This is a genomic window from Nocardioides sp. NPDC057767 (assembly GCF_042798275.1).
In the GTDB taxonomy this organism is placed as follows: Bacteria; Actinomycetota; Actinomycetes; order Propionibacteriales; family Nocardioidaceae; genus Nocardioides.
The window spans coordinates 1-102,683 of the sequence record NZ_JBHVKJ010000014.1; the positions used below are offsets into that span (position 1 = coordinate 1).

General features: G+C 69.5%; 88 protein-coding genes, 1 tRNA gene and 1 pseudogene. 38 read left to right on the plus strand and 52 right to left on the minus strand.

From position 1 onward, the window contains the following. Positions 1 to 91 precede the first annotated feature (91 nt). From grpE to ACFVDI_RS09415, 8 genes are all read right to left on the minus strand, one after another. On the minus strand, positions 92 to 832 hold the full coding sequence (grpE, locus tag ACFVDI_RS09380; protein ID WP_378903360.1) for a nucleotide exchange factor GrpE: 741 nt from the start codon (positions 830 to 832) through the stop codon (positions 92 to 94). Continuing rightward, complete coding sequence (gene dnaK, locus ACFVDI_RS09385; RefSeq protein WP_378903363.1) at positions 829 to 2,688, minus strand: molecular chaperone DnaK; 1,860 nt, start codon at positions 2,686 to 2,688, stop codon at positions 829 to 831. Before dnaK ends, grpE begins: the two co-directional genes overlap by 4 nt. Positions 2,689 to 2,952: 264 nt before the next feature. Then, positions 2,953 to 3,804 carry an aldo/keto reductase gene (locus ACFVDI_RS09390; RefSeq protein WP_378903366.1) on the minus strand — a complete coding sequence of 284 codons (852 nt, stop codon included), beginning with the start codon at positions 3,802 to 3,804 and terminating at the stop codon, positions 2,953 to 2,955. Between the two features lie 39 nt (positions 3,805 to 3,843). Then, positions 3,844 to 4,440: a hypothetical protein gene (locus ACFVDI_RS09395; RefSeq protein WP_378903369.1), complete on the minus strand. Its 597-nt coding sequence runs from the start codon at positions 4,438 to 4,440 to the stop codon at positions 3,844 to 3,846. A gap of 93 nt (positions 4,441 to 4,533) precedes the next feature. Further along, positions 4,534 to 7,452, minus strand: a complete 2,919-nt coding sequence (locus ACFVDI_RS09400) for an AAA family ATPase (protein WP_378903372.1) — start codon at positions 7,450 to 7,452, stop codon at positions 4,534 to 4,536. A 59-nt stretch (positions 7,453 to 7,511) separates the two neighbouring features. After that, positions 7,512 to 7,652 (minus strand): hypothetical protein, encoded by a 141-nt coding sequence (locus ACFVDI_RS09405; RefSeq protein WP_378903375.1) that lies wholly within the window; start codon positions 7,650 to 7,652, stop codon positions 7,512 to 7,514. 90 nt (positions 7,653 to 7,742) lie between these two features. Then, positions 7,743 to 10,661, minus strand: coding sequence for an AAA family ATPase (locus ACFVDI_RS09410; protein ID WP_378903378.1), 2,919 nt, complete (start codon positions 10,659 to 10,661; stop codon positions 7,743 to 7,745). Positions 10,662 to 10,788: 127 nt separating this feature from the next. Further along, a complete protein-coding gene (locus ACFVDI_RS09415) occupies positions 10,789 to 10,911 on the minus strand; it encodes a hypothetical protein (RefSeq protein ID WP_378903381.1) in 123 nt (40 codons plus the stop codon). Between the two features lie 146 nt (positions 10,912 to 11,057). On the opposite strand from ACFVDI_RS09415, the gene ACFVDI_RS09420 reads away from it, so the two are divergent. From ACFVDI_RS09420 to ACFVDI_RS09430, 3 genes and pseudogenes are all read left to right on the plus strand, one after another. Then, a complete protein-coding gene (locus ACFVDI_RS09420) occupies positions 11,058 to 11,654 on the plus strand; it encodes a nitroreductase family protein (RefSeq protein ID WP_378903384.1) in 597 nt (198 codons plus the stop codon). Positions 11,655 to 11,857: 203 nt separating this feature from the next. Further along, positions 11,858 to 11,989: pseudogene (locus tag ACFVDI_RS09425) on the plus strand (type IV toxin-antitoxin system AbiEi family antitoxin domain-containing protein); the annotation flags it as partial. Positions 11,990 to 12,209: 220 nt separating this feature from the next. Further along, a complete protein-coding gene (locus tag ACFVDI_RS09430) occupies positions 12,210 to 12,797 on the plus strand; it encodes a hypothetical protein (RefSeq protein WP_378903608.1) in 588 nt (195 codons plus the stop codon). Positions 12,798 to 12,834: 37 nt separating this feature from the next. On the opposite strand, the gene ACFVDI_RS09435 is transcribed toward ACFVDI_RS09430, so the two are convergent. The 3 genes from ACFVDI_RS09435 to ACFVDI_RS09445 are packed head-to-tail and all read right to left on the minus strand — an operon-like array spanning position 12,835 to position 15,010. Further along, positions 12,835 to 13,773, minus strand: a complete 939-nt coding sequence (locus ACFVDI_RS09435; protein WP_378903387.1) for an SDR family NAD(P)-dependent oxidoreductase — start codon at positions 13,771 to 13,773, stop codon at positions 12,835 to 12,837. Positions 13,774 to 13,790: 17 nt separating this feature from the next. After that, entirely contained in the window at positions 13,791 to 14,345 is a 555-nt protein-coding gene (locus ACFVDI_RS09440) for a dihydrofolate reductase family protein (protein ID WP_378903390.1), read from the minus strand. Beyond that, positions 14,345 to 15,010, minus strand: coding sequence for a dihydrofolate reductase family protein (locus ACFVDI_RS09445; RefSeq protein ID WP_378903394.1), 666 nt, complete (start codon positions 15,008 to 15,010; stop codon positions 14,345 to 14,347). The genes ACFVDI_RS09440 and ACFVDI_RS09445 overlap by 1 nt, the downstream gene beginning before the upstream one ends. Positions 15,011 to 15,118: 108 nt before the next feature. Between ACFVDI_RS09445 and ACFVDI_RS09450 the strand changes: the two genes are divergently transcribed. After that, on the plus strand, positions 15,119 to 15,607 hold the full coding sequence (locus tag ACFVDI_RS09450; RefSeq protein ID WP_378903396.1) for a winged helix-turn-helix transcriptional regulator: 489 nt from the start codon (positions 15,119 to 15,121) through the stop codon (positions 15,605 to 15,607). A 115-nt stretch (positions 15,608 to 15,722) separates the two neighbouring features. On the opposite strand, the gene ACFVDI_RS09455 is transcribed toward ACFVDI_RS09450, so the two are convergent. After that, the gene (locus ACFVDI_RS09455; protein WP_378903399.1) at positions 15,723 to 16,871 is read right to left on the minus strand and encodes a GTPase family protein; all 1,149 of its coding nucleotides are present in this window, start codon (positions 16,869 to 16,871) and stop codon (positions 15,723 to 15,725) included. Positions 16,872 to 16,944: 73 nt separating this feature from the next. Between ACFVDI_RS09455 and ACFVDI_RS09460 the strand changes: the two genes are divergently transcribed. From ACFVDI_RS09460 to ACFVDI_RS09475, 4 genes are read left to right on the plus strand one after another with little or no spacing between them, the layout of a single operon-like run. Beyond that, positions 16,945 to 18,234 carry a C39 family peptidase gene (locus ACFVDI_RS09460; protein WP_378903402.1) on the plus strand — a complete coding sequence of 430 codons (1,290 nt, stop codon included), beginning with the start codon at positions 16,945 to 16,947 and terminating at the stop codon, positions 18,232 to 18,234. A 54-nt stretch (positions 18,235 to 18,288) separates the two neighbouring features. Next, positions 18,289 to 19,593, plus strand: a complete 1,305-nt coding sequence (locus ACFVDI_RS09465; RefSeq protein WP_378903405.1) for a M20/M25/M40 family metallo-hydrolase — start codon at positions 18,289 to 18,291, stop codon at positions 19,591 to 19,593. Further along, entirely contained in the window at positions 19,590 to 21,032 is a 1,443-nt protein-coding gene (locus ACFVDI_RS09470; protein WP_378903408.1) for an MFS transporter, read from the plus strand. Before ACFVDI_RS09465 ends, ACFVDI_RS09470 begins: the two co-directional genes overlap by 4 nt. 25 nt (positions 21,033 to 21,057) lie before the next feature. Beyond that, positions 21,058 to 21,597, plus strand: a complete 540-nt coding sequence (locus ACFVDI_RS09475) for a DUF1992 domain-containing protein (protein WP_378903411.1) — start codon at positions 21,058 to 21,060, stop codon at positions 21,595 to 21,597. A gap of 333 nt (positions 21,598 to 21,930) precedes the next feature. Here the strand turns inward: ACFVDI_RS09475 and ACFVDI_RS09480 are convergent, their stop codons facing one another. Continuing rightward, positions 21,931 to 22,917: a GlxA family transcriptional regulator gene (locus ACFVDI_RS09480; protein ID WP_378903414.1), complete on the minus strand. Its 987-nt coding sequence runs from the start codon at positions 22,915 to 22,917 to the stop codon at positions 21,931 to 21,933. An 88-nt stretch (positions 22,918 to 23,005) separates the two neighbouring features. Here ACFVDI_RS09480 and ACFVDI_RS09485 point away from each other — a divergent pair, with 88 nt between their 5' ends. The 8 genes from ACFVDI_RS09485 (at position 23,006) to ACFVDI_RS09520 (ending at position 33,135) form a co-directional block, all read left to right on the plus strand. Then, positions 23,006 to 23,140: a hypothetical protein gene (locus tag ACFVDI_RS09485; RefSeq protein ID WP_378903417.1), complete on the plus strand. Its 135-nt coding sequence runs from the start codon at positions 23,006 to 23,008 to the stop codon at positions 23,138 to 23,140. Between the two features lie 57 nt (positions 23,141 to 23,197). Then, complete coding sequence (locus ACFVDI_RS09490; protein ID WP_378903420.1) at positions 23,198 to 24,268, plus strand: HpcH/HpaI aldolase/citrate lyase family protein; 1,071 nt, start codon at positions 23,198 to 23,200, stop codon at positions 24,266 to 24,268. Position 24,269: 1 nt separating this feature from the next. Beyond that, positions 24,270 to 25,133 (plus strand): HpcH/HpaI aldolase/citrate lyase family protein, encoded by an 864-nt coding sequence (locus ACFVDI_RS09495; RefSeq protein ID WP_378903423.1) that lies wholly within the window; start codon positions 24,270 to 24,272, stop codon positions 25,131 to 25,133. A gap of 251 nt (positions 25,134 to 25,384) precedes the next feature. Next, complete coding sequence (locus ACFVDI_RS09500; RefSeq protein WP_378903426.1) at positions 25,385 to 26,371, plus strand: hypothetical protein; 987 nt, start codon at positions 25,385 to 25,387, stop codon at positions 26,369 to 26,371. 260 nt (positions 26,372 to 26,631) lie between these two features. Next, positions 26,632 to 27,915 (plus strand): choice-of-anchor P family protein, encoded by a 1,284-nt coding sequence (locus ACFVDI_RS09505; RefSeq protein WP_378903429.1) that lies wholly within the window; start codon positions 26,632 to 26,634, stop codon positions 27,913 to 27,915. A 182-nt stretch (positions 27,916 to 28,097) separates the two neighbouring features. Then, complete coding sequence (locus ACFVDI_RS09510; protein ID WP_378903432.1) at positions 28,098 to 31,481, plus strand: heterodisulfide reductase-related iron-sulfur binding cluster; 3,384 nt, start codon at positions 28,098 to 28,100, stop codon at positions 31,479 to 31,481. Positions 31,482 to 31,708: 227 nt separating this feature from the next. Beyond that, on the plus strand, positions 31,709 to 32,299 hold the full coding sequence (locus ACFVDI_RS09515) for a toxin-antitoxin system HicB family antitoxin (protein ID WP_378903435.1): 591 nt from the start codon (positions 31,709 to 31,711) through the stop codon (positions 32,297 to 32,299). A 74-nt stretch (positions 32,300 to 32,373) separates the two neighbouring features. Beyond that, positions 32,374 to 33,135, plus strand: coding sequence for a DUF4097 domain-containing protein (locus tag ACFVDI_RS09520; protein WP_378903438.1), 762 nt, complete (start codon positions 32,374 to 32,376; stop codon positions 33,133 to 33,135). Between the two features lie 9 nt (positions 33,136 to 33,144). Here the strand turns inward: ACFVDI_RS09520 and ACFVDI_RS09525 are convergent, their stop codons facing one another. The 9 genes from ACFVDI_RS09525 to ACFVDI_RS09565 all read right to left on the minus strand — a co-directional run bounded on the left by ACFVDI_RS09525 (position 33,145) and on the right by ACFVDI_RS09565 (position 41,348). After that, positions 33,145 to 33,411 carry a hypothetical protein gene (locus tag ACFVDI_RS09525; RefSeq protein WP_378903441.1) on the minus strand — a complete coding sequence of 89 codons (267 nt, stop codon included), beginning with the start codon at positions 33,409 to 33,411 and terminating at the stop codon, positions 33,145 to 33,147. A gap of 10 nt (positions 33,412 to 33,421) precedes the next feature. Continuing rightward, complete coding sequence (locus ACFVDI_RS09530; protein WP_378903602.1) at positions 33,422 to 35,152, minus strand: sodium:solute symporter family protein; 1,731 nt, start codon at positions 35,150 to 35,152, stop codon at positions 33,422 to 33,424. Between the two features lie 83 nt (positions 35,153 to 35,235). Next, positions 35,236 to 36,147 carry a siderophore-interacting protein gene (locus tag ACFVDI_RS09535; RefSeq protein ID WP_378903444.1) on the minus strand — a complete coding sequence of 304 codons (912 nt, stop codon included), beginning with the start codon at positions 36,145 to 36,147 and terminating at the stop codon, positions 35,236 to 35,238. Position 36,148: 1 nt separating this feature from the next. Continuing rightward, positions 36,149 to 36,964, minus strand: coding sequence for an ABC transporter ATP-binding protein (locus tag ACFVDI_RS09540; RefSeq protein ID WP_378903447.1), 816 nt, complete (start codon positions 36,962 to 36,964; stop codon positions 36,149 to 36,151). A 16-nt stretch (positions 36,965 to 36,980) separates the two neighbouring features. After that, a complete protein-coding gene (locus tag ACFVDI_RS09545; protein WP_378903450.1) occupies positions 36,981 to 38,015 on the minus strand; it encodes a FecCD family ABC transporter permease in 1,035 nt (344 codons plus the stop codon). Then, the gene (locus ACFVDI_RS09550) at positions 38,012 to 39,043 is read right to left on the minus strand and encodes a FecCD family ABC transporter permease (protein WP_378903453.1); all 1,032 of its coding nucleotides are present in this window, start codon (positions 39,041 to 39,043) and stop codon (positions 38,012 to 38,014) included. The genes ACFVDI_RS09545 and ACFVDI_RS09550 overlap by 4 nt, the downstream gene beginning before the upstream one ends. An 8-nt stretch (positions 39,044 to 39,051) precedes the next feature. Then, on the minus strand, positions 39,052 to 40,110 hold the full coding sequence (locus tag ACFVDI_RS09555; protein ID WP_378903458.1) for an iron-siderophore ABC transporter substrate-binding protein: 1,059 nt from the start codon (positions 40,108 to 40,110) through the stop codon (positions 39,052 to 39,054). A 95-nt stretch (positions 40,111 to 40,205) separates the two neighbouring features. Beyond that, positions 40,206 to 40,808 (minus strand): DNA-3-methyladenine glycosylase I, encoded by a 603-nt coding sequence (locus ACFVDI_RS09560; protein WP_378903461.1) that lies wholly within the window; start codon positions 40,806 to 40,808, stop codon positions 40,206 to 40,208. A 36-nt stretch (positions 40,809 to 40,844) separates the two neighbouring features. Continuing rightward, positions 40,845 to 41,348: a DNA-binding protein gene (locus tag ACFVDI_RS09565; RefSeq protein WP_378903464.1), complete on the minus strand. Its 504-nt coding sequence runs from the start codon at positions 41,346 to 41,348 to the stop codon at positions 40,845 to 40,847. A 79-nt stretch (positions 41,349 to 41,427) separates the two neighbouring features. On the opposite strand from ACFVDI_RS09565, the gene ACFVDI_RS09570 reads away from it, so the two are divergent. Beyond that, on the plus strand, positions 41,428 to 43,386 hold the full coding sequence (locus ACFVDI_RS09570; protein ID WP_378903467.1) for a VWA domain-containing protein: 1,959 nt from the start codon (positions 41,428 to 41,430) through the stop codon (positions 43,384 to 43,386). Here ACFVDI_RS09570 and ACFVDI_RS09575 read toward each other — a convergent pair. Continuing rightward, positions 43,383 to 44,351, minus strand: coding sequence for a serine/threonine-protein kinase (locus tag ACFVDI_RS09575; protein WP_378903470.1), 969 nt, complete (start codon positions 44,349 to 44,351; stop codon positions 43,383 to 43,385). The genes ACFVDI_RS09570 and ACFVDI_RS09575 overlap by 4 nt on opposite strands. A gap of 7 nt (positions 44,352 to 44,358) precedes the next feature. Beyond that, the gene (gene dcd / locus ACFVDI_RS09580; RefSeq protein WP_008354516.1) at positions 44,359 to 44,934 is read right to left on the minus strand and encodes a dCTP deaminase; all 576 of its coding nucleotides are present in this window, start codon (positions 44,932 to 44,934) and stop codon (positions 44,359 to 44,361) included. A gap of 63 nt (positions 44,935 to 44,997) precedes the next feature. Between dcd and ACFVDI_RS09585 the strand changes: the two genes are divergently transcribed. Beyond that, positions 44,998 to 45,789, plus strand: coding sequence for an SGNH/GDSL hydrolase family protein (locus ACFVDI_RS09585; protein ID WP_378903473.1), 792 nt, complete (start codon positions 44,998 to 45,000; stop codon positions 45,787 to 45,789). A gap of 49 nt (positions 45,790 to 45,838) precedes the next feature. Beyond that, positions 45,839 to 45,914: transfer RNA gene (locus ACFVDI_RS09590), tRNA-Gly, on the plus strand. 14 nt (positions 45,915 to 45,928) lie between these two features. Here the strand turns inward: ACFVDI_RS09590 and ACFVDI_RS09595 are convergent. The 10 genes from ACFVDI_RS09595 to ACFVDI_RS09640 form a co-directional block, all read right to left on the minus strand. Further along, positions 45,929 to 47,071, minus strand: a complete 1,143-nt coding sequence (locus ACFVDI_RS09595) for a tyrosine-type recombinase/integrase (RefSeq protein ID WP_378903476.1) — start codon at positions 47,069 to 47,071, stop codon at positions 45,929 to 45,931. After that, positions 47,068 to 47,271, minus strand: coding sequence for a helix-turn-helix transcriptional regulator (locus ACFVDI_RS09600; RefSeq protein WP_378903478.1), 204 nt, complete (start codon positions 47,269 to 47,271; stop codon positions 47,068 to 47,070). Before ACFVDI_RS09600 ends, ACFVDI_RS09595 begins: the two co-directional genes overlap by 4 nt. An 11-nt stretch (positions 47,272 to 47,282) precedes the next feature. Then, positions 47,283 to 48,866: a replication initiator gene (locus ACFVDI_RS09605; RefSeq protein WP_378903480.1), complete on the minus strand. Its 1,584-nt coding sequence runs from the start codon at positions 48,864 to 48,866 to the stop codon at positions 47,283 to 47,285. Between the two features lie 220 nt (positions 48,867 to 49,086). Beyond that, complete coding sequence (locus ACFVDI_RS09610; RefSeq protein WP_378903482.1) at positions 49,087 to 49,425, minus strand: WhiB family transcriptional regulator; 339 nt, start codon at positions 49,423 to 49,425, stop codon at positions 49,087 to 49,089. Continuing rightward, on the minus strand, positions 49,422 to 50,741 hold the full coding sequence (locus tag ACFVDI_RS09615) for an FtsK/SpoIIIE domain-containing protein (RefSeq protein ID WP_378903484.1): 1,320 nt from the start codon (positions 50,739 to 50,741) through the stop codon (positions 49,422 to 49,424). Before ACFVDI_RS09615 ends, ACFVDI_RS09610 begins: the two co-directional genes overlap by 4 nt. A 173-nt stretch (positions 50,742 to 50,914) precedes the next feature. After that, the gene (locus ACFVDI_RS09620; protein WP_378903486.1) at positions 50,915 to 51,241 is read right to left on the minus strand and encodes a hypothetical protein; all 327 of its coding nucleotides are present in this window, start codon (positions 51,239 to 51,241) and stop codon (positions 50,915 to 50,917) included. Beyond that, a complete protein-coding gene (locus ACFVDI_RS09625; RefSeq protein ID WP_378903488.1) occupies positions 51,241 to 51,672 on the minus strand; it encodes a plasmid replication, integration and excision activator in 432 nt (143 codons plus the stop codon). The genes ACFVDI_RS09620 and ACFVDI_RS09625 overlap by 1 nt, the downstream gene beginning before the upstream one ends. 112 nt (positions 51,673 to 51,784) lie before the next feature. Next, positions 51,785 to 53,008, minus strand: a complete 1,224-nt coding sequence (locus tag ACFVDI_RS09630; RefSeq protein ID WP_378903491.1) for an MFS transporter — start codon at positions 53,006 to 53,008, stop codon at positions 51,785 to 51,787. Further along, positions 53,005 to 53,220 carry a DUF397 domain-containing protein gene (locus ACFVDI_RS09635; RefSeq protein WP_378903494.1) on the minus strand — a complete coding sequence of 72 codons (216 nt, stop codon included), beginning with the start codon at positions 53,218 to 53,220 and terminating at the stop codon, positions 53,005 to 53,007. Before ACFVDI_RS09635 ends, ACFVDI_RS09630 begins: the two co-directional genes overlap by 4 nt. Before the next feature lie 10 nt (positions 53,221 to 53,230). Then, on the minus strand, positions 53,231 to 54,070 hold the full coding sequence (locus tag ACFVDI_RS09640) for a helix-turn-helix domain-containing protein (RefSeq protein ID WP_378903497.1): 840 nt from the start codon (positions 54,068 to 54,070) through the stop codon (positions 53,231 to 53,233). 1,290 nt (positions 54,071 to 55,360) lie between these two features. Between ACFVDI_RS09640 and ACFVDI_RS09645 the strand changes: the two genes are divergently transcribed. Both ACFVDI_RS09645 and ACFVDI_RS09650 read left to right on the plus strand, forming a co-directional pair. After that, positions 55,361 to 56,737, plus strand: a complete 1,377-nt coding sequence (locus ACFVDI_RS09645) for an adenylosuccinate lyase family protein (protein ID WP_378903500.1) — start codon at positions 55,361 to 55,363, stop codon at positions 56,735 to 56,737. A gap of 35 nt (positions 56,738 to 56,772) precedes the next feature. Beyond that, entirely contained in the window at positions 56,773 to 57,405 is a 633-nt protein-coding gene (locus ACFVDI_RS09650) for a DUF2461 domain-containing protein (RefSeq protein WP_378903503.1), read from the plus strand. A gap of 102 nt (positions 57,406 to 57,507) precedes the next feature. Here the strand turns inward: ACFVDI_RS09650 and ACFVDI_RS09655 are convergent, their stop codons facing one another. After that, the gene (locus ACFVDI_RS09655; RefSeq protein WP_378903506.1) at positions 57,508 to 57,960 is read right to left on the minus strand and encodes a nuclear transport factor 2 family protein; all 453 of its coding nucleotides are present in this window, start codon (positions 57,958 to 57,960) and stop codon (positions 57,508 to 57,510) included. 72 nt (positions 57,961 to 58,032) lie between these two features. Between ACFVDI_RS09655 and ACFVDI_RS09660 the strand changes: the two genes are divergently transcribed. Then, positions 58,033 to 59,277, plus strand: coding sequence for an MFS transporter (locus tag ACFVDI_RS09660; protein ID WP_378903509.1), 1,245 nt, complete (start codon positions 58,033 to 58,035; stop codon positions 59,275 to 59,277). Between the two features lie 116 nt (positions 59,278 to 59,393). After that, on the plus strand, positions 59,394 to 61,247 hold the full coding sequence (locus ACFVDI_RS09665; protein WP_378903512.1) for an acyl-CoA dehydrogenase: 1,854 nt from the start codon (positions 59,394 to 59,396) through the stop codon (positions 61,245 to 61,247). Between the two features lie 72 nt (positions 61,248 to 61,319). Here ACFVDI_RS09665 and ACFVDI_RS09670 read toward each other — a convergent pair whose 3' ends face one another. After that, on the minus strand, positions 61,320 to 62,195 hold the full coding sequence (locus ACFVDI_RS09670; RefSeq protein ID WP_378903515.1) for a LysR family transcriptional regulator: 876 nt from the start codon (positions 62,193 to 62,195) through the stop codon (positions 61,320 to 61,322). An 81-nt stretch (positions 62,196 to 62,276) separates the two neighbouring features. Between ACFVDI_RS09670 and ACFVDI_RS09675 the strand changes: the two genes are divergently transcribed. After that, positions 62,277 to 63,497, plus strand: a complete 1,221-nt coding sequence (locus ACFVDI_RS09675) for an MFS transporter (protein ID WP_378903518.1) — start codon at positions 62,277 to 62,279, stop codon at positions 63,495 to 63,497. A 92-nt stretch (positions 63,498 to 63,589) separates the two neighbouring features. Beyond that, positions 63,590 to 63,952: a hypothetical protein gene (locus tag ACFVDI_RS09680; protein WP_378903521.1), complete on the plus strand. Its 363-nt coding sequence runs from the start codon at positions 63,590 to 63,592 to the stop codon at positions 63,950 to 63,952. Positions 63,953 to 63,962: 10 nt separating this feature from the next. Here the strand turns inward: ACFVDI_RS09680 and ACFVDI_RS09685 are convergent, their stop codons facing one another. After that, entirely contained in the window at positions 63,963 to 64,862 is a 900-nt protein-coding gene (locus ACFVDI_RS09685; protein WP_378903524.1) for a LysR family transcriptional regulator ArgP, read from the minus strand. A gap of 74 nt (positions 64,863 to 64,936) precedes the next feature. Here ACFVDI_RS09685 and ACFVDI_RS09690 point away from each other — a divergent pair, with 74 nt between their 5' ends. Together ACFVDI_RS09690 and ACFVDI_RS09695 are read left to right on the plus strand one after the other, a co-directional pair. Then, the gene (locus ACFVDI_RS09690) at positions 64,937 to 65,545 is read left to right on the plus strand and encodes a LysE/ArgO family amino acid transporter (RefSeq protein ID WP_378903527.1); all 609 of its coding nucleotides are present in this window, start codon (positions 64,937 to 64,939) and stop codon (positions 65,543 to 65,545) included. A gap of 88 nt (positions 65,546 to 65,633) precedes the next feature. Next, positions 65,634 to 66,575 carry an oxidoreductase gene (locus ACFVDI_RS09695; RefSeq protein WP_378903530.1) on the plus strand — a complete coding sequence of 314 codons (942 nt, stop codon included), beginning with the start codon at positions 65,634 to 65,636 and terminating at the stop codon, positions 66,573 to 66,575. 208 nt (positions 66,576 to 66,783) lie between these two features. Here the strand turns inward: ACFVDI_RS09695 and ACFVDI_RS09700 are convergent, their stop codons facing one another. Further along, entirely contained in the window at positions 66,784 to 67,575 is a 792-nt protein-coding gene (locus ACFVDI_RS09700; protein WP_378903533.1) for a crotonase/enoyl-CoA hydratase family protein, read from the minus strand. A 38-nt stretch (positions 67,576 to 67,613) separates the two neighbouring features. Here ACFVDI_RS09700 and pgm point away from each other — a divergent pair, with 38 nt between their 5' ends. Then, the gene (gene pgm, locus ACFVDI_RS09705; RefSeq protein ID WP_378903536.1) at positions 67,614 to 69,281 is read left to right on the plus strand and encodes a phosphoglucomutase (alpha-D-glucose-1,6-bisphosphate-dependent); all 1,668 of its coding nucleotides are present in this window, start codon (positions 67,614 to 67,616) and stop codon (positions 69,279 to 69,281) included. A gap of 19 nt (positions 69,282 to 69,300) precedes the next feature. On the opposite strand, the gene ACFVDI_RS09710 is transcribed toward pgm, so the two are convergent. Next, positions 69,301 to 69,753: a carboxymuconolactone decarboxylase family protein gene (locus tag ACFVDI_RS09710; protein ID WP_378903538.1), complete on the minus strand. Its 453-nt coding sequence runs from the start codon at positions 69,751 to 69,753 to the stop codon at positions 69,301 to 69,303. Positions 69,754 to 69,911: 158 nt separating this feature from the next. Between ACFVDI_RS09710 and ACFVDI_RS09715 the strand changes: the two genes are divergently transcribed. Continuing rightward, entirely contained in the window at positions 69,912 to 70,793 is an 882-nt protein-coding gene (locus ACFVDI_RS09715) for a sigma-70 family RNA polymerase sigma factor (RefSeq protein WP_378903541.1), read from the plus strand. Here ACFVDI_RS09715 and ACFVDI_RS09720 read toward each other — a convergent pair. Beyond that, positions 70,790 to 71,053 carry a WhiB family transcriptional regulator gene (locus tag ACFVDI_RS09720; protein ID WP_378903544.1) on the minus strand — a complete coding sequence of 88 codons (264 nt, stop codon included), beginning with the start codon at positions 71,051 to 71,053 and terminating at the stop codon, positions 70,790 to 70,792. The genes ACFVDI_RS09715 and ACFVDI_RS09720 overlap by 4 nt on opposite strands. A gap of 200 nt (positions 71,054 to 71,253) precedes the next feature. Between ACFVDI_RS09720 and ACFVDI_RS09725 the strand changes: the two genes are divergently transcribed. Together ACFVDI_RS09725 and ACFVDI_RS09730 are read left to right on the plus strand one after the other, a co-directional pair. Next, a complete protein-coding gene (locus ACFVDI_RS09725; protein ID WP_378903547.1) occupies positions 71,254 to 74,322 on the plus strand; it encodes a M4 family metallopeptidase in 3,069 nt (1,022 codons plus the stop codon). Positions 74,323 to 74,394: 72 nt separating this feature from the next. Then, positions 74,395 to 75,108 (plus strand): Type 1 glutamine amidotransferase-like domain-containing protein, encoded by a 714-nt coding sequence (locus ACFVDI_RS09730; RefSeq protein ID WP_378903550.1) that lies wholly within the window; start codon positions 74,395 to 74,397, stop codon positions 75,106 to 75,108. On the opposite strand, the gene ACFVDI_RS09735 is transcribed toward ACFVDI_RS09730, so the two are convergent. The 3 genes from ACFVDI_RS09735 to ACFVDI_RS09745 form a co-directional block, all read right to left on the minus strand. Further along, positions 75,105 to 75,656 (minus strand): hypothetical protein, encoded by a 552-nt coding sequence (locus ACFVDI_RS09735; RefSeq protein WP_378903553.1) that lies wholly within the window; start codon positions 75,654 to 75,656, stop codon positions 75,105 to 75,107. The genes ACFVDI_RS09730 and ACFVDI_RS09735 overlap by 4 nt on opposite strands. A gap of 123 nt (positions 75,657 to 75,779) precedes the next feature. After that, complete coding sequence (locus ACFVDI_RS09740; RefSeq protein ID WP_378903556.1) at positions 75,780 to 77,030, minus strand: fatty acid desaturase family protein; 1,251 nt, start codon at positions 77,028 to 77,030, stop codon at positions 75,780 to 75,782. A 48-nt stretch (positions 77,031 to 77,078) separates the two neighbouring features. Beyond that, on the minus strand, positions 77,079 to 78,239 hold the full coding sequence (locus ACFVDI_RS09745; RefSeq protein ID WP_378903559.1) for a ferredoxin reductase: 1,161 nt from the start codon (positions 78,237 to 78,239) through the stop codon (positions 77,079 to 77,081). Positions 78,240 to 78,311: 72 nt separating this feature from the next. On the opposite strand from ACFVDI_RS09745, the gene ACFVDI_RS09750 reads away from it, so the two are divergent. From ACFVDI_RS09750 to ACFVDI_RS09760, 3 genes are all read left to right on the plus strand, one after another. Continuing rightward, positions 78,312 to 79,493, plus strand: coding sequence for a PucR family transcriptional regulator (locus ACFVDI_RS09750; protein WP_378903561.1), 1,182 nt, complete (start codon positions 78,312 to 78,314; stop codon positions 79,491 to 79,493). A gap of 117 nt (positions 79,494 to 79,610) precedes the next feature. Further along, the gene (locus ACFVDI_RS09755; protein ID WP_378903563.1) at positions 79,611 to 80,072 is read left to right on the plus strand and encodes a DUF4383 domain-containing protein; all 462 of its coding nucleotides are present in this window, start codon (positions 79,611 to 79,613) and stop codon (positions 80,070 to 80,072) included. A gap of 62 nt (positions 80,073 to 80,134) precedes the next feature. Further along, positions 80,135 to 81,682, plus strand: a complete 1,548-nt coding sequence (locus ACFVDI_RS09760) for an FAD-dependent oxidoreductase (protein ID WP_378903566.1) — start codon at positions 80,135 to 80,137, stop codon at positions 81,680 to 81,682. A 16-nt stretch (positions 81,683 to 81,698) separates the two neighbouring features. Here the strand turns inward: ACFVDI_RS09760 and ACFVDI_RS09765 are convergent, their stop codons facing one another. From ACFVDI_RS09765 to ACFVDI_RS09780, 4 genes are all read right to left on the minus strand, one after another. Further along, the gene (locus ACFVDI_RS09765; RefSeq protein WP_378903569.1) at positions 81,699 to 83,936 is read right to left on the minus strand and encodes a DUF3488 and transglutaminase-like domain-containing protein; all 2,238 of its coding nucleotides are present in this window, start codon (positions 83,934 to 83,936) and stop codon (positions 81,699 to 81,701) included. Further along, a complete protein-coding gene (locus tag ACFVDI_RS09770) occupies positions 83,933 to 85,168 on the minus strand; it encodes a DUF58 domain-containing protein (protein ID WP_378903605.1) in 1,236 nt (411 codons plus the stop codon). Before ACFVDI_RS09770 ends, ACFVDI_RS09765 begins: the two co-directional genes overlap by 4 nt. Before the next feature lie 80 nt (positions 85,169 to 85,248). Next, positions 85,249 to 86,217: an AAA family ATPase gene (locus ACFVDI_RS09775; protein WP_378903572.1), complete on the minus strand. Its 969-nt coding sequence runs from the start codon at positions 86,215 to 86,217 to the stop codon at positions 85,249 to 85,251. A 10-nt stretch (positions 86,218 to 86,227) separates the two neighbouring features. Then, on the minus strand, positions 86,228 to 92,443 hold the full coding sequence (locus ACFVDI_RS09780; RefSeq protein WP_378903575.1) for an Ig-like domain-containing protein: 6,216 nt from the start codon (positions 92,441 to 92,443) through the stop codon (positions 86,228 to 86,230). A 307-nt stretch (positions 92,444 to 92,750) separates the two neighbouring features. On the opposite strand from ACFVDI_RS09780, the gene ACFVDI_RS09785 reads away from it, so the two are divergent. Genes ACFVDI_RS09785 through ACFVDI_RS09795 form a run of 3 tightly spaced genes read left to right on the plus strand, consistent with a single transcriptional unit; the run spans position 92,751 to position 96,488 of the window. Beyond that, positions 92,751 to 93,578: a PP2C family protein-serine/threonine phosphatase gene (locus ACFVDI_RS09785; RefSeq protein WP_378903578.1), complete on the plus strand. Its 828-nt coding sequence runs from the start codon at positions 92,751 to 92,753 to the stop codon at positions 93,576 to 93,578. Next, the gene (locus ACFVDI_RS09790; protein WP_378903581.1) at positions 93,571 to 94,926 is read left to right on the plus strand and encodes an FHA domain-containing protein; all 1,356 of its coding nucleotides are present in this window, start codon (positions 93,571 to 93,573) and stop codon (positions 94,924 to 94,926) included. Before ACFVDI_RS09785 ends, ACFVDI_RS09790 begins: the two co-directional genes overlap by 8 nt. Next, on the plus strand, positions 94,923 to 96,488 hold the full coding sequence (locus ACFVDI_RS09795; RefSeq protein WP_378903584.1) for a protein kinase: 1,566 nt from the start codon (positions 94,923 to 94,925) through the stop codon (positions 96,486 to 96,488). Before ACFVDI_RS09790 ends, ACFVDI_RS09795 begins: the two co-directional genes overlap by 4 nt. A 22-nt stretch (positions 96,489 to 96,510) precedes the next feature. On the opposite strand, the gene nagB is transcribed toward ACFVDI_RS09795, so the two are convergent. The 5 genes from nagB to ACFVDI_RS09820 all read right to left on the minus strand — a co-directional run bounded on the left by nagB (position 96,511) and on the right by ACFVDI_RS09820 (position 101,400). Beyond that, a complete protein-coding gene (gene nagB / locus ACFVDI_RS09800; RefSeq protein ID WP_378903587.1) occupies positions 96,511 to 97,308 on the minus strand; it encodes a glucosamine-6-phosphate deaminase in 798 nt (265 codons plus the stop codon). A gap of 1 nt (position 97,309) precedes the next feature. Beyond that, positions 97,310 to 98,272, minus strand: a complete 963-nt coding sequence (locus ACFVDI_RS09805) for an ROK family protein (RefSeq protein WP_378903590.1) — start codon at positions 98,270 to 98,272, stop codon at positions 97,310 to 97,312. Next, on the minus strand, positions 98,269 to 99,738 hold the full coding sequence (locus ACFVDI_RS09810; protein ID WP_378903593.1) for a glycoside hydrolase family 3 N-terminal domain-containing protein: 1,470 nt from the start codon (positions 99,736 to 99,738) through the stop codon (positions 98,269 to 98,271). The genes ACFVDI_RS09805 and ACFVDI_RS09810 overlap by 4 nt, the downstream gene beginning before the upstream one ends. Beyond that, positions 99,738 to 100,856 (minus strand): ROK family protein, encoded by a 1,119-nt coding sequence (locus ACFVDI_RS09815; protein WP_378903596.1) that lies wholly within the window; start codon positions 100,854 to 100,856, stop codon positions 99,738 to 99,740. Before ACFVDI_RS09815 ends, ACFVDI_RS09810 begins: the two co-directional genes overlap by 1 nt. Before the next feature lie 88 nt (positions 100,857 to 100,944). Beyond that, positions 100,945 to 101,400, minus strand: a complete 456-nt coding sequence (locus ACFVDI_RS09820) for an HNH endonuclease (protein ID WP_355017629.1) — start codon at positions 101,398 to 101,400, stop codon at positions 100,945 to 100,947. A 463-nt stretch (positions 101,401 to 101,863) separates the two neighbouring features. Between ACFVDI_RS09820 and ACFVDI_RS09825 the strand changes: the two genes are divergently transcribed. Beyond that, on the plus strand, positions 101,864 to 102,683 hold an 820-nt coding region (locus tag ACFVDI_RS09825; protein WP_378903599.1), incomplete at its 3' end, for a carboxyl transferase domain-containing protein.

Sequence of the window (102,683 nt, forward strand, 5' to 3'; positions counted from 1 at the left end):
ACACCCCCACCGCCCCCCCCACCCTTTTGTGTGGGTGTCGCCCCGGGCGGGCCCCCGCCCCCCCCCCACCACCCGTCGTTGTCACTCCGGGTCACTCCGGGTCGACGACCAGGACCTGCGCGGCCCTGACCACCCGGTCACCGATCATGTAGCCCGCCTTGGCGACCAGCTTGACCGAGGTCTCCTCGACCTCCGGGTCGGTGCCCATGTGGCTGAGCGCCTCGTGACGGTTGGGGTCGAATACGTCGCCCGGCTCACCGAACTTCTTCAGACCCAGGTTGGTCACGATCTTCTCGAGCTGGTCGGCCACGGCCTTGAAGCCGCCCTCGACCTCGCCGTGCTCGCGGGCACGGTCGATGGTGTCGAGCACCTCCACGATCGGAGTGAGCACCTTGTAGGTCGCGTTCTGCGAGACCAGCTCGCGGTCACGGTCGACCCGCTTCTTGTAGTTGACGTACTCGGCCTGGAGACGCTGCAGGTCGGTGGTCAGCTCGGCGACGCGCTTGTCGACCTCGTCGGCGGCATCGCCCATGAGGTCCACCTCGCTCTCGTCGTCGATGATCACGTCTACCTCGTCCTCGGTTTCGTCGTCCTCGTCCTTGTCCTCGTCGTCGGTCGACTCCTCGACGGCCTCCTCGTCGGCGGCCTTCGTGTCGGAGCCGGCGTCGGCGGAGTCGTCCGAGTCCGAGGCGTCGCCGTCAGCAGCGTCCACCTCGGAGTCCTCGGTCGACTCCTCGCCAGCCTCTGTCGCAGTGTCGGTCTCGGGCGGCGGGGACTCGGAGGTCGTCTCCTCGACGGCCTCCTCCGCCCCGCCGGGGCGGCGCTTGGTCACTTCTTGTCGCCCTCTTCGCCCTCGACAGGCTCGTCGACGATCTCGGCGTCGACGACGTCGTCGTCGGCCTCGCCGGTGGCACCGGTGGCCCCGCCGGCAGCGGACTGCTCGGCCTCGGCCGCGGCGTACATGGCCGCACCCATCTTCTGCGAGGACTCACCGAGCTTGGTGATCGCGGTCTGGATGGCGTCCTTGTCGGCCTCGGTGTCCTCGAGGACCTTCTTCAGCGCGTCCAGGTCGGCCTGCACCTCGGTCTTCACGTCGTCCGGGACCTTGTCGCCGGAGTCGGTGATGAACTTCTCGGTGGTGTAGACGAGGCTGTCGCCCTGGTTGCGGATCTCGATGGACTCGCGACGCTTGGCGTCCTCCTCCGCGTACTGCTCCGCCTCCTTGACCATGCGGTCGATGTCGTCCTTCGACAGCGCGGAGCCACCGGAGATCGTCATGGACTGCTCGCGGCCCGAGGCCTGGTCCTTGGCGGAGACGTGCACGATGCCGTTGGCGTCGATGTCGAAGGTGACCTCGATCTTCGGCACGCCGCGCGGCGCCGGCGGGAGACCGGTGAGCTCGAAGTTGCCCAGCGGCTGGTTCTCCGACCACATCGGGCGCTCGCCCTGGGCGACCTTGATCTCGACGCTCGGCTGGTTGTCGTCAGCCGTGGTGAAGATCTCGGAACGCTTGGTCGGGATGGTGGTGTTGCGCTCGATCAGGGTGGTGAAGACACCGCCCTTGGTCTCGATGCCGAGGCTCAGCGGGGTGACGTCGAGGAGCAGGACGTCCTTGACCTCGCCCTTCAGGACACCGGCCTGCAGCGCGGCACCCACGGCGACGACCTCGTCGGGGTTGACGCCCTTGTTGGGCTCCTTGCCCCCGAGCAGGCTCTTGACCAGGTCGGTCACGGCGGGCATACGGGTCGAACCACCGACCAGGACGACGTGGTCGATGTCCTTGAGGGCGACACCGGCGTCCTTGAGGACCGACTCGAACGGCTTCTTGGTGCGGTCGAGCAGGTCCGCGGTGATCTTCTGGAACTCAGCCCGGGTCAGGGTCTCCTCGAAGTGGAGGGGACCGGACTCACCGTGGGTGATGTAGGGCAGGTGGATGGAGGTGTTCTGGCTCGAGGAGAGCTCGATCTTCGCCTTCTCGGCGGCCTCCTGGAGGCGCTGCGCGGCGATCTTGTCGGCGGCCAGGTCGACACCGTTGGCGGCCTTGAACTTGTCGACCATCCACTTGACGATCGCGTTGTCCCAGTCGTCACCACCGAGGTGGTTGTCACCGGAGGTCGCCTTCACCTCGACGACACCCTCACCGATCTCGAGCAGGGAGACGTCGAACGTGCCGCCACCGAGGTCGAAGACGAGGATGGTCTGGTCGTCGCCCTTGTCGAGGCCGTAGGCCAGCGCGGCGGCGGTCGGCTCGTTGACGATGCGGGAGACGTTGAGGCCCGCGATCTCACCGGCCTCCTTGGTGGCCTGGCGCTGCGCGTCGGAGAAGTAGGCCGGAACGGTGATCACCGCGTCGGTCACCGTCTCACCGAGGTAGGCCTCGGCGTCGCGCTTGAGCTTCTGCAGGACGAACGCGCTGATCTGCTGCGGCGTGAAGTCCTTGTCGTCGATGGTCACCTTCCAGTCGGTGCCCATGTGACGCTTGACCGACTTGATCGTACGGTCGACGTTGGTGACGGCCTGGCGCTTGGCGACCTCGCCGACCAGCACCTCACCGGACTTGCTGAACGCGACCACGGAAGGCGTCGTACGGGCGCCTTCGGCATTCGCGATGACGGTGGCCTCGCCACCCTCCAGAACCGAGACGACCGAGTTGGTGGTCCCGAGGTCGATACCGACGGCACGTGCCATCTTTGCTACCTCCGCTTGTTGAAGCTGTGTGTATGTGGATCCGGGGAGCCCGGAAGACTGGTTGGTCTGCGCCGACCCCGCGGCTGCTGCCGCCGAGTGTTGCAAACAAGTTGAGTCGGTTCAACTCAACTTCGTTCACTGTCCACAACGAAGACCCTACGCCCCCTATTCCAGCCCGCCGGAATCAGCCCGAGCCGGCTCGTCCTGACCGAAAACCACGCCGAGTCGGCTCGTCATGACGAGCCGACTCGGCGGGATCGGGGATCAGAAGGACGGGATCCAGTCGAAGGTGTCCGGGTTGGGGCCGGAGCGGCCGGACTCGCCCTTGTCGAGGGCCGCGAGGGCGGCGATCTGGTCGGCGCTCAGCTCGAAGTCGAAGATCGCGAGGTTCTCCTCGAGCCGCTCGCGGCGTACGGACTTGGGGAAGACGATGTCGCCGCGGTCGATCTGCCAGCGGAGCAGGACCTGGGCGGGCGACTTGCCGTGCGCGGAGGCGATCTCGGCGACCACCGGGTCGGTGAGCTCGCCTCCGCCCTGGCCGAGCGGCGACCACGCCTCGACCTTCGCACCCTGAGCCAGGGTGGCGGCCCGGGCGGCCTCGTTGGTGAAGTAGGGGTGGACCTCGATCTGGTTGACCGCCGGGGCGACACCGCTGTCGGCGACGATCTTCTCGAGGTGGTCGGGCTGGAAGTTGGAGACGCCGATGGAGGTGGTGAGGCCCTCCTCGCGGAGGCCGACGAGCGCCTCCCACGTCTTCGCGTACGTCCCGTCGTACTGCGTCGGGAGCGGCCAGTGGATCAGGAACAGGTCGACGCGGTCCAGACCGAGCAGCTCCAGGGACTTCTCGAGCGACGCCTTCGCCTTGGCCGGGTCGTGCTGGGAGTTGTTGAGCTTGGTGGTGACGTAGACGTCCTCGCGGGCGAGTCCGGCGCTCTTCAGCGCGGCGCCGACGCCCGCCTCGTTCTGATACATCTGCGCGGTGTCGATGTGTCGGTAGCCGACCTCGAGGGCCTGGCTCACCACCTGCTCGGCCTCGTCCTGGGGGACCTGCCAGACGCCGAGACCGAACTGCGGGATCGAAGTGCCGTCATTGAGCTTGATCGTGGGAACCGTCATGTCCCCATACAACCAACCGGGTCCAGACCTATTCCAGCCTCAGCCGATCGTCACGCTCACCACGTTGGAGAAGGTGCCGGTGTCGATGTCCTTCATCCGGAACTCGTGCTTCCCGGTCCGCCCGGACTGGATGACGGTGGAGAACTGCTGGCCGGTGACCGGTACGTCGGGGATGCCGAACTCCTCCCAGCCCTGACCGTCGTTGCGCTCCAGACGGAGGATGGCACCCTCGCCGCCGGGATAGATCCCGCTGATGTCGATCCGCTCCATCGGCTTCGCCTGGACGGTGCCGACCTGGAGGATGATCTCCTTCTTCGCCGGCTTGTCGTCGGGTGACTTCGACGGCGACGCGCTCGTCGAGGTCGAGGCCGCCTGCTTCTCGGGGGCGCTGGTGGGCGAGGCACGCAGCGTGATCGCCGGACCCGACGCGGTCTTGGTCGGCTTCGGCGACGGAGCGTAGAGCGAGGCGCCCGCACCGGGGTCGGTGGCCTGGTCTCCGGCGGTGTCACCGCCGCCGAGACCCATGATGTTGGCACCGACGAACATCGCGATCCCGACGATCAGCCCCACCCCGACCGCCACCGCTGCGAGCGCCGTGATCCCGGCCACGATCGGGTGCTGTCCGCCCTGCTTCACATCTGCTCCTCAACGTGCCGCCACAACGGTCGCCATCGACTCGTGTGGTGATGGTGACAATTGAGCCACACGTTCACATCGCGCACCAGGAATTCAGCTGATCAGCTGCTGCCTGCGGGCGATCGCGGCCGCCTCGGTGCGGCTCCCGGCCCCCAGCTTCCCGAGGATGTTGGAGACGTGCACGGAGACCGTCTTCGTGGAGATGAACAGCTGCTTGCCGATCTCGCCGTTGCTGCGCCCCGCGGCCACCAGCGTGAGGATCTCGCTCTCGCGCGGCGTCAGCGCCGTCGACGCAGCCGGCTGCTGCTTGACCGCCGTCGCGCCGAGCGACCGCAGCTCGTCGAGCAACGGCTGCAACCCGAGACGCTTGGCGGTCTCCCTGGCCTTGTCGGCGGTCGCCCGTGACGCGGCCACGTCGCCCGTGGCACGCTGGATCGCTGCGTACGTCGTCCGCACGGCGGCCAGGCCAGGAACGTCGCCGTAGGCCTCGACCTGCTGCTCCGCCCGCACCCATGCGGCCAGGAGCGACTCCTGCGGCGGGGCGTCGATGCCAGCCAGCCAGTGGACGCGGAGCACCTCGGCCTCCAGCCGCGCGGTCCAGGCACGGCCCTCCGGGCCCCACTCGCCGGGCTGATACTGCGCGACCACCTGCTCGCCGTCGCTGTGCAACCCGTCGACGGCCTCGACCAGCGCCGGCCACTGCGCCGCCGGGAGCGACGGCAGCATCTGCGCGATCGCCGAGGCGGCCACCACCGCGAGCCGGACCCGGCCGCCGAACCACTCGGTCCAGAACTGGGAGAGGGTCTCGACGGTGTCGGCGTAGACGGAGAAAACGGCGGCGTGGTCTCCGGCACGGCCCGCGGCGACCATCTCCACGGTGGCGCCGTAGAGGGCGATCAGACCCTCCTCGGTCCAGAACGGTCGCAGCGCCCTCGCGGCCTCGCCGACCGACGCTCCGCGGGCCTGCTCCATGATCATCCGCAGCACGTCGAGCAGCGCGACCGGGATCGGCGGCGCGTCGGGCAGGTTGCCGTCGCTCAGCGCCAGCGCCTCGTCCCACTCCCCCAGGACCATCTGGATCCGGACCATGTCGGCACGGGCCGCGGCGACGTAGGGCGACCACTGCAGCGACTCGCCGCCGGCGTCGTCGACCACCGCCCGGAACCACGTCAGTGCCTCCGCGTAGTCGCCCGCCTCGTCGTAGGAGCGGCCGAGCGCGAACATCCCCCGGCTGACCGCGTGCGTCGACCCGACGCGGCGCGCCTGCTCGATCGTCTCGCGCAGCACCTGTCGGAAGCCCTCGACCTTGTCGCCGGCACCGCGGCCGGTGCGGACCTTGAGCATGGACAGGCTGGTGGCGATGTCGGAGGCAAGCTTGGAGAGGCTGTGGCGCTCGGCGATCTCGATGCCCTCCAGGCCGACGGCCTCTGCCTCCTCGCTGCGGCGGAACATGACCAGCGTGCGGGTGCGGGCGGCGAGAACCGCGCACCTGACCTTCGGCTCGGCGTCGTCGGGAAGCGCGTCCATCGCGTCGCGGGAGTGGGTGAGCGGGTCTCCGTTCTCCGTGAGGAGCGCGGCCTCGGCCCTGGTCGCCAGGAGCAGCGCCCGGCCCACGGACGGCCCGACCGGGATGGCGTCGAGCCGCTCGGCCAAGATCGCGTCGGCGCGCGCAGGCAGCCCCGCGAGGATGAGGGTGTCGGCCGCACGCTCGTAGACCCGGTCGAGGTTGACCGCCGCCGCCTGGGTGACCTTCGGGTCGGCCGCGAGACCGAGCGCCTTCTCGTAGTGGTGGGCGGCCTCGCCCACGCCGCTGACGTTGCGGGCCTCCTCGGCCGCGGCGATGCGGGCGCGCAGCGCGGTCGCGAGGTCGCCGGCGTGCTTGGCGTGCAGCGCGAGCTCGGCGGCCGCGCCCAGTCCGGGCGTCTCCTTCAGCACCTCGGCGAACCTGGCGTGCAGGCGCACCCGCTCGCCGGGCAGCAGATCGTCGTAGACCGCCTCGGCGAGCAGCGCGTGGCGGAACGTGTAGCGCGAGCCGGTCGGCTCCAGCACCTTCTGCTCGACCGCGGTGCGCAGCGCGTCGTCGAGTTCGTCGGTCTTCATCTCGGTCACCGCGGCGAGCAGCTCGTGGGTGACGCGGCGGCCGGCGATGCTGGCGGTCCGGACCACGCTCCTGGCTGCCCCGTCGAGCCGGTCCAGACGCACCAGGAGCAGGTCGGCGAGGTCGACCGGGAGGTCCTCGTCGCAGCCGGCCTGGACCAGCTCCTCGACGAAGAAGGCGTTGCCCTCCGCGCGGCGTACGACCCGCTCGGCGTCGACCTTGCCGGGAGCCAGCTCGTGGACCAGCAGGCGCACCGACTCGTCGGAGAGCGGCTCGAGCACGATCCGCTCGACGTCGGGCAGCCGTCCCCACTCGCCCACCTGGCGGCGCAGCGGATGCCGGCGGTGGATGTCGTCGGCCCGGTAGGACGCGACCATCGCGACCGGGCCGTCGTAGGGACGAGTGAAGAGGTAGGTCAGCAGGTCGCGGGTGGACTGGTCGGCCCAGTGGGTGTCCTCGACCACGACCAGCAGCGGCGCCTTCTCGGCGGCCGCCTCGAAGAGGGTGTGCACGGCGTCGAAGAGCTGACCCCGGTCGGTGCCGGGCGCGGCGGCGCCCTGGTTGGCGCCCATCACGCGGCGTACGGGCCTGAGCCTGGCCAGCGCGGGATAGTCGGCCGCCACCCGCTCGACGACGTCGGGAAGGTCGGCGACGATACGGTCGAGGATCTCCGAGAACGGCATGTAGGCCACGGCGCTCTCGCCGAAGTCGACGCAGTGCCCGGCGTGCACCTGCCAGCCGTCGGTCACCGCTCTGTCGCGCAGGGCGGTGAGCAGGCGCGTCTTACCGACGCCGGCGTCACCGGCGAGGAGCACATGCTGGCGTCGAGCATCCGTCGAGGCGACTCCGAGCAGCCCGGTGAGGGTCTGCAACTCCGAGTCGCGACCTACGAAGGACCGAGCACTTTGCGCCATGTCCCCTATCATCGCGCCTCCGGGCCCGGGATTCTCCCGCATTACCGACCTCCGAGAGCTCAGTTGTGTATCGAGTCCATCCGGCGCGGACGACGGCGCCTCACCTGGCGGGCGAGACGGTCGGCCGCGGCCGCGCGGCGAATGCTCTGCTGGCGGTACGCCACCTCGGCGTCGTAGCTGATCTGGTTGCTGTACGTCATGCATCCAGACTCGGCTCCTGAGGTAGCACCACGCATGGGGCGGCTGCCTTAGGCGTACGTCAGGGGTGCCTCAGGAGGCCGTGATCCGCATCACTCCACGAGCCCACGGCGCCGTCCGATGGCCGCAGCCTCGGTGCGCCCGGAGGCGCCGAGCTTGGCCAGGATGTTGGAGACATGCACCGAGACGGTCTTGGTGGAGATGAACAGCTGCTTGCCGATCTCGCCGTTGCTCCTCCCGGCCGCGACGAGCGCGAGGATCTCGCTCTCGCGCGCGGTCAGCTGGCCGGAGGGACCGGCTGCGGACCGCAGCGGCGTGGTGCCGAGGGTGAGCAGGTGGTCCAGGAGCGGCTGGGCACCGAGCCGCTTCGCGGACTCCCTGGCCAGGTCGATCAGCTCGCGCGCACCGGCGGTGTCACCACCGGCACGGAGGATCTCGGCGAGCCGGGCGCGGGACCAGGCCAGCTCGTGGACGTGCGGGAAGGCCGTGAAGGCAGCGACGCTCGCCTGCCACGCGTCGACCAGCTCGGCCTGGTCCGGCACGGCGATGCCGGCCAGCCAGTGGGCGCGGAGCCCCTCGGCCCGCAGCCGCGCCGACCACGCCTGACCCTCCAGCCCCCAGGGCTGCTTCGACCGGGTGGGCCGCGTGCCCTTCTCGATGATGCGGTCGACCCGCGCCATCACGTCGGGGCGCTCACCCGCGGGAAGAGCCGGGATCGCCGCGCTGATCGCACCGACGGCGATCGCCGCGAGCCGGGCGTGGGCGCCGAACCACTTCCCCCAGCCGGCGGTGAGGGCCGCGACGCCGGCCTCGTAGGCCTCGACGACCGCGTCCACCTCCCCACGAGCACCGGCGGCCCTGATCTCCACCGGCACCGATTCGCTGGCGGTGGCCACCTCCTGCTTCCACGTCGGCCGCAGTCGCCGTGCCTCCGCGCCGAGATCGGCGCCGCGGGCCTGCTCGATCATCAGCCGCTTGGACTCCAGCCACGGCCACAGCGCCGGCGGGATGCCGTACGCGTCGGTGAGCGCGAGCGCCTCGTCCCAGCGACCGACGGTGTGGAGATAGTCGAGCCACGCGATGCGAGCGTCGAACGAGTAGGGCGCCCACGGGACGCCCCGCTCCACGCCGAGCTCGAAGGCACTGCGGTAGGTCTCGCCCGCCTCGTCGAGCCGGTCGGCGGCGTCGAGGGCGAAGCCGAGCTGGATCCGCCCACGCAGCTCCGGGTGGAGCGCGCCGACCCTGGCCGCCCTGGCCACGGCCTCGCGCAGCGGCTCGATCCAGGCCTGCGGCGGGCGGCCCCACGAACCGGCCAGCGTCACCGCCACCTCCGCGGCCAGCCCGGTCCGGCCGAGCTCCTCGGCCAGCGCCAGCGCCTCCCGGCCGGCTCTCTCGGCGTCGGCGTGACGGCGGGCGATCATCAGCTCCCGGGCGTACGCCGCGAGCAGCCGCGCGCGCACGATCGGCGGCGCGTCCTCGGGAAGCTCGGCCATCGCCGCCTCCGCGAGCTCCCCCACCCGGACGTCGTTGACGTAGGCGAAGCTGGTCTCGATCTCGACCGTCATCAGCTGCGCGCGCCAGAGGCCGGGCGCGTCGACCGGAAGCGATTCCCGCTGTTCACGGGCAAGTTTCCCGGCACGGTCGGCGTGCCCGGCGGCCACCATCGCATCGCTGGCCTTGACCACCAGATCGACGAGTCGCTGGGTGTCGTGGTCGGAGCCGGTCCGGCCGGCGAGCAAGGCGATCGCCTGCTGATAGTGCTGAGAGGCCTCGTCGGGGCCACCGGTGGCCGCGGCCTCGTCACCGGCCGCGATCCCGGCGCTGAGCGCGGTCTCGTGATCGCCGGCAAGGCGAGCGTGGCGCGCGAGACCTGCCGCGCTGCCGGTGGTGAGGTCACTCGTCAACGCCTGGACATAGCGCTGATGGAGCCGGACCCGCTCGCCCGGGAGCAGGTCGTCATAGACCGCCTCGCCGAGCAGGGCGTGCCGGAAGATGTAGTAGCCGTCCTCACGCGGCACCAGGATGGCGCGCTCGATCGCCTGCCTCAGCCCGGCGTCGAGCGTGGCGCGGTCGAGTCCGGCGACGGCCTCGAGGAGGGCGTCGCTGACATCGCGACCGGCCGCGCTGGCGGTGTCGACCACCTCGCGCGCGGTCGCGTCGAGTTGCTCCAGCCTGATCAGGAGCAGGTCGGCGAGGTCCCAGGGAAGCTCGTCGGCGCCCGCGGCCTGGACCAGCTCCTCGACGAAGAAGGCGTTGCCGTCGGCGCGGCGTACGACGCTCTCGACATCGATCTCCTCGGCGAGCTGACCGGAGAGCTCGCCGACCAGGATGCGTACGTCATCGTCCGAGAGCCGCCCCAGATGGAACCGCTCGACCGACGGCAGCCGGGTCCACTCGGCGAGCTGGCGGCGCAGCGGGTGGCGGCGGTGGAGGTCGTCGGCGCGGTAGGACGCGACCATCGTCACCGGCCCGTCGAAGGGCCGGGTGAACAGGAAGGTCAGCAGGTCGCGGGTGGACTGGTCGGCCCAGTGGGTGTCCTCGACCACGACCAGCACCGGCGCCTTCTCGGCCGCGTGCTCCAGGAGCGCATGGATCGCGGCGAAGAGGTTGCCCCGGTCGAGCGCCTCCTGGACGGCGGTGTCAGCCCCGCCGAGCACACGAGCGACGGGCGCCATCCGCAGGAGCGCCGGATGCACGTCGGCGACCTGCGCGACCACGTCGGGCAGCGCGGTGGTGATGTTGTCGAGGATCTCGGTGAAGGGGAGGTAGGCCTCGGCGCTGTCGCCGAAGTCGAGACAGTGACCGACCAGCACCTGCCTGCCGTCCCCGGCGGCGCGGGCACGGAGCTCGCGCAGGATCCGGGTCTTCCCGACACCGGCGTCACCGGCGAGGAGGACGTGCCTGCTCGCCCCCGGCTTCGCGGTGCCATGCGGACCGACCAGCCCCACCAGGCTCGTCAGGGTCTCCAGGTCCGCGTCGCGGCCGACCAGCCTCTCGGCACTCTGCGCCATGGGCGCAATCATCGCGCCATCGGACAACACCGTGTCGGCCCAGGGGTCGAAATCGCCGTGCCCCGGACATGGAACAACGCCGAGCCGGATCTCTCCTGCTCGGCGTTGTGGGTCCCGCGCCCGCATCTCAGCGGGTGCGGTTGCGTCGGGTCGGACGAGCCTCACTGGCCCGCTGGCGCCTGGCCAGGTCCTTCTGGATCTGCTGGCGGCGGTACTTGACCTCTGCTTCGTAACCTACGGTGCTGTACATCTCGATCTCCTGGCTTCGTTGCCCTCTCGGGCTGTCCTGCTGACATCGAGAAGACTCCTCCGCTGAGGTAGGTGCCCGGATCGGTCGCGCGCCCTACTTTCCGACCTCAGCCCCGGCCCGACCGCCTTAGACGAGAGACTGGGCCTATGGAGTTCTCCGAGGTCGTACGTCGCCGCAAGATGGTCCGCAGCTACACCAGCGATCCGGTCGACCCTGAGGTGATCGACAAGATCCTGCACAACGCCACCCGAGCGCCCTCGGCGGGCTTCTCCCAGGGGTGGGCCTTCCTCGTGCTGGACACCCCCGAGGACGTACGCCGCTACTGGGAGGCCACCGCCGACGTGACCGACCCCGACAGGTGGCTGACCGGGATGATGACGGCCCCGGTGATCGTGATCCCGTGCTCCTCCAAGGCCGCCTACCTGGACCGCTACGCCGAGCCCGACAAGGGCTGGACCGACCGCGACGAAGCCCACTGGCCGATGCCGTTCTGGCACATGGACACCGCGATGGCGACCATGCTGATCCTGCAGACGGTGGTCGACGAGGGCCTCGGCGCGCTCTACTTCGGCATCCCGCCGGAGTCCGACGCCGCGGTCCGCAAGGCGTTCGACATCCCCGACGACTTCGACCCCATCGGCGCCGTCACCATCGGCCACCCCGCCTCCGGCGGCGCCAAGGGCTCCCCCACCCGCCGGAAGCGGGCCCCGCTCGAGGAGGTCGTTCACCGCGGGCGGTGGTGAGGGGGGGTGGATGTTCGTCTAGGTATGCAGACGAGCATCCACTTCCCTAGCGGAGTTCCGCGAGGGGAGTGACGGTTCGGCTGCGTACCTAGACCAACATCCCGCGGGCCGCTGACCATCCACATAAGCCTCTCGCGCACGAGTTATCCACACGCGCACGGGTCGGGCTGGAAAAGCAGTCCCATCCGGGCGACGGTCGGGCCATGGATGAACTGGACCTTGCCGTCGAACGAGCCGGCTTCTTCACGACACAACACGCCAAGGCGGCGGGATACGCCGACCGCGAGATCACAAAGATGGTTCGACGCAAGGAGTGGCACCGGATCAGACGGGGCGCCTACGCCTCGGCGGCCGCATGGGCGGAACTCGACGACGTCGGCCGTCACCGCGTGCGCTCCAGCGCCGTGCTCCACGCGCTCGGGCCGAATGTTGCGTTGAGCCATGCGTCAGGCGTCGTACGCCACGACATCGACCTCTGGCGGGTCCCGCTCGACCGCGTGCACGTCACCCGGCTCGACGGAGGCCCGGGCCGGATCGAGGGTGACGTTGTGCACCATGAAGTTCACCGGTCACGACGACATCATCGAGGTGGAAGGTCAGCGGGTGGTGCGCCCGGAACGGTGCGTACTCGAGACAGCATCACGCATCGACACCGAGGCAGCATGGTGTCTGCTCGACTCAGGTCTGCGGAGCAAGAGGTTCAACCGGGAACAGCTCGACGCGGCATACTCGATCATGGAGCATTGGCCCTTCATGCGTCGTGTGGGGACGGTGCTGCCCTACGCCGACGGGCGGTCAGGCTCGGTCGGTGAGTCGCGAGGCACGGCGATGTTCAAACGCTACGGCGTCCCCCGGCCCCTCCTGCAGTATGAAGTGCGCCGCCCCGACGGCACGCTCGCAGGCATCACGGACTGGGCATGGCCGCAATACGGGCTACTCGGCGAGTTCGACGGAAAGGTCAAGTACGGCAGGCTGCTCGAGCCTGGCCAGAACCCGGGTGACGTGGTGTTCGAGGAGAAGCGCCGAGAGGACGAGCTGCGCGAGCTGACCAGGTCGGCGATGATCCGATTCATCTGGTCCGACTACGACCGCCCCGCCGAGTCGATCGAACGGCTCTTTCGGGCGATGCGCCGGGCGGGGTGATCCGGGTGGATGTTCGTCTAGGTACGCAGACGAACCATCACTCCCCTCGTGGAGCTCCGCTTGGGAAGTGGATGCTCCGCTGCATACCTGGATGAACATCCACTCCACGAGCCGCAGCCGAGTCCGGCGTACGGATGTGGGAGACCGCCATCGCGAGGTCGGCCAGCCGAGGAGCCGCGATGTTGAGGATCTCGAAGACGGAGCCGAACGCGCCGTCGACCGTCACCGGCCGGTCCTCGAGCGCTCGCACGACCCGCTCGGCGCACTCCTCGGGACTCTCGCCGCGGCCCTCGTACTCCGCGGTCGGCGCGATCATCGGCGTGCGCACGATGGCGACGCGCATGTTGGTGCAGGTCACGTTGTCGAAGTAGGCCTCGCGGCTCAGGATCCGCCCGAACACGTCGAGCGCCGACTTCGCGGCGATGTAGGCGGCGAACTTGGGTGCCTTGATCTGGTTGCCCCAGGTGACGATGTTGACCACGTGGCCGAACCGCTGCGCCCGCATCGCCGGCAGCAGCCCCATCGTGAGCCGCACCGCACCGAAGTAGTTGACCGCCATCATCCGCTCGAAGTCGTGGAAGCGGTCGTGGGTCAGCTCCAGCGACCGCCGGATAGACCGGCCCGCGTTGTTGACCAGGTAGTCGACCGCGCCGTGCTCGACCAGCAGCCGCTCCACCAGAGCGTCGATCGAGTCGCCGTCTGCCATGTCGACGAGGTAGGTCGAGGCCCGCCCGCCGCTCTCCTCGATCGTCTTCCGCACACGCTCGAGCTCATCGGCCCGACGGGCGGCCAGGATGACGTGCGCGCCGCGTCGCGCTGCGGCGTACGCAGTGGCCTCACCGATCCCCGAGCTGGCGCCCGTGATCAGCACGGTGCGGCCGGCCAGCGGGCTGGGACCTCCGGTCACCGCCCGAATCGTGCGGGCGACGCGGGCGCGGGGAGTCTGCAGGAGCGGGAGCGAGAGGATGCTGACCACACCTGCACCCTAGGGCCTCAGGAGCGCACCGGCGCGTAGCGGAGGTCGACCTCCAGGTGCGGATCGTCGCCGATGAGGTTGTGCAGCCGGATCGGCTCGCCGCCAGGATTGTCGTAGAGGCGGATGCCGTCGCCCAGGAGGACCGGCGCGACGTGCAGGTCGATCTGGTCGATCAGGCCGCGTTCGAGGAGCTGGCGGCCGATGCGATGTCCTGAGCTTGTCGAAGGGTCGGCGGAATGGACCTCGACGTTCTTACCGGCGGCAGCCTCGACCGCGATCCGCAGCGCCTCCCCGACATCGCAGCTGAGGAAGGTGACGTGCTCCTGCGGCCGGGCGTCCTCGGGATGGTGGGTCAAGATGAAGACCGGACCCTGCCAGTCCCCGTACGGCATCGCGTCAGGGTAGGCGTCGTGACCGTTGCGCCCTCCCAGGACGGCGCCGAGCTGCGAGGAGTACGCCTCCACGACCCCGGGCGGGCCGGTGACGCCTTTCAACCACGCCATTCCCGGCTCGCGGCCGTCGACGAACCCGTCGAGCGACATGGAGAAGTGCCACAGCACGGTGCTGCCCATCACGAGACCTGCTTCCGGTCGAAGGTGACGTGGGTGACGCCGCTCGGCGTGGTGGTCGAGGCCACCTCGTAGCCGTCCTCCAGCGCCTCCAACCCGTCCCACAGCCGTACGCCACGACCCAGGACGATCGGGACGACGGCGACGTGCAGGTGGTCGACGAGGCCGGCCGCCAGGTAGTCCCGGAGCGAGGAAGGGCCACCGCCGATGCGTACGTCCTGACCGGCTGCCGCCTCCTGGGCCTCGGCCAGCACCTCCTCGATGGGGGCGTTGCGGAAGTGGAAGACGGTGCCACCCTTCATCTCGATCGTTTTGCGGGGCTGGTGGGTCAGGACGAAGGTCGGGGTGTGGAACGGCGGCTCCTCGCCCCACCAGCCGGTCCAGTCGGCGTCGTCCTGCCATCCCGGAGGACCGAACTTGCCGGCGCCCATGATCTCGGCGCCGATGCCCTCCCAGGCGCGCGCGGCGAAGGCGTCGTCCGGATCGGCGGCCGGGTCGACCTCCATCCGCTCTCGGTGTCCGGTAGCGCCCTGGAAGGTCCTGGTCGGGAAGAACCACTCCATCAACCGCATGCCGGCGTGGCCGAACGGCGCTTCGAGACTCAGGCCCTCGCCGGTGGCAAAGCCGTCCAGCGAGATGCCGATGTTGTGAGCACGTACGAGTGACATGTCGATCTCCCTCGACTCAGAGTGATTGCACTTTGCAATCACTGCGGTCGAGAGTAGACTCAGCGATTGCAGATTGCAACCACTATTTCCGAGTGCAGGAGACACCGAGTGAGCGAGCCCAGATCGGGGTGTCCGATCAACGCAGCCGTGGAGGTCTTCGGGGACCCCTGGTCGGTGATCGTGCTGCGCGATGTGATGTTCGGGAACCGTCGCCACTTCCGCGAGCTGCTCAGCAGCTCCGAAGAGGGCATCGCCTCCAACATCCTCAGCAGCCGGCTGAAGAAGCTCGTCGACGGCGGCCTGCTCACCAAGGAGGAGGCCGGTCGCGGCCAGAAGGCTGCCTATGCGCTGACCGAGGCGGGCATCCAGACGCTGCCGATCATGGTCGCCCTCGGCAACTGGGGACTCGCCCATCGCGACGGCACCCGGCAGCTCCGGGTTCGCGCCGAGCTGCTGCGCGACGCCGGCCCCGAGATGGTGCAGTCGTTCATGGACGAGCTGCGCGAGCTCCACCTCGGCACGCCCCGGCCCGACCCGGACGCCCCGCGGGCGAGCGAGCAGCTCGCCGCGGCGTACGAGGCGGCGATGGGCGGCTGAGTTCGAGGCGCATGTTCGTCTAGGTATGCAGCCGAACCATCGCTTCCCCCGTGGAGTTCCACCAGGGAAGTGACTGCTCGGCTACATACCTAGACGAACATCCCCCCGGCAAACCTCACCTCTCCTTAGCGTGCAGCTTCAACTTCGAGATCTGAGTCTTCAGCTCATCGAGGAAGAGTGCCCGGATGCTCTCGGTGTCCAGGGCCCCGTTGACGCCGCGGAGCTTGCCCTCGCCGAGCTTGATGCAGACGGCCGACCAAGCGGCGCCGATGGCTCCGGTGAAGCCCGCGGCGACGGTGGCGTTGATCGCGCCGCCGCCGACGGTGCCGAAGCCGGGGACCATCTTGAGCAGGTTGCCGGCCACGGTGCGGCCGGCCTGGGTGGCGGCCGCAGTCGCGGCGATCGAGGCCATCGCGGCCTTGTCGACCTCGATGCCGTAGATCGCCGAGATGCGCGCCATCATGCCGAGCTGGATCGGCACCAGGACGACCGCGTCGGAGAACGGTATCGGGGTGGCGCCGGCGGCCCCGGCCGCGGTCGCGGCACCCGCGATCACCGTGTTCGCCTGGTCCTGCTTCCGCTTGAGATCCACCCTCTGCGCCGCGGTGAGGGCATCCTCGACCCCTGCAGGCGCGCATCGAAAGGTGGCATCGACGAGCTCCTGCAGGCCGTGGACCTGCTGGCCGGAGAAGTCGTCGGCCTTGGCGTTGGTCAGGTAGACACGCGCGCCGTGCACGGGCAGCCCGCGCGCGTCGATCTGCTGGGCGAACTCGACGGCGTCCGGGTGGTAGGCCCCGGTCGGCGAGGTCGGCACCTGGGTCATCACCAGCACGACCGGCAGGCCCAGGTCGGCGAGCTTCTGGATGAACGCGGCCTCGGTGTCCTCGAAGCGGCGGTCGGCGAAACGTACGGCATACCAGGCGACGTGGATCTGCTCGGACTGCGGCTTGCGGCGCCGTTCCTGGATGAGCTTCGCCAGATCGCGGATCACCCGGTCGCCCTCGATCCCGATCTCCAGGCCCTGGGTGTCGAGCAGCCCGAAGAAGCCGCTGGTGTGCAGGTAGAGCGTCGACTCCTTCGTCACCGGCTCGCCGATCCCGGTCTTCGCCACCTCCGCTCCGAAGACGGCGTTGACCAGCGTGGACTTGCCGACGCCCGTCTTGCCGAAGACAGCCAGGTTGAACCGGCCGATCTCCTTGGCCGACTCGGCGTACCTCTTGTGGAACTCGTCCTTGAACCAGCCGTCGGATGCGAAGTTGTTCACGTCGAGCAAGAATGCCAGCCGGCACCGACGAATTGTCGTGGCCGCGCGCTCCGAGGAGGAATAGCGTTCCGACATGAGATCTCGGTCCCGCCTCGCGTACGTTGCCGCCCTCGCCGCCGCGGCCGCCCTGATCGCGCCCACGACCCCGGTCCACGCGGCCGAGCCCGAGACCCGGCCCACCGATGTCACCCTCACCCGGTGGAACAGCCTCGAGGACTTCGCGAAGGGCAGGTCGAGCAACCTGCGCCCCGACCGGCACGGCACCCTCCGGATCGGCCAGGGCAGCGAGACGAGGACCTACATCGACCCGTTCGGGGACGGCTCGGCGAGGACGTACGAGCTCGGCACCTGGACCTCACCCGTGGTCAGGACCGGGTACGCGATCGACGAGTCGATCACCTCGTGGGACGTCGACACCCCGACCGGCACCTGGGCCGAGATCCGGTTCCGCGGACGCAAGGACGACGGCACCTGGACGAAGTGGTTCGTGATGGGTCGTTGGACCGCCGGCGACGACTTCGCGGCCGGCGACATCCACCGCACGTCCGTCGAGGGACAGAGCGACACCGACGCGGCGCTCTACACCGACACCTACGTGGCCCGGACCGGCAAGGAGCCCGAGGCGTTCCAGACCCGGGTCACCCTGCTGCGCCCCGCGGGCGCGACCGCCTCCCCCAGCCTGCGATCGGTCTCGACGCTGACCAACGAATACCTGCCCGACTCCGCCTACCCCGGGACGAGCACGCCGACCCTCGACGACGCGATCGACCTCGGTGTCCCGCCGTTCAGCCAGAACATCCATCGCGGCGAATACCCGGAGTTCGGCGGCGGTGGCCAGGTCTGGTGCTCCCCGACGTCGACGACGATGGTGCAGTACCACTGGGGTCACGAGGTCCCGGCGGGAGAGCTGGAGGACATCGAGGCGCCGAACGGCGACCCGCAGGTCGCCTACGCCGCGATCAACACCTGGGACTACGCCTACGAGGGTGCCGGCAACTGGCCGTTCAACACCGCCTACGCCGGCCGGTGGGGCCTGGACGGGGTCGTGACCCGGCTGCGTTCGCTGGCCGAGGCCGAGACCCTGGTGGCGGCCGGCTTCCCGCTGGTGGTCTCGGCCAGCTGGGAGCGCGAGGAGATGCCGGAGGCCGGCTACGGCACCGACGGCCACCTGCTGGTCATCGGTGGCTTCACCGCCGCGGGCGACCCGATCGTCTACGACCCCAACCACGCCTCCAACGACGAGGTGCGCAACGTCTACACCCGTGAGAACTTCGAGCGGGTCTGGCAGACCTCCACCGATGGGATCACCTACGTCATCCACCCGCGCGACGTGCAGCTGCCCGGGAGCGCCACAAACTGGTGACGGAGTCGCCGTCCGGGCCATCCGCACCACCCGGGAACGACTAGGTTTCCGGATATGACACTCGACCCCGTTGCCGCTCTTCAGGCCGCACTTCGGGCCCCGACCGTCAACGACGGCACGGGTGCGGAGAAGATGGCGTTCGAGCAGCTCCACGAGGCGCTGCGCGAGCACTTCCCACAGCTGCACTCCGCCCTCGAGCTCACCCCGGTCGGCAGGCACGGGCTCCTCTTCCGCTGGACCGGCGCCTCGGCGGACAAGCCGATCGTCCTGATGGCCCACCAGGACGTCGTCCCGATCGCGGGCGAGTGGACCCACGACCCGTTCGGCGGCGAGATCGTCGACGGGGTGATCCACGGGCGCGGCACGCTCGACGACAAGGGCCAGCTCGTGGCCATCTGCGCCGCGGTCGAGGGGCTCCTCGTGGAGGGGTTCACGCCTGCGTACGACGTGTGGTTGTCGTTCGGCTCCGACGAGGAGACGACCGGCGAGGCCGCGCGGGCGGCCGTCGAGGAGCTGCGGACGCAGGGGGTCGAGCCGTGGTTCGTGCTCGACGAGGGCGGCGCGGTCGCGTTCGACGCCTTTCCCACCATCACCGCGCCGGTCGGCGTCGTCGGCGTCGCCGAGAAGGGCACCACCGACGTACGCCTCCGGGTCACCGGCGACGGCGGCCACTCCTCCACGCCACGACGGAACGGGCCGACCGCGCGACTGGCCCGCGCGATCACCCGGCTCGACCGGATGTCGATGCCGGTGCAGCTGCCGGTGCCGACGGTCGAGATGTTCGAGCGGATCGCCCCGTACGCCGCCAAGCCCCTGCAGCCCGTGCTGGCGAACGCCGGCAGGCTGGCCCCGGCGCTGGCCCGGCTGCTGACGCGGCTCGGGCCGGAGCCCGCCGCACTGACCCGCACCACTGTCGCGATCACGACGCTCGAGGGCAGCCCGGCGGCCAACGTCATCGCCTCGGCGGCCTCGGCCGGGGTCAACCTGCGGATCATGGTCGGCGAGACGGTCGCCGAGGTCGTCGAGCGGCTGCGGGCCGCGATCGGCGACAAACAGGTCGAGATCGAGGTCGTCCGCGCGGGTGAGCCGTCCCCGATCGCGCCTCGTGACGAGGCCTTCGCGAAGATCACCGACACCATCGCGGAGATCTTCCCGGAGGCGGTGCCGGCTCCCTACACGGTCATGGCCGCGACCGACTCGCGCTTCTTCTACGAGATCAGCGACCGGGTCTACCGGTTCGCGCCGTTCCGGATGACCGCCGCCCAGCGGGCCACGATCCACGCCGCCGACGAGAACATCAGGGTCGATGACTACCTCGACGGGATCCGCTTCTATCGAAGGTTGATCGAGTCGCTGTGACCACCGAACGCCAGAGCAGCACCGGGCTCGAGAAGGCCGCCCGCGGGATCTGGGTGATCGTCGGCTTCCTGGTGGCCGTCGAGTTCGCCAGCGGCATCCTGCAGGGCTACTACACCCCGATCTTCTCCGACCTCGCCGACCACCTCGGCGTCTCCGACGCCGACCTCAACTGGCTCGAGGCCGGGCAGCTGATCGTCTCCGCGCTGTGCGTGCCGCCGCTCGCCCGGCTCGGCGACCTGATCGGGCACAAGAAGGTGCTCCTGCTGGCGACCGGGATCACCGCGCTCGCCACCTGGTGGACCGTCGTCGCCCCCGACTTCGGCTCGTTCCTGGTGGCCTGGTCGATCCAGGGTGCCTACGTCATCTGGCTGCCGCTCGAGGTCGCCATCGTCCACAAGCGCACCGGGGGCGACACCGCGCTGACCCGACGGGCTGCCGGCGTCCTGGTCGGCGCCCTGCAGCTCTCGGTGATCGTCGGCGCGGTCGCCGCCGGCGCCCTCGTCGGGGTCCTTCCGATGTGGGCGATCCTCGCCTTCCCGGCCGTGGCCGTGACCGCGGTCTTCGTCGTGATCGCTGTCGGCATCGAAAGCGACTCCGGTGCCGGCGGCGGTGCCTTCGACTGGCTCGGGCTGACCGTGCTGACGCTCGTGCTCTGCCTGGTCATGGCAGGCCTGGTCGGCGTACGTGTCCTCGGGGCCGAGTCCCTGCTCGCCTGGGCACTCGTGGTCCTGGGGCTGCTCGCGCTGGTTCCGTTCTGGCGCATCGAGACCGCGTTGGACGACGCCGGGCGGAGGGAGCCGTTGATCGACGTACGCCTGCTCGTCTCGCGGCGACAGTGGCCGATCCAGCTGACCGCGTTCCTGTTCGGGATGTCGGTGCTGGGCGCGCAGATCCCGCTGTCGACCTTCGCGCGCACCGACCCCGCCGAGGCCGGCTTCGGGCTGGGTGCGGACGCGTCGTTCGTGTCGCTGCTGATCGCGGAGTACGTCATCGCGATGGCCGTCTCCGCCTTCACGTTCCCGCTGTGGGCCCGGTTCCTCGGACCGCTGCGGGCCCAGGCCGTGGCGTGCTTCCTGGTCGCTGCCGGCTATCTGATGTGGCTCCCGTTCCACGGCTCCACCGGCCAGGGCCTGCTCAACATGGCGGTCGTCGGCCTCGGCTCGGGCGCGCTGGTGGCCTCGCTGCCGGCGGCCGCCGCCGCGGCCGCGCCCGCCTCCCGCACCGCGTTCGCCACCGGCATGACCAACGCCACCAAGACCGTCGGCGGGGCCATCGCCTCGGCGGTCTTCGCCATCGCGCTCGCCGCGGACGGGTCGATCAGCGGCGAGGCGCACGCACCGCTGTCGGGCTATCTGACGGTGTGGGCGGTGTGCGGCGCCACCGCGCTCGTCGCCGGGCTGCTGCTCCTGCTGCCCCGCCGCACAACCAGCGCTCGGTAAACTTTCCCGCGCTGGAGGTGATCACATGCCCACGAGCGAGGACCGGCCCGAGGAGCGCCCGGAGACGCAGGCTCCCCCTCTCTCCGACGCGGCAAGCAAGGCCGCGGCCGCCGCCCGGATCGAGAACCAGACCAAGTGGGTCGACCTCCAGGTGCAGCAGTCGATCCAGCGCGGCGAGTTCGACAACCTGCCCGGCGCCGGCAAGCCGATCAAGAACCTCGACCGCGACCACGACCCCGACTGGTGGGTCAAGCAGCTCATCGAGCGCGAGCAGATCGTCGTGCTCCCCCGGTCGGTCCAGCTCCGCAAGGACGACGCCGAGCTCGACGGCCTCCTCGACACCCAGACCACCGAGGACGGCGCCCGCCGGATCGTCGAGGAGTTCAACGAGCGCGTGATCGCGGCCCGCTACGGCGCGCCCGAAGGACCACCGCTGATCACCATGCCCCGCGACGTCGACGCCACCCTGGCCGCCTGGCGCGAGCGTCGCACGGCCCGGGTGGAAGCCGCGAAGAACGCACGTCGGGAACAGGCGCCACGGAGACGACGTTGGTGGCGCCGCTGATCAATCGCAGCGGTTGGAAAGACTGCTGCCAGCGACTGCTTGTTTGGGGCTGGTCTGGGCCGCGGGACAGTCGCTCCTCGGAAGGCGGACCCTCCACGGTGAACGAGAATTCATTCCCCAGAGCAAGTAGACGCTCCGCCGGTGAAAGAAAAGTTTCTTTCACGAACCGAGTCACCCCCGGGCGGCGGCATCCGTAGTGAACGAAACTTCGTTCACCCCAGACTTCAAGCCCCTACCCATCACGGATCGCCGCACCAAACCCCTCAGCGACGCCGCTGAGAACACCGCCCCGAAAGGGTTGGCGGCAAACACCGACCACAAAGAACAGCCGAATCAGCGCGTCGGAACGACCTCCCCATCCCGAACACTGGGATCACGCCGCGAGAACCGCATCCGGTAGCGACCGGGAGTGACCCCGACCTCCGAGGTGAACCCGGCCCGGAAGGTCACCGGGGAGTAGTAGCCGGCCTCGTGGCTGATCCGGTCGATCGGGAGATCCGTTGCCTCCAGCAGGGTCTTGGCGACCGCGATCCGCTCGGCGGCAACCCAGCGCATCGGAGTGGTGGCGAGGTCGCGCTCGAAGCGCCGCGCGAGCGTGCGGGGCGAGACCGCGGCAGCCGCAGCCAGGCGCTCGAGGGTGACGTCCTCGTGCAGGTTGGCACGGAGCCAGGTGCGCAGCTCGTCGAGCCAGTGGGCCTGCTCGGTGAGCGGGTCGGCCGCGACGTACTGGGCCTGGTCGCCGTCGCGGTGCGAGGCGATGACCAGGTTGCGGGCGATGGTGTTGGCGGCGTGCTGGCCGTGGTCGGTGCGGATCAGGTGGAGACACAGGTCCAGCCCGGCCGCCGAGCCCGCGCTCGTCAGCACGCCGTCGTCGACGTAGATCGCTCTCGGGTCGAGCTCGACCCCGGGATACGTACGCCGGAACAGCTCCGCCCAGCGCCAGTGGGTCGTGGCTCGGCGACCGTCCAGCAGGCCGGCCTCGGCCAGGGCGAAGGCGCCGGTGCACAGCGAGACCATCCGGGCTCCGGCCTCGGCGGCCCGGCGGAGCTCGCGGAGCAGGGTCGGACTGATCGTCTCGCCCGGCCGGATGGCCGGCACCAGCACCGTGTCCGCCTCCGCCAGAGCAGCCATCGGTCGCTGCGGCGTCAGCCGCGGTCCCCCGTGGACACGCACTCCGCGCAGGTCACCGCACAGCACCACGTCGTAGAGGGGGCTGGCGTCGTGGTCCCAGTCGTAGCCGAGCGCCTCGAGCGGCATCCCGATCTCGAACAAGGTCATCCCGTCGACGACCGGGATGGCGATGGACGGCTTGGAAGGCATGGAAGGCATGGAAGGCATGGCAAGAATCTATCATTTGTAGGCAATCTTGCCACTCCTCGAACCAGCTCTCCCCGAGCACGATGGAGTCATGACCAGCTACAGGAAGAACCCCAGCAAGCTCCGCACCACGGTGCGCTCCGTCCTCGCCGGCTTCGACGCCGGCGCCCGGATCCGGCACGGCGCCCGCGTACCGAAGGACCATCCCTCCCGCCGCCGACCGTGATCGTTACAAGCCGAGACGCCTACCAGCCGGTAACCCCCGGCCGTTAGGGTGACCGGCATGAGTCACAAGAGCCCTAAGGACTTCTTCGCGCCGTTGGCGGTGGGCGCCCCCGCACCGCTGCGGGAGATCCCGGCGCGGCCGAGTCGCGCGATCCACTTCTTCGACCCGTCGAACCCGAAGATGGCGGCCAAGGTGCCGGCCATGGTCGGCACCGTCGACGTACTCCTGGGCAACCTGGAGGACGCCGTCAAGGCCGACAACAAGGTCGCCGCGCGCGAGGGTCTGGTGAAGATCGCCTCGGAGACCGACTTCGGGCCCACCCAGCTGTGGACCCGGATCAACTCGCTCGACTCCCCGTGGGTGCTCGACGACCTCGTCACCCTGGTCAGCGGGATCGGCGACAAGCTCGACGTCGTGATGGTGCCGAAGGTGCAGGGGCCCGAGGACATCCACTACGTGGACCGGCTGCTCGCGCAGCTCGAGGCCAAGGGCGGCGTACAGAAGCCGATCCTCATCCACGCCATCCTCGAGACCGCGCGCGGCGTGGCCAACGTCGAGGAGATCGCGCTGGCCTCCCCGCGCATGCAGGGCATCAGCCTGGGCCCGGCCGACCTCGCGGCCGACCGCAAGATGAAGACCACGCGCGTCGGCGGCGGCCACCCGGGCTACCTGGTCCGCCAGGACCCGGTCGACGGTGACATCCACGGCGACCGCACCGTCTTCCAGCAGGACCTGTGGCACTACACGATCGCGAAGATGGTCGACGCCTGCGCCGAAGCCGGCATCTACCCCTACTACGGCCCGTTCGGCGACATCACCGACGTGGTCGCGGCCGAGGACCAGTTCCGTAACGCGTTCCTGCTCGGCTGCGTCGGCACCTGGAGCCTGCACCCCAAGCAGATCGAGATCGCCAACCGGGTCTTCTCCCCCAGCGTCGAGGACATCAAGCACGCCCGCAGGGTCGTCAAGGCGATGGGCGACGGCACCGGCGCGGTCATGCTCGACGGCAAGATGGAGGACGACGCCTCGCTCAAGCAGTGCCTGGTGCTCGTCGACCTCGCCGAGGAGCTGGCCGCCATCGACCCGAAGCTCAAGGAGCTCTACGACGCGATCGAGATCGAGGACTGAGATGACTGACACGACCTTCCGCCCCCTGCGCTCGGTTCTCTACATGCCGAGCTCCAACACGCGCGCCCTCGAGAAGGCCAAGACGATCGCCGCCGACGCGCTGATCCTCGATCTCGAGGACGCCGTCGCCCCCGACGCCAAGCCGGAGGCACGCGAGAACGCGACCGCGGCCGTGACCTCGGGCGAGTACGGCAACAAGTACCTCACCATCCGCATCAACGGCGCCGACACCGAGTGGCACACCGACGACCTGGCCGCGGCCGCCAAGGCGGGCCCCGACGCGATCGTCGTCCCCAAGGTCAACAGCCCCCAGCAGGTCCTCGACCTCGTCGCAGCCTTCGAGAAGGCCGGCGTCCCGGAGCGGACCAAGCTCTGGGCGATGATCGAGAGCCCGTACGCCATCCTTCACGCCGAGGAGATCGCCTCCGCCTCCGAGCGGCTGACGGTGCTCGTCCTCGGCACGAACGACCTGGTCAAGGAGCTCTACGTCGACCACGTGCCAGCCCGCGCCAACCTGGTCACCTCGCTTCAGCTCGCGGTGCTCGCCGCGCGCGCGAGCGGCAAGGTCATCCTCGACGGCGTCTACAACAACGTGAAGGACGCCGAGGGCTACGCGGCCGAGGTCGAGCAGGGCCGGATCTTCGGGTTCGACGGCAAGACGCTGGTCCACCCCAGCCAGGTCGATGGCGCCAATGCAGGCTTCGCACCCAGCGAGCAGGCGGTGGCCGACGCCAAGGGTCTCATCGAGGCGTTCGAGGCCGCCGGCAGCGGCGTCGCGACCTACAACGGCAAGATGGTCGAGGCCCTCCACGTCGAGTCCGCCAAGCGAGTCCTCAGCATCGCCGAGGCCATCGCCGCGCTGTAGGCCACCGGCCAGGAATATCTCTCAATGTATAGAAAAAGTTACTGATCTCCCATTCTGGCTGATCAGTAACTTTTTTCCGAGAAGAAGGTGACAAACCGGCGGGATTCTGGTTCCGTTACGTGCTGCGCGACACAACCGACACTCGCTAAGCGCTCAGGAGACAGCGTCAGATGACTGAAGCGAACAGTCGGCCCGCGACGGGGGACCTCTCGAACGTCCCTCCCACGCCGGCTCGACACCAAGCCCCACAGATGCGCACCACGAACGACACCACGGCCGACCCCCTCGAGATCGCCAACCGCGCTCTCGAGGGGTTGTCGCCGGCAACCGAGTCGTGGTTCGACTCTCCCAGGGCCAACGCCGCGCCCGAGCGGGTGCGACCGCGTCACACGCCGTACACGCCGCCGCCACAGCCCGGCACGGCCCTCGTCCCTGTGCAGCCCGCGCCCGTCCCCGTCCGCTACCAGCCGCCGCGGCCCAGCTATCAGCGTCCGATGCCTCCGCACTCCCGGCTGCCGCAGTACGCCTACCAGCCGAGCCCCTACACAGCGCAGCAGTTCCACCCCGCCGGGCCGGTGACCTTCGCCAACCCTGCGATGCCGCCGTACGCCGCCGCGCAGGTGCCGACCCGTAACGCCGCGGTCGAGGAGTACCGGCTTCCGAAGAACCGTGCCCGCAACAAGAAGGCGGTGCTGCTGCCGCTCGCGGCGATGGCGATCGCCTCGGCGGGCATCGGCGCCTTCGCCCAGTCCAACGTCGGCACCGGTCTCGAGACCCACACGCAACAGGTCAAGGCCCACGCCGGCGAGTACGACGCCATCGCGGTCGTCGACACCGACGAGCAGAAGGTCATCGACGCCCCCGGCGTGATCGCGCCGGAGGAGACCTCCCTCTTCTCCCGCACAGCCGGTCGCGACGCCCCTGGAAAGCACTCGAGCGGCGACTACGACGCGCCCTCCGGCGCCGATTCCTACGGTGGCGCCCACTCCGCCAGCGGGTCGATCTCCACCCCGCGCGACGGGACCGTCCTGGAGGACAAGCAGCCGAAGCCCGCTCCCCAGCCGGCCCCGGAGCCCGCTCCCGAGCCGAACCCCGAGCCCGAGCCGGACCCAGAGCCCGAGCCGACTCCTGCGCCGACTCCGCCGTCGATCGGCGAGAACGTGGTGGCCCCGGTGCTCGACACGGTGACAAGTGTCATCGACGGCCTCACCGGAATTCAGCTCGACTTGACCCCGTAATCATGGTTCCTCGAACGGGCCGTGACCTCTCCCGAGGTCACGGCCCGTTTACGTATGCCCGGACGGGTTACCCATGGCCAGGAAGGGCCATCTAGAAATAGGACCTCCGTCCCGATAACTTCCGTGGTTTTCTCTCGTTTGCCCGATGTGCCACCCCTTAACTCGGGAGTGCGCCAGGTTCCCCCGGATCTGGCAGGTGGCACGGCCCCGTTGCGGGGATCTTGGGGGATCCCCACCGCAGAATCGGAGTCCAACCAACAATGCGAAGCATCCGTACGCTTGCGCTGTCCGCAGCCGCTGCCGCCGTCGTAGGCGCAGTTCTGGTTGTGCCGGCGCCCTCACAGGCCGCACTGACGAACACCTCTTTCGGGATGTTCGCGAGCGGCTTCGGCACCCGCGTGACCGGTGGAAGCATCCCGGCCAACTCGGGTGACCTCGGATACCAGACCATCGGCTGCACCCGTAAGGCCGGTCACAACGTCAACAACAACACCGCCGGCGCCAAGGTGCCCGGCGTCGGCACCATCGGCGCCACCACGACCAAGCAGCGGACGATCAAGTCCGGCGACATGGTCAAGTCCATCTCGGAGCACAAGATCGCCGACGTCGTGCTCGACAAGAGCCCGCTGGGCAAGGTCACCGTCGAGGGCCTGAGCTCCGTCTCCCAGGCTTGGTGGGACGGCAAGGGCTACAAGGCCGACTCGAAGGCCAAGATCGCTCACGTGGTCCTCGACCCGGCTGGCCCCGGCCAGACGATCGACCTTCCGATCCCCGGCCGTGACAAGCCGCTGGTCATCCCGGGCATCGCCACCATCGGCATCGGCAACACCGTCGAGAAGACCAACGCCGACGGCGCCGAGGCTTACGCCAACGGCATCTGGATCAAGCTCCACGGCAGCGACTCCGAGGTCATCGTCGGTCGCTCCCGCGCGGAGATCAACGGCCAGGCCTTCTCCGCGACCTTCCGCGGTTTCGCCGACTCCATCGACGCCACCGCTCTCGACGGCGCCGTCCAGATCGGCAAGAACCCGCTGACCAACGCCGGCTGCGCCGGCACCAAGGGCAAGCTGAAGACCAAGTCCATCGCCGGTGTGCCGCTGGGCAACGCCGGTGACATCCTGGACGTCAAGGGCCTGACCAGCGGTCAGCGCTCGAACCAGACCAAGACCACCGCCGAGGGTTACACCTTCGGTGAGGTCGCCAGCGTCAACATCGGCGACGGCGCGATCCGCATCGAGGCCATCCGCGCCCAGGCGAACGCCAAGTTCGTCAAGGGCAAGGGCGCCTCGACGTCCATCTCGGGCACCAAGTTCGGTGACATCTACGTCGGCGACCAGAAGGTCTCCCTCGCCCAGCTCGAGTCGGCGCTCTCCCGCGTCGACATCCCCGGCCTGGCCAAGATCGAGACCAAGGTCGTCGTCGAGCGCAGCAAGAACCTGGTCGAGGTCGTCGCCCTGCGGCTGACGCTTCTCGACGCGACCAAGGGCACCAAGACGGTCGTGAACATCGGTCACGCCAAGTTCAAGGTGAACTCGAACGCGTGAGGCCTTGATCCACTAAGGCTGTCCTAAGAAACGGCCCGCGTCCTGACCAGGTCGCGGGCCGTTTCTTCGTTCTGAAGTTACTCACGGGTAGTATCAACCCACCCATACGTACTCGAGTCGACCGGAAGCATTAGGCTCGGGTCATTCCGGCAGTCCTGCCCCCTGATGAGGAGCGCCTAGGCATGTTGCAGATCATCGCCATCGTCGTGTGTCTTGCGGCAACGGTGGCCACCGCCTACCTGGTGATCAAGGCGGTCCGGTCGATGCTCGCGGTCATCAAGATCGGTACGCCGATCAGCCGCGTCGACCAGCCGCTGGCCCGCACCCTGACGATGTTGAAAGAGACCGTCCTCCACACGCGCATGTTGCAGTGGACCTGGGTCGGGATCCTGCACTGGTTCGCCTTCGCGGCGTTCATCGTGCTCTCCACGGCGGTCGGGGCTGCGTACTTCCAGCTCTTCGACCCGGAGTGGACGCTGCCGGTGGTCGGCAAGCTGTTCGCCTACGAGTGGATCGCCGAGATCCTCGGCCTGCTCGGGTCGCTGGGCATCATCCCGCTGATCATCTACCGGCTGACCCACCAGCCCGCGAAGATGGGCCGCAGCACCCGGTTCTTCGGCTCCACCCAGTGGCAGGCGTTCTTCGTCGAGGCGATGGTGCTGGTGGAGAGCGCGGCGATCCTGTTCATCCGCGGCGCGGAATACAACCTGGCCAAGGCTCATGGTGGCGAGGTCGCCGAGCACGCCACCGCGTTCCACTTCCCGATCTCGCAGTTCTTCGGGGCGCTCTACCCCACCGGCCCCGACGCGATCCACACGCTCGAGAACGTCATCTACGCGATCGCGGCGTTCAAGATCATCACGGCGCTGATCTGGCTGACCATCGTCTCGACCCACCTGACGATGGGCGTCGCCTGGCACCGCTTCACCGCCTGGTTCAACATCTGGTTCAAGCGCGAGCCGGCTTCGCGTACGTCCTCCGTCGACGGCGCCCGCCCGCTCGACACCGCGCTCGGCGCGATCAAGCCGATGCTCATCGACGGCAAGCCCGTCACCCTCGAGGACGTCGAGGAGGACCGCATCCCCGAGGACGCCATCCTCGGTGTCGGCTCGATCCAGGACTTCTCCTGGAAGGGCATCCTCGACTTCACCACCTGCACCGAGTGTGGCCGCTGCCAGTCGCAGTGCCCCGCCTGGAACACGGAGAAGCCGCTCTCGCCGAAGCTGCTGATGATGGGCCTGCGCGAGCACGCGTACGCCGCCGCCGGTGACTCCGACCTCAAGGAGAAGCCGCTGATCGGCAAGGCCGACGGCGCTCCGGCCGACGCCGGGAGCAACACCGAGGTCCTGGACTGGTTCTACAACCCCGAGGACGGCGGCTTCGTCATCGACGAGGACGTGCTCTGGTCGTGCACCTCGTGTGGTGCCTGCGTCCAGCAGTGCCCCGTCGACATCGAGCACGTCGACCACATCATGGACATGCGCCGCTACCAGGTGCTCGTCGAGTCGAACTTCCCCTCCGAGCTCAACGGTCTGTTCAAGGGCCTCGAGGGCAAGGGCAACCCCTGGAACATGAACGCGAACGCGCGCATGGACTGGGCCAAGGACCTGCCCTTCGACGTGAAGGAGGTCGGCAAGGACATCGAGTCGCTGGAGGAGGTCGACTGGCTGTTCTGGGTCGGCTGCGCCGGCGCCTACGAGGACCGGGCCAAGAAGACCACCCGCGCCGTGGCCGAGCTGCTCGACATGGCCGGGGTCACCTTCGGCGTACTCGGCAACGGCGAGACCTGCACCGGCGACTCCGCCCGCCGAGCCGGCAACGAGTTCGTCTTCCAGGGCTTGGCTCAGCAGAACGTCGAGACGTTCAAGGAGTTCAAGGTCAAGAAGGCCGTCACCACCTGTGCTCACTGCTTCAACACCCTGAAGAACGAGTACAAGGAGTTCGGCATCGAGCTCGAGGTCGTCCACCACACCCAGCTGCTCAACCGTCTCGTACGCGAGGGCAAGCTGACTCCGGTCACGGACGGCGCCGGGGCCCACAAGCGCTCCATCACCTACCACGACCCGTGCTACATCGGTCGCCACAACGGCGTCTACGAGCCGCCGCGTGAGCTGCTGCAGATCATGCCGGGCGCCGAGTACAAGGAGATGCCGCGCAACTCCGAGCGCTCCTTCTGCTGTGGTGCCGGTGGTGCCCGGATGTGGATGGAGGAGAAGATCGGGTCGCGGATCAACGAGAACCGCACCGACGAGGCCGTCGCCACCGGCGCCGACCAGATCGCCGTCGGCTGCCCGTTCTGCCGCGTCATGCTCTCCGACGGCCTGACCAAGGCGCAGGCCAACGGCTCGGCCCGCGAGGAGGTCGAGGTCCTCGACGTCGCGCAGATGCTGCTCGCGTCCGTGAAGGGCGAGCAGGCCACCAAGCTGGCCCCGGGCGAGGGTGCGAAGGTCGGCGCCGCCGTCAAGGCCGCCCCGGCTGTCGAGGAGGCCGCCCCGGCTGCTGGTGCCGCCACCGCGGCTGCGGGCTCGTCGCTCTTCGACTCCCCCGCCGAGACCACGGAGACCACCGAGAAGGCTCCGGCCGACGCGTCCTCCCTCTTCGACACCCCTGCCCCGGCCGAGCCGGCTTCGGGCGGTACGTCCGATGGCGGCTCGCTCTTCGACACCCCGGCTCCGGCCGCGGAGCCGGAGAAGCCGGCCTCCGGTGGTTCGCTCTTCGACGACGGCGGGTCGCTCTTCGACACGCCTGCGGAGGCGCCCGCCGAGAAGCCTGCCGAGGAGCCTGCTGCCGATCTCGGGACTGGCGGGTCGCTCTTCGACGTACCCGCCCAGGAGGCGGAGCCTGCCGCCGCGCCCGAGGCGAAGGCGGCGCCGGCTGCCCCGGCACCGGCGTCCGAGGAGCCTGCTGTCGACCTGGGCGGCGGCGGCTCGCTCTTCGACATCCCGGCCGCACCTGCCGAGGAGGCCGCACCGGCCCCCGAGGCGAAGGCCGTGCCCGCTGCCGAGCCCGAGGCACCTGCCCCGGCTGCGGCACCGGCCGCCGAAGAGCCGAGTATCGACCTCAGCGCTGGTGGCTCGCTCTTCGACGTCCCGGCCAGCGAGCCTGAGCCGGCTCCTGCGAAGGCCCCCGAGGCTACTGCTCCGGCTGAGGCCACGGCCGAGGCCACGGCTGAGGCTGCCGCTCCGGTCGCACCCGCTGCGCCGGTCGCGGGTTCGGGTGTGACGTCCGAGCCGAAGACCGACGTCGACTTCGACAGCCTCGGCTCGCTCTTCGACATCGAGGCGCCGGAGGGCACGGTCGCAGCCGCGGCTCCTGCCGCTCCCGCTGTCGCCGCTCCGGCTCCCGTCGCCGAGGCTGCTCCGGAGGCCGTGGTCGAGGAGACGCCGGTCGAGGAGACGCCGGTCGCGGACACGGCCGCCGAGGTGGAGGCACCGGCTGAGCCGGAGGCCGAGCCTGAGGCCGCTCCCGCACCGGAGCCGAAGCCGGCACCGGCCGTGAGCGGAGAGGCTCACACGCCGCGTACCGACGTCGACATCCACGAGGCAGGGTCGCTCTTCGACCTCTGACCCACCGCAGTTCGCTGCACCAGACGATGACACCTTGCGAGCACTTCGCAAGGTGTCATCGTCATTTCAGCCGAGGTAGTCCAGGGAGTTCCCGTCGGTCTACCGGCGAGTAATGGACGGAAACTCCCTGGACTACCCGCGCCTGCCGCCTGCTCGGAACTCTCCTGACATCACGTGATGTCACATCGGGGTTGCAGTGACGTCATTGTGATGTCATAGTGATGCGCATGGACATCACGCCGTACATCGACAGCCTGCGACGGGACCTGCTGGCCGCGGCCGAGGCATCGGGACCGGAGGCTCGGGAGACCGCGGAGCGACTCACCTACGCACTCGACCCGGCGGCCCGGCTGGCGGTGATGGAGGCGGTGAGCCAGGCAGCCGCGGAGATCACGGCAGAGCTTCCGACGGGCAACGTGGACGTACGTCTGCGGGGGCGCGACCTGGAGTTCGGGGTCACGCTGCCGGAGCTCGCCGAGCCGATCCCGCCGACCCCACCCGCGCCTCCGGCACCGCCCGCTCCCCCGGCTCCCCCCGCGCCGCCGGAGCCCGAGGCCGACGACTCCCTCGCCCGGGTGACCCTGCGCATCCCGGAGTCGCTCAAGGCGAAGGCCGAGGAGGCAGCGGCCGACGCCGGCCAGTCCCTCAACACCTGGCTGGTCGGCGCCGTACGCGCGGCCACCCGGGAGAACGCGGTCAACGTCGACGTCGACCTCTCCGCGATCCCGCACATCGTCACCGAGGCGATGAACAGCCTCGATCCGTTCCGCGGAAGCAACCGCGGCAGGTCCGACCGCCGGATGACCGGCTGGCTCTGACCTGAACCCCTACGCACCAACGGACGGCCGCCCGGCCGGTCCGGTAGATCAGCACACCCCTGAGGAGCAGCATCATGAGCACGTACACCTTCATGTCCACCGCACCGGCCAAGCTGTTCGTCGAGTTCGAGAAGGGCAACCTCGAGGTCCAGGCGACCGACACCGACGAGACGACGATCGAGATCGAGGGCGAGGACGCCGAGCATCTCGTGGTCGAGCAGAGCGGCGACACGATCAACATCATCGACCCCCACAAGGGTCCTTTCAGCCGCTCGCGGCGCTACGACATCACCGTGACCGTCCCGGCCCGCAGCCAACTGCGCGCCCGCACCGGAAGCGCCGACATCGCCACCGAGGGCGTCCTGCGCGCCGCATGGCTCCAGACCGGTTCGGGCGACGTACGCATCGACCGGGTCACCGAGGAGTTCCAGATCGAGTCCGGTTCGGGAGACGTCGAGGCGGACACCCTTGACGGGCGCGCCTCGATCAAGTCCGGATCCGGTGACATCCGGATCGGTACGGCCCACGACCTGCACACCAAGACCGGCTCCGGCAGCGTGGAGATCGACGAGGTCGAGGGCGATGTGAGCCACTCGACCGGCGCCGGCGACTTCGCCATCCACTCGGTCAGCGCGGGCCGGATCTCGGTGAAGGGCGCCTCCTCCGACGTACGCATCGGGATCCCGAACGGCACCCCGGTGTGGACCGACGTCAACACAGTGACCGGCCGGTGCACCAGCACTGTCGAGAGCGCTGGCGCACCGGCCGCGGGTGAGCCCTACGTCGAGCTCCGCACCACCACTGTCAGTGGCGACATCACCCTGATCGGGCTGTGAGTCCGGAGATCACTTCTCCTCGTGGGAGCCTGGGGCGTCCGGCACGACAGGCCGAAGCACGCCCCAGGCGATGAAGACGGCGCCGATGACGAGCAGGACGATGCCCGCCCACAGGTTGGCGTTGGGGCCACCGGTCTTGTCGACCTCGGGGTCGCCGAACAGGCCCATCAGCAGCAGGATGACGCCGTAGACCGCGAGCAGCGACCCGATCACGTTACGGATGTCGAAGAGCGACAGCAGCGTGGCGACGAAGCCCTTGTTGGTTTCTGTGGACATCTCAGCCTCCTCAGAAGATCACGTTCAGGATGATGACCAGGACCAGCGCGACGCCTGCCAGAGGCACCGGACGCTCCCACCACGGTCGACCGGCGTCCTCGGGGTCGACCAGGTCCTCCTTCGGGGTCTCGGAGTAGACCAGACCCTTCAGGGAGCCTTCCGGCTTCGGCGCGGTCACCAGCGAGACGATCACGCTGACCACGATGTCGACCACGAAGGCCGCACCGGCGGCCACGAACGAGGCGCCCTGGCCGGAGAGCGGCAGGACCCCGACGGAGAGCCCGCCGAGGGTGCCCTCGGCGAGGATGCCGACGAGCACGGCCGCCAGGGTGCCGGAGACCAGACCCGTCCAACCGGCGGTCGCGGTCATCCGCTTCCAGAACATACCCAGGATGAACGTCGCGAACAGCGGCGCGTTGAAGAACCCGAACAGGGTCTGCAGGTAGTCCATGATGTTGGAGAAGTTTGACGCCAGGACCGCGGTGAAGATCGCGATGGCGGTCGCCGCGACGGTCGCCCAGCGACCCAGCTTGACGTAGAAGTCGTCGGGGCGGTCCTTGATGATGTACTCCTGGATGATGTCGAAGGACACCACCGTGTTGAACGCCGAGACGTTGGCCGCCATACCGGCCATGAACGCGGCCAGGAGACCGGTGATCGCCAGCCCGAGCAGGCCGTTGGGCAGCACCTCTGCCATCAGGTAGAGCAGCGAGTCGTTGTAGGTCACGCCCTCACCGGAGGCGCCGCCGGGCACCGCCTCCCCCGCCTTCGTACGCGCGATCTCGGTGACCAGGACCGCCGCGATCATGCCGGGGAAGATGGTGATGAACGGGACGAACATCTTCGGGAAGGCGCCGATGATCGGCGTCTTCCGGGCGGCCGAGATCGAGTCGGCGGCCATCGCGCGCTGGACCTCGACGAAGTTGGTCGTCCAGTAGCCGAACGAGAGCACGAAGCCGAGACCGAACACGATGCCGACGACCGAGAGGAAGTCGGAGCCGAAGCCGGTCAGCGCCGCACCGGGCCACGAGTTGAGCTGGTCCGCGGCAGGAGCGACGGTGTCGGGGTTGGCGGCCGCGGCCTTCTCGATCTTCGAGGTGAGACCGTCCCAGCCGCCGACCCGGTGGAGACCGAGCAGGGTCAGCGGCAGCAGCGCGGCGACGATCACGAAGAACTGCAGCACCTCGTTGTAGATCGCGGCCTTCAGACCACCGAGGGTGATGTAGGACAGCACGATCACGGCGGCCACGATCAGCGCCACCCACAGCGGCCAGCCGAGCAGCGCGTGCACGATCGAGCCGAGCAGGTAGAGGTTGATACCGGCGATGAGCAGCTGCGCCAGCGCGAAGGAGAGCGCGTTGACCAGGTGGGCACCGGTGCCGAAACGGCGCTTCATGAACTCGGGGACCGAGCGCACCTTCGAGCCGTAGTAGAAGGGCATCATCACGACGCCCAGGAACAACATCGCTGGAATCGCACCGATCCAGAAGTAATGGACGGTGGGGAGCCCGAGCTGCGCTCCCGTCGCCGACATACCCATGATCTCGACAGCGCCGAGGTTCGCCGAGATGAAGGCGAGCCCGGTGACCCACGCGGGCAGCGACCTGCCCGAGAGGAAGAAGTCGACCGAGTTCGACATGCCCCGGCTGGCCAGGAAGCCGATACCGAGGACGAAGGCGAAGTAGATGGCGATCAGGAGATAGTCGACCGCGTTGGCCTGGATCAGGGTGTCCGCGGCCAGGATGCTTGCTTGCATTCCGAGACCCTTCTATTTGATTGGGCGCACCAAACTTAACCACGCGTACGCATCTGAACCGCGCTGGGTCACCCCTTCATCGACACGCCTTCTCGCCAGTAACCCATGAAGGCGACCTGCTCACGCGGCATCTGGAGCTCGTTGACCAGGTGACGGCGCAGTGCGGTGACCATCCGGGACTCACCAGCGATCCAGGCGTAGCGACCGTCCTCGGTGCTCGCCGAGCCGTTCTCGGCGGCCACCTCCTCACCGGAGGACGAGTAGATCGGGGTCTCCCACAGGTCCGGATCCTCGACCTCGACCGAGGTGACGTCCTCGGGAGTCGCCTCGAAGCCGAGCAGGCCCCCGACGGCAGCCAGAGCCGGGCCACCGACCGGCGCGCCCTCGCGCGGCAGCCAGGTGACCTTCAGCCCCTCAGGCGCAGCCACCTCCTGTACGTCACCGGCGACCGGCACCTCCAAGAAGGCCGATCCGGTGGCGTCCGCCGGCAGGGACTCGAGGATCGAGACGACCGCCGGGACGGCGGTCTCGTCGCCGACCAGGAGCAGCCGGGTCGCGTCACCCGGAAGCCACTCGATCCCGCCGTAGGGCTCGCCGAGCTTGGGACCGGCCACCAGGATCTCGTCGCCCGGCTCGGCCGCGCCGGCCCAGTCGGAGCCGGGACCGTGCGCTCCGGGGTGGAGCACGAAGTCGACGTACAGGCGCTTCTCGATGCCCTCCCCTTCGATCGAGCGGATCGTGTAGGTGCGCATCCGCGGGCGCTCGTCGTCGGGCAGGGCGAGCCATTCGGCGTACCAGTCCTCGGCCGAGAGCTCGGGCAGCACGCCCGGAGCGGCCGGGAACATCAGCTTGATTCGCTGGTCGAGGCCGGGCCCGTCGTTGCCGAAGTCGGCCAGGTCGTCGCCGACCAGCTCGATCCGGGCGAAGGAGGGCGAGAGGCGCTCGACGGAGCGCACCGAGACGCGGGCGAGGATGGGCATGTCAGGCTCCTTGTGCGTGGGGGTGAGCAGCGGGTCGGTGGTGACGTCCGATGGGGACGACCAGCGGTGTGCCCGAGACGGGGTCGTGGATGACCTGGCACTCCAGCCCGAAGACCTGCTCGACGCGGCCGGCGGTCACCACCTCGGCAGGCGTGCCGGTCGCGGCGACCTTGCCGCCGCTCATCGCGATCAGGTGGTCGGCGTAGCGGGCCGCCAGGTTGAGGTCGTGGAGCACCATCACCACGGTGGTCCCTCGCGAGGAGCGCAGCCCGTGGAGCAGGTCGAGCAGGTCGACCTGGTGGGCGACGTCGAGGAACGTCGTCGGCTCGTCGAGGAGCAGCAGGTCGGTCTGCTGAGCGAGCGCCGTCGCCACCCAGACCCGCTGCCGCTGACCGCCGGAGAGCTCGTCGACGACGCGGTCGGCCAGGTCGAGGGTGTCCGTGAGCTCGAGCGCCTCGGCGACCGCGGCGTCGTCCTCGGCCGACCAGCGCTGCAGGGCGCCGCGGTGCGGCTGGCGTCCACGGCCGACCAGGTCGACGACGGTGATGCCCTCGGGCGCGACCGGCGACTGCGGCATCAGGCCGAGCGTCTTGGCCACCGCGCGGGTGGGCTGCTTGTGAACGGCCTTGCCGTCGAGCACGACCTGTCCCGAGATCGGCTTGAGCAGTCGCGCCATCCCACGCAGCAGGGTCGACTTCCCACAGCCGTTGGCGCCGACGATCACCGTCGTGAGCCCGTCCGGGATCTCCAGCGAGACTCCGTCGACGACGGGGTCCGCGCCGTAGCCGAGGCTCACACTCTCCGCAGCGAGTCTCATCTGGGCCTCTTTCATGTCATCGCCTTCCAGCCCGCCCGGCGGCGAGCAACCACAACAGGAACGGCGCCCCGAACGCACCGGTGACGACGCCTACCGGGAAGGAGACGCCGGAGACCGCATAGTCGGCGATGTAGTCGCCGGCCACCATCACGATGGCACCGACGAGCGCAGCGCCGACCAGGGTCGTACGCCCGCCGTTGAGCGCCCGCGAGATCGGCCCGGCCACGAACGCGACGAAGGCGACCGGCCCGGCGGCGGCGACGCCGAGCGCGGTGAGCAGGACGGCAAGCAGGAGCAGCAGGTCCGTACGCCGCCGGCTGACGCCCAGCCCGGTGGCCACGTCGGGGCCGAGCTGGAGGACCTGCGCCGAGCGCGCGGTCCAGATCAGCGCCGGGACGAGCACGAGCAGGAAGCCCAGCAGCGTCCAGATCGTCGGCCAGGTGACGCCGTTGAGCGCGCCGGTCAGCCAGCGCAGCACGAGCAGGGCGTCGAACTCGTTGGCGCGGGTGAAGAGATAGTGGACGACCGCGGTCATCGCGGCCGCGGCCGTGACGCCGACGAGGACGAGCCGGTAGCTGCCGTCGGAGCCGGCGACGAGGCGGACCGCCACCGCGATCGCGATCGCCCCCACGATCGCGGCGATGCTCAGGGCCAGCCCCTGCAGGTCGAGGACCACGATGGCGAAGACCGCCGACGCGCTCGCGCCGAGCGAGACTCCGACGATGTCGGGGCTGGCCAGCGGGTTGCGCAGGGTGCTCTGGAAGACCGCGCCGGCGCTGCCGAACGCGATCCCGACCAGCACCCCGAGGATCGCCCTGGGGAGCTTCTCCGACATCAGCAGGAAGGTCGCGCCGGGGATCTCGGCTCCGCCGAGGATCCGGAAGAAGTCGGGCACGGTGATGATGAAGTTGCCGAGCAGCACCCGGGCGACGAAGGCCCCGAAGAGGAGCACCACCAGGGCCGCGATGACGAAGGCGTGGCGTCGCCGCGGCGCCCGCCGCGCCTTGCGTGCGACGTCGACGGACCGCACAGGGTCGAGGGTCGCGCTCACAGGCCGGCCATCCGTCCGCGTCGCAGGAACCAGACGAAGGCAGGTACGCCGACGACGGCCGTCATGATCCCGACCTGCACCTCGGTGGGCGGGAGCACCACCCGGCCCAGCGCGTCGGCGATGGCGGTGAGCGCCGCTCCGGCGGCGATCGAGAGCGGCAGCACCAGGGTGTAGCTGGGACCGACCAGGGCGCGTACGGCATGCGGGACGACCAGGCCGACGAAGGCGACCGGGCCGACCAGTGCAGTGGCGGTGCCGCTGAGGAGCACCACCGCGATCCCGACGACCACCCGGTCCAGGCCGGTGCGGCGGCCGAGTCCCCTGGCGAGGTCGTCGCCGAGCGCGAGCGCGTCCAGGACCCGCGCGCCGAGCAGCGCCAGCAGGGCGCCTACGGCAAGGAAGGGGGCACAGACCGCGAGGTCGCCCCAGTCGCTGCCGATGGTGCCGACCTGCCACTGCCGGAAGACCTCCAGGCCCTTGTGGTCCATCAGCAGGATGCCGCTGGTCCAGCTGGTCAGCGCCGCGGTCAGTGCCGCCCCGGCCAGCACGAGCTTGGCGGGGGTGGCGCCGTCACGGCCGATCGCGGCGATGCCGTGCACGAGGATCGCGGCCAGGGCCGCGCCGATGAAGGCGGCCCACAGCAGCGAGTCGAGGCCGGTGGCACCGACGTAGACCAGCGCCACGACGACCGCGAAGGCCGCGCCGGCGTTGAGGCCGAGCAGCCCCGGATCGGCCAGCGGGTTGCGGGTGAGTCCCTGCAGGCAGGCGCCGCCGAGCGCGAGCGCGCCGCCGACCGCGAAGGCGATCGCGGTGCGGGCGATCCGGTTCTCCAAGATCGCGTGCCCGAAGCTGCCGTCGTCGAAGAGTGCGGTGGGCGGGACCCACTCGGCACCGAGCAGGATCGAGGCGACGGCCGCGAGGAGCAGCACCCCCAGGATCAGCCCGACCCCGGGCAGCCGTCGGCCCCGGACGACCGCGGCGGCAGCTGCTGCCGGGTCGGCCGGGGCCAGGGACGTGCGAATGGTCAACGCGGACTTCACTCAGCCGCGGTGACGTTGACCTTCCCGCCGTCGACCGCCTCGGCGATCGAGGGAACGAGCTCGTCGATGAAGTAGGGGATCGACAGGGTGCTCGCGGCGGAGAAGGTCAGGGACAGTGGCTGGTCGGTCACGTCGAGGAAGTGGCCGCTCTTGATCGCCGGGATCTGGCTGAGCAGCTTGTCCTTCTGCAGGGCCTCGAAGCTGCCTGCGGTGTAGCCGAGGTTGATCAGCACCTCGGAGTCCAGCTCGGGAGCCTTCTCCGCAGAGACATCGGTGTAGAACTGGCCGGCCGGGACGAGCTTGTCGGCAACCGGGGCGATCTCCATGCCGAGCTGGGTGAGCATCTGCGGGCGGGCGTCACCGGCGCCGTAGAGGCCGATGGTGCCGAGCTTGGAGTTGTCCTGGACACCGGTGACCAGGTAGCTGGCGCCGACGATCTCCGGGTGGTCCTTCTGGGCCTGCGCGATCTTGTCCTCGGTCTCCTTCTCGACCTTCTCGGAGAGGGTGACCCGGCCGGTGGCCTTGCCGATCATCTCGAGCGAGTCCTGCCAGGAGGTCAGCCACGGGTCACCAGGGAAGGCGACGGTCGGGGCGATCTGGCTGAGCTTCTTGTAGTCCGCCTCGGTGATACCCGAGTTGGTGGCCAGGATCAGGTCGGGCGCAGCCTTGCTGATCTCGGTGAAGGGGATGCTGGTGTCGGCGTTGTAGCGCACCGGCTGCTTGCCGCCGACCTCCTTCAGCTCGGCGTCGAACCAGTCGGTCGACTGCTGCTCGTTGCCGCCCCAGGTGATCGCCTGGGCAGCAACCGGGACCACGCCCAGCGACAGCGCCACGTCGTGGTCCGACCAGCCGATGGTGGCGACGTTGGTCGGCTCCTCGGTGATCTCGGTGCTGCCGTAGGCATGCTCGACGGTGACGGGGAAGGCGCCCTTGTCCGCCTTCGAGGCGGAGTCCGCGGAGCTGTCCGCGGAGTCGGTCGCGCCTGTGCTGCACGCAGCCAGGCCGGTGGCAGCGAGCACCAGGCTCGCTGCGATGAGTACGGATCGACGAATCACGGGGGAAACCACCTCGGGTTAGGCAATGCTTAGTTAGGACAGCCTAAACACATCTTGGGTTCGAACGAGGCATCGGGCCCCCGGATATGGACAGGTCAGGGTCTGACGAACGCCGCCCGCTCGGCCTCGACCCGATCCCGGATCACGCAGTCGAGCGAGTGGTCGTTGATGATCCCCATCGACTGCATGAACGCGTACATCGTCGTCGGCCCGACGAACTTCCAGCCCCGCTTCTTGAGGTCCCTGGAGAGGCTGACCGAGGCGGGCGAGGTGGCCACCACCTCCGGGACCGTCAGCGGCTCGGGCTCGAAGTCCCAGACGTACGCAGCCAGCGACCGACGCTCCTCCACGAGCTCGACCGCGCGACGGGCGTTGTTGATCGCCGCCTCGATCTTGCCGCGGTGACGGATGATCCGTGCGTCCTGCAGGAGACGCTCGACGTCACCCTCGTCGAACTCGGCAACCGTGTGGAAATCGAATCCCGCGAAGACCTCACGGAAAGCCGGCCGCTTGTTGAGGATCGTGCGCCACGACAACCCGCTCTGGAACCCCTCCAGGCAGATCTTCTCGAAGAGCCGCACGTCACCGCCGGCCGGAAATCCCCATTCGGTGTCGTGGTAGTCGAGGAACTCCGGCGCCCCGCCGGCCCACGCGCAACGCGTCTGGCCGTCGGGAGCCAGGAACGGTGTCTCGCTCATCCACCCGACCCTAGCGGCGACCACCGACAACCCCGCTCAGAGGAGGTGGCGGATCGAGGCGAAGTGGGCCCGGATCTCGTCGTCGCTGCCGGAGCCGTAGATCTCGAGCACCTCGGCCAGTCCGGGCGCGACGTCGCGCAGGGCGTCGACAGCCTGCTGGAGCTCGCGTCCCGAGGCGACCGCACGGAGGACGCCGCGGACCGCGACCCCACCCTCGACAGCCACCGCCCGCGCACCGGTGGTGAGCTCGGAGGCGAGCTCCCGGATCTCGTCGAGCCGCTCGTTGATCTGAGACGTGGTGAGATCCCCGGCGGCCGCGCCGAGATCGATGAGTGCGTGCAGGCGTCCGAGCGCGATCGGGTTGGCGATCTTGACCCGCTGACCGGTCATCAGGTGCGACAGCATCGCGGGGCTCAGGCCGAGCACCTTCGCGGTCGTCGCCTGGGTGAGGCCCAGCGGAGCGGTCGCTCGTCGCACGAGGTCGCCGAGCGGCTCTCCGTACAGCTCACGCTGCTGCTGGATGTTCTCCTCGACGCCCATGCAGGCAATCTACACACGTAGACAAGACGTTTGCAAATGTACTTGCGGAATATACGTTAGTGAACATAGGGTGCGGGGCATGCGGAACAGACTTGTGATCGCCACCGGCCTCGCCGGGGCTCTCATCGCGACCGTCACCGTCACCGGCACCGGCGCCGCCCCCGCTGCCGCCACCGAGGAGCAGGACCAGGGGACCTACGGCCGGATGATGCTCGTGCTCGACTCCTCCGGGTCGATGAAGGAGCCGGCCGGCGGGGGCACCACCAAGATCCAGGCCGCCAAGCAGGCGCTCGACACGGTCATCGACGGCCTGCCGGAGAGCGCCGACGTGGGCGTGCGCGTGTTCGGGGCAAAGGTGTTCGGACGCAAGCAGAAGGGGGCCTGCGAGGACACCCAGCTGGTCGTCGAGCCCGGCACCGGAAACCGTGACGACCTGCGATCCGCGGTGAGCGGCTACAAGCCCTACGGCGAGACCCCCATCCCGGTCGCGCTGAAGCGCGCCGCCGAGGACATCGGGTCCGAGGGCAAGCGGTCGATCGTCCTCGTCTCCGACGGCGAGTCGACCTGTGGCGACCCCTGTCCGACAGCCCAGGCGATCGCCGCGCAGGGCATCGACCTGCAGATCGACGTCGTCGGTCTCTCGGTCTCGGGCAAGGCGCGCAAGCAGCTCGAGTGCATCGCCGAGAAGGGCAACGGCACCTACTACGACGCCGACGACGCCGAGGGCATCGGCGATTCGATCTCAGGGGCCTCCCAGCGGGCGCTGCGGCCGTTCGAGTTCACCGGCGCCCCTGTGGAGGGCACCGCCGACGCGGCCGATGCACCCGTGCTGGAGGCGGGGCAGTATCTGGACACGATCCAGACCCGCGACGAACGCTTCTACCGCTTCGAGCGCACCGCCGCCGGCACCACCGTCCACCTGGGCCTGATCTTCGAGGGCGAGTCCGAGGACCTGGTCAGCAACCTGAGCCCCAGGATCAGCGTCGAGAACGAGGACGGCAACCTCATCCAGTGTCGGTGGACCGTGGTGCAGAGCGGGACGTACGGCGACGGCAACCGGCTGATCTTCGGCTCCACCCACAGCGGGGACACCGACCCGGGGGAGCCGTGCAACACGACCGACGAGCTGATCCTGTCCACGGCGCCGGGACGCGGCGACTCCGGCGCCATCGCCGGGAAGCCGGTCCAGCTGATGGTCTACGAGGAGCCGCCGGTTGGTACGGCCGCTCTCGACGCCCTTCCCCCTCAGCCCGACCAGCCGACATGGAGCGACCTGACGCCTGCAGAGCCGACCGGCGACGTCGTGCCGGGCAGCGCGATCGCCAACGCGCCGATCGTCGAGGACGGGACGTACTCCTTCGACATCAACCCGGGCGAGAACCAGGTCGTCGGCGTCCCCGTCGGCTGGGGCCAGCACCTGCAGGCGCAGTTCGACGCCAGGATGACCGACGCCATCCGCGCCGAGTGGGGCGTCGGCGCCGGCGTCGAGCTCGACGTCATCGGGCCGCTCGGCGGCGAGGCGACGGTCGACATCGGCACGGACGCCCCCGAGAGCTGGTGTGCCACTGGGCTCCTGCAGCACTGCGACGACGCCTGGCGCACCGGCACCCTCTCCAACACCGTCGCCTACCGAAACCGCTTCGACACCGCTGATGCGACCGCGTCGACCGGGCTGCCGGGCATCCACTACGTCCGGGTGCAGTACGGCCTTGCCGAGAACATCAACGTGCCCTACACGCTCACGATCAAGACCGTCGGGAACGCCGGAGAGGGCGAGCCGGACTACGAGAAGGTGTCCGGCCTCACCCCGCCGACCACCGAGCTCAACCTGAACTCGTCCGGCAGCGCCCAGAGGACCGAGGGTTCCGACGACGCGGGCGAGGGCGAGACGACCGACGCCTCCGAGACCCGGAGCCGCGACGACGCGGCGAGTGCCGCCGACACCGTCAAGCTGGTCGCCGGCATCGGCGGCGCCGGGCTCGGCATCGCCGCGCTCGCCGCGGCGGCCGTGCTGCTGATCCGGAGGCGGAGCGCCTAGATCAGCAGGAGGGCACTGCTCGAAAGCAGCAGGATCCCGGCAACCATCAGCACGACGATCGGCCACACCGGCCGGTCGTCGTGCTGTTCAGTACGCCGCACCGCGGTCTTCGCCGGAGCGGCCCGAGGCGGAGGAGGCGGAGGAGGCGGAGGGGGTGGCGGAGACATGTGCCCAGCGACGTACTGGTCCAGGACCTCGGCCTCCCCCGGCTCCCAGGGCCGGGCGGGCACGGCCTCGGCGAGCAGCCGGCGGAACTCCACGGCGGTCTGCGGCCGGGCCGCGCGGTCCGGGCCGATCGCCCGGAGCAGCAGCCGGCCCAGCGGCGTCGCCGGGACGTACGCCGGGTCGTGCGGGGGCTTCGCCCCGGTGAGCAGCTGCAGACCGGTGACGGCGGTGGCATAGAGGTCGTCCCGCGGGTCCGGGTCGCTGCCCTGGTCGGGCGCCATGTAGCCCGGCGTACCGAAGGTCACGTCTGCCTCGGTGAGCCGTGGCTGGTCGGCGGGCACGGCGATACCGAAGTCGGAGAGCCGCACGTGCGGAACGCCTGCGCCGGTCACCTCCAGGAGCAGGTTGCCCGGTTTCACGTCGCGGTGCACCACACCGGCGGCATGCACCGCCTCGAGGCCCGAGAGGGTCTGGTCGAGAACCGCAACGACCCACTGCTCGGAGAGTGCGCCGTAGTCGCCCAGGAGCATGGCGACCGACCCGCCGCGCAGCAGCGGCATCGTGAACAGCACGTTGTCGTCCTCGCCCGCCCAGCCGAGCGGGGTCACGACGTGCGGGTGATGGATCCGGGTGGCCTGCTCGCGGATGAACCGGAGCAGGGAGGAGGCATCACGCTGGCGGAGCAGCTTGGCGGCCTTGACGTCGCCCTCGCGACGGTCCCGGACCTGCCAGACCGCGCCCATGCCGCCCTCCGCGATGGGCTCCAGCAGCTCGTAGCGCCCCGCGAAGACCTCGCCCACCCGATGCTCAGATCTTGGTGCGGTGGAAGCTCTGGAAGCTGCGCGAGGCGGTCGGGCCGCGCTGACCCTGGTAGCGGCTGCCGTACTTCTCGCTGCCGTAGGGGTTCTGTGCCGGCGAGGTGAGTCTGAAGAAGCAGTACTGACCGATCTTCATGCCCGGGTAGAGCTTGATCGGCAGCGTCGCGACGTTGGCCAGCTCGAGCGTCACGTGACCGGAGAAGCCGGGGTCGACGAAGCCGGCGGTGGCGTGGGTGAGCAGTCCGAGCCGCCCCAGCGACGACTTCCCTTCGACGCGCGCGGCGATGTCGTCGGGCAGGGTCACGGTCTCGTACGTCGACCCGAGCACGAACTCGCCCGGGTGCAGGATGAACGGCTCGTCGCCCTCGGTCTCGATCTGCCGGGTGAGCTCGGACTGGTCCACGGCCGGGTCGATCGTGGCGTACTTGTGGTTGTCGAAGACCCGGAAGAACCGGTCCAGACGTACGTCGACGGACGACGGCTGCAGCATCGACTCGTCCCAGGGGTCGATGACGATCCGTCCGTCGTGGATCTCGGTCAGGATGTCCTTGTCGCTCAGCAGCACGAGGCAAATCTAGCCCAGGCCAGACCTGACGCCGTCGGCGCTGCGTACGGTTGAATCAGGGTCATGGCACTGGATGCGCTGATCCCCGGCGGCTATCGCCGGTACGTCGCGCTGGGCGACTCCTTCACCGAGGGCGTCGGCGACACCGACCCGCGCCGCCCGAACGGCGTACGCGGCTGGGCCGACCGGGTGGCCGAGGTGATGGCCGAGCGGACCCCTGAGTTCACCTACGCCAATCTCGCCGTCCGCGGCCGTGGGATCGACCGGATCGTCAAGGAGCAGGTGGCGGCGGCGCTCGCGCTCGAGCCGGACGTGGTCACGATCTACGGCGGGTCTGTCGACCTGATGTGGCCGCACGTCGACATCGACACCCTGCTCGCGACCTACGAGACGGCGATCGGGCAGCTGGTCGACAGCGGCGCGAAGGTGGTGCTCTTCACGGCCTACGGCGCGCGGGCTTCCACCGTCGGGCGGCTGCTGCGCGGGCGCTTCGCGGTCTACAACGAGGCCGTCCGGGAGATCGCTCAGCGGCGCGGGGCCACGCTGGTCGACTTCTGGCGGATGACCGAGTACGACGACGCGGGCTACTGGGACGGCCACGGCTTCCTGGGGGCTCCCGGCCATCAGCTGATGGCGATCAAGGTCCTCGACACCCTCGGCATACGCCACCACCTGCCCACGCCTAAGCCGCTGGTCGTCATCGAGGAGCCGGGCCCGAACGGCCTGGCCGGCCCGATCCGCGAGGTCCGCCGGCTGGCCGCCCGGGCACTCCCCTGGGCCGTACGTCGCATGCTCCGTGGGCCCGTGGGCGATGGGATGTCCGCCCGCTATCCCCGGTTGACGCGACTTTCCTGACCGGTTTCACATCTGGCTGGGAGTGTGGGGTAACATCCTGGTCGCACCTGCGGACGTAGCTCAGTTGGTAGAGCGCAACCTTCCCAAGGTTGATGTCGCGAGTTCGAATCTCGTCGTCCGCTCCACGTTCCATAGCAGGTCAGCCCGCACTTTCGTCGTCATCGTCGACAGTGCGGGTTTCTGTTTGGGCCTCAGATGCCCCCAGGATGCCCCCGACCCTCTTGGCTGAGTCCCACAGGTTGTTGTCGATGAGGTGGCCGTAGAGGTCCATCGTCATCGCGGCGGAGGCGTGCCCCAAGATCCTCTGAACCACCTTCGGGTCAGCGCCAGCACCGAGCCAGAGGGAGGCGCAGGTGTGGCGGAGGTCGTGCACGCGGAGCGTCGGCCGATCGATCTTCTTGATAGCCCCCGACCAGCCGACCGAGCGCTTCCAGTTCGGCTCACTCAGCGGTCCACCCTTGGGGGCATGGAAGATCCAGTCACCGGACTTCTTGCCCGCACACCACTTGTCGATGATCGGCACCAACTCGTCGACCAGGGGCACCGTGCGAGAGCGCTTGTTCTTGAGGCTGTCCTCGAAGAGTGAGCCCGTGGCCACGTTGGACATGACCGTGCGCTGAAGCCGCAGACCCTCCCCGGGAACCTTCACCCGGTCACCCACCTTAAGCCCGGCCAATTCGGCCCACCGGAGGCCAGCGAGCGCGAGCACCCAGACCACATCGCGGTACTCACTGGAGCAGGCAGCGGAAAGAGCTGCGATCTCATCGCGGGAGAGGAACTGACCCTCTCGCTTGATGTGGCCAGCCGTAGGGGGCTTCACTCCGGCCGCAGCGTTGGCCGTGACCCGACCGTCGAGCACCGCGTACGCCAGGAGCCGACGAAAGACGCCGAGGGAGCGTGCAGCAGTCGAGGGCGACAGACCGTCAGCGACCATCCGGCCGACCCACGAGGAGATCTCGGCCGAGGTGATCGAGGCGACCGGGGCCTTGCCGAAGCGAGGTTCGATATGTCGACGCCAGATCCCGGTTTCGAGGGCGAGGGAGTTCTTCTTGATCGTCTGGCGCGACTCCAGCCAGTCGACAGCGACCACGGAGAGAGCCACCCGGCCCCGACGAGGGTCGAACCACTCCCCCATGCGCAGCCGTCGTTTCTGGTCCTCCTCCCAGGTCTCGGCATCCCGCTTACGGTCGAAGACCCGGGTAGCGACCTCACGGCCGTGATGCTTCACCCGAGCCCGGTAACGGACCTTCCCCTCGGCAGTGGTGTAGCGCTGCACACTCATGCCGCCACCTCCGTCTGCTCCGTCACCCAGGCCACAACGTCCGAACGCTTCCAGGCCAGGCGACGACCGATCTTGACCGCAGGAGCGAACTTGCCCTCCTGCCGCAGCCAACGCACGGTCAGCACCGACACCCGGAGGTATTCCGCGACCTCATCAAGCGTCATCAGCGGCTCCATCTCAACCGCGTTGTTCGTACTCATCACTGTCCCCTTCATCGGTTGTTGGTGTTCTTGGTCTGGGCTTTCCACTGGTCGTATTCGCGGGCGCGGGCTGCGGCGGCGAGGGCGAGGGTTTCGTCGCCGGGGGTGGGCCAGCCGATGCCGTCGAAGGTCCAGTTGCCGATGACGAGGGTGGTTTCCTCGTCGGCCAACAGGCAGGCTTCGAGTTCGCCGAGGTCGAGCAGCGTGGCGCGGGCTTGCTCGTTGTGTTCGGCGGCCGCGCGGATCTCGGCGTATCGAGCGCGGGCGCGGCGGAGGCGGCCGAGGCTGATGGAGTAGCGCCGGGACTTGGTGGAGAAGTGGCCCCGGAAGCCGAGCATGTGAGCCCACTTGCCGAGCAGGGCGTACGGGTTGACCGGCTCGGTCTCCTTCACCTCAGCCTTACGCGCGCCGTTCTTCACTGCGTAGTGCCGCATCGCGCGCATGGCGAGTTGGTCACATCGTCGGTTCATCGCGGCCAGGTGGGGGCGTTGGGCGTCGGCGGAGCGGATGGAGTTGGCGTCTTTGGTGGCGTACTTGGCCAGGTAGCCCGCGACCTGCTCAGGGACCAAGGGACTGTCCGGGTCGTCGGTGCGGTGCCCGTCGCGGACCACGCGGATATCGAGCTGCTTTCCCCACCGCAACAGACGGGGCACGTCGGCATCGTCGACCGGCGGGGCGGTGAACTTGACGGCACGTGCGGCGTGCTCGAGGAGGCCGGCGAGCGTGCGACCGTCGAGCGGGGCCGGCGAACCGGGACCGTCGGGGCCGTCGAGCCGGATGAGGGCGTGGAAGTGGACCAGCCCGCGGGCTTGGTATTCGGCGACTTTGGCGAACTGCACCGCGGCGTGCTTCTTCAACGCGGACTCTGTGACACCCAGGGTCCGAGCGAGGGCGCGGCGGAGTTCGATGGTGAGGCGTCGCCACAACTCGGGGGCGTGCCACTGCCAGATGATCGCGCTGTCGGTGTCGTGGCACTCGGGGCACAGTGGCGCGCCAACGATCGGCTCGTCTTCGTCGTGGCGCGCCATGCATGACACCGGTCGACCGTGCTCGCATCGGGCGCCACCGTCACGGTTACGGGGACGGCAGCGGGAGCCGTTCTTGAAGTGGGTGTGGACCGGTCCGAATGACGGGGCGGTGAAGGTGGCGAACAGCAGCGGGTTGTCTGCCACGGTGGCGGGAATCGTCTTGCCCCCGACGAGCCCGGCGTTGATCATGGCGAAGGTGTCGCGGGCATAGGTCCTGGAGCACGCCGGGCAGACCTCGGCGCGACGGTTGCCGCAGGGTCGGAAGAGGACCCCGAGCGGGGCATTCGCGGACGCGTAGGTGCCGACGAGATCCCCGCTAGCGAGGTCGAAGGTCTCGGATGATCCGGTCAGCCGGATGGGACGTGCGCAGTTGTTGACGCTGGCGAGGGATTCGGCGAAGGCGTCGAAGGTCCCCTCACGCCAACGGGACAGCATCCCGGCCGCCTGGTCGGGGGTGAGGCCGGACAGATCCAGCGGCGCATCCTCCCCATACCCGGGGAAGGAGCCCCGAGCCGGAGACGATGCGTCACTGTGGATGCCCGGTGCATCCACGGTCGAGGTGGTCACGCGGCAGCACCCCGGAACCTGGCAGCGCAGCCGGGGCGAGCGGTGCGAAGGACAGCGGCAGCCGCGTGAATGTTGGCGTGGATGTTGGCGTTGAAGCCGCCCCAGCCAGGGCAGCCAGGTGCGCAGTGTCGCCAGTAGTGACCACACGCCAGGAACATCGGGCAGCCGTACTCGTCAAGCAGGCACACCGGGACGGCGTTGGTTGTGGTGTTGGCCGTGATCATGCTGCACCGTCCAGGGCCGGGGCGTCGAGGTCGCCGAAGACTTCCCCGATCACCTCGCCGAGCATCAGCGGGAGTTCGAGCTGCTCCCCAAGAACCGGCTTGGACCCGATGCTCAGGCTGACAACCTGGTCGCGGTCAGTCCCGGCCCACATGCCACCAGAAAGCCGCTCTTCGAGGGCGTAGGAGTTGCAGGCGGAGCGGACGGGGCACCCGTCGCATGTGGCCCGCAGGACCTCGACCACGAACGGCGGAAGGTCCACGGTGTCGGTGGTCCAGGGCATGCCCCGGTTCTCCGGCGAGGCACACGCAGCCTCTCTCATCCATGTGGTGCTCATCGCGCACCGCCGTCAGTGAGGGAGAGCGGCATACCCGAGGCGTCGACGGCATCCGGGATGGTCACCAGGTCCGGGGTCGCGGGGTAGAGCGAGGCGAGACGCCGAATGAGTTCGTCGGGCCAGTAGTCGGCGCGGATGCGGTCGGTGGAGCCGTCCTCGTCGATGATCCAGGCCGTGCCCTGGGCAGCCTTCAAGATCCGGTGTGCAGCCGCCTGGGTGGCCATGCCGTCACCAAGGACCATGTTGGTCTCCATCGCGGAGCGGACCCGGAGCGCGATGGTCTGGGTGAACAGGCCGCGCATGTCGATGACCTCCTTACGGGGGTCCTGGACGAACGCGCACACCACGACACCCACCGCGCGACCGATGGAGAGAAGCCGCTTGAGGAGCCGCTCGGCCTCCTTCTTGATCTCCGGGTCGGCGTACGCGGTCAGCGAGGCCAACTCATCGATGACGAGCAGGTAGAGCGGGTCACCCGGGCCGGGCTTGTGGTTGCGAGAGATGCCCTGCAGGGCCTCGGTGCGCTGGTCTGCGATGGAGACGAACTCACGCAGCATCTCCACGGCCTGCTCACCCTTGGCGGCAATCTTGGTGAACAGCGGGGCACCCATCATCAGCTCCATGCCGCCCTTGAGGTCGATCCCGTAAGCGCGTACGGCGTCGACCGCGATAGCGGGCGAGAGGGAGCCGACGATGCCCCACAGGAACGAGCCCTTACCGGCGCCAGACGCGCCGACGACGAGGGTGTGTCGCTGCTCGATCTGGAGGTGGAACGGCTTGCCGTTCTGACGGCGACCGAGCAGAACCGTCTCTGTCTGCATCCGGGGCTCCGGCATGACGGCGGTTGCGGGCTTGGTGATGAGGTCACGCATCACGAGCTCGAACATCACCGTGGAACCGGGGCGACGCTTGGCGGGGTAGACCCGGTAGGAGTCGGCCTGATACGTGGCCGCGAGTTTGGGGGCGAAGGCCTCCAGGTCGGCCAGGGCCTGACCGCGACGGGTCCGGACCTTGAGCGTCACCGAGTGGGCCGAGGTGATCACCCTCTTGAGGCGAGGATCGCGCCACTTCTCGATCGACTCTTCACCCACGCCCATGCGCTTGACCCGCTTGGTCCGACGCTTGGACAGCCCGGCTTCACGGGCGAGGGACTTCCAGGTGAACCGGAAGACCAGCCACCACCAGGCACGCCGGACCAGCATGCCCAGCCAGACCAGCGCCGCCAGGGTCGGCTTACGAGTGGCCGGGAGCGCGATCAGGACCCCGACCGCCAGGGCGACCAGGCCGCCGAGGCTGTAGACGAGTGTTTCCTTCATGACTTGCTGCCTTTCAAGATCTGGGGGTTGGAGTCCCGCCAGCCGCCACGCGCTTCCCTTCACGCGACGGCCAGCGGGAGCCTTCGGGGTGCCACGGCGTGCTCAGTCGAAGAGCACGCGGGCGACGAGGTAGAGCAAGCCGAGGACCATCACGACGCCGAGCGCGGTGCCCATCAGGCCTTCACCTCGGCGGTCTCGTAGGCGACGACGCTGACGTCGATCGGGCTGTCGGTGGCGCGGTCGACTAGGCCGATGTAGTCGTGCATGATCTGGCCGTCGATGATCGGGCCTCGGTAGTGCCCCGTCAGGCCGAGCGCATCGGCCAGCGTCTGAGCCTCGCCAAGGGTGCGCATGGTGACCCGCACTTCGGCGAGCAGTCGCTTACCGTCGAGCGTGCTTCCGTCCTCGAGGATTTCCAGCGAGACCAGCCCCGGGGACTGGACGTCGATCTGCGGCAGGCGCTCCATCACGTTGCCCAGGAACTCCAGTTCGGCCCACATCACGCAGCCGCCTTCGAGGTCGTACCCGCAGCGGGCTTCCGAGCGCCGGGGGCCTCCATGCCCGTGGCCGTGAGCGACCACATCAACTTGGGACGGTTGCCGGAGTCGTCGATCCACGGGACGCCCACCAGGTCGGTGAACACGACCGGGACGAACGGGAGACCCGTGTCGTTGGCCGGGGGCACCGGCTGGTGCTTGGCGAGGATCTTGACGTTGACCGTCTTGTCGTTCTTGCCCGCCTCCGGGTCAGCGTCGAGGACCGGCACGGTCCAGGTCGGCAGGCCGGTCTCCTTGTCGATCTTCTGCGGACGGGTTCCGTCCGGGAGCGGTGCCGCCTCCCAGTCCTGCACCGGCTCGACCGCGCCGACGACGAACGCGCCAGCCGAGAACACCAGGTCGTTGCCGAGGTTCATCTTGCGAGGGATCGCCATGACTAGTTCTCCTTGGTTCCGCGTAGTGACCTATTCACTACTGCATAACCACGACTATGCACGAGTGAATAACGCGAGTCAAGGGCAACGCCCGAACTTGCTCGAAGGAGGCTCAGACGCGCCGAGCGAGCGCCGCAGGCAGGAACGCCACGGCACCAGCGAGCAGAACGGCAGAGGCCAGGAGCAGAGACACATCGAGGTCTACGGCTGAGGCCGCCACTCCCCCGATCACCGAGCCAAGTGCGGCGGCGCCGATCCCGACGACGCGCGTACCGGCCGTGATTCGGCCGAGCAGGTGATCAGGAGTCAAGGTCTGGCGAGCAGTTCCGCCGACCACGCTGACCACCGTTGAAGCAAGGCCGACAACGACGAGCGCAGCGCCCGAGGCGTAGACGTTCTGCGTCGTGACGACCACGAGCCAAGCGATGCCTTGCACGGCGAGGGCGAGAGCGTACGTCGAGGCCGCCGACAAGACCCGATGCACACGGGACCCGAGCCAACCACCCGCCGCGCCGCCAACCGCGAGCATCGCAAGCAGGATGCCGAAGCCCTGGTCATGAAGGCCAAGAGCGTCCTGGGCAAAGAGCACCAGGATTGCGAAGGCGATGTTGTAGCCGAGGTTGTACGTCCCCATGCCGAGCGTGAGAAGGCGAAGGCCCGAGTGCCGCACGAGGTAGAGAACGCCGTCTCGCACGGCGTGATGGACGGGCTGGACTCCATCGGGGTGCTCAGCACGGCCCAGCCCGGAAAGCCCGATCAGCAGGAGTGCAGACACGAGGAACGTCCCCGTGTTCAGCGCGAAGGGCAGCACTGCGGCCGACGCGAAGAGCGCAGCGCCCAGCGGCGGACCCACCAGCGAGCGACCGAAGATATCGAGGGTCCAGAGATGGCCGTTGGCCCTGGCAAGCGCCGCTGGCTCCCGCGTCGCGAGCACAGGGATTGCGGCTTGCGCGGCCGGATCGAAGAAGCAGCTCGCGCAGGCGATCAGGAAGACCACGGCAATCAGGCCCCAGATCGGGAGCCAGTCCACCAGGACGCCAACGGCAACGAGCGCCAGGAGCACCACGCGAACGAGGTCCGCAACGACCATCGTCTGCCGCCGTGGCCACCTGTCGACCAAGGCGCCGGCAGGGAGCCCAACGACGAGCCATGCGGCGTACGAGGCCGCTGCAACGAGAGACACGAGCAGCGGGTCCCGAGTGAGCGAGGCGGCGAGCAGCGGGACGGCTGCCGTCGCCGCCCCCTGACCAATCATGGAGACGCCAGTGGAGGCCAGCAGACGCCCGAGCCCGCGCGGGCTGGTTCCTGGCTGCCTGACCTCCACTGGTGCGCTCACTTGCTCAGAGCCTCCATGGTGAACTCACCGTTGGCGACGCCCAGCAGGAAGGCTTCCCACTCCTTGCGATTGAACTCCAGGACGGGGCCAGCGCCATTCGCCTTGGTGTCGCGGACGCCGACGATGCCGTCCACCTCTGCCACCTCGACGCAGCCGCCCGAGTCGCTGCCGGTGCTCTTCCGCCAACGTGCGTTCTGCCACTTGTCATTCATCGAGCACTCCTCATCCCTTCGTGCCTCGCAGGTTGCGAAGCGTGGTTTCCAGATACTGCCGGGACGCCTCGACACTCAGCGCGTCCTTCTGCAGCTTGTCAAAGGTCGAGTCGTACGCCAGAACGTCCACCTCGTCAGAAAGGTAGGTGTCGGCTCGGAACGACTCGACCATCACCACGGACGGCCGGTTGTCCGTGAAGTCATAGATCATGAACCCGCCGATTGCGAACGCTGTCGCCTTGCCACCAGGAGCGAGGATTCGAAGGTCAACACGTTCCGGGTCCACGTCCATGAGTCTGCGCAGTTGCTCCCCCATCACGGCGGATTCACCAGGCCACCGCATAAGCGCGCGGGCATCGAGGACGACCTCGTAACGCCCCGGGCCGCTCTCCATGAAGGCCCCTTGACGGGCCATCCGGCGTTCTGCGATCGCATCACTTTCCGCGTAGCCGAGCGCATCAGCGATACCCCGTGCGTACTCCCGGGTTTGCAGGAGACCTGGGACGAGCAGCCCTTGGTGTTGTCTCAGCCGTGCGACGCGCTGCTCGATCGCTCCAATCTCGCCCTGTCGTCGACGTGTTCCGCCAGCGCGCACCACCCAAGCACCGGCCAGCCCTTCCCGGCGCGCGACTGTGGCAAGAAGTTCCGCCCGAACTTCTTCGGGAGCGCCGTAATAGTCGAGCAGCGTCGCGATCTCTTCGAGCGAAGCCGCAAAGCGCCCAGTCTCGACCCTGGACACCTTCGGCTGGGACCACCCGAGTTCGCGCGCAACCGCCGAGCCCGATAGTCCAGCGTCCTCGCGATAACGGCGGAGTTCGCCGCCGATCCGTACGAGCGCTGCGTCAGTCACCCTTCACCCCATTCATTCATTCGTGCATACCCGACCATAGACCCTTGCCCCGGGGAAGGGACAGCGCTCTTCCTTGATAGTTACGCGGGGTGGCCCGCCGAATTTCTGGCTACTCTCCGTCAGCCGACACGCGTCAGTCGCCGATCCAGTGGAGTGCCGAGCCGGGGCGCTTAGAACACTCATTAGCCAAGACCTGAAGACGCAGGAGCCCTCTGCGCTCAGGACCGGCAGTTGCCGCGGCCAGCGCGCGAACACAGTCACTGATTAGGCGAGGCATGACTTCCGAAGGCATCACTGTTGTGCCGAATGGGTCGACCGACTCCAGCAGAGTTAGACCGTCACTCAGTTGGCCGTATGGCGACCGACCTACGAAGCGATCGAAGTCGCCTGCGGCATCGAAAGTCCCACCTGACGGGTCAGCCAGCCTAGTGACCGTTCCACCAGCCGCGTCCCGGAGTTCAACGTAGGTGCCCACCGCCTCATTCTCGCCCTTCCAGCCATGCCGTTGCCCGTGGTTGAGGTCTCGCGGATCAGATGGCAGACCACCCCACGCGTCGCCAGTCGGTACGAGCGGCTGACTTCCCGGCCACTCGTGAGAACTTTCTCTACTGACTCAAGGCGGCCTTCGGCCGCGAGCGCGGCCTCCGGGGGCGTGCGGCCTGGCGGCCGGTCCCCCTACGTGCCGCGCAAATGAAGAAGAGCGCCCAGTCCGTAGACCAAGCGCTCACTCTCCAGGGCAGCAGCTAGAACCGCTCGACCCGCCGAGGTCGTTGCTTCTCACTCACGAGCCACACCAGTTCTTCCGCCGATGACGAGGGCGGGGGCAGCCGTGGCGGCATACGTTGTCCAGCCCTCGACGAGTCGACCAGGCGTAGGCTTTCGCACGTCAGGGGCAAGCCCCCGAACCCCCGCCGAGGGGGCCAGGTGCCGGAATGGGTGACGCTCCGCCCCCGCGATACGGACACTCGCACGTGCCCCCAAGATGCCCCCGATACGCTTGGACAGGCCCTTCGTTGCCATGAAGAGCCAGCACGGAATCCCGGTCCACGGAAGCACGAACGGGCGGATGTGGGGTGGGGTAATCTGATTCCCAAGGTTGATGTCGCGAGTTCGAGTCTCGTCGTCCGCTCCACAGATCCAGGTCGTGCCGTTTGGCACGGCCTGTTTCAGTTCACTTGCACGATCCAAGTGATGCGGCACACGATCACGGGTGTTTGCGCTTTGTGTCGATTAAGATTGGGTTTCTGTTTTCCCATCACTGTGTGAACGACACGTAAAGGATCACTCGCCATGCCCGCGGGCTCGAGCAACCGATTCACCGACGGACGAGTCCCCGACCACGGCATCGGAGACCTCTTCACCTACGAGGCACGCCTGCAGGCGCGGCTCGACGTGGAGGCGGCGCTCGCCGAGGCCGAGGCGGCCGTGAAGGTGATCCCCGCGGAGGCCGGCGAGGCGATCGCCGAGGCCGCCGACCTGGACAAGCTCGACCTGGACCGCATCGAGAAAGCGACCGCCGAGCACAGCCATCCACTGACCCCGCTGGTCGAGGAGCTCTCCCGGGTCGTCGGCAAGAAGCACGGCGGGTGGGTCCACTGGGGCGCCACCACGCAGAACATCACCCAGACCGCCGACCTGATCCTGATGCGCCAGGCGCACGACACGATCCTCGACCTGCTCGGTGACCTGCTCCGCTCGCTGTCGAAGGTCGCCGAGGCCGGCGCCGAGGTGCCGATGCCGGGACGTACGCACTCCCAGCACGCCGTCCCGATCACCTTCGGCTTCAAGGTCGCCATCTGGATCGACGAGATCGCGGCGCACGTCGACCGACTTCGCTCGGTCGAGGACCGCGTCTTCCGGCTCCTGATGGGCGGGGCCGCCGGCACCATGGCCTCCTTCGGCTCCCACGCCCGCGCCATCGAGACCGAGACCGCCTCCCGGCTCGACATGGGCTCGATGCCGGTCCCCTCGCGCGCGATCAACGACGGCATGGTCGAGTGGGTCTCGATCCTCGGTCTCCTCGGCGGCACCGCCGGCAAGATCGGCAAGGACGTCTACTCGATGATGCAGCCCGAGTTCGGCGAGGCCTTCGAGCCGATCCCCGAGGGCACCATCGGCTCCTCGACGATGCCTCACAAGCGCAACCCGCAGCTGACGTTGGACGTGATCACCGCCGCCACGCAGCTGCGCGGGCTGGTCGCCCCGGCGATGGAGTCGATGCTCCACGACCACGAGGCCAACGGCGCCATGACCGGCATCCTCGAGGACGCGGTCGCGCAGGCCTCGCGCCTCGCGGGTGATGTCCTGGCCCGGCTCGTGGTCATCTTCACCGGCCTGACCTTCGACGAGGACCGCATGCGCGCCAACCTGGCCCTGTCCGGCGGTCTCATCGGCTCCGAGTCGCTGATGCTCGAGCTCGGTGAGCGCATCGGCCGCCAGGTCGCCCACGACGTCGTCTTCGAGCTGGCCCAGCGTTCCGCCGTCGAGGAGCTCGACTTCGCCTCGCTGCTCGCCGAGTCCCCCGAGGTTTCCGAGCACTTCACCCGCGGCGAGATCGCCGACCTGCTGGACCCGTGCCGCCACCTCGGTGAGTCCGCCAACATCGCTCGCGCCATGGCCGAGCACGCCCGCCGGGTGGCCGACACCATCCAGATTCCCGCCGTCTGAGGCTGGCTTTCCACGGACGTCGATAGGCTGCGTACGTGGCTTTCGAAGGTTTTCCCGTTGCGGCGCTCGACTTCTACGACGACCTCGAGGTGGACAACACCAAGTCGTTCTGGGAAGCCCACAAGCACATCTACAAGGAGTCGGTGCACGCGCCGATGAAGGCGCTCACCGACGAGCTCGCCGAGGAGTTCGGCAGCGCCAAGATCTTCCGGCCCTACCGCGACGTACGTTTCTCGAAGGACAAGCTCCCCTACAAGACCCACCAGGGAGCGTTCGTGGCGGTGGCGCCACAGACCGGCTACTACGTCGAGGTATCCCCGCGCGGCATCCGCACCGGCGGCGGCTGCTACTGGTTCGAGCCGCCTCGGCTGGCCGCCTTCCGCGACGCCATCGTCCACGACCACTACGGCCCCGACCTGGAGAAACGCCTCGCGGTCGCGGAGAAGAAGGGCTACGAGGTCACCGGCGACCGCCTCAAGACGGCCCCGCGCGGCATCGACAAGAACCACCCCAAGATCGAGCTCCTCCGCCACAGGTCCATCCACCTCGGCCGCACCCTCGGCTTCGACGACGTCATCCACACTGCGGCCCTCGTCGACGAGGTCAAGAAGGACTGGCGGGCCGTACGTCCGTTGGTGGAGTGGATCGCGGAGCACGCGGTGGCCTGACGTCGTGCTTGCGGGGTCTGGCGGGGGTAGTCCAGGGAGTTTCCGTCGGTTACCGGCCGGTATTACGACGGAAACTCCCTGGACTATCCCGCCAGACCGGCCTCACGCCGACGTAAAGCTCGCCATCGTGCGCTCGGGCTCCCAGAAGGCCTTCATGGACTTGATCCGGCCGTCCTCGTTGACGGTGTAGACCATGATCAGGTCGGTCGTGGTGTGACTGCCGTCCGGGAAGCTCGTCTTGATGCGGCCGATGTTGGCGCAGGTGTTGCCCTCGGGGTTGGCGAAGGAGTCGTTGATCTCGAACTCGAACCTGTGGACCGAGGCGATCGCCTTCTCCCAGAACGCCTTCAGCCCCTCGTGACCGTGGTGGCCCTTGCCCTCGGGGTCGAACATCGACGGCCCGACGGGGTCCTCGAGGACGCAGTCCTCGGCGTAGATCGTCAACCACTCGTCGAGGTCGCCCTTGGCGACGGCGGCATAGGAGCGCTGCCCGGCCGTACGTGCCGGGTGTTCGTCGTCGGGGGCGTTCCAGGTGATGGCGTCGGAGGAGATCATGCAGGTGATCGTACGCCGAAACTGTAACGTGTTCTACCTGATCACCGACTCCTGCCCGGCTAGGGTCACCGGGTGACCGTCTCGGAGACCGATCGCAGGACCGCGACACCGGGACGGGACTTCAACCGGCTCTGGCTGGCGACGGCGACGAGCCAGGCCGGGTCGACGATCGCCTACGGCGCCCTGCCGCTGGTCGCGGTGCTCGTCCTGGACTCGTCCACGTTCCAGGTGTCGCTGCTGGCGGCGCTGTCCGGGTTCGCGGCCGCGGCAGCCGGAGTACGGCTCGGCCCCTGGATCGAGTACCGACACAAGCGACCGACGATGATCGGCGCCGACCTGATCCGGTTCGCGGCGATGCTCAGCATCCCGGCAGCCGGCCTCCTGGACCTGCTCACCTATGTGCACCTGTGCGTCGTCGGCGTCCTCGCGGCGACCTGCGAGCTCGCCTTCACCGCCGCCTCCGGCGCGCACCTGAAGGCGCTGGTCGCCCCGGAGGCCAGGCTCGCCGCGACGAGCCGGCTGGAGACGACGTTCTGGACCACGTTCACCGCGGGCCCACCGATCGGTGGCGCTCTCGCCTCCGTGTTCGGGCCGACGCTGACGGTGCTGGTCGACGCCGTGACCTACCTGCTCTCCGCGCTGGGCATCCGCTCGATCCGTACGCCGGAGCCGCAACCGCCGGCACGGAAGCCGCAGCACTGGCTGGCCGAGGTGACCGCCGGCTGGCGCTACATCTTCGCCCGGCCCGACCTGCGCGCGCTCTTCCTGAACGCCGCCCTCTTCGGCTCGTGCGTGATCGCGACCAGCCCGCTGCAGACCGTGCTGACGCTGCGGGAGCTCGGCATTGAGCCATGGATGTACGGCGTCGCCATGGGCCTCCCCTGCCTCGGCGGCATCCTCGGCGCCATGTGCGCACCTCGCCTCACCAGCCGGCTCGGCGAGCGAACGGTGCTGCTGGGATCGGGCGTCGCCCGGACCGTCTGGACCGTCCTGATCGCGCTCACCCCGGCCGGTGCGGCCGGGTTCGCCTGGTTCACGGCCGCCAACTTCGGACTGATCCTCTGCGCGGGCGTCTTCAACCCGACCTTCGCCACCTACCGGATGCGCGAGACCGACGACGACCACATGGCGCGGGTGCAGGCGGCCTGGTCGATCACGATGAAGGTCGCCCAGCCGGTCGGCGTACTGGCAGCCGGGGCACTTGCCGCCGCGACGAGCCCACGGACCGCGATCGCGGTGGCCGGCGGCGTACTCCTGCTCTCCTCCGGGCTGCTCCCCTGGCGTTCCGCTGTGACGAAGAACCCTACCTGTGAGTAGCCCCGGGCTTGCCACCCCCTGACCGCATGCCTATTCTTGATGTTACCCGCCAGTAGTGCGTGCCGATCGGCGCTCCCGCAACTGGTACATCCGACAAAGGTTATGAAGGTGGATCAGTGAGCCACTACAAGAGCAATCTCCGCGACATCGAGTTCAACCTGTTCGAGGTCTTCGGCACCGACAAGGTTCTCGGCACGGGTCCCTTCGCGGACCTGGACGTCGACACCGCGAAGGAGATCCTCGCCGAGGTCGAGCGTCTTTCGCGCGAGGACCTCGCGGAGTCGTTCGTCGAGGCCGACCGCAACCCGCCGGTCTTCGACCCCAAGACCAACACCGCTCCGGTCCCGGCCGCGTTCAAGAAGTCGTACGACGCGTGGATGGAGTCCGGCTTCTGGAGCCTGCAGACTCCCGAGCAGATCGGCGGCCAGGTGGCCCCGAACTCCCTGATCTGGGCGACCGCCGAGATGCTGCTGGGTGCCAACCCGGCGATCTGGATGTACGGCGCCGGCCCCTTCTTCTCGAAGGTCGTCTACGAGAACGGCAACGACCGCGACAAGCGCATCGCCGAGATCATGGTCGAGCGCCTGTGGGGCTCCACCATGGTGCTGACCGAGCCCGACGCGGGCTCCGACGTCGGCGCCGGCAAGACCTTCGCCACCCCCAACGAGGACGGCTCCTGGAACATCACCGGCGTCAAGCGCTTCATCACCAGCGCTGAGTCGGACCTGCAGGAGAACATCATGCACCTGGTCCTCGCCCGCCCGAAGGGCGTCGAGGGCATCGGTGGCCCGGGCACCAAGGGCCTCTCCCTCTTCCTCGTGCCGAAGTACCACTTCGACCACGAGACCGGTGAGCTCACCGGCGAGCGCAACGGTGCGTACGTCACCAACGTCGAGCACAAGATGGGCATCAAGGTCTCCAACACCTGCGAGCTCACCTTCGGCGACCCGCAGGTCGGTGGCGGCGAGGCCGCCAAGGGCTGGCTGCTGGGCGAGGTGCACGACGGCATCCGCCAGATGTTCGACGTCATCGAGAACGCTCGGATGATGGTCGGCACCAAGGCCATCGCGACCCTGTCGACCGGCTACCTGAACGCGCTGGAATACGCCAAGACCCGCGTCCAGGGCGCCGACCTGACCAAGGCCGCCAAGACCGACCCGCGCGTCACGATCACCCACCACCCCGACGTGCGTCGCTCGCTGCTCGTGCAGAAGTCCTTCGCCGAGGGCATGCGCGCGCTGGTCTACTACACGACCTCGTGGCAGGAGAAGGTCGTCCTCACCGAGGACGGCTCCGACGAGAACAAGCTGGCCGCCGCGGTCAACGACCTGCTGCTGCCGATCGTCAAGGGCTACGGCTCCGAGCGCGCCTGGACGCTGCTCGGCACCGAGTCGCTGCAGACCTTCGGTGGGTCGGGCTTCCTGCAGGAGTACCCGATCGAGCAGTACGTCCGCGACGCCAAGATCGACTCGATCTACGAAGGCACCACCGCGATCCAGGGCCAGGACTTCTTCTTCCGCAAGATCGTGAAGAACCAGGGCGCCGCGCTCGGCCACGTCGCCGGCGAGATCCAGGCGTTCCTCGACAACGAGGGCTCCGCCGAGCTCAAGGAGTCGCGTGCCCTGCTCGCGACCGCGCTCGAGGACGTCAACGCGATCGTCGGCCACATGTTCAACGACCTGATGGCCTCCCAGGAGGAGATCACCAACATCTACAAGGTCGCCCAGAACACCTCGCGCCTGCTGCTCGCCGTCGGCGACGTCGTGGTCGCGTGGCTGCTGCTGCGCCAGGCCGAGATCGCCCTCGCGGCCCTGGCCGGCGACCCCGGCAAGGACAAGGACTTCTACACCGGCAAGGTCGCTGCTGCGAAGTTCTTCGCCTCCTACAACCTGCCCAAGCTGACCGCTGAGCGCGCCATCGCCGAGGCGATCGACAACTCGATCATGGACCTGCCGGAGTCGGCTTTCTGATCTCCAGGTTCTGATTGCACGTACGCTGCGGCCCGCCCGGTTCTCCGGGCGGGCCGCTTCGTCGTCCGCCGCTCAGATCGCGGAGGCGGTGACCGCGTCGGCGAGCCGTGCAGCGGCCGCGGAGATCCGGCGGTTGCTGGCGACGGCGAGCTGGAAGGACCAGTCCAGACCCATCGGGACGGCGACGACCCCCGGATCGCCCTCGACCGACGCGCGGGGCACGATCGAGACCCCCAGACCGCGACAGACGAGGTTGCGGGCGAGCTCGAAGCTGGTGACCTCGGTGCGGACCGTCCGGGGGACGCCGGCGGCGGCGAACGCGGCGTCCACGACCGTGCGGTTGCCCCATCCAGTCGGGAAGTCGACCCAGGTCTCCTCGGCGAGATCGGCGGCGGTCACCGCACCGGCTCGCGCCAAGCGGTGGCCGGGCGCGCAGACGAAGACCAGCTCGTCGCCGTGGATGCGGGTCAGCGTCAGTCCGGGCAGCGAGGCCGCGGGCGTGGAGACCAGGGCGAGATCGAGGGCGCCGGAGCGTACGTCTGCCTCGCTGGTCGCGCTGCCGGAGATGGTCTGGCGCATGCGCACGGTGATGCCGGGGTGGCGGGCGGCGAAGCCCTGCAGCACCTCGGCGATGTTCCAGCGGCCGGTGTAGGAGAGCGTGCCGAACAGGACGGTGCCGACCACCTGACCGCGGGCTCCGGCGACCGCCTCTCGTGCAGCCGCGATGCCGGCGAGCACCTCGCGGGCGCGCGGGAGCAACGCCTCGCCCTCGGCGGTGAGCGCGAGGCGGTGGTAGCCGCGCTCGATCAGTGGTGCCCCCAGCCCGCGCTCGAGCTGCTTGATGGCCGCGGAGACGGCGGACTGCACGACGCCGACCCGGTCCGCGCCGGCGGTGAAGCTGCCGGTCTCGGCGACGGCGACGAAGTACTCCAGCTGGTGAGGCTGCACGATTCCACTATCGCAGATCGTGATGGTTACCTTCGACAAGATTCGTTGGAGATGATCCTGTGCACCGGCGAGCATGGAGGCATGACGACAATCCAGGCCGAACGCCGTAGCGAGCGGCTCCACCACCTCCGCGGGTTCTGGTCGGTGGCGTTCCTGTTCGCGGTGACGATGGCCTTCGCAGCCGCGCCGGCACCTCTCTATGTCTTCTACGTCGACGAGCAGGGCTGGGGCTCGTTCGTGATCACGGTGGTGTTCGCGACGTACGGCGCAGGGGTGGCGATCTCGCTCTTCCTCGCCGGCCACCTCTCGGACCGGTTCGGGCGGCGGCGGGTGGTGGCCCCGGCGGTGCTGCTCAACGTGCTCTCCGCACTGATCTTCCTCTCGACCCACGAGCTGGGCTGGCTGCTGCTGGCGCGGCTGCTGTCCGGACTGGGGGTCGGGATGCTGACCGCGACCGCGACGGCCCATCTCGCCGAGCTGCACCGGACCGCACGGCCGGAGGCGCCGGCGACCCGGGCCGAGGTGGTCGCGACGGCGGCCAACATCGGTGGGCTCGGACTGGGTCCGCTGGTCGCCGGGGCCCTGGCCGAGTGGGCACCGCGCCCGCTCTACACGCCCTACGCGGTCTTCGCGTTCCTCATGGTGATCGGGCTGCTGGCGGTCGTGGCTGCCCCGGAGACGGTCGACACCGACCAGCCGGGGTGGACCTACCGGCCGCAGCGGGTGCGGGTGCCTGCCGACGCACGCAGCGCCTACTTCGCCGCCGGGATGGCCAGCTTCGTGGCGTTCGCGATGTTCGGCTTCTTCACCTCGCTGGTGCCGTCGTTCCTCGCTGACGAGCTCGGTCTCCACTCGCACGTCGTCGCGGGCATGGTCGGCTTCTCCATCTTCGGGGCCGCGGCGCTCTTCCAGGTGCTCGCCGGACGCTGGCAGCGCCGTCAGCTGTACGTCACCGGCCTGGTCGCACTCACCGCCGGACTCCTCCTCGTGGTCGGCGCCCTCCTGTCCGGCACGTTCTGGGTGCTGGTCGTCGGGGCCGTCGTCACCGGGGCCGGGTCCGGGATGTCGTTCAAGGCGGCGGTCGCGACCGTGATCTCGGTGGCGCCGGCGGACAGCCGCGGCGAGGCGCTGGCCGGGCTCTTCCTGATGGCCTACGTGGGGATCACGGTGCCCGTGGTGCTGTTGGGGATCATGGTTCAGTACGTCTCGACCGGGCCCGCGGTGATTGCCTTCGGCGTGCTCCTGCTGGTGCTGCTCGGGGTCGCGGCGCGCGGGGTGGTCGGGACGCGGCGTACAGCCTGAACGGCTGCGAGTCCGTGATGCGGGGGACGGTATGGCGGCCTGAAACGGCTGGGTAGCGTGGCGCGCCTGCCCCCAACCTCTGGAGTTCTTCCATGACCATCGGCCTAGGAATCATCCTGCTGGTCCTCGGACTCGTCCTGCTCACCAGCGCCGTGGATCTGCCCGACGAGGTCGCCAACGCGATCGCCAGCGAGCCACTGGGCTGGATCTTCGTCGTCACCGGCGGCCTCGCGATCGTGATCGGCGTGCTGCTGTCGGTGAACCGGTCCCAGCACACCACCGCGGTCGAGCACCGCCAGTACGACCCCGGCCCCTACGGCGGCCCCCAGGGCCACTACCCGCCCGGCCCTCAGTCGCCCCCGCAGGGGCACTACCCGCCGGCCGGGCAGCCCATGCCGGGCAACGGCCCTCAGGGCCAGCACTTCGGTGCCGGCTACCCGGGCGGCCGGGCCTGACCCGTTCCGTTCAGCGACGGCGCGTCGGGCGTAGCCCGGAGCGGGCGGCGCGGCGTACGGCCTCGCTCAGGTCGTCGAGGGCGATCGAGTCGAGGCGCCAGCGCTGCCAGAAGAGCTGGACGTCGATCGGCTTCGCGCCGGGAAGCGGGACCGTTCCGCCGGACTGCAGGTCGGCCTCGGCCTGGGCGTCGAGGAGCATCCCCCAGCCGAGGCCACGCCTGATGGCCTCGTGGAAGTCGTGGCTGCTCGGGACCCGGTGGACGACCGGCGGCCGAGTCGCGCCGTGCGCCGCGAGCACCTCGTCTTGGAGGTGGTCCTTCTCGTTGAAGACGATCATCGGCATCGCGCTCCACTCGATGCCCCTGCCCTTGCGGTGGCGCTCGACGAGCGCCGGGGCCGCGCCTGGTGTGTAGCGGAGCCTCCCCAGCGGCTCGACGGTGCATCCCTGGACCGGCTTCGGCTCGCTGGTGACTGCGGCGAGGACCTCGCCGCGACGCAGCGCGTCGGCGGAGTAGCCCTGGTCCTCCACGGTGATCCGCAGCGCGGTCCGGTCCCAGGTCGCGACCTCGTCGAGCACCGGGCGGAACCAGGTCGCGAGCGTGTCCGCGTTGACCACGACCGAGAGGTCGACGGCGTCGTCGTCGGTGTCGCCCGTCCTCAGGGTCGCGGCGGCCTCGGCGAGCAGCAGGCGGAGCTGTCTTCCTTGTCTGATCAGGGGCTCGCCGGCCTCGGTGGGCGTGCACGGCGTCGTACGCCGCACCAGCACCTGACCGGCCGCGCGCTCGAGCGCCCGGATCCGCTGGCTGACGGCGCTCGGGGTGACGTGGAGGCGGCGCGCGGCAGCATCGAAGGTGCCTTCCTCGGCGATCACGACGAGGGTCTCGAGCTGGGTCGGGTCGAGGGCGGGCATGTCTTAAGTGTGGCTTATCTTCGGTTAGATTCTTTCGCTGGTCTGTTGGTAGGCGGCGCTCTAGCGTCGGTGGCGTGATCAACGCCAGCCTCGCCGGACTCCTCACCGGGCTCAGCCTCATCGTCGCCATCGGGTCCCAGAACGCGTACGTCCTGCGGCAGGGCATCCTGCGCTCGCACGTGCTGGTCGTGGTGAGCGTGTGTGCGGTCTCCGATCTGGTCCTCATCTGCGCCGGCGTCGGCGGGATGGGGGCGGTCGTCGCCCGGGCGGGCTGGGCCGTCGAGGTGCTGCGATGGCTCGGGGTGGCGTTCCTCGGCTGGTACGGCATCGGGTCGTTCCGGCGGGCGCTGCGCCCGTCGGCTCTGGCAGCGGCGGACGCGCCCCGCGAGGCACTGCCCCGCGTGATCGCCAAGGCCGCCGCCTTCACCTGGCTCAACCCGCATGTTTACATCGACACACTTGTGCTCCACGGGTCGATCGCGGCGACGTACGGCTCGGCGCGGTGGGGGTTCGCCCTCGGTGGGTGCTTGGCCAGCATCATCTGGTTCGCCGGCCTCGGCTACGGCGCACGGCTCCTCGGTCCGCTGCTCGCCAGCCGGCGGGCGTGGCAGGTGCTCGACAGCCTCATCGGGTGCATGATGCTCGCGATCGCCGGTGGGCTCGCGCTCGGCGGGCTGGGCTGATCGGGTCGGGCTGATCGGGCTGGGCTGATCAGCAGGGATCGGCCGTCAAATGCGTCCATTGTGTGGAGTCGCCGCCTAGTGTGGCCACATGCCGTGGACAACCTCCGATATTCCTGACCTGACCGGCAAGAACGCCGTGGTGACCGGACCGACGCTGGGCGGGATCGGCTACTTCACCGCGCGTGGCCTCGCGGCCGCCGGCGCGCGGGTGATCCTGGCGGGGCGGTCGTGGGAGAAGCTCGACGCGGCCGCGGCCGCCCTGGCCGAGGCGGTTCCGGGCGCCAAGGTCGACCGGGTCGCGCTCGACCTCTCCTCGCTCCAGGCGGTGCGAGCCGGTGCCGAGGCGATCGCCGCAGCGACCTTCGACGGCGGTGGGCCGCTGCATCTGCTGGTCAACAATGCGGGCGTGATGGCGACGCCGCAGTCACGCACCGTCGACGACCTCGACCTGCAGATGGCGACCAACCACTTCGGGCCGTTCCTGCTCACCGGGCTGCTGCTCGAGCCGCTGGCCGAGAGCGGCGACGCGCGGATCGTGACCGTGTCGAGCATGATGCACAAGATGGCCCGCAAGGCGCCGTTGGGCTACCCGACCGTGCAGGTCGGGCGGTACTCACCCTGGAACGTCTACTCGCAGTCCAAGCTCGCCAACCTGCTCTTCACCTTCGAGCTCCAGCGGCGCCTGGAGAAGGCGGGGCTGCCGATCGCTGCATACGCCGCCCACCCGGGGCTCGCCTCGACGCGTCTGATGGCGAACGGCACGTCCAGGCGGCTGATCGCGCCGATCGCGAGCATCAGCGAGGCCGCGGTCCACGCCATGGCGCAGACCCCCGAGGCGGGCGCCTGGCCCGCGCTGATGGCGGCGACCTATCCGGGGCTGGAGCCGGGGACGTACATCGGGCCGAGCGACGCCTTCGAGGCCCGCGGTGTGCCGAAGCCGGTCACCGCGTCGCGGCTCGCGCGCGACGCGGAGGCGGCGCGGGCGCTGTGGGAGCTCTCCGAGCAGACCACCGGTATCGCCTACCCCTGACCAAAGTCTGACCCCGGTCGCCCTCATCGAGACTCTCGGCGGCGCTGCGGGCGTCGTCGGCGGCATCGTCGCGGCGATGGTCGTGGCGTGGATCGTCGCCCGGGCGAGATCAAGCGCCGTCGCAAGCACGCCGAGGCGTCAGCCGCGCAGGCCGAGACTGCAGAAGTGGCGGCTCGACCGCCACAAGTGCGGACTCGGCTGAGGAGGGTCAGCGGCGGGGCTTGTAGGTCGGCTTCTCGCGCTTGAAGGCGGCCTCGCGGGCGATCTTGGTGTTCTCGCCGAAGAGGAGACGGAGCTGCTCGATGCGCTCGCGGGAGAAGGTGCGCTTGATGGGGGCGTACCAGGTGTCGTTGAAGAGGCGCTTGGCGGCGGCGAGCTGGTCCGGGGAGCGCTCGGAGAGCTTGCGGGCGAACGCGGTGGCGGTGGCCACCGGGTCCGCGGAGAGCTCGGTGACCAGGCCCAGCTCGTAGGCACGCTCGCCGGAGAACTGCTCGGCGGTCATGGTGAGCTTCTTCGCGGTGTCGATGCCGACGACCTCCGACAGCGACCGGATGCCGGTCATGTCGGGGATGATGCCCCACTTGCCCTCGAGGACGGACCACTGCGAGTCGGGCTCGGCGATGCGGAAGTCGGCCCCGAGCGCGATCTGTACGCCGCCACCGAGGCAGTGGCCGTGGACGGCCGCGATCACCGGGACCGGCAGCCGGCGCCACGCCCAGACCGACTCCTGGAAGAGGTTGGTGCCACGGAAGGGCACGGGGACGAACGCGCCGACGATCTTCTTCGGGTCGCGCAGCACCGAGGCGAAGTCGAGACCGGCGGTGAACGCGTCCCCCTCACCGGCGATGACCACCGCGCGCAGGTCGTGGTTCCTGCGGAGCTCCTTGGCGGTGTCGACCAGCTCCTGGAGCAGGTCGAGGGTCAGCGCGTTGAGCTTGTCAGGGCGGTTGAGACGCACCTGGGCGATGCCGTCGTTGATTTCGGTGGTGACGAGGGGCATGGGGAGAAGACTACGGGGCAGTAGGCATGATGGGTCACATGGCTGACCCACGCGCTGGAACGCTCGCTACGCCCGCCGACCTGGTCGACGTACCTCACCTGGTCGCCTCCTACTACAACCTGCAGCCCGACCCCGAGGATCCGGCGCAGCAGGTCGTCTTCGGCACCTCGGGGCATCGAGGGTCCTCGCTCAGGTCGGCCTTCAACGAGACGCACATCCTGGCCACGACCCAGGCGATCGTCGACTACCGGACCTCGCAGGGAATCGACGGGCCGCTGTTCATCGGGCGTGACACCCACGGTCTCTCCGAACCCGCGTGGGCGAGCGCGCTGGAGGTGCTGGTCGCCAACGACGTACGCGTCCTGGTGGACGACCGCGACGGCTACACGCCCACCCCGGCGGTCTCGCACGCGATCCTCCGTGCCAACGCCGGGCGGCTGGTCTCGACAGGCTCGACCACCAGAGGAAGCCTCGCCGACGGGATCGTCGTCACACCGTCGCACAACCCGCCCACCGACGGCGGCTTCAAGTACAACCCGCCCCACGGCGGCCCCGCCGACTCCGACGCCACCAAGGTCATCGCCGCCCGCGCCAACGAGCTGATCCGGGCCGGTCTGGCCGGCGTCAAGCGGGTGCCGTTCGCCGCGGCGCGGCGGAAGGCCGAGGCGTACGACTTCCTGGGCACCTACGTCGACGACCTGCCCAACGTCGTCGACCTGGCCGCCATCCGCGACGCCGGGGTGCGGATCGCGGCGGATCCGCTGGGCGGGGCCTCGGTCGCCTACTGGGCCGAGATCGCCGAGCGACACAAGATCGACCTCAACGTGGTCAACGAGCTGGTCGACCCGACCTGGCGGTTCATGCCGCTGGACTGGGACGGGAAGATCCGGATGGACTGCTCCTCCCCCAGCGCGATGGCCGAGCTGGTGCGCTTCCTGGAGAGCACCCCGGAGTTCGACATCGCCACCGGCAACGACGCCGACTCCGACCGGCACGGGATCGTCACCCGCGACGCCGGGCTGATGAACCCCAACCACTTTCTCGCGGTCGCGATCGACCACCTCTTCGGTGGCGCCCGCCCGGAATGGCCCGCCACCGCGCGGATCGGCAAGACGCTGGTCTCGTCCTCGATGATCGACCGGGTCGCCGGAGCGCTCGACAAGCCTCTGGTCGAGGTGCCGGTCGGGTTCAAGTGGTTCGTACCGGGACTCATCGACGGCTCGTTCGGCTTCGGCGGGGAGGAGTCGGCGGGCGCCTCGTTCCTCCGATTCGACGGCACCGTGTGGACCACCGACAAGGACGGCATCATCCTGGCGCTGCTCGCCTCCGAGATCCTGGCACGCACGGGGAAGTCGCCGTCGGAGCGCCATGCCGAGCTGGTCGCTGCACATGGGGAGCCGGCGTACGCCCGGATCGATGCCCCCGCCTCGCGCGAGGAGAAGGCGAAGCTCGCGGCCCTCTCGCCCGAGGCCGTCACCGCGACGACGCTGGCCGGCGAGGAGATCACCGCCAAGCTCACCGAGGCGCCCGGCAACGGCGCGGCCATCGGAGGCCTCAAGGTGACCACCGAGTCGGCCTGGTTCGCCGCCCGTCCGTCGGGCACCGAGGACGTCTACAAGATCTATGCCGAGTCCTTCCGCGGACCCGACCACCTGGCCCAGGTGCAGGAGGAGGCCAGGGCGGTCGTCTCGTCCGCCCTGGCCTGATCTGGAGCCGTTCCCGGGGTCAGCGCATCCAGAAGGGGTTCTCGGCGTCCTCACGCACCGTCACGTTGACCCGGTTGAAGAGGTTGTGGGTGGCGATGCAGAGGACCAGCGCGGCGGTCTGTCGCTCGTCGTAGTGCTTGGTGACCTCGCGCCAGAGCTCGTCCGGCACGGCGTCCTCGGCATCGGCGAGACGGGTCACGGCGTCGGTGAGCGCGAGCGCCGCCTTCTCGGCCTCGCTGAAGAAGGGCGACTCCCGGTAGGCGGCGAGGCCGACGATCTTCTCGATCGGAAGACCGACCTCGTCGACCCGGACGGCGTGGCCCTGGAGGCAGGCCGCGCAGCCGTTGAGCGAGCTGACGCGCATCGCGATCAGCTCGGTCGTGGTCTCAGGAAGGCCGCCGTCCGCGACAGCGGCGAGGAGGTTGCCGATGCCCTTGTAGGCCTGCGGGATGACTTCTGCTGGGTTCTTCATTCGGTTGCTCATGCCATCCCTGACCCGGCCGGACGGACAGATGTGACGGGTCCGAGAAAGAAAAATTTCTTTCACCGGATCGGTCACATCTGGTCTGCTTCACGTGTCGGGTCTATGGGGCGAGAAGGCCCCGGAGACCTCGAGAACCAGGAGTGGAGATGCAGCAGGAGTGGCTGGCCGAGCGTTTCGAGGAGGAGCGGCGGCATCTGTTCGGGGTGGCCTACCGGATGCTCGGGTCGACTTCCGAGGCCGAGGACGCCGTCCAGGACGCCTGGCTCCGACTGAGCCGGACCGACGCGGACGAGATCGACAACATCGGCGGCTGGCTGACGACCGTGGTCGCACGCGTCAGCCTCAACATGCTCCGCACGCGCAAGACCCGCGGCGAGCTGCTTCTCGAAGATCGACTGCCGGAGCCCACGGTCGTGCTCGACGACGCCACCACCCGGGACCCCGCGGAGCGCGCGATGCTCGCCGATTCGGTCAGCGTCGCTCTCCTGGTCGTGCTCGACCAGCTCTCCCCGGACGAGCGGCTGGCCTTCGTACTCCACGATCTCTTCGCGGTGCCGTTCGACGAGATCGCGACGATGCTCGACCGCTCCTCGGACTCGACCCGCCAGCTCGCCAGCCGCGCGCGCCGCCGGGTCCGAGGACGTACGCCGCACCCGGATATCGCCGCGCAGCGCGAGGTCGTCGACGCCTTCTTCGCCGCAGCCCAGGACGGTGACCTGAACCGGCTGATCGGTGCCCTCCACCCCGAGGTGGTCCTGCGGGCCGACCTCGGCACCGGGATCACCACCTACCGTGGGGCCGCGAAGGTCGCCGGCAACGCCGTCATGTACGCCCACGCCGACCGGATCACCCACGACGCCCTCGTCAACGGCTCCGCCGGTGTCGTCATCACCTTCCACGGCAAGCTCTACAGCGTCATGGCCTTCACCGTGGTCGACGGCCGGATCACCGAGATCGAGGCGTACGCCGCCCCCGCCCAGGTCGCGAAGCTCGCCGAGAGCCTGGGGCTGGAGTCAGCGCACGCCTAGGCGGCCTGGCGGCGGGGTCGGCCGCGGCCGCGCTTGTGGGTGACCACCTGGCCGCGCTCGACGATCTCGCCGCCCCAGACGCCCCACGGCTCGGCACGCGACAAGGCACCCGAGAGGCACTCGCGCATCACCGGGCAGTCGAGGCAGCGGTCTTTGGCCACCTCGAGGGCGGCGGGGGACTCTGAGAACCACAACGCAGAGTCGTCTCCGTGGCACGGCAGGCCGGCGGCGTACAAAGGCGGGATGATCTCCAAGGGCACCCCACGAGAATCTGCGCCTGAGGTAGGCCCGCACATCGGGAAACTACCTTAGATCGCCCCCGAGGGCCTCGCCTGAGGATCTCCAGAGGAGGAATCGTTTAGGACTCGTGATTCGCGTTTGCACCCCTCTTCGGCGCAAATCTCTCTACGATGCGAAACGCCGCGACCTGACGCGGCGCATCCCCGAGAGGAGCAACCCCGTGCAGCTCGGAAAGCAGGGAATCAGCCTTGCGCTCGTCGCCGCCGGCCTGGTGATCACACCGGTCGCCGCGGTCGCCGCGAAACCGGATCCCAGCGGCATCGACCAGCTGAAGGCCACGGCCGACCAGACCGTCACCCTCAAGAAGGAGGGCGCGAGCGGCCTGATCGGCTTCGTCTCCACCCGGGGCGATCTGCTGCCCCGCGTGGCCGCCGACTCGAAGTCCGAAGCGGCCGCGAAGGCGCGTGAGTACCTCGATGAGTACGCCTCGGTCTTCGGCGCGGAGGCCGGCCAGCTCGACCAGTCGAAGGTGACCACCACCCCGGCCGGCTGGACGGTCGAGTTCGAGCAGGCCTACAAGGGCGTGCCGGTCTTCGGCGGCGTCCTGAAAGCCCACGTCGACAAGGCCGGTGACCTGACCTCGGTCAACGGTTTCGCCGCCCCCGACCTCGATCTGAGCACGACCCCGAAGTGGTCGAAGGAGGAGGCCAGCGCCAAGGCGCTCGAGCTGGTGAAGTCGAAGCCCGCCCAGGCCCACCCCGACAGCAAGATCGACACCACCGGCGTCGAGGTCGTCAAGGCCGACCTCAACATCTACCGCATGGGTGCGGCCCAGGGCGTGAGCGGCAAGAGCCTGCTCGCCTGGGTCGTCGAGGTGTCCAACCAGTCCACCGTGCGCGAGACCCTCGTGCTCGACGCCGCCAGCGGCAAGCCGGTCAACCGCTACTCGATGCTCCACGCGGCCACCGACCGCGAGCTCGTCGAGAAGCACAACACCCCGGAGACCACCGACGACGCGACCGTCTGGCGCGAGAACGACGCCTTCCCGGGCACGCTCGACCAGGACCAGCAGAACGAGGTCGCCAGCACCGGAGAGTCCTACTGGCTCTTCAAGAACACCTTCGGTCGCGACTCCTACGACGGCAACGGTGCGAAGATGGTCACGGTCAACAACGACCCGGCGATCTCCTGCCCGAACGCCAACTGGAACGGCGAGACCACCAACTACTGCTCCGGGGTCACCTCCGACGACGTGGTGGCGCACGAGTGGGGCCACGCCTACACCGAGCACACCTCCGGCCTGATCTACCAGTGGCAGCCGGGTGCGCTCAACGAGGCGTACTCCGACATGTGGGGCAACACGGTCGACTTCCTCAACGCGCGTGAGAACACCACCGACGACGTGGCCCGTACGGACGGACAATGCTCCTCCTCCACCCGCGGTGCCATCACGCTGACGATCAACTCGCCGGCCGACGTCGCCGGGGACTGCCCGGCCGCCGCCGCCAACTTCGGTCCGGTCTACCCGACCGCCGGGGTGACCAGCGACATCGTGGTCGGCCTCGACGCCGCCAACAGCGGCGGTCCGACGACCACCGACGGTTGCTCGCCGCTGGAGAACGCCGCTGCGGTCAACGGGAAGTTCGTGCTCGTCGACCGCGGCACCTGCCCGTTCGTCCAGAAGGTCGCGAACGCGAAGAACGCCGGCGCCAAGGGCGTCGTGATCGCGTTCCTGCAGGGTCAGCCGGTCAGCAGCATCTCCGGCACCTCCGACATCTACGGTGCGACCACCGACTACGCCACCGGCCAGAAGATCAAGAACGCCACCGGCCCGGTCAACATCACCATCAAGGACGTCTCCGGGTCCAAGGACGAGTCCGTGCGCTGGCTGATGGGTGAGGACTCGACCGCCTTCGGCGGGGCGATCCGCGACATGTGGAACCCCAACTGCTACGGCGACCCGGGCAAGGTCTCCGACGAGGAGTACCACTGCGACGGTGCCACCGACTCCGGTGGCGTCCACGTCAACTCCGGTGTCGTCAACCACCACTACGCACTGCTCGTCGACGGCGGCGCCTACAACGACGTCAACGTGGCGAGCATCGGCCTGGACAAGGCGGCCAACCTGATCTGGCACGCCCAGACCAACTACCTGACGCCGACCTCGGGCTTCCCCGAGTACGCCCAGGCGATGGTCTCCTCCTGCGCCGACCTGATGGGCGTGACCACGCTCAAGAAGCTCACCCTGGGCACCTCGACGCCGCAGACCGGCGGCGGCGAGACTCCGGGGGGCGAGGCCACGGCTCCGGCTCTGGACCCGATCACGGCCGATGACTGCGCCGCGGTCGCGGCGGCCAACACGGCCACCGAGCTCACCAAGGAGCCGGTCCAGTGCAACTTCGGTCCGATGCTCGACCCGAACACCCCCGCCCTGTGTGGCGAGGGCACCAACGAGGTGACCACCTACACCGAGGACTTCGAGGACGGTCTGACCGGTTGGACCCAGGACGCCGAGGCCGGCATTCCCGGCAACGACTACCCCTGGGAGGCCGGCAGCGACATCGAGGGCAACACCAGTGGTCTCGCGTTCGCGCCCGACCCCAACGAGGGTTCCTGCGGGTCCGCCACCGGTGACATCACCAGCCGGAACGGCCTGATCAGCCCGACCCTCACCGTGCCCGAGGGCCTCTCGCCACGGCTGAGCTTCGACCACTCGGTGCTCACCGAGTGGGGCTACGACGGTGGCAACGTCAAGGCCTCGGTCAACGGCGGCGAGTTCGAGCTCATCGACCAGGCTGCGTACGCCTTCAACGCACCGGGCGGCACGATGAGCACCGGAAGCGGCTACATGGAGGGCCAGGCGGCCTGGACCGGCTCCGACGGCAACAGCTTCACCGGTGAGTGGGGCACCACCATCGTGAAGCTCGACTCCATCGCGGCCGCGGGCGACACCGTGCAGTTCCGCTTCGACTTCGGTCGCGACGGCTGTGGTGGCGCCAGGGGCTGGGCCATCGACAACGTCTCGGTGAGCTACTGCACCGAGAAGGCGGTCCCGGAGATCTCCGCCACCTCGCCCCAGCGCGGCAAGGTAGAGATCACCGTCGACGGCAAGCGCGCCACGGGCGAGATCGTCGTCAGCGAGAACGGCATCCGCGTCGGCCGCTTCACCCTGAAGAAGGAGGAGGCGACCTTCCGGGCGCTCCGAGGCACGCACACCTACGAGGTGGCCTACTCGGGTGACCGCAACAACGAGGCGATCACCGAGACGGTGACCGTCAGGGTCAAGTAACCCTCACACCTGCGAAGGCCCCGCCGGAAAACAACGTCCGGCGGGGCCTTCCGTATCCCTACACTCACCCTCATGCGCGGAACGATCCTGACCCTGGGCGGTGGCGGCTTCTCGATGCCGGAGGTGCACGGTCGGGACTTCTCCCCGCTCGACGCGGAGCTCGGCCGGCTGACCGGGACGGAGCGGCCCAGGGTCTGTTTCATCGCGACCGCGAGCGGCGACGCCGACAGCTACCACGACAAGTTCCTCGCTGCGTACGCCGACCGGTCCGAGGCGACCGTGCTGTCGCTGTTCAACAAGGCACCCGAGGGCTACGAGCTCCCGATCAACGAGCTCGAGCAGCTGCTCGACCAGGACATCGTCTACGTCGGCGGTGGGTCCACGGCCAACCTGCTCGCCGTCTGGCGACTGCACGGACTGCCGGCCCTCCTGGAGAAGGCCGCCGCAGGCGGGACCGTCCTGGCGGGGATCTCGGCCGGGGCCAACTGCTGGTACGAGGCCTCCTCGACCGACTCCTTCGGACCCACCGCGCCGCTTCCCGACGGCCTGGGTTTCCTCCCCGGCTCGTTCTGCCCGCACTACCTCGGCGAGGCGGACCGGCGCGAGACGTACGTCCGGTTCGTGGGCTCCGGGGCGCTGCCCGCCGGCTACGCCGCCGACGACGGCGTCGCGCTGCTGTGGCGCGACGGCGAGCTGGTCGAGGTGCTCAGCGAGCGGCCCGACGGAGTGGCGTACGCCGTCGGGCCGGACGGGGAGACCCCGCTCGACGTGCGGGTTCTCGACTAGGGCAGGTAGAGCAGGCCGTACGTCGCGAGGTGGCAGAACCCGAACAGCGCCGGCGCCCACACCTCGATGTTGCTCATCGGCAGGTAGCGCGAGCTGTCACGACCGAGGCCGACCGCCGACCACTCCGCGACGCCGGGCGCCGCGGGCAGCTGCTTCTCGAGGTGGGAGATGACGGCGTACTTGCCACTCGCCATCTGCCGGTAGGAGCGGATGATCCAGAACCAGCCGAGGCACAGGCCCAGGGCGGCGATCAGCGCGACCGTGAACAGCCACGGCCGCTCGGGGCCGCTGGCCACGAGCGCGGTGCCGGCGACCAGGACGCCGAGGTCGAGGATCAGGAAGAACGCGCTGGTGATCGTCCGCCGCACGCTGAGCCGCTCGGCCTCGGCGACGTAGAGCTTGTACTGCTCGAAGAGCACCGCGCGGTCACCGCTGGAGAGCACGTCGGGAGGCAGCACCCACAGGCCCTCGGCGAGCGCCGACGGGTTCGGCTCGTTGGCGGTCACATAGCTGCGCACCGCGGTCCGCGACTCAGCTCCGGGAATCAACTCGTTCTCCATAGTGCCTAGTTGTCTACCGGTCCCGGCGGGTGATGTCCATACGACGTTCGTCACCGTGGCGCAGGTGTCTCCGTAGCGTTCCCTACCCCACGACGCCTGACGCGTATCGACTCAGATGGCCTTGCCGACGGAGGCGGCGCCGGCCGCCTCGAACTCCTTCAGCAGGCGGCGGCGGGTGCGGGTGTCGCCACGGACGGCCTTGACCAGCTTCACCACCTGGCTCGGCGCGTTGCGCACGTTGGTGGACTCGAGGAAGCCGTTGGGCAGCGAGAGGCGCAGCACCTTGTGCCATGCGGACGCGACCTGCTGCGGCATCGGCGCGGTGTGGTAGTTGAGGCCGTACTTGTCGAAGAGGGCACGGACCTTCGGCGCGATCTCGGCGTAGCGGTTCGAGGGCAGGTCCGGGAAGATGTGGTGCTCGATCTGGTGCGACAGGTTGCCGGTCATCACGTGCAGGAACTTGGAGCCCGAGATGTTCGCCGAGCCGAGCATCTGCCGGACGTACCACTCGCCGCGGCTCTCGTTCTCCGGGATGTCCTTGAGCTCGAAGGTCTCCACGCCCTCGGGGAAGTGACCGCACATGATCACCGAGTGGGTCCACACGTTGCGGGTGAAGTTGGCGATCACGTTGGCCAGCAGCGTGGTCGGACCGGAGAGGGTCACCATCGAGACCAGCGGGTGGGCGACGTAGTCCTTGAACGCCTGGCGGCGGATCTTGGCGAGCGTACGCTTCGCGGCCATCTCCCACTCGGCGGACGGACGGCGGCCCTTCTTCTTCTGCCGGATCACCCGGCCGAGCTCGAGGTCGTAGGCCGCGATCCCGTACTCGAAGATGCACATGTTGAGGAAGTTCATCGCGGGCTGGAACAGGCTCGCCGGCGTCCAGCGCTGCTCCTCGTCGACGCGCATGATGCCCCAGCCGAGGTCGTTGTCCTTGCCGACGATGTTCGTGTAGGTGTGGTGCAGCTCGTTGTGGGAGTGCTTCCAGCCCTCGCTCGTCGAGGCGTTGTCCCACTCCCACACGGTGGAGTGGATCTTCGGGTCACGCATCCAGTCCCACTGGCCGTGCATGATGTTGTGGCCGATCTCCATGTTGTCCAGGATCTTGGCGATCGAGAGACCGACGGTGCCGACGACGAACGCCGGCGGGAAGATGCTCGCGAGCAGGACCGCGCGGGAGCCGAGCTCCAGCGAGCGCTGGACCTTGATGACCTTGTGGATGTACGCCGCGTCGCGCTCGCCGCGGGTGTCGATGACCTCTTGGCGGATGGCGTCGAGCTCACGGCCGAGCTGCTCGATGTCCTCGCGGGTCAGGTGGGCGATCGGGCCGGTGTAGGCCGGGGCATCAGGTGCGATGGTCATGGCTGTCTCACTTCTCGTCTGTGTGGGGGCTGGTCGTTCGAGCCTTGGTCAGGAGGCGGGGTGGTCGATGACGCACTCGCCGGCGGCGGCGGAGATGCAGGTCTGGATCGGTACCCCTTCGGGGCCGGTCTCACCCGGGCGGGCGACGGTGAGCTCGCCGTTGCGGAGGTCGCGGACGGCGCCCTCCTTCATCGGGAGCACACAGCCGAAGCAGATGCCCATGCGGCAGCCGCTCGGCATGAGGACGCCGGCCTCTTCGGCGGCGTCGAGGATCGGCTTGTCACCAGGTGCCTCGACGGTCTTGCCGGCGAAGGCGAGGGTGCCGCCCTCTCCGGTGACGACCGTCGCCAGGCGGAACTGCTCGGTCTGGAGCGGCAGGCCCTCGGCGTCGTACCAGGCCTGGAGGTTGTCGAGGAGCCCGGCCGGGCCGCAGGCGTAGGCCTTCCGCTCCTTCAGGTCGGGCACGAGCTCGGTGAGGGTGTCGACGTCGAGGCGGCCCTCGGAGCCGGTGTAGCGGGTGACGAGGCGGATCGCGCCGGCCTCGTGGAGGGACTCGAGGTTGCGGATGAAGATCGAGTCGGGGCGGCTCGGGGCGACGTGGACGACGGTGACGTCGAGGCGCTGGTGCTCGACGACGCCCTCCTCGGTGACCGGGAAGAGGTTGCGCAGCATCCCGATGACCGGGGTCACGCCGGAGCCGGCGGTGACCATCAGGAACTTGTGGCCGCGCAGGTCGCTGGGCAGTACGAAGTCGCCGGCCGCCTGCTCGAGGTGGACGATCTTGCCAGGGCGCAGGCGGCGCACCAGGTGGCTGGAGACCTTGCCGTCGGGGACGGCCTTGACGGTGATCGAGATGAGGCCGTCCTTGCGGGGGCCGTGGGTCAGCGAGTAGGCCCGCCAGTGGCGTACGCCGTTGACGTCGACGCCCACGCGGACGTACTGACCCGGCGTGTGGCCCGACCAGTCGGCGCCGGGCTTGATCTCGATCGTGGCCGCGTCGGCGGTCTCCGGGGTGACCTTGACGATGCGTCCGCGCAGGTCGGCGCCGGGCCGCAGCGGGTTGAACATGTCGAGGTAGTCGGCCGGCGCCAGGGGCGTGGCGATCTTCTCGGCAACCCCCCACGCCTTGCGCGAGATCCGTGCCCGCCATGCGGGGCGCCTGGCCTCGCCCGGGGCGAACAGTGCGGGGGACGTGGACATCTCAACCATGTATTCCATGATGCTATTTGTGCGAGGTAAACTCCTGTGTCAGCGACGTGAATCTGATAGGCGGATTTATACGTGACGAACAAAAGTTCCCGAGATGCCCTGACGCTTTCGTCCTATGACGTCCATCTGACACCCGAGATCGTCGCATCGATCCGGGAGGTGCTGCCCAGGGTCAGCGAGGACGTCGTGGCAGCGATCACCGCGGAGGTGCCTGCCTATCGCGACGCCTTCTCGGGCCCGATGGGCGAGACGATCCGTACGGCCGTGGGCATCGCGCTGGGCGGATTCCTGTCACTGGCCTCGGTGGACGAGCTTCCGGCCGAGGTCGCGACCGCCACTCCCCCAGCGCTCGAGGGTGCCTACGGGCTGGGGCGCGGAGAAGCCCGTTCCGGCCGGACGACCGAGGCCCTGCTGGCGGCTTACCGCATCGGCGCACGGGTCGCCTGGCGAGAGCTCTCCAGCAAGGCCGTCGAGGGCGGCATGGCCCCGGAGGGATTGGTCGAGTTCGCGGCGCTGGTCTTCGCCTGGATCGACGAGATCTCCGAGGCCTCCGCCGCCGGGCACGCCGACGAGCGCGCCACCACCGGCCGCGTGCAGCGCCAGCTGCGCGAACGGCTCGCCAGGCAGCTGCTGGCCGGCGCAACCCCGGAAGAGCTCGACGACGCGGCGGTCCGCGCCGAATGGACCCCACCGAGCACGCTCACCGCTGTGCTCGTCCCCAACTCCCAGGTCGGCACCATCCTCGCCAAGGTCAACCAGGCGACGCTGGAGCACGACGATCTGGTCGACCTCGACGATTACACCCTGCTGCTCGTCCCGGACGCCCACGGCCGCCGGCGCCGAGCGCTGATGAAGGCGCTGGAGGGACGCCGGGCGGTCGTCGGGCCGGCCAAGCCGTGGCGAGAAGCCCGCATCTCCTACGAGCGCGCCCGGCGCGCCCACGTCGCCGGCCTCGGCTCCGACACCGAGCAGCACCTCGTCGAGCTGGTCCTCTCCGCCGACACCGACGCCCGCGAGGACCTCCGCGCCCAGGTCCTCGCCCCGCTGGCCGAGCTGCGTCCCGCCACCGCCGAGAAGCTCACCGAGACCCTCCGCTCCTGGCTCCTGCACCAGGGCCGCCGCGACGAGGTCGCCGCCGAGCTCTTCATCCACCCCCAGACCGTCCGCTATCGGATGGGGCAGCTGCGCGAGGCGTACGGGGACCGGCTCGACGACCCTGCGACGCTCCTGGCCCTCACGGTCGCCCTGGGCTGATCTCGACCGGGTGTCGATGGTCGTCATGCGCCTGAGGCCAGACCGGTTCCGGACGCATGCCTTCCGCTTTCCCGGGCGCGTCGGCATAGGGATCTCGCCGATGGGTACCGCCGAGAAATGACTGACATATCTGACTACCGGTCCATGACCGCGACGCCGCTGCAGACGGCCGCGACGGTCGTGGGCGGCGTGTTTCTGCTCGTCGGTGTGCTGGGGTTCATCCCCGGCATCACCACCGACTATGACTCGATGGCCTTCGCCGGCCACGAGTCCGAGGCCCAGCTGCTCGGCATCTTCCAGGTGTCGATCCTGCACAACATCGTGCATCTGTTGTTCGGTATCGCCGGGCTCCTGCTGGCTCGGACCTGGAACGGAGCTCGCGGCTTTCTGATCGGTGGCGGCGCGATCTATCTGGTCCTGTGGATCTACGGCTTGGCCATCGACCACCAGAGCACCGCGAACTTCGTCCCGGTCAACGACGCCGACAACTGGCTCCACCTGATTCTCGGCGCCGGCATGGTCGTGGTCGGGCTGGCGCTGGGACGTACGCAGCACAGCGGGAGCCACATCGCACCCTGACCACGAGATTCCGGGGAGACGCTCGCGGCTCCACCCGGACGTCGGCGGAGAGGACGTACCTGATGGAGCACGACAGCGTGTGGCTGGCCACGGCTGAGAGGCCCGGCTTCGCCATCCTGGACACGAGTCGCGACGCCGACCTCACGGTCGACGTCGCGGTGGTGGGTGGTGGCATCGTCGGGCTGACGACCGCGCTGCTCGCCCAGCGGCGCGGCCGGCGAGTCGCCGTGCTGGAGGCGGCGACGGTGGGTGGCGGCACCACGGGCTACACCACCGGGAAGGTGACCGCACAGCACGGGGTGATCTATGCCGACCTGGTCAAACGCCTCGGGGAAGAGAACGCCCGCCGGTACGCCGACGCGATGCGGGCAGGGGTGGAGAAGGTCGCCGATCTCGTCTCGGAGCTGGAGATCGGATGTGACCTCACTCGCGCCCCTGCGGTGGCGTACACCCGGTCGCCGGAACAGCGATCCCGGATCGAGGACGAGGCCGAGGCAGCTGCTCGACTCGGACTGCCGGCACGAGCGACCGACCGCACGGACCTACCCGTCGACGTCGAGGCAGCTGTCGCGTTCGACGACCAGCTCCACTTCCATCCCAGTCGGTACATGGCGGGACTCGCGGCCGCGTTCACCGCGGCCGGAGGACGGATCTTCGAGGGCGCCCGGGTCACGGCCATCGACGAGCAACCCGACCGAACCGTCGAGGTCGCCACGTCGGCCGCGACGGTGGCGGCGAACCAGGTCGTCGTCGCCACGCTGCTGCCGCCCGGACTGCTCGGCGGCTACTTCGCGCGGACGAGACCGTCCCGCTCCTACGGGTTGGCGGCCCGCCTACACGACCCGGCACCGACCAGCATGACGATCGGTATCGACGCGCCCACCTACTCGACCCGGCCGTGGCTGGACCCCGGCCCGAACGGACTGATCGTGGTCGGCAACGGCCACGAGACCGGCGCCGAGCCCGACACCCGGGCGATGTACACGGACCTCGAGACCTGGACCCGGGCCACCTTCGACGTCGAAGCGATCGACTACCGCTGGTCGGCCCAGGACTACACCACGCCGGACCGGGTGCCGTACGTCGGCCGCTCGCCGGGGAGCGAGCAGGTCCTGGTGGCCACCGGCTTCCAGAAGTGGGGCCTGAGCAGCGGGACCGCGGCCGCGATGATGCTGGCCGACATTCTCGACGGCAGCGAGAACCCGTGGCTGCCGGTGTTCGACGCCGCCCGAATCGGCGACGCCCGTGCCATCGGCCGACTCATCAAGGACAACCTGAAGGTCGGCCGGGAGCTCATCGCGGGCCGCCGCCACGACCCCGAAGTCCGCTCCCTCTCCGACCTGCGACCGGGCGAAGGCGGGCTGGTCGACGTCGGCGGCCACACGGTCGGCGGCTACCGCGACCAGGTAGGCGCGGTGCACACCGTGAGTGCCAGGTGCAGCCATCTCGGCTGTCCGTTGCACTGGAACGCCGCCGAGGCCAGCTGGGACTGCACCTGCCACGGCTCCCGGTTCTCCCCCGACGGCTCCGTCCTCGACGGTCCCGCCGTCAAGCCGCTCGTACGACCCTCGACGACCGACCGGAGCGGGGTCGACCTCGACCCGACCTGAGCACCGGCGTCGAGGGTCAGCGCTTGCGCCACAGCCGAGTCGGCAGCAGCGAGAGCGGGTTGACCGCCGCCCGGATGCGCTGCCACCTGGTGCGCGACTCGGAGACCGAGGAACGAAGCGTCCCGACCTGATCCCAGAACGCGGCCACCTCGGCATCGTCCGGTCCGGCCTCGGCGAACATGGTGTTGTCGGTGAGCAGCGCCAGCCCCGGCGCGCCGTCCAGGCCCGGCGCCGTGGCCAGCACGGACGCCTGCTCACGACGGGTCGCCCCGACCGGCACCCCGACCCCGAAGTCCCGGGCATGGTCGATGGTCTCTCGCCAGCCACCGGAGAGGCGGGCGACCGGGGTGCCGCGCGTACGACGGCGATGTCGGCGCCAGATCTTGGCGCCGATGATCGCCCCGCACACGGCCGCGATGAGCAGCAGCGGGATACCGACGTACGTGAAGACGGCGATCAGCCATCCCGGCAGCGTGAACCCGTCGGGACGCGAGTTGGCCTTCTGGTTCACCGACTCGTCCAGCGGGTCGCCGGAGGTCGCGGGCGGGCGCACCGGCGCCGGCGGCGGGACGACCTTGCCGGTGACGAGCTCCTCGGGCTGAGGGGCGTTCTGCTCGGGCGGCCTCTCGGTGTTCATGAACTCGGACCAGTCCAGGGTCGCCCAGGACCCGTCCGACATCCGCAGCTCGACCCAGGCGTGCATGTCCTTGCCCTGGACGACGCCGTCGGAGCCGACGACCGCGCCCAGGACCACCCGGGCCGGCACGCCGACCTGGTTGGCCAGGACGGCCATCAGCGCGGCGTACTGCTCGTCGTTGCCGGCGAGCTGGCCGCCCTTGGCGGTGAAGTCGGCGAGACGACGCAGCGAGTGGCCGGCCGGGTACTGCTGGTTGGGCGGCTCGCCGTCGGTGTAGGTGCCTTCCGCCTTGAGCTTCTCGGCCACCGCCAGCGCGTTGGTGATCGGTGAGTCACCACCACCGGCGTACTCGGCCGCGAGCGCCTGGAACTGGGCGGCCTCGTCGCCGATCGGCGATCCGCCGGACCACACCTCGCTCTTCTCGGTCACCTTCTCATCGGCGGCCGAGGCGGTGAAGGTGTAGGAGTCGCCGGGCTTCAGCGCGGACGGGAGGACACCGGTCGAGGTCGCCAGGTTGTAGCGGAACGAGTCGGAGTCGGGGCCGTCGAAGGAGATGTGGGTGAGCGCCGTCGGCAGCGGCACCCAGACGCCGCCGAAGTCCTCTCCGATCGTGATCGTCCCGCGCACCTGCTTGCCGTCGGCGATCGGGTTGCGCAGGGTCGAGCTGATCTTCTGGAAGGTGTCGTCGGGCCCCTCGGTCTCGCCGGAGTCGTTGGCCGCGCGCCAGACGGTGCCGTCGTAGGAATCCATCGCGGCGACCCGGACGCGCGTCCCCTCGGGCAGGCCCGAGACGGTGAACAGCTCCTTCTCGTAGAGCCGTCGGTCGTCCTCCGGGGTCTGGTAGCCCTTGGTGTAGACCCGGAAACCGGCCAGGGGTGAGGGGTACTGCCCGACGTTGAAGGGCGGCTCGATCTCGCCGCGCAGCACAGTGCGCTCGGGCGCGAGACCGGGCAGCAGCGGCCCGGCGAGGAACGCCAGCCCGGCCGCGCCGAGGCACAGCGCAGCCCCGATCGCGGTCCGCGAGATCCGGCGGCCGCCGGCGGCGAGGGCACGGGCGCGCATGCCGCGGATGCAGAGCCAGGTGATCGCGATCGCGCCGAAGAGCGCACCGAGCAGAGCGGTCTTGGACGGGTCCTGCACGCCGAGCAGGATCACCCCGGCCATCAGCGCGAACGCGACGAGCACCGGCGGCAGCGCCGCCTTGACCCGCACCGCGAGCGCGAAGCCGACACAGCCGGCGACCAGGCCGAGGATGTAGGGGATCGTCAGCAGCGCCCCGCCGTCGACCGGCGGGAGCGTGGTCAGCAGCCGCTTCCAGCCGTGCACGGAGTTGTCGGCGAGGGTGCCGATCGTGTCCGGGACCGGGAGGAAGGAGAGGTCGCCGATGCCATGCAGCGCGACCGCGCCACCGAGCACGAAGAAGGCGGCCAGGAGCCCGACGGCCAGCACGACGACCGGCTGGCCGCGGCCGACGAAGGCGATGAGGATCCCGAGCAGGAGCCCCGCGACACCGGCGACGAGGTAGGTCCAGCCGGCGTAGGTGTCGTCGAAGCCGAGGAAGGCGATGGTGCCGAGCAGGAAGAGGAGGAGGCCGTCGACGGCCTGGTGCTTCTTCATCCGGACAACCCCTTCGACAGCACGATCGGCAGCTGGTCGAGGTCGGGCAGGGTGAGCACCGGCAGGTCGGCGACCGCCTTGAAGCCAGCGCGTTGGGAGGAGTCGACCCGGACGGCGACGGTGGTGGCGTCGACCGAGAACTGCCCGGCCGCACGCTGGAGGGTCACGAACTCCGGGTAGCGCCCGGTCACCAGCATCACCAGGGAGGCGTCCGGCGCCTGCCGGGCCGCCTCGGCGGTGATCTCGATCAGGTTGCTCGGCTGCGGGGTCGCTCGCGAGCAGGCGTCGAGGGCCGTACGCCCTCCCCCGTTCGCCGCGGTGGCCCGCACCATCAGCACGTCGCCGGTCGCGAACGAGACGTCGAACTCGTCGAGGATCCCGCGACGCAGCAGGGAGCCCGCGATCGACATCGCGGTCTCGTACTCCTCCTCGGAGTCGTAGGACATCGGCGAGGAGTCGACGATGACGACGATGTGGGAGCGGCGGGTGTCGAGGAACTGGCGCACCAGCAGCTGTCCGTGGCGTGCCGAGGAGCGCCAGTGGATGTGGCGCAGGTCGTCGCCCGGGACGTACTCGCGCAGGGCGTGGAAGGCGAGGTCGCTCATCGAGGTGTTCTGCGCCGTGGAGCCCTCGAGGTCACGGACCAGGCCGACCCCGAAGGGCTCCAGGTGGGTGGTGCGCGGGTGGACGAACACCTCGGTGCGGTCGGTCCACTCCTGCACCCGCCGGAACAGTCCGAGCGGGTCGCCGCGTACGGTCCGGACCGGGCCGACGTCGATCACGCCGCGGCGCTGGGTCGGCACCACGAAGAGCTCGGTGTGCTCGGCCCCGGGGAGCAACATCGGCAGGTCGTACGTCACCCCGCCTGCCCCGATCGGGAACTCCAGGTTCGTCGAGACGAGCGGGCCGCGCGCCTCGTTGCGGGCCCGCAGCTCGCCGGTCAGCGCCTGGCCGACCGCGACGCGCGGCGGCTCGACCACGGTCGCCACCGCGAGCCGGGTGCGCCCGATCATGAAGAAGGCCGCACCGATGACGAGGAAGAGCGCCGCCATCGCGACCACGGCCGCCTCGATCCAGCCGAGGGCGGTGGCAGCGACCCAGGCCAGCGCGCCGAGCAGCAGCACGCCCCAGCCGATCGAGGTCACCGTGCCGAACCATTTCGCCAGCACCCGTCGAACGGCATCCACCGCTGGTCGAGCCGCGAGCGCCAGCGAGCGCGTCGAGACCAACACGGTCTTCAACGAGCGCCGAGAGGACCGTGTTGGTCTCGACACGCCTCCGCCTAGCGGCTCCGGCGGCTCGACCAGCGAGGTCACGCCACCCGCTCCTGCGGAGCCGGGACCGAGGTGAGCAGGTCGCCGATGACGTCCTCGACCGTGACGCCGTTGAACATGGCCTCCGGGTCGAGGATCAGGCGGTGGCAGAGCACCGGCTCGGCGAGCGCCTTGACGTCGTCGGGCAGAACCTGCGAGCGGCCCTCGGCGAGCGCCCACACCTTGGCCGTGCGCACCAGGGCGAGGCAGCCACGCATGGAGGCGCCGAGGCGTACGTGCTTGTGGCGACGGGACTCGTCGATCAGCGCGGAGACGTAGGCGACGATCGCCGGGTCGATGTAGACCTGGTCGGCCATCTCGGCCATCTGGGTGACGGTCGGGGCGGTGATGATCGGGGTGACCAGGGTGGCGCGGTCGCGGACCGAGGAGTTCATCAGCAGCTCGACGGTGGCGTTCTGGTCGGGGTAGCCGACCGAGGTCTTCATCAGGAAGCGGTCCAGCTGCGCCTCGGGCAACCGGTACGTCCCGGCCTGCTCGATCGGGTTCTGGGTCGCGATCACCATGAACGGGCGGCCGACCTCGCGGGTGGCGCCGTCGACGGTGACCCGGCCCTCCTCCATGACCTCGAGCAGCGCCGACTGGGTCTTCGGGGAGGCCCGGTTGATCTCGTCGGCGAGCACGATCGAGTGGAAGATCGGGCCCGGGTGGAACTCGAAGGCGCCCTTGCCCTGGTCGTAGACGGTCACACCGGTGACGTCGGACGGAAGGAGGTCGGGCGTGAACTGGATGCGCGCGTGCGAGCCCTGGACGGTGTTGGCCAGGGCGCGGGCGAGCTGGGTCTTACCGGTGCCCGGGTAGTCCTCGAGGAGGAGATGGCCCTCGGAGAGCAGCGCGGTCAGCACCAGGCGGATCACGTTGCGCTTGCCGAGCACTGCCTTCTCGACGTTGTCGGCAAGCTTCTCGAAGGTCTCGTGGAACCAGCGCGCTTGCTCGTGCGTGACGGTCATTTCTTGTCTCCTACCACGTAACGTTCTTCGAAAGAGTGGGTCGCCCGTTGGTCGTGCAGGTCACCCGGAACGGGGTGTTGGCGCCGACCCAGCCGCGGCCGCTGCCCGAGCCCTTGCCGTTGCTCCCGATGGTGACGTTCCACCGCGAGGTGGTGGCGTTGGTGCTGCACTCCCAGGTCTTGCCCGGGAAGGCGAGGTCGGTGATGGTCGAGCCGACGTACCAGCACGTGCCACCACAGGCCACGTCCGGCTCGGGGCATGCGGAGCCCGAGCACTCGCCGGCCTTGTTCACCTCGAGGATCGGGTCGGGCGGCGGGTCGGTCCGCACCGTGACCGAGTCGGACTTGCTGGCCCGGCCCGAGTCGCTGATGGTCACGGTGTAGGTGTAGGACGTGTCCCAGTTGGGCGCGGTGTCCGTGCCCGACCGGCTTCCCGCGCCGGTGCCCGTGGTGAACTGCTCCACCTGCGTGCCGCCACGCTTGACCGTGACGGTCGCGGCCTTGCCGTTGGGGTTGTAGCTGACCCGCCAGTTGACCTTGTTCCCGTCGACGCTCGCCGAGATCGACGGCGTGCCCAGCGGGCCGTAGGTGGTCACGTTCTTCGACGTCGAGGGGCCGCAGGAGTCGCCCGCGCCAGAGCCGCCGGAGGAGTCGTTGCAGGCCCGCAGCTGCACCTGCGTCGAGTTGCCGTTGGTGAAGCCGGTGATCGTCTTGGTCTGCTGGCCCGCGCCCTCCGGCGGGTAGGTCCAGCTGCCGCACGAGGAGCCGTTGCGCACGCACTCGACCCGGTTGGTCTTGCCGTGCGAGGCCCGCGGCGTGAACACGATCTCCGCGGTGCCGTTGGCCCCGGTCGGGGTCGCACTGGCGAACGAGACGGCGTCGGGGGTCGCCGCCGCCTCGACCTTGCCACCCGCGGAGTAGCTGGAGATGTGCGCCTCCGGCGAACCGCCGGACGTGGTCTCCCGAGGCGAGGTCGCTTCCGCGTTGCGGGCCCGGACGGCGTAGGTGTAGATCGTGCCGTCGTTGGTGACGTCGTCGCGGCAGCTGGTCTCGGTCACCCAGGAGCAGACGATCTTCTCGCCGGTGCCGCCGGTGCGGCGTACCTCGTAGGTGACCGGGGCAGGACCGTTCGGCGCGACCGGGCTCCACGAGACCGTCACGGTCTTGCCGGAGTTGTTGGCCGTGTTGGCGAACTCGAAGGTCGGGGTCGCCGGAGTGTCCGGCTTGCCTGCACCCATCCCTTCGACGGTCGCGGTCGGACCCTTGTTGGTCTTCACGCCCTTGTCGTTGAGCGGCACGACCGTGAACTGCACGGGGTCGCCGTTGGAGCTGACCGCCGCCGGATAGGTGGTCTGACCTGCGGAGATGTCCTTGATGCCGCCGCCGGGCCAGCTGATCCGGTATTTCTGCACGTCGGAGCAGTCGCACGGCGCCGGCTTGCTCCAGCTCAGCTCGACCTTGTGGTCGCGCTGGCGGGTGACGCGGAGGTTCTGCACCGGACCGGTGTAGGCGTCGGGCTCACCCTCGGCCGAGTTGCTCCACTCACGGCTCGGACCGACGGAGTTCACCGCGCGCACGCGGAAGTCGTAGACGACGCCGTTCTTCAGCCCGGTGATCCGGCATGAGGTCGACGGGCAGTCCTGGACGTGGTCGCCGTTGGCCTCCACCTCGTAGCGCTGGATCGGGTCGTCGCCGTTGTCCTTGGGCGCGTTCCACGACAGCGCGACCACGTTGGAGAGGAAGTCGGAGGTCGTACGCAGCCCCGTCGGCGCGCCCGGGACGTCGATGACGTCCACCTCGATGACGCCGGTGGCCTTCACCCGCTTGGAGTCCTTGCCGGAGTCGCTGACCTCGATCGCGTAGCGATAGTGGCCGTGCCCCTCCTCGGGGGTGTTGAAGGTGATCTTCGAGCCGCTGACCTTGCCCATGTCGGGCGAGTCGCCGTCGACCGGGTCGAGCTTGGTGACCACGATCTCCTGCGACTCCGACGGCACCGGTGTCTGCAGATAGCTGGCCATGTCGATCGCGACCGTCTTCCCGGCCTCGGTCTGCAGCGGCTTGATCGGCGAGAGCGACGGCGCCGGCAGCGCGATGACGGTGACCAGGAGCTGGCCGGTCGCGTCGGTGCCCTCCACCCCGATCTCCAGGGCACCCTGGGCACCGGCGTCGGCGTGCTCGGCGGTGAGTCGCAGGCCGCCGTCCTCCGGCTCGACCTCGACGCCGTCGAGCCCGTCGCCGACCTCGGCGGTGAAGTCGAGATCGTCGGCGTCACCCGGGTCGGCGGTCCACACGTGGCAGATGGCGGCGATGTCGACCAGCGCGCCGTTGCCGCTCTCCGGGACCTCCACCGGGGTGCTCGGACAGTTGATCTCCGGCTCCTCCTTGCCGATCTGCACCGGCAGGGAGATCACCGAGAGGTGGGCGTCCGCGGAGGTGATCTTCTCGCGGTCGGCGACCTCGAAGGTCAGGGTCGCCGGGCCCTTGGTCTCACCGGCGGTGACCTTCACGGTCGTCGCGGTGGTGTCACCGGTGTTGAGCATGCCCTCGGGCGCGGCCACGATCTTGTCGGTCGTGGTCAGCACGACCGGGTCGCCCTCGGGGTCCTCGACGTAGTCGGTGATGTCGACGTTCTTCGTCTCGCCGGGGTTCAGCTGGAGCTCGGAGCCGGGCTTGAGGTAGGGGGCGTCCTTGGGACGGGCGGGGACGTAGATCGAGCCGACCGCCTGGGCACCGTCGGGGTCGGTGACCCGGTAGGTCCACACCCGGGTCGTGTCACCCACCGGCAGGGTCACCTTGCCGTCGTCGATCTTCGGCTTCGCCTCGTCCTCGCCGACCGAGGGACCCTTGACCGCGTCGACGGTGAGGTCCTCGAGCGCGTCGTCGATGTCGGTCACCTTGGACATCACGTCGACGGTCGTGGTCGACGAGTCGCCCTCCGGGTGGGCCACCACGATCCCCGCCATCGGCGGGTTGTCGTAGCCCTCCTGATAACGGATCGCGAGCTCGCCGGTGTCCTCGTGGAGTCCGGTGGTGGCGCGATAGGGGATGTGCTGGAAGGGCTCCTCGGAGCCTCCCTGGACCGTGACGATGCCGTCGGAGCGCTGCTTGACGTTCGAGCCCTCCGCCGCGTCGGTCGAGGCCAGGTGCAGCTCCGTCCCCGGCGTACGCAGGTCGTTGGCGAGCACGTCGTAGGTCAGCTTCTTGGCGGGGTCGAGCGTGACCAGGTCGTCGACGGCGACCGGGCGCTGCGGTGCACCCGGCGCGACCACGGCGACGCGCACCGTGCCGGTCGCGACGGCACCGAACGGGTCGCTGACCTCGTAGGTGAACTCGTCGGTGCCGGCCGCGTTGGGGAACGCCTGGTAGGTGATCGTGTTGGCGCCGTGGGCCAGCACCCGCCCGAAGGACGGCGCGCTGTTGATCCTGGTCACCGAGACCGAGTCGCCGTCGGGGTCCGTGCCGACCGTCGGCAGCCGCAAGGTCACCTCGTCACCCTGGACCACCCGCGACTCCAGCGCCTTCGGCGCGGGCGCGGAGTTGTCGGCCTTCTTCTTCGGCAGCGGCTTGATGTGGATGCGGATGTTGCCCGAGGAGTGCTCCGCGGAGGGGTCCCCGGTGTTCTGCACGACGTAGCGGACGTCGACGTCGACCGGACCCTTCACATCGTCGGGGGCGACGTAGCGGACCCGGTTGCCGTCGATGTAGGCCTCGCCGACCGTCGGCTGGCCCAGCACCTGCAGCTGGCCCTTGGTCTCGATGGTCTGGTCGACGACCAGACCGACCGGGTCGCCGCTCGGCGTGGAGTCGTTGTCGAGTACCGGGATCGAGACCGAGTCGGCGGCCCTCACCGTGGCCTCGTCGTCCACCGCCTCGGGGGCGTTCTCGGCGCCACGCAGCGCCGGGCGCTGGCTCACCGTCACCGACCCCTCGGCCTCGGCCGCGCCGTTGCTGATGGTGTAGCGGATGGCCTGGGTGGACGGGTCGATGTCGGGCTTGGACGCCTGGATACGCAGCCAGCGGCCGTCGAGCACCGCGACCGTCAGATCGCTGTCACCGACCGGCTCGGCATGGGTCACGGCGAGGAGCCGGCCCCGGGAGTCGTAGTCGTTGGCGAGGACGTCGAGGGTGCGGGTCGAGGTGCCGAGCACGGCGGTGGTGTCGGGCGTCGCGATCGGCTCGTCCGCGGCCTGGGCGGCGGGTTTCACGTCGACACGGATCTTCGCGGAGGCGGGCTTGGCCGCCCCGAACCCGGCGTTGTAGCTGAGCTGGTAGGTGCCCGGCGAGCTTCCGCGGGCCCGCACCACGCCGGTCTCCCGGTCGGTGCTCACCTCGAGGCCACCCTTCGGCGGGACGTCACCGGCAAGGGTGAGGCTCGCATCGAGGTTGGACGGGTCGGCTCCGGGGATGTCGTTGTCGAGCGGACGGATCGTCACCCAGGAGCCCTGGGTGCCCTCGGCGACGTCGTCCTTCGGCTCCGGGGATGCGGTGGTGGCCCCCGCGACGATGTTGATGCGTACCTTGTCCTTCGACGGCTTGCCACCGGTGCTGACCTGGTAGCCGAGGCTCTCGTTGCCGGTGGCGTCCGTGGCCGCGGTGTAGCGGATCAGGCCGTCCGGTGTCACGCTCGCCTTGCCCTTGGACGCGGTCGGGGACTGTGCGGTGATCGGGTCGCCGTAGCGCTCGTCGCGCCAGTCACCGACCACCGGGATCTCCACGGTGCCGCCGGCGGCGACGGTGTAGTCGGTCGGCGTGTAGTGCTCGCGCAGGGTCGGCTTGCCGGTGCCACCGGAGCCCTCGATGGAGAGCTCGACGCTGGCGTCGTCCTGCCCGGCCTTTCCCTTGATCCCGTCGTCGACGGTGTATTTGAAGCTGGTCCTCTTGCCCTCGGCCGACTCCGGCGTGGTGACCAGGATCGACTGCCGGTCGGGGGCGATGGTGGCCTCGACGCCCTTGACGGAGGCCTTGCCGACCGAGACCACGCTCAGGATCGAGTCCTTGGCCGAGGAGTCGTTGTCGAGGACGTGCAGGACCGTGGTGCGGCCGGCTCGGGCTCCCAGCTGGTCGTCCTTGGCCTTCGGGGCCTGGGCGGCCTTGGTCTGCTGCTGTTGCTTGTCCTTCTTCTGGTTCTGCTTCTGGGTCTGCGGCTGGAACGCCTCCCAGTTGGAGATCTTCTTGATGTCGGCGCCGTCGATCTCCCAGACATCGCCGTTGCGCAGGTCGTTGAGCACCAACTGGCCGCGGTTGACCCGGAACTCCAGCTCGGCGGCCGGGCCGAGCGTCGGGATCTCACCCAGGACCGGCTCGCCCTCGCCGCACTGGGTCACCACCGATCCGGTCGAGCCGTTGGCCCAGGCACCGAAGACGCAGTCGCGCAGCCGCACCGGGGCCGCGGGGTCGCCGGCCGACTCGGCGATACGGCGGATCTCGCCGTTGCGCAGGTCGACGGCCTTGAGGCCCTCCCCGTCGCCGACGAGGACGTCCTTGGCCTTGGCGGAGGGCTGCTGGAGCACCGCGCTCTCCGCGGTGTCGCCGAAGTCCTGGGCCACGTCGGAGCCCTTGGAGGCGCCGAGCAGCCAGCCGACGCCGTCGAGGGTGATCACCTCGTCGCCGACGACAGTCGCCGAGGTCGGGGTCTCCGCGTACTCGGGAGCCTTCGGGAGCTTGGTCTCCTCGGGCTTCGCGAACCGGTCACCGTCCGGCGCGAAGGCGGTCAGCGTGCGCTTGCCGGCGGAGACGGCGTACGCGGTCCCGTCGGTGCCGACGGTGAGGACCGTGTCCGCGCCGACCGTCTCGACGGGCTTCGTGGAGGCGGAGAGATCGGAGAGGTCACCGACACCGGTGGCGGGGTCGACGGAGGTGAGCCAGACCTTGCCGGTCTTCTGCTCGGCGACACCGATGGTGTTGCCGCCCATCACCACGCGGCTGTCCTTCACGGTCACCGCGTCGTCGTCGCGACCCTCGGCGAGCTTGGTGTTGACCGGCGTGATCGTGCGGGCGTCACGGTCGACGGAGGCCACCGCGATGCCGTTCTGCACCACGTCGAGACCGGCGCGCTCGGACCTGGACCCGGCCTCGTTGCCGGCCCAGACGACGCCGTCGAGCTGGGCGACGGGACGGTTCTGCCGGCCCAGGGTGCCCCAGGACTGGTTGGTCACCCAGATGCCGCCGTCGTCGAGATCGGCCTTGTGGACGGGATAGCCCGTCGACTGGATCGCGTAGACGGTCAAACCGCCCGCAACCACCGCAAGAGCGGTCCAGGACGCGATGGAGGTCCGATGACGCCGCATCCACCCGGGCGCCATCCCGAAACGTGCCACCAAGACTCTCCCCAAGTCCTTCCGTGCAAATGGCCAGCCGACACATGGGCCGGGCTTACTCTAAGCGGGCGTCGGGATTGAAGCCACACGAATGAGCCAAACGTGGCCCACGGCTCAGTGAACACGCTCACGGATACCGTACGTGATGTTCTAAAGTGTCCGCTTCCAGCGTCACTATTTCGCATCCTGACCAGGATGTCCGATAAAAGGAAACCGCATGACCGCATACCCAGCCCTGCGCGCCGCGGGAGCGACTGACGTCGGCCGGGTCCGCGAAGTGAACGAGGACTCGTTCGTCATGCTGCCCGCGGTGGCCGTCGTCGCCGACGGGATGGGCGGTCACGCCAGTGGCGACGTCGCCAGCGCGCTCGCGGTGGAGACGTTCCAGAGCCGCTTCGCGACCATCTGCCCGGTTCCCGAGGACATCGTCGACGCCGTGCACGCCGCCAACTCGGCGATCACCTCGGAGGCGGCCCGCAACTCCGACAAGCAGGGCATGGGCACGACCCTGACCGGGGTCGCGCTGGTCGAGTCCGAGGGCGCACCCCACTGGCTGGTCTTCAACGTCGGCGACTCGCGCGTCTACCGGCTCTCGCCCGCAGGCGCGACCCAGGTGACCGTCGACCACTCGGAGGTGGCCGTCATGGTCCAAGCGGGGATGATCACCGCCGCCGAGGCCCGCGTCCACCCGCTGCGCAACGTCATCACCCGGTCCCTCGGCACCCTCCCGGGGCCCGAGCCGGACACCTGGCTGATGGCCGTCGCGCCCGACGACATCTTCCTGCTCTGCTCCGACGGCCTCACCGGCGAGCTCGAGGACCAGGAGATCCACGAGATCGTGTCGAAGACCCTCGGAGTGGGCGGAAGCATCGACAACCTGGCTCAAAGGCTGGTGGACGCCGCGGTTGCTTCGGGTGGGCGCGACAATGTCACCGTGGTACTCGTGACACCCCCGCCCTCGCTCTTCGCCGCCCCTGCGGAAACCGACGTGTCGACGTCGGCCTCCGCCCGATCTGAAGCGGACGTCTCGGCGCATCATGAGTGACACCGCCACTTACTGTGCTGGGCACTGGCTGGCGTTGCGGGGCGACCGGTGCTGGGCGCTGGTCCAGCTCGGACCGGGTGACCCCCGGGTCAGCGGCGTCCAGGCCGCGCTGGCCGATCCCCACCCGGTCGACGCGATCGCCGGGCTGCTCTCCGCCGACGGGCCGCGAGCCCCGGGCTTCGCGCTGATCGGGCGCGAGGGCCCGCGGGTGCGATACGCCGTGCGCTCCCCTGCCAAGGTGACCGCGGTCGTCAACGAGGTGCCGGTCTTCATCGACGGCATCGATGTCGTCGGCAAGTGGGCCGACGGCCACTTCGCCGCCGTCCCCGAGCGGGCCGAGCTCGCCAACGGCGCCTGGGGCGGGATGGAGGAGGACCAGCCCCTGGTCGACACCGCCCACGCCCGCTCGCTCGACGTCGTCTTCGACCCCGACTACTACGTCCAGGTGCAGCAGCAGGTCGACGCGACCATGGCGCCGCCGCTGGACCACACGATCCGACGCTCGGACCTGGCCGCGGCCCCTCCGCCCGCCGCGCCGCCTCCGGCGATGCCGAGCGCCGCGTCGTTCCAGAGCCCTCCCCCGGCCCCGGTCCCGCCGCCACCTGTGGCGCCCTCCCAGCCCGCGCCCGAGTCGAAGAAGGGCATCATCGACGGGCTGCCGTGGCGCAAGAAGGGTGCCAAGAAGCCCGACCCGAACGCCTGGGGTCCGCCGGACCGGCAGGCGTCACCGCCGCCCGCGATGCCGCCCGCGGCGCCTCCGCCGCCGATGCCCGCGCCCGCTCCGGCGCCTCCCCCGATGGCCGCGCCGACCCCACCCTCCGACATGGCCACCCGGGTCCGTGACGTCGCGACGCCGACCCCGGTGCCGCCCGCGGGCGGGCCGACGGTGTGGGCGGTCTACTGCCCGCAGGGCCACGCCTCACCGCCCTACTCGCCGACCTGCCGCATCTGCCGGATGACGCTGCCCCCGCACCAGCAGCCGGTCTCGGTCCCGCGCCCCGCGCTGGGCCAGCTCAAGCTGGGCGACGGCCGGATCGTCGTCCTGGACCGGGGTGCAGTGTTCGGGCGGTCGCCGCGCGCGGATGCCAGCGGCAACACGGGGGCGGGTGGCGTACCTCCGCATCTGGTGAAGGTGATGCTGCCCGACATCAGCCGACTGCACACCGAGGTGCGCCTGGAGGAGTGGCAGGTCCTCGTACGCGACCTGGGCTCCGCCAACGGGACCTACCTGACCCTGCCCGGCGGGCGTCCGCAGCAGATGCGGCCGATGGAGGAGTACGCGCTGGAGCCCGGCGCCGTGGTCAGCCTCGCCGGTTCGATCAACCTGAACTACGAGGTTCTCGGGTGAACGCGACACCACACCCCGAGCTCGGTCCCGAGCTTCCCGGGATGACCTGCCTGGGCCGGCTCGGCTCCGGCGGCTTCGCCGACGTCTACCTCTACGAGCGCCACCACCCGAAGGTCCGGGTCGCGGTGAAGCTGATGCGGTCCTCCGACCTCGCCGAGGCGCAGCGGGCGCAGTTCGCCGCGGAGGCGGCGGTGATGGCCGAGCTGGCCGAGCACCCGTTCATCGTGCCGGTGCACAGCGCCGGCGAGACGCCGGACGGCCGCCCCTACCTGGTGATGGGCTACTACCCCAACGCCGACCTCGGTGCCCGCGTACGCAACAACCCGATGAAGGTGCAGGACGCGCTGCGCTTCGGGATCCAGATGGCCTCCGCCGTCGAGACCGCCCACCGCGCCGGGATCATCCACCGCGACATCAAGCCGTCCAACATCCTGCTCTCCCGCTACGACGTGCCGGGCCTGGCCGACTTCGGCATCGCCGGCCGTCCGCGCGACGACGAGGGCGACATCGGGGTCTCGCTGCCGTGGTCGCCGCCCGAGGTCCTCACCTCGGCGTCCAACGGCTCGGTCGCCTCCGACGTCTACTCGCTGGCCGCGACCGTCTGGCACCTGCTCGTGGGCCGCTCGCCGTTCGCGGAGCGGGGCAACAACTCCGACCGTGCTGTCTTCTCCCGCATCCTGCACACCCCTCCCCCGGCCACGGGGCGGCCCGACGTACCTCCGTCTCTGGACCGGGTCCTGCAGCAGGCGATGGCGAAGGACCCGACCTACCGGCCGCGGACCGTCCTCGACCTGGCCCGCCACTTCCAGCGGATCGAGCAGGAGCTCCGGCTGGGCCGCACCGAGGTGCAGGTGCTCGACCGCGACGCCGGCGGCACCGGGTCGATCCCGGTCGTCCCGATGGTGCCGGCCTCACGCGGCGAGGGGCCGACCACGGGTTCCGGCCGAGCCCACCTCCCCTCCCCGCCTGCCGACCCGGAGCTGGAGAAGGCCACCGAGCTCAAGCCGCCCTCCCAGGTCATCGCGCAGGCACCGATCACCCAGCCTCCGGCCTCCCTGGCATCGGCACCGGTGGACCCCAGCTCGGCCTCGTCCGACCGCACCCGGTTCAGCTACCCGCGCGCGGAGGAGGGCCCGTCCGTCCTCACCGGCGCACGCCCGGCCGAGTCCCGCAGCAAGACACCCGCGATCATCGGCGTGGTCGTCCTCTTCCTCGTCGCTGCCGTCATCGGCATCGTGCTCTCCCGCGGCGGCGAGGACGAGAAGCCCGACGAGGTCCCGCCCCCGCCGGTCGAGACCGACCTCCCCGGCGTCACCGGCCCCGCGGCCCCCGGGAAGGTCAAGGGCGCGCTCGAGGGGAACCGCGCCGTCTTCACCTGGTCCGGCGTCCCCGGGGCGACCGGCTACAAGTGGGTCGGCGACAACGCCACGAGTGGCAGCGTGAGCCGCCCCAAGGCGGTCGTACGCCTCGACGGCGCCACCAAGGTCTGCATCCAGGTCCGCTCCCTCGGCGAGGACGGCAACGTCTCCCAGGGCGCCGCCCAGGCCTGCGTCAGCAAGTAGCGGCCGCGCCTCTGAGCCGGCTTCAGAGCCCCTGCCAGTCCGGCTTCCCGGCGTAGACCTCGCGGTAGTAGTCGCGACGTACGAGGCGGGAGGCGGCGGCCTCGTCCAGGAGGACGGAGACGTGGCCGTGAAGCTGGAGCACGGAGGCCGGGCAGGTCGCCGAGACCGGGCCCTCGACCGCGGCCGCGATGGCCTCGGCCTTGCCCTCTCCGGTGGCGAGGAGCAGGAGGTGGCCGGCTCGGGTGATGGTGCCGAGCCCCTGGGTGAGTACGTGGCGCGGCACCGCGTCGGGAGAGCCGAAGAAGCGCGCGTTGTCCTTCCGCGTCCTCGCCGTGAGGGTCTTGATCCGGGTCAGCGAGGCCAGCGAGGAGCCGGGCTCGTTGAAGGCCAGGTGGCCGTCGGAGCCGATGCCGAGGATCTGCACCTCGATCCCGCCCGCGGCCACGATCGCCGCCTCGTAGCGCTCCCCCGCCGTCGGCAGCGTCTCCTCGGTCGGGTCGGGGCCGTGCACCCGCTCGGGCGGGACACCGATCGCGTCGGTGAACTCCCGCCGGATGGTCGCCAGATAGGACTGCTCGTGCCCGTCAGGGAGGCCGACGTACTCGTCCAGGTTGAACGTCCGCACGCCCTCGTAGGAGGGCCCGTTCCCTGACCGGGCGCGGCGGATGAGCTCCTCGTACGTCGCCAGCGGCGTCGAGCCGGTGGCCAGACCCAGCACCGCGGGGGTGCCGGCGGCAGCCCGGCGGCGTACGACCTCTTCGATCGTGTCCGCGGCGAGGGAGGCGACCTCCGCGGCGGTGTCGAGGACAACTACTTCCATGTCAGTCCTTCGTCGGGGCGATCGTCGGCGCGGTCGCCGCTGTGATCGTCGATGTGATCGGCTGGGTGATCGGCGTGATCAGAGCGGCGCCGATGGCGGCGACGGGGGCGGCCGAGACCACCCGCAGGCGCGAGGCGAGCTCCAGGGACGCGAGGAACGGCGAGCTCTCGGCCTGCCTGGTGAGCGCGATCGCGACGGCTTCCCGTAGCGGCTCACCGACCGACGCGACGCCGCCGCCGATGACGACGCGCTCGGGGTCGACGGCGAGAGCGAGGGCGCGTACGGCGGCGGCGACACCGGTGGCGAACCGGTCGCGGACCTCGACGGCTGCCGGGTCGCCCGTGGATGCCGCGGCGAAGAGCGCCGCGGCAGGGTGGCCGGAGGACGTCGGCCAGGCGGCCGCGAGCGCGGCACCCGAGGCGACCAGCTCGAGGCAGCCACGCTGGCCGCACCCGCACACCGGGCCCTCCGGGTCGACCGGGAGGTGCCCGACCTCGCCGGCGGCGCCGTGGAAGCCGCGGCGGAGCGCGCCGCTCAGGTAGAGACCGGCGGCCAGGCCGGTGCCGAGCGAGAGGTAGACCAGGTCGTCGACGTCCTCGACCGCGTGCGCGCCGAGGGTGGCCGCGTTGGTGTCGTTCTCGAGCGTGACGACCGCTCCCGTCCGCTCGCCGAGGAGTGCCGCGAGCGGGAAGGCGTCGCCGTCCAGCCCCAGGTTGACCGCGTGCTTCACGGTGCCCGCGCGGGTGTCGACGATGCCCGGGATGCCGACGCCGATCGAGCTGATCTCGCCGCCGTCGAGTGCTTCACGCAGGCTCGCGACCACGGCGGCCGCGCTCTTGACGACGCCCTCGGCTCCGAGGGTGGTGGCGGCGCGGTCCTCGGCCAGCACGGCCCCGTCCGCGCCGATCGCGATGCCGTGGATCTTGGTGCCTCCGATGTCGAGGCCGACCCGTGCGCCGTTCACCGGCGGTGTCCTTCGCTTGTCGAAGGGTTCCAGCCCGCTCGTCGAAGGACCTCGGTCACGGCCGTCACGCCGGGCAGCGAGTAGCCCTGCGGGCACAGTCGTGGCACCCCCGTCCCGTCGTACGTCCCGGGCCACCCCCACTCCACCAGCACCGCCGTCCCCCGGAGCTCGGCGACGGTCCGGCCGACCTCGGGACGCCGGTGAGCGTCGCGTACCTGCACGATGAGGGGTGCGTCGGGGAGATCCGGGAGCGGGTCGCCGGGCCGGACGACCACGTCCGGCGGCAGCCCCCACGGCACGTCGCCCACGGCGATGTTGGCCGCGGTGTCGACGGTCACCACCCGGGCACCGGCCAGGTCCGGCAGGGCGGTGAGGTCGCTGGCCGCGGCGAGCGCCCGGCGGGCGCCCTCGAGCGAGCGCTCCTCGAACCGGGGGTCGAGCGCGCCGTCGGGCCGCTGCTGCGCAGCGGTGAGGTCGGCGAGCAACCGGTCGATGCGAGCGACCGCGTCCTGGAGCCGCTCCAGCGCGAGCTCACCGGACTCGACCGCGGCCACGATCGCGGCGGTCGTCTCGTGGACCAGCGAGGTCGGCTTCTCGGGGCCGAGGAGGAGCAGGTCGGCGCCTGCCTTCAGGGAGAGCACCGCGGCGGCCGGGATCCCGCGCGGCTCCGAGGCACCCGCCATGTCGAGGGCGTCGGAGACGATCGGCCCCTCGTAGCCGAGCTCGCGCAGCAGCCCCAGCACCGGCGCGGAAAGCGTGCCGGGAAGTTCCGGGTCCAGCGCCGGAACCACGATGTGGGAGGTCATCACCGAGGCGGCTCCGGCCTCGGCGGCCGCCAGGAACGGGACCAGCTCACGCTCACGCAGGGTCTCCATCGTGGCCCCGAGAACAGGAAGGGCGACATGACTGTCCTGCCCGGTGTCGCCGTGGCCGGGGAAGTGCTTGACGCACGCGGCGACCCCGGTCGACTCCAGGCCCTTCACCCACGCCGCGACGTGCTTGGCCGCGATGCCGGCGTCGTGGGAGAACGACCGGGTCGCGATCACCGGGTTGTCGGGGTTGGAGTTCACGTCCGCCACGGGTGCGAGGTCGAGGTTGACGCCCGCCCTGGCCAGCCGCACCCCGATGGCCCGGCCGGTCTCCTCGGTGAGCGCCAGGTCGTCGGCGGCGCCGAGGGCAGCGGCCCCGAGCACCGAGGACCCGGTGAGTGCCTCCAGACGGGTGACGTCACCGCCTTCCTCGTCGATGGTGATCACCGGGGTCCAGCCGCCCTTGGCGGATGCGGACCGGATCTCGGTCGACAGGCTGCGTACGGACTCCTCGCCGCCCGCCGTGTTGGTGCCGAACAGGCAGATGCCGCCGAGACCGTCGCGGAGCAGGTCGGCGTAGTCGGCGGGCAGCGTCGCTCCGGCGAAGGCGGGCACCTGGACGCGCAGCGCCAGCGTCTCGAGGGAAGGCTCAGGCATCACGACACCCCCAGCTCACCGGCGAGGACGAGCACCGCCGCGCCGACGATGACGACGTCCTCGCCGAGCGTCGACGTACGGAACTCCAGCGGCTCGCCGCTGACCGGCATCGTCCGCTCGCGGATGATCCGGTCGGCGGTCTCGCGCAGCGTCCCGTCGAGCAGATCGGCCGGTCCGGAGAGGACCAGCTCGTGAAGGTTGAGCGTTCCGACCACAGGCGCCAATGCCTTTCCAAGGTGTTCTCCGGCTTCCACGAGCGCATCGTCGTGGGCCGTTTCCAGACGTTCCCTCAGGCGCGGCACCGCCAGGAAGGTCTCCAGGCAGCCCGTGCGGCCGCACGCGCAGAGCGGGCCCTCGGGGTCGACGGTCACGTGTCCGACCTCACCGGCCGCGTCGACGAACCCGTGGAGCAGCGCCCCCTCGAGCACGAGCCCCGCACCCACACCGGTGCCGACCCGTACGAGCATCAGGCCGCCGTCACCGGACTGCCCGAAGGTGTACTCCCCCAGCACGGCCGTGTTGGCGTCGTTGGCGACGTAGGTCGGCCGGCCGGTCTCGCGGCGCACCTGCTCGGCCAGGGCGACATCGGTCCAGCCCAGGTTGGGCGCGGCGATCACGGTGCCGTCGGCCGAGACGACACCGGGACTGCCGATCCCGATGCCCAGGATCGGCCGGTCGGTGCTCGCGATCAGCGCGGTGACCAGATCCTTCACGAGCCGCACCGCGTCGCTTCCGGTGCGACCCTCGCGACACCGGGTGGTGCGGTGGACGACGTCGCCGGTCAGATTGAGCACGGCTCCCGCGACCTGGTCGTCACCGGAGACGTCGATGGCCACGATGTGCGTGGAGTCGGCGGCCAGGCCGACCAGCATCGGCGGCTTCCCGACCCGGCTCTCCACCGGCGCCCCGAGCTCCTCGACCAACCCGTCCTCGAGCAGGCTGCCGACCAGGTCGGAGACCGTCGCCCGGGTCAGACCGGAGGCGCGAGCCAGGTCGGCGCGGCTCGCCGGACCCACCGCGAAGAGGTGCTGGAGCACCAGGGAACGGTGATGACGCCGCGCATCCTCCTGCAGCAATTTCCCGATCGGCCGCAACGTACGCCGTCTCGCCTTGGACATGTTTGTTAGTCCATCGTACTTATTAATGATGCGTCAAGTCGACACGGCGAATTTGCCCAGCCCGCGGGCAGAAAACGGCACATCGAGCTCAGATGATGGCCGCGAGCTGCGCGCGGGTCGGGACGTACGGCTCGATCCGAAGAACCATGTGGGCCTCCTCGGGGGTGCGATTGCCCTTGCGGCCGTTGCACCTGCCGCACGCCGCGACGGTGTTCATCCATGTCCATCTCCCGCCGCGTGACTGTGGCAGCAGGTGGTCGATGGTGCGGGCATGACCGCCACAATAGGCGCAACGGTGCTGGTCGCGCTTGAGCACTCCCTCCCGGGAGTAGCCGGCCGGCCGATACATCCAATGCATGGCGATGTAGCGGACCAGCCGCACCGCCTTGGGCCATGGATGTGGCCCGATCATCTTGTCGCCCTGTTGCTCGTGAACCACCGCCACCTCACGGAACAGCATCCGCACGGCGTGCTTGAAGGAGACCCTCCCGAGCGGCTCGAAGGAGGCGTTATACAGGGTCACGGCACCCATGGTCGTGGTCATACTCGGTTACCTCCCAGGAGAGTCGGATAGAGATCGCGCGCTGAACGGACAGAAACAAAAAGGGCCGCCCCGACGAGACAGACATGTCTCGCAGGAGCGGCCCGGAGTGATCCGGTGCGGCTATGCACCCAGGTCACTGTCGGCTCCCGCGAGCATGAGGGTCGCGCTCGTGCGCAGCGGTCAGCGACCAGGCCGCCGGGGCGGTGGTCGAGTGCTGCGTGCTCATGCGTGGGCCCTTCAAAGGTCAGGTGTCTTTGCCCGGCGGTGAGACCGGGTGCTACCAGAATAGAGCGAACACCCTCCACCTACCAACGGTTTTCGCAGGTCAGGAGCGTGTCTTTCCGGTTAACTACGCCCGACGTACGCCGTTTGGGGCCGTTAGCGCGAACAGGCTCGCATCTCGAGGTGCCCACAGATGGACAGAGGCTCAGCCAATGAGCCAACTCGGGGTATGGTCGCAACCATGGGCCTGACCTCTACCGAGCTGATCGACCTCGTCCTCGACGCCGAGACCTGGACGTCCTGGGACACCCCGCCGTCATACGGCGACCTTCCCGAGGCGTACGCCGCCGACCTGGTGAGGGCCCGGGAGCGGGCAGGCACGGACGAGTCGGTGGTCACCGGGGAGGCCCGGATCGCCGGACGTCGGGTGGCCGTCGTGCTCTCCGAGTTCCGGTTCCTCGCCGGGTCGATCGGGCGGGCATCGGCCGAGCGACTGATCGCGGCCGTGGAGCGGGCGACGCGCGAAGGACTGCCGCTACTGGCCGGTCCGGCCTCCGGCGGCACCCGGATGCAGGAAGGCACCCCGGCGTTCGTGCAGATGGTGCGTATCGCCGAGGCGGTCACCCGCCACAAGGCGGCCGGTCTCCCCTATCTCGTCTACCTGCGCCACCCCACGACCGGCGGCGTGATGGCCTCGTGGGGATCGCTGGGTCACGTCACCGTCGCCGAGCCGGGTGCGCTCCTCGGCTTCCTGGGCCCGAAGGTCTACGAGGTGCTCAACGGCCGCCCCTTCCCCTCCGGCGTCCAGGTCGCGGAGAACCTCTTCGCGCACGGCCTCGTCGACGGTGTCGTACCTCCCGACGAGCTCGCCGGGCTGGTCGACCGCGTGCTCACCATCCTCGACCTCCGCCCCGAGAAGTCACCCCGGCCGGCCGAGGCGTCGCCCGCGACGGCCGACGCGGGCGACTTCTCGGCGGTCGACACCTCTTCGACACGGCGGTGGACACCTACGGTGGCGCGGACATCGCGGTCAACACCACCGGGATGGTGCTGCGCAAGCC

Excerpts from the sequence above, each read along its gene's own strand:
- dnaK (WP_378903363.1), bottom strand. The coding sequence starts at position 2,688 with ATGGCACGTGCCGTCGGTATCGACCTCGGGACCACCAACTCGGTCGTC.
- ACFVDI_RS09390 (WP_378903366.1), bottom strand. The coding sequence starts at position 3,804 with ATGACGGTTCCCACGATCAAGCTCAATGACGGCACTTCGATCCCGCAG.
- ACFVDI_RS09400 (WP_378903372.1), bottom strand. The coding sequence starts at position 7,452 with ATGGCGCAAAGTGCTCGGTCCTTCGTAGGTCGCGACTCGGAGTTGCAG.
- ACFVDI_RS09405 (WP_378903375.1), bottom strand. The coding sequence starts at position 7,652 with ATGACGTACAGCAACCAGATCAGCTACGACGCCGAGGTGGCGTACCGC.
- ACFVDI_RS09410 (WP_378903378.1), bottom strand. The coding sequence starts at position 10,661 with ATGGCGCAGAGTGCCGAGAGGCTGGTCGGCCGCGACGCGGACCTGGAG.
- ACFVDI_RS09415 (WP_378903381.1), bottom strand. The coding sequence starts at position 10,911 with ATGTACAGCACCGTAGGTTACGAAGCAGAGGTCAAGTACCGCCGCCAG.
- ACFVDI_RS09420 (WP_378903384.1), top strand. The coding sequence starts at position 11,058 with ATGGAGTTCTCCGAGGTCGTACGTCGCCGCAAGATGGTCCGCAGCTAC.
- ACFVDI_RS09430 (WP_378903608.1), top strand. The coding sequence starts at position 12,210 with ATGAAGTTCACCGGTCACGACGACATCATCGAGGTGGAAGGTCAGCGG.
- ACFVDI_RS09440 (WP_378903390.1), bottom strand. The coding sequence starts at position 14,345 with ATGGGCAGCACCGTGCTGTGGCACTTCTCCATGTCGCTCGACGGGTTC.
- ACFVDI_RS09445 (WP_378903394.1), bottom strand. The coding sequence starts at position 15,010 with ATGTCACTCGTACGTGCTCACAACATCGGCATCTCGCTGGACGGCTTT.
- ACFVDI_RS09460 (WP_378903402.1), top strand. The coding sequence starts at position 16,945 with ATGAGATCTCGGTCCCGCCTCGCGTACGTTGCCGCCCTCGCCGCCGCG.
- ACFVDI_RS09465 (WP_378903405.1), top strand. The coding sequence starts at position 18,289 with ATGACACTCGACCCCGTTGCCGCTCTTCAGGCCGCACTTCGGGCCCCG.
- ACFVDI_RS09475 (WP_378903411.1), top strand. The coding sequence starts at position 21,058 with ATGCCCACGAGCGAGGACCGGCCCGAGGAGCGCCCGGAGACGCAGGCT.
- ACFVDI_RS09480 (WP_378903414.1), bottom strand. The coding sequence starts at position 22,917 with ATGCCTTCCAAGCCGTCCATCGCCATCCCGGTCGTCGACGGGATGACC.
- ACFVDI_RS09485 (WP_378903417.1), top strand. The coding sequence starts at position 23,006 with ATGACCAGCTACAGGAAGAACCCCAGCAAGCTCCGCACCACGGTGCGC.
- ACFVDI_RS09490 (WP_378903420.1), top strand. The coding sequence starts at position 23,198 with ATGAGTCACAAGAGCCCTAAGGACTTCTTCGCGCCGTTGGCGGTGGGC.
- ACFVDI_RS09495 (WP_378903423.1), top strand. The coding sequence starts at position 24,270 with ATGACTGACACGACCTTCCGCCCCCTGCGCTCGGTTCTCTACATGCCG.
- ACFVDI_RS09500 (WP_378903426.1), top strand. The coding sequence starts at position 25,385 with ATGCGCACCACGAACGACACCACGGCCGACCCCCTCGAGATCGCCAAC.
- ACFVDI_RS09505 (WP_378903429.1), top strand. The coding sequence starts at position 26,632 with ATGCGAAGCATCCGTACGCTTGCGCTGTCCGCAGCCGCTGCCGCCGTC.
- ACFVDI_RS09510 (WP_378903432.1), top strand. The coding sequence starts at position 28,098 with ATGTTGCAGATCATCGCCATCGTCGTGTGTCTTGCGGCAACGGTGGCC.
- ACFVDI_RS09515 (WP_378903435.1), top strand. The coding sequence starts at position 31,709 with ATGGACATCACGCCGTACATCGACAGCCTGCGACGGGACCTGCTGGCC.
- ACFVDI_RS09520 (WP_378903438.1), top strand. The coding sequence starts at position 32,374 with ATGAGCACGTACACCTTCATGTCCACCGCACCGGCCAAGCTGTTCGTC.
- ACFVDI_RS09525 (WP_378903441.1), bottom strand. The coding sequence starts at position 33,411 with ATGTCCACAGAAACCAACAAGGGCTTCGTCGCCACGCTGCTGTCGCTC.
- ACFVDI_RS09535 (WP_378903444.1), bottom strand. The coding sequence starts at position 36,147 with ATGCCCATCCTCGCCCGCGTCTCGGTGCGCTCCGTCGAGCGCCTCTCG.
- ACFVDI_RS09540 (WP_378903447.1), bottom strand. The coding sequence starts at position 36,964 with ATGAGACTCGCTGCGGAGAGTGTGAGCCTCGGCTACGGCGCGGACCCC.
- ACFVDI_RS09560 (WP_378903461.1), bottom strand. The coding sequence starts at position 40,808 with ATGAGCGAGACACCGTTCCTGGCTCCCGACGGCCAGACGCGTTGCGCG.
- ACFVDI_RS09565 (WP_378903464.1), bottom strand. The coding sequence starts at position 41,348 with ATGGGCGTCGAGGAGAACATCCAGCAGCAGCGTGAGCTGTACGGAGAG.
- ACFVDI_RS09570 (WP_378903467.1), top strand. The coding sequence starts at position 41,428 with ATGCGGAACAGACTTGTGATCGCCACCGGCCTCGCCGGGGCTCTCATC.
- ACFVDI_RS09585 (WP_378903473.1), top strand. The coding sequence starts at position 44,998 with ATGGCACTGGATGCGCTGATCCCCGGCGGCTATCGCCGGTACGTCGCG.
- ACFVDI_RS09595 (WP_378903476.1), bottom strand. The coding sequence starts at position 47,071 with ATGAGTGTGCAGCGCTACACCACTGCCGAGGGGAAGGTCCGTTACCGG.
- ACFVDI_RS09600 (WP_378903478.1), bottom strand. The coding sequence starts at position 47,271 with ATGAGTACGAACAACGCGGTTGAGATGGAGCCGCTGATGACGCTTGAT.
- ACFVDI_RS09610 (WP_378903482.1), bottom strand. The coding sequence starts at position 49,425 with ATGAGCACCACATGGATGAGAGAGGCTGCGTGTGCCTCGCCGGAGAAC.
- ACFVDI_RS09615 (WP_378903484.1), bottom strand. The coding sequence starts at position 50,741 with ATGAAGGAAACACTCGTCTACAGCCTCGGCGGCCTGGTCGCCCTGGCG.
- ACFVDI_RS09620 (WP_378903486.1), bottom strand. The coding sequence starts at position 51,241 with ATGTGGGCCGAACTGGAGTTCCTGGGCAACGTGATGGAGCGCCTGCCG.
- ACFVDI_RS09625 (WP_378903488.1), bottom strand. The coding sequence starts at position 51,672 with ATGGCGATCCCTCGCAAGATGAACCTCGGCAACGACCTGGTGTTCTCG.
- ACFVDI_RS09635 (WP_378903494.1), bottom strand. The coding sequence starts at position 53,220 with ATGAATGACAAGTGGCAGAACGCACGTTGGCGGAAGAGCACCGGCAGC.
- ACFVDI_RS09645 (WP_378903500.1), top strand. The coding sequence starts at position 55,361 with ATGCCCGCGGGCTCGAGCAACCGATTCACCGACGGACGAGTCCCCGAC.
- ACFVDI_RS09655 (WP_378903506.1), bottom strand. The coding sequence starts at position 57,960 with ATGATCTCCTCCGACGCCATCACCTGGAACGCCCCCGACGACGAACAC.
- ACFVDI_RS09675 (WP_378903518.1), top strand. The coding sequence starts at position 62,277 with ATGACGACAATCCAGGCCGAACGCCGTAGCGAGCGGCTCCACCACCTC.
- ACFVDI_RS09680 (WP_378903521.1), top strand. The coding sequence starts at position 63,590 with ATGACCATCGGCCTAGGAATCATCCTGCTGGTCCTCGGACTCGTCCTG.
- ACFVDI_RS09685 (WP_378903524.1), bottom strand. The coding sequence starts at position 64,862 with ATGCCCGCCCTCGACCCGACCCAGCTCGAGACCCTCGTCGTGATCGCC.
- ACFVDI_RS09695 (WP_378903530.1), top strand. The coding sequence starts at position 65,634 with ATGCCGTGGACAACCTCCGATATTCCTGACCTGACCGGCAAGAACGCC.
- ACFVDI_RS09700 (WP_378903533.1), bottom strand. The coding sequence starts at position 67,575 with ATGCCCCTCGTCACCACCGAAATCAACGACGGCATCGCCCAGGTGCGT.
- pgm (WP_378903536.1), top strand. The coding sequence starts at position 67,614 with ATGGCTGACCCACGCGCTGGAACGCTCGCTACGCCCGCCGACCTGGTC.
- ACFVDI_RS09710 (WP_378903538.1), bottom strand. The coding sequence starts at position 69,753 with ATGAAGAACCCAGCAGAAGTCATCCCGCAGGCCTACAAGGGCATCGGC.
- ACFVDI_RS09715 (WP_378903541.1), top strand. The coding sequence starts at position 69,912 with ATGCAGCAGGAGTGGCTGGCCGAGCGTTTCGAGGAGGAGCGGCGGCAT.
- ACFVDI_RS09730 (WP_378903550.1), top strand. The coding sequence starts at position 74,395 with ATGCGCGGAACGATCCTGACCCTGGGCGGTGGCGGCTTCTCGATGCCG.
- ACFVDI_RS09740 (WP_378903556.1), bottom strand. The coding sequence starts at position 77,030 with ATGACCATCGCACCTGATGCCCCGGCCTACACCGGCCCGATCGCCCAC.
- ACFVDI_RS09745 (WP_378903559.1), bottom strand. The coding sequence starts at position 78,239 with ATGGTTGAGATGTCCACGTCCCCCGCACTGTTCGCCCCGGGCGAGGCC.
- ACFVDI_RS09755 (WP_378903563.1), top strand. The coding sequence starts at position 79,611 with ATGACTGACATATCTGACTACCGGTCCATGACCGCGACGCCGCTGCAG.
- ACFVDI_RS09760 (WP_378903566.1), top strand. The coding sequence starts at position 80,135 with ATGGAGCACGACAGCGTGTGGCTGGCCACGGCTGAGAGGCCCGGCTTC.
- ACFVDI_RS09765 (WP_378903569.1), bottom strand. The coding sequence starts at position 83,936 with ATGAAGAAGCACCAGGCCGTCGACGGCCTCCTCCTCTTCCTGCTCGGC.
- ACFVDI_RS09775 (WP_378903572.1), bottom strand. The coding sequence starts at position 86,217 with ATGACCGTCACGCACGAGCAAGCGCGCTGGTTCCACGAGACCTTCGAG.
- ACFVDI_RS09785 (WP_378903578.1), top strand. The coding sequence starts at position 92,751 with ATGACCGCATACCCAGCCCTGCGCGCCGCGGGAGCGACTGACGTCGGC.
- ACFVDI_RS09790 (WP_378903581.1), top strand. The coding sequence starts at position 93,571 with ATGAGTGACACCGCCACTTACTGTGCTGGGCACTGGCTGGCGTTGCGG.
- nagB (WP_378903587.1), bottom strand. The coding sequence starts at position 97,308 with ATGGAAGTAGTTGTCCTCGACACCGCCGCGGAGGTCGCCTCCCTCGCC.
- ACFVDI_RS09810 (WP_378903593.1), bottom strand. The coding sequence starts at position 99,738 with ATGCCTGAGCCTTCCCTCGAGACGCTGGCGCTGCGCGTCCAGGTGCCC.
- ACFVDI_RS09815 (WP_378903596.1), bottom strand. The coding sequence starts at position 100,856 with ATGTCCAAGGCGAGACGGCGTACGTTGCGGCCGATCGGGAAATTGCTG.
- ACFVDI_RS09820 (WP_355017629.1), bottom strand. The coding sequence starts at position 101,400 with ATGACCACGACCATGGGTGCCGTGACCCTGTATAACGCCTCCTTCGAG.